The sequence below is a fragment of the Lysinibacillus sp. FSL M8-0337 genome (genome assembly GCF_038593855.1).
GTDB classification, from domain to species: Bacteria; Bacillota; Bacilli; order Bacillales_A; family Planococcaceae; genus Lysinibacillus; species Lysinibacillus sphaericus_D.
The window spans coordinates 519,041-634,383 of the sequence record NZ_CP151996.1; the positions used below are offsets into that span (position 1 = coordinate 519,041).

Here is a 115,343-nt window from a genome sequence, read left to right on the forward strand (position 1 = left end):
GAAATTAAAGAAGCACACGCATGGGGCATTTTATCAGGCGTGACAACAAACCCATCATTAGTGGCAAAAGAGGAGAACGTATCTTTTCATGATCGTCTACGTGAAATTGCCGAGCTTGTTGATGGCTCAGTAAGCGGTGAAGTTATTGCATTAGATGCTGAAGGTATGATTAAAGAAGGTCTAGAATTAGCGGCTATTGCACCGAATATTACAGTGAAATTACCAATGACACCCGCTGGTTTAGAAGCGTGTCGCTTCTTTGCAAACAAAGGCATTAAAACAAACGTAACACTAATTTTCAGTGCCAACCAAGCATTAATGGCTGCGCGTGCAGGTGCTACATATGTATCACCATTTATCGGCCGTTTAGATGATATTGGTCAAAATGGTGTTGAACTTATCGAAACCATTTCAGATATTTTCACAATCCATAATATTGAAACACAAATTATTGCTGCTTCTATTCGTCACCCACAACATGTAACGGCAGCAGCTCTTGCTGGCGCACATATTTCAACAACTCCTTTCAAAGTGTTAAAACAACTTTTCCACCATCCATTAACGGAAAAAGGAATTGAAGGATTTTTAGCGGATTGGAATAAGCGAAAAGGTGAATAATAAGATTATAAAGTGAGTCAAATGCAAAAATTACTTTCCAATCATGAGGGAGAACGCGAAATGGATGTTTATAAAATTACAGGCGAAAATCGTCTAAAGGGTACAATTAAAGTTAGTGGTGCAAAAAATAGTGCAGTCGCCTTAATTCCAGCATCAATTTTGGCGAACTCTCCAGTGACAATTGGAGGGATTCCCGAAATTTCAGATGCTTGGACTTTAAAAGCCTTGTTAGAAGAGATTGGTGGAGAAGTACAATTTGAGGATGGCAAAATGATTATTGATCCATCCGATATGGTTGCACTGCCGTTGCCAAATGGTAATGTTAAAAAACTCCGCGCCTCTTATTATTTAATGGGTGCCATGCTTGGTCGCTTCAAAAAGGCTGTCATTGGTTTGCCTGGTGGCTGTTTCTTAGGGCCGCGTCCAATTGATCAACACATTAAAGGGTTTGAAGCCCTTGGCGCTAAAATTACTAACGAGCATGGTGCGATTTATTTACGTGCTGAAGAATTAATCGGCGCTAAAATTTATTTAGACGTCGCAAGTGTTGGCGCAACGATCAATATTATGCTTGCTGCGGTACGTGCAAAGGGACGTACGGTTATTGAAAATGCCGCAAAAGAACCTGAAATAATTGACGTAGCCACACTCCTTACGAATATGGGTGCCAATATTAAGGGTGCGGGTACAAGTGTTATTCGCATTGAAGGTGTTGAGGAACTGCATGGAACGGAACATACAATTATTCCAGACCGTATTGAAGCCGCTACATTTATGATAATGGCAGCAGCAGTTGGCGACGGTATTACGATAGATAATGTCATTCCATTGCATTTAGAGGCAATTACAGCAAAGCTTCGTGAAATGGGCGTCAAGATTGACATAGACGAGGAAAGTATTTTTGTTCCCAAAACAGACCTATCTACATTGCAAGCGGTTGACGTCAAAACGATAGTTTATCCTGGATTCCCTACGGATATTCAGCAACCACTTTCGGTGTTAATGACGCAAGCACTTGGCTCTTCAAAGATAACAGATACCATTTATACGGCTCGTTTTAAGCATATTGATGAACTGCGTCGTATGAATGCCAACGCACGTGTAGAAGGAAATACAGCGATAATTACTGGTCCAAGTAAATTACATGGCTCAAGTGTCACTGCGACAGACCTTCGCGCGGGTGCAGCATTAGTTTTAGCTGGCTTATTAGCTGAAGGTGAAACTGAAATTCATGATATCTATCATATTGAACGTGGCTATAGCTCACTTATTGAAAAATTACGTGACTTAGGCGCAGATATTCGACGTGAAACAATTATGGTTAGCGTTGCAGAGGCAAAGGAGTAATGTAAGGTAAAAGTTTTGAGCCAATTATGTTACAATAAAGGTAATTTGAATGTTTCGGTAAAATAAAACATGCCGATAACGGGAGGCAAAACAACAATGGAACGCAGTTTATCGATGGAAGTAGTACGAGTAACAGAGGCAGCAGCAATCGCATCCGGGAAATGGATGGGTCGCGGTTTGAAAATTGAGGCAGATGATGCAGCAACGACAGCAATGCGCTCAATGTTCGATACGATTCCAATGCATGCTACAGTAGTAATTGGGGAAGGCGAAATGGACGAAGCACCAATGCTTTATATTGGTGAGGAGCTTGGTCTTCGTAATGGCGGTCCCAAAGTAGATATAGCAGTCGATCCTTTAGAAGGTACAAATATAGTGGCAAAAGGTACAAATGGTGCTATGACAGTATTAGCAATTGCTGATAAGGGTAATCTATTAAATGCACCAGATATGTACATGGAGAAAATCGCTGTAGGACCAGAAGCGGCAGGAAAAGTTGATATTAACGCCTCTGTTACTTATAATTTATTACAAGTAGCAAAAGCAAAAAATAAAGATATTTCAGATGTTGTAGCTACTCTATTAGATCGCCCACGCCATCAAGCGATAGTAGATGAGATTCGTGAAGCGGGAGCTCGTATTAAATTTATTCAAGATGGAGATGTGGGAGCAGCGATTAACACTGCATTCGATGAAACAGGCATCGACATTATGTTTGGTATGGGCGGTGCACCTGAGGGTGTTATATCGGCTGTTGCATTAAAATGCCTTGGTGGAGACTTCCAAGCTAAATTAGTGCCAGAAGATGAAGAACAGTTAGAACGCTGTAAACAAATGGGCGTAGATGTAGATAAAGTTCTTTACTTAGATGATTTAGTAAAAGGTGACGATGCAATTTTTGCAGCAACAGCTGTTACAGATTGTGAGCTATTAAAAGGTGTGCAGTACAAAGGAGCTTATGCATTAACACATTCAGTTGTTATGCGAGCGAAGTCAGGTACTGTCCGTTTTGTAGAAGGTCGTCACGCTCTTGATAAAAAACCTAGCTATTAATAATATTTTCTTCTAAAATATACCTAGTGCAACTATTTGCACTAGGTACCTTCTTCTTCATTAAACCATCCCATAGTTTTACTTTAAAAACTTCTATGTTTACCCCAATACATGCATTATATTTTGAAAAAGACTGGAGTTGTGCATATGTCTACATTGACAATCGCTCAATTAGAAAACATGACGTTAAAAGAGCTTTACGCCCTCGCACGCCAATACAAAATTTCGTATTATAGCAAACTAACGAAAAAGGAATTAATTTTTGCTATTTTGAAAACGCGTTCAGAGCAAGAGGGTTATTTCTTTATGGAGGGGGTACTTGAGATTGTATCGCAAGAAGGCTTTGGCTTCCTTCGACCAATCAATTACTCACCGAGTAAAGAAGATATTTATATTTCTGCTTCTCAAATACGTCGTTTTGATCTTCGTAATGGGGATAAAGTGTCTGGTAAAGTGCGTCCCCCTAAAGAAAATGAACGTTACTATGGATTACTGCAGGTGGATGCTGTAAATGGAGAAGATCCTGAAGTAGCAAAAGAACGTGTTCACTTCCCAGCATTGACGCCGCTATATCCTGATCGCCAAATCAAGCTTGAAACTACACAGCGCAATCTATCGACTCGAATTATGGATTTAGTAGCGCCAGTAGGATTTGGTCAACGTGGATTAATCGTAGCGCCACCAAAGGCTGGTAAAACATCATTATTAAAAGAAATTGCTAACGCTATTACAACAAACCATCCAGAGGCAGAGTTAATCGTATTACTTATTGATGAACGTCCTGAGGAAGTAACGGATATTGAGCGTTCTGTAAATGCGGATGTCGTAAGTTCTACTTTCGATGAAGTTCCGGAAAATCATGTGAAGGTAGCGGAAATCGTGTTAGAACGAGCACGCCGCTTAGTAGAGCATAAACGTGACGTAATTATTTTAATGGACTCCATTACACGTCTTGCTCGTGCATATAACTTAGTTATTCCACCAAGTGGTCGTACGCTGTCAGGTGGTATCGATCCTGCGGCCTTCCATAGACCAAAACGATTCTTCGGTTCTGCGCGTAATATTGAAGAAGGTGGTAGCTTAACAATTTTAGCTACAGCTTTAGTAGATACAGGTTCACGTATGGACGAAGTTATTTATGAAGAGTTTAAAGGGACGGGTAACTTAGAGTTGCACTTAGATCGTCAATTAGCAGAGCGTCGTATTTTCCCTGCGCTTGATATTCGTCGTTCAGGTACACGTAAGGAAGAATTGCTTCTTGAGCCAGAACAACTTGAAAAACTATGGGCAATCCGAAAAACATTTTCAGATGCGCCAGATTTCGCAGAGCGTTTCTTGAAAAAGCTACGCACAACAAAATCAAACGAAGAATTTTTCGAAAAGTTAAATGAAGATATGAAAAAAGCCACTAAAGGTAAAGGCCTACTTTAAGGTGCCAGTCACTCAAACAATTCTCAAACAATTTATCTACACTCGGAAACACCAGTAACGAATTGTCGTTACTGGTGTTTTTTTTACGGCTTCAATAATAGTATAGCTAAATTGATAATCATTATCAATGAGTGTTTGAAAAGAACGTATTGCTTTTGGCTACGAAGTGAATACTACTTGAAGTAAAGCCTTTAAAAGAGCACAGCGCATTAGATTTTATTGCACCCTAGTAAGATAAGATTAATTGCGGGTGCATGTACAGATGGATTTTGGCGTTAAATAGTGCCAAACTATTTCGCGAAGTTCGTGAATAGTTTTCAATATTTTTTGCTTGAAAACAATAAAATAACTATGTTATACTTCAAAAGTATGCAACGTGTACATATGTAGCCGACATATTCGGGCTATGTAAGGTACAGTTCGAATTACTCTGTTCCAGATGGTTCAGGGCGAGAGGAGAAAACGAATATGAAACAAGGAATTCATCCAGACTACAAAGAAGCAACAGTAACTTGCTCTTGTGGTAACACTTTCAAAACTGGTTCAGTAAAAGAAAACATCGTTGTCGAGTTCTGCAACGAATGTCACCCATTCTATACTGGCCGTCAAAAATTCGCGTCTGCTGATGGTCGCGTGGATCGTTTCAACAAAAAATACGGTCTTAAAAACTAATGTTAGTTTAATACCTGCCAAGCATGTGCTTGGCAGGTATTTTTTTCAGTATTTAAATAATGCAAGCAATCATTGCGTCTTGGCATATAGGGTTTCTTTCGCAACGTTGCGCGCGTTTAATATATAACAACAGTAGACCGGATTTTGAAATTTTAAGCCGACCCATAGCTATAATCGTTCGGGCTTAAAGCTAATTGCTAAAATAATTCCTTTCAAAATCCAATGACAACAGGGAGGGAGAAAATACAATGGCACAGCTATACTATAAACATGGCGCGATGAATAGTGGCAAATCAATAGAAATCTTAAAAGTTGCCCATAACTATGAAGAGCAGCAAAAGCCTGTCATGATATTTACGTCAGGTCTTGATACACGTGATGAGGTTGGATTTGTTTCAAGTCGAGTAGGCTTAAGACAAGAGGCTATTCCAATTTATGAGGACACGAATATTTTTGAACTTGTAAAAAATAATGAAGTAAAGCCATACTGCGTGCTTGTAGATGAAGTGCAATTTTTAAAAAAGGCACATGTACTACAATTAGCGAATATTGTGGATGAACTAGACATTCCTGTGATGGGCTTTGGCCTAAAGAATGATTTCCAAAATGAATTATTTGAGGGTAGTCAGTATATGCTTACATATGCAGATAAAATTGAAGAAATGAAAACGATTTGCTGGTTCTGCCATAAAAAAGCAACGATGAATTTACGTGTCGATGATAATGGTAAACCTGTGTATACAGGCGACCAAATAAAAATCGGAGGTAACGATTCTTACTATCCTGTTTGTCGAAAGTGCCACGCACATCCACCGCTTTAAAGTTGTGTTAACATGGAAGTGTACTATTGTTAATTTTATCGAAGGGCTATCATGATTTTAAGCAATCCACCGAATAATTGTAGCATACACGTGAAATTTTCCTTATACTAAGTAAGGGAAATATGCCGTGCATATAATTACGCCTAAAGTAATCTGTAGCCGGAATAATTAACAAATAGAGGGAAATAGTGTTCGTCTCATTCACTGTAAAGAGAGGCGGACTTCTACTTGAATATAGATAAATGAACTAAATAGAGGTGAAGCCCATGTTTGATAGACTACAAGCAGTAGAGGATCGTTATGAAAGGCTAAATGAGCTTTTAAGTGATCCTGATATTGTAAACGACAGTAAAAAATTACGTGAATATTCAAAGGAACAATCGGATATTCAAGAGACAGTGGATGCTTATCGTGAGTATAAAAGTGTCAAAGATCAACTAGTTGATACACGAGAAATGTTAGAGAATGAAAAAGATCCGGATATGCACGAGATGGTAAAAGAAGAATTCAACTCATTAAAAGAGCAGCAAGAAGAGTTGGAAGAACGACTACGTGTTTTATTAATTCCGAAAGACCCGAATGACAATAAAAACGTTATTATGGAGATTCGTGGTGCAGCCGGCGGTGATGAGGCAAATATTTTCGCAGGTGACTTATTCCGTATGTATTCTCGCTATGCTGAAACACAAGGCTGGAAAATCGACATTATGGAAGCAACACCAAACCCAATGGGCGGCTACAAAGAAGTAATCTTTATGATTAACGGGCAAGGCGCATATTCTAAATTTAAATTTGAAAATGGTGCACACCGTGTACAACGTGTACCAGCAACAGAATCACAAGGACGTATTCATACATCAACAGCGACAGTGGCTTGCTTACCGGAAGTTGAAGAGGTAGATGTAGAAATTCACGAAAAAGATATCCGTGTCGATACATTTGCATCTTCAGGCGCAGGTGGGCAATCGGTAAATACAACGATGTCAGCTGTTCGTATGACCCATTTACCAACGGGTGTTGTTGTATCCATGCAGGATGAACGTTCACAAATTAAAAACCGTGAAAAAGCGATGAAAATTCTTCGTGCACGTGTAGCAGATATGTATTTACAAGAAGCACAAAAAGAAATTGATGCAACACGTAAGTCAGCAGTAGGTTCGGGAGACCGTTCAGAGCGTATCCGCACATACAATTATCCACAAAACCGTGTCACAGATCATCGTATTGGCTTAACAATTCAAAAGCTAGATCAAATCGTTGAGGGTAGACTAGACGAAATTATTGATGCGCTGATCTTAGAAGAGCAAGCATCAAAGTTAGAGCGACTTAATGATGACCTATAAAAATGTAATGGAGGCCCTTGATTGGGCTTCTTCTTTTTTAGTGGATAATGGACGCGAAGAAACTGCTGCTCGTATTGTCATGCAGCATGTACTCGGCACAACGTATTCGGGTGTGATGTTACACTTGCAAGACACCTTAACCTTTGAGCAAAGTGAACGGTTTGAAAAATTGATTGAAGAGCATGCAAGCGGCAGACCTGTGCAGTATTGTATTGGTAGCGAAGAATTTTATGGACGTACATTTATAGTAGATGAGTCAGTGCTTATTCCGAGACCAGAAACCGAAGAATTAGTGCTGGCAACAACCAATCGAATTGGTCAATTATTTGATAACAAAACGCTAAAGCTAGCAGATATCGGAACAGGTAGCGGTGCTATTGCCATTTCTATGAAGCTAGAATGTCCAGAATTAACAGTCGTAGCAACCGATTTATCTGTTGCGGCATTAGCTACTGCCAAAAAAAATGCACAATTATTAGCTGCGGATATTGATTTCCGTCTAGGCGATTTAACAGTACCTTTAGTTGGGGAAAAGTTTGATATTGTGTTATCAAATCCTCCATATATCGCCTTTGAAGAAGCAAAGGATATGTCTAGCATTGTGTTGGAGCATGAGCCACATAGCGCTCTTTTTGCAGAAGAGGACGGGCTTGTGTTGTATCGAAAACTAGCACAACAGCTTCCTGTCCTAATGAACAAACCAGCTTTAATTGGACTGGAAATTGGTTATACACAGGGAGAGCAAGTAGCGCAATTTTTTAAAGAAAGTTTTCCACAGGCTAGTATTACAGTGGAAAAAGATATTAATGGAAAACCTCGTATGGTTTTTTGTGAAATTCATGTATAAAGATCATCCTTCTTGACCACAATGTTGAGCAAGGAGGGGTTTTTATGTTAAACGAATACAAGATTGTTAGATTTCCAAAACAAAATATTTTACTAGCCTTTGCGAGACTAGTAATCATGGCAATAGCTTTACAACTATGTATTTTATATATTCCATCGTTAATAGGTTCTGCACAGGAAGCTATGAATCATCAACAAGAAAATGATTTTCGTATAAGAGTTATCGCAAATAGCAATACAACGAATGATCAACTAGAAAAAGAGCAACTTGTAAAAGATTTAAAGCCTTATTTATTACAAGTAGGTGCTACTACAGATGTGGATAATGACAGCATTGCGACATTAAAAAAGAATATTGAAGCACAATTAAAAGAAAATTATCCACAATTGCATACACAAGTTGTACTTGGGGATAACTTATTTCCTCCGAAAAGACAGGAAGCAATGTTTTACCCACAAAATATGTATCATTCGATTGTTGTGAAAATTGGCGATGCACGTGGCGATAACTGGTGGTGTAGCATTTTTCCATCTATTTGTGAACCTGAAAAAGAGGAAAAAAAGGAAGAAAAGAAAGAAGAAAAAGAACAAGTGACATTTTTTATTTGGGAATGGATTAAAGGGATTTTTGAGTAATTGTGCACAAATTCAGATAACTTATACACAATTATGGATAAGTTATAAACAAAATGTGGATAATTCAGAAAAAAACAACGATTGAAAGAAGGTTTTTCATATGGAAACCGTTTGCAAGATTGTGGACAGTAATGTGAATAGTCAAATAACTTATGCACAAGCTGTGGATATCTTAAATGCAGGAGAAGTTGTGGCATTTCCAACAGAAACGGTTTACGGTTTAGGGGCAGTGGCTACAAATGATGAAGCAGTCAAAAAGATTTTTAAGGCAAAAGGTCGACCATCCGATAACCCGCTTATAGTCCATATAGGAACGAAAGAGGAAGTTCACCTTTATATAGAACATATTTCTGAACTTGCAAAAAAATGTATGGATGTATTTTGGCCAGGGCCTCTGACACTTGTGATGCCAGTAAAACCAAATGTGCTAGCAGAAAGTGTGACAGCTGGCTTAAAAACAGTCGGCATTCGTATGCCGGATCATCCCGTTGCGTTAGCATTACTACAGCAAATACAAAAACCGCTAGCTGCACCAAGTGCGAATCGAAGCGGGAAACCAAGCCCAACAGAGGCGATACATGTAAAAGACGATTTAGAAGGGTACATACCGTATATTGTAGATGGTGGTCCAACAGGCATTGGCTTTGAATCAACCGTACTTGATGTTACGCATGAACCACCCGTTATATTACGTCCAGGTGGCATTACAAAGGAAATGTTAGAGTCCGTAATCGGTCCAGTTATTCAACCGTCCAAAATAGAACAGACAATGGAAGAAACACCGAAAGCGCCAGGTATGAAGTATACACATTATGCGCCCAATGCACCTGTCTACTTAATTGACTGTGATGACCAAAAAGTGCAACAAGCAATACAACAACTTCAAGCACAGCAGCATAAAGTAGCACTTCTAGCACCTGCAAGCTTTGAGCATATTCCAACCGATTTTTATTTTTCAATTGGTCAAACAGGTAGCAAAGAAGAAATGGGTGCGTCCTTATACCATGCGTTGCGTGCTTGCGATAAAACAGACGCTACCATTATATTAGTAACGGCAACCTCCACAGAAGGTGTAGGCGCCGCCATTATGAACAGACTAGAAAAAGCCGCGGGTGGTAAATGGTATACACGTTAACATTGGAATGCATTGAGACTTTACTGGCAATTGGTGAGAATTTCGTTGCGATACGTCGAGTTTTTGTGGCGATACAAGAGGTTTACCTGGCGATTCTCCCGAATTTATTGGCGATTAAAGATCTCCTATTAGCGATTCTATAAGACAACCAATAAAAAGGGGCTGTTCCAAAAGTCATTGCAATGACTTTTGGTGGCAGCCCTCTTTTCATATTCAGAAAAGCACAAAAAGTGTATTTAAGAAGTAACAGATTCGTTGTGACCTATATTAAAGACGTAGAGTCCAGTATTGATATTAAATACTCATTAGCTTGTGTCTAGTAGTAATCTTTTGATAAATGCGTTGTCTACTCAACGATTGTCTTTCCGAAATCAGAGAAATTTTTTCATATGTTTGCCACCTCTAGTCATCAACTTCCTCATTTAACCCCGACTTACACATCAATCACTATACCTTTCTAGATACAAAAGAAATGATTCCGATTACAAGTGTAATACAAGGTAATATGAGCCATAATGAACTCCTTTCAAAGAAATCGGAAAATTCATTCACAAAAATCATGTTTTTTGAAATATACATAAACATGAAAAAAGAACTCACCAATAGAATGGCCTCTGAAACATTAATATTTTTTCTTTGTTTCAAAATAAACCCTCCTTATCAAATTTTGACTTATTTAAAGAAAAAATTGATTTTTTTATTATTTTTTGTGCAATAAAATAGTAAAAATAGGAAAAGGGGTTCTGTAATGAAAAAAGTATTTTTTAAAGTATCTCTCTTACTTAGCTTCACTCTAGTCTTATTTATTTTTAGCTCACAAGAAGCATCAGCTAATGGATTTAATCTTGAGCTAGTAAGTTCATCAAAAGTAGATTTTGAAAACTTATACATCAAGAAATCAGATGGATCAATTACTGCTTTTGATAATATTAAAGATATGCAACTGCATTTAAATTATATCAATTCAAACGGCTATGCTCCAGAATTTATTACCTTAGCAAGATTAGGGCATAGACTAATAGGAACTCAATATAAATACAGAGTATTCTCGGGATATTCAAAGTTCACACCGTTTTGGACAAAAGCTTCACTTTATACATTAACAAATAATCAATCAGAAAGCTTTTCTTCAACAACGAATACTGATTGGGGAAGCATTAACTTCTCATTTTCTAAATCGTATGGTGTTTCTACAAACATACCAGCAGATTCAACAAGATATAGTAGATTAGCAGGTTACGCAGATTTAAAAATTGAAAGATACTATGTAAGTTTGCCTAACTTACATAACGGTTATTACAAAACAGAAGTGACTGTTCAAAATATTTATATTGATCCAATATACCAATAATTCAAATATCACTTCTTAGACTGTAGACAAAGTCAATTTATTTATTAGCGACTATTATAAACGCTTATTGATTTAGCCCTTTCTAAAAGAGCGTTTCAATTTTAATTATTGCTCACAAGCGCTTGCGAGTGGAAATATCTGCCAGTTACTTGTTAGTGGAATAGGAAAAAAATATAAAACAGGTGTAGAATGATTCGTTTTTCTACACCTGTTTTATTTTAGGGACTTTTTAGATAGCCTTTTTTGCTATGGACATTATTGATAATACTGTATTTTCGAGCATAAAATGATAAAATATTAGATAGCGAAGGAGTGCATTCTTGCAGGGAATTCTTGCAGGTATTTTAACGTCTGTAGATGTCATCGGGTTATTTGTATTAATTCCAAATGTTAGATATCGCTTATTTTTAGCAGTGTGGACAGCCACGTTACATATGCTTTTTCCACTGCTCGGCTTTGAATTAGGGAGCTACTTAGTGCGTTTTTTGTTAGAATGGGGACAATGGATTTCAAGTATTTTATTATTTAGTATTGGCCTCCATTTACTGTTGTCTTCTCACAAAAATGAGAAAATAACCATTTCACCAGTTTTATTAGCTGTGACTGCTAGCCTAGATACCTTTTCAGTGAGTGTTTCTTTTGGTATGCTTAACTTAGAAAAGACAATTTTCATAATTAGTGCCGGATTGAGTGCTTTTATTTGTTCGTATGGGTCTTTAGTATTGGCACGCAGGAGTCAGGTTTTTTTTGGAAATAAAATTCAAATAATTGCAGGCATTATTTTTATCGTTATGAGTCTACTCGCAATTAAAAAATAAATAAGGAAGGTGATAAGTGTGAATATATTATTTGTATGTACTGGGAATACTTGTCGCAGTCCGATGGCAGAGGCCATTTTAAAACAGAAACAACTCGCCGACGTTAATGTTCGTTCAGCTGGAATTTATGCAATGCCGAACGCAGAAATGTCTGCACATGCACAGCAAGTTTTACATGAGGCGAATATAGCGCATCAACATTTAGCTACACAACTATCTGTAGAAGAAGTGGAGTGGGCCGATCTCGTTTTAACGATGACCACAGCACATAAAGATACCATAATTGCTAACTATCCACATACGGAAGAAAAAGTTTTTACATTGAAAGAATATACGAGTGAAGGAAGCTATGAAAATGTGGTAGATCCTTACGGTGGGAATAAAGCAATTTATGAGGAAACTTTTGCAGAATTACAGGAATTAGTTGAACGATTAGTAAAAATACTTGAGAAGAATTGAGGGGCACTATGAAAAAACAGTTTGGCTTACGACTTAAACTAGTATTATTTGTAAGTATACTTGCACTAATCACATATAGTATAAGCTTTATCTTCATTGAATTTATACAACCTACTGTTTTCCCAGATACCAATCGTAAGCTATTTGAAGTGATTACTTATTTATTAGGGATTACTTGGTCAGGTATTTTAGCTGCAATTTTCAGCGTTATTTTAATCAAGCCATTACAACAGCTTGAATATTCTGCTACACGTGTTGCAGAAGGTAAAATTGGACAGGATGTAGTGATGCCGAAAACAAATGATGAGATTCGTTCAGTGGCTATAGCATTCCAACAAATGGTGTTAAATTTACGACATATGGTAGAAAGCATCGATCAAAACTTCCAACAAACAAATCAATCCATTATTAAGCTATCCGATGAAACAGCTGTTGCGACAAAGAAAGCGGACGGTATTGCGGTGACGGTGAGACATATTTCGGAAGGAGCCGAAGCGTCAGCTACAGCAGTACAAGATACCGCAGAAGCAATTGAAGATGTGCGAGCATTAGCAACTGAAGTGAATACGAGAGCTGAACAGTCTGCAACGCAATCGAAAGAGATTTTACATAATTTAACTAATACAACAAAAGCGATTGAAACGTTAGTCAACAGCATTCAACAAATCGCAGCCGGTAACAACGAAGCATTAGAAAGTATTCGTACATTAGAAGACAATGCGGGACAAGTTGAACGTATTATTAGTTTAGTAGGCGATATTGCTGCGCAAACTAATTTACTAGCATTAAATGCTTCCATCGAAGCTGCTCGTGCAGGAGAACATGGGAAAGGCTTTGCAGTTGTAGCAGAAGAGGTGCGTGGTTTAGCAGATGAAAGCGCAAAAGCAGTACAAGGCATTACGTCGCTAATCCAATCCATGCAACAAAATGTTGAGATTGTCGTGAAGCAAATGAATCAACAGGTAGCATTTGCAACAAAAGAAGCAGCACGCGTATCAGAGACAACGACAGCTGTTGAAGGAATGTCCTCTAGTGTGCATGAAATGGCAAACGCAATTGTCGAGATTTCTTCATTAATAGAAAAACAAATGCACAATATCGAAACAACTGCTCGACAATCACAAGAAGTAGCAGCGATTGCACAAGAAACATCAGCAGGTGCACAGGAAGTTAGCAGTGCAACAGAAGAGCAAGCTTATGCAATCGAGCAGGTTGAACAACTTGCACAAGATTTAAAAAAGCAATCCGAAGCGCTTCATAAAATGATCCAACAATTTGATAGACAAGCATAGAAAGTTAGACTGTGGACAAGCTTAAAAAAGCATGCCCACAGTTTTTTATTTTAGCTGGCATGGACGATAATGGGGGCCTTTGGAAAAAATATCGAAATAGTATGTCCACTGTAATAGAAAAAGCAGAAAAACTTCAGTAGAGGGAATATTATAACAAAAGACCATTATCCGAATTTATTAACAGGATATTCACATTATCCACAAAAAAAAGACTAAAAAATGAACGTTTTTTAATCCGCTTACAAGAAACGTTCGTCTTTTAGGAGAAATCAGCATAAAAATGCAACAAAAATCATGTTATTCTAGGGAGAGAAGTGGTAAACTAATGTTGACTATATTTCGAAATGAGGGAACCCAGTGAGAATAGCAATTTCTTCTGATCACGGAGGCAATAATTTACGTCGTGAGATTATGCAACTGTTAGATGAGCTAAATATTAGCTACGAAGATTTTGGTCCACAATCTGCGGATTCAGTAGACTATCCTGATTATGCAAAGCCAGTTTCTGAAGGTGTTGCTAGCGGGGAATTTGATAAAGGCATTTTAATTTGTGGAACAGGGATTGGCATGTCCATCGCTGCGAACAAAGTAAAAGGTATTCGTTGTGCTTTAGTACACGATGTATTTAGTGCAAAGGCAACTCGTTGCCATAATGATTCAAATATTTTAGCAATGGGTGAGCGCGTAATTGGTCCTGGCCTTGCACGTGAAATCGCCAAAACATGGCTTGAAACAGATTTTGAAGGCGGTCGTCATACACGCCGCGTAGAAAAAATCGCTGAATTAGAACAATAAACAATGCGCTTTTTCAGCCGTTAACACAATTGTGCATAGGCAGTGGCAGCATGTGCTGTCACTTTACCCTATGCAATGGTACGGCTTAGCGTAAGGAAAAGACATCAATAAAAGGGGCTGAGCTTAATGGTTGTGCAACAAATACAAACGCAATTGACTCAGTTACTCAGTGATTTCGAAGAGCAAGTAGTGTTGCGACCAAAGACTATTTTTGTCGTAGGCTGCTCTACGTCTGAAGTGATTGGTCAGAAAATTGGCACAGCGGGTGCGCTGGAAACAGCACAAGCGATTTTTGAGCCGTTGCAAGCATTTGCAAAAAAACATCAGCTATATCTAGCGTTCCAAGGCTGTGAGCATATTAATCGTGCAATCACGATGGAAGCTTCAGTTGCAGAACAGTTTGGCTATGAACCAGTAGCAGTCATACCTGTTCGTACTGCAGGTGGGTCAATGTCAGCTTACGCGTATACAAAATTGGAAAACCCAGTTGTTGTAGAGGCGATACGTGCACATGCAGGTATTGACATAGGACAAACGTTAATTGGTATGCATTTAAAGGAAGTAGCTGTTCCGGTTCGTACATCCGTGCGAACAGTAGGGGAAGCAATTGTCACAGTAGCAACAACACGTCCAAAGCTAATTGGTGGCGAACGTGCTGTATATAAATAACACAACTTCTGTTGTCAGAGGTAAAGGTAAATAACGATAATACTTAGGAGGCTTTTTCAAACATGGCATACGAAAAATTAGCAGTACAAGACAAAGCAGTATTAGATGGGATTTTAGCAGAGAAAAAACGTCAACAAGCGAATATCGAGTTAATCGCATCTGAAAACTTTGTATCTGAAGCAGTAATGGAAGCACAAGGTTCAGTTCTTACTAACAAATATGCTGAAGGTTATCCGGGAAAACGTTACTATGGTGGCTGTGAGCATGTAGACGTAGTTGAAGATATTGCACGTGACCGTGTGAAAGAAATCTTCGGTGCAGAATATGCTAACGTACAACCACACTCTGGTGCACAAGCGAATATGGCTGTATACCATACAATTTTAGAACCAGGCGATACAGTATTAGGGATGAACCTATCTCATGGCGGTCACTTAACACATGGATCTCCTGTAAACTTCTCAGGTATTCTTTACAATTTCGTTGAATACGGTGTAACAGAAGATACACATGTAATTGACTACGAAGATGTTCGTCAAAAAGCATTAGCACATAAACCAAAACTAATTGTAGCAGGTGCATCTGCATATCCACGCGAAATTGATTTCGCTAAATTCCGTGAAATTGCCGATGAAGTAGGAGCTTACTTTATGGTTGATATGGCGCACATCGCAGGTCTTGTAGCTGCTGGAGAGCACCAATCACCAGTTCCTTACGCTGATTTTGTTACATCGACTACACACAAAACATTACGTGGCCCACGTGGTGGTTTAATTCTTGCATCAAAAGAATGGGAGCAAAAATTAAATAAATCTGTATTCCCAGGTATCCAAGGTGGACCATTAATGCACGTAATCGCTGCAAAAGCAGTAGCATTTGGCGAAGCTTTACAACCTGAGTTCAAAGAATACGCAAAACAAATTAAAGCAAATGCACGCGCTTTAGCAGACGTGCTAATCGCTGAAGGTGTAGAAATCGTTTCGGGTGGTACAGATAATCACTTATTACTATTAAACGTAAAATCTCTTGGCTTAACTGGTAAAGTAGCAGAGCACGCACTAGATGAAGTAGGCATTACAACAAACAAAAACACAATCCCTTACGATACTGAATCTCCATTTGTTACTTCTGGTATCCGTATTGGTACACCTGCTGTGACATCTCGCGGCTTTAAAGAAGAAGATATGAAAGAAGTCGGCGCTATCATTGCAGCTGTACTTAAAAACCCTGAAGATGAAGCAGTGAAAGCTGAAGCGAAAGAGCGCGTAAAAGCTTTAACTGACAAACATCCTTTATACGCATAATCATTACTGCTAAAAAGCAAGGCTGTGACTAAAGTGTTAAGTTCACTTTAGCCATGGCCTTTTTGTTTAGATAAGCACTACATTCTTAACTTTTTAGCTACCAAAAAAATAAAATAATCTTATTTTTGGATTTTTTTACATAAATATAGATTGAAAGAGTATATTATATTCATTAAGGACAACCAATGTCCTGAAAAGGATAATATTTTTTATAAAAGTGACAATTTATTGAATTTTTATGTACAATATAAATGAAGTTATAGTGGATGGATAGAGACGGGAGGGGTTGGATGGTTACTAAATCTATGGATATACAAAATAGTATATTATTAACGACAATTCGTAACTTAGGTGAACAATCAAAAGAAAGCTACGTTATTTTAGATGCGAAAACAAATTGTATACTAGAATGCAACGAATCTTTTTGCATGCTAATAAATGCAAGTCATACAGAGATGCTCAAAAAAGATTATTTTGAGATGCTTTCGAATCAGTTACAAACGACAACAGTTGAAATGATAAAAGAGAAAATACATAGTGGAGCAATGGTGACAGCAAAGTTGCATCACCATCGCTTTGAAAAGCCGCCATTTTGGGCCGAGATGCAGACCCTTCCTTTTCAAAGTCATAATAATGAAACTTTATTTGTGTTAGTAATTGTGAAGGATATAACGTATTATCATACAGAAGATTTTATAATGAAATTAGAGAGAGCCGTCTACGAAGCGATAGAAAAAGACGAGCCATTTTATAAAAAAATGGACACTATTTGTAGTGGCATAGATGAATTTTTTATTCCATTTGTATTTAGTACAATACTTATTAAAACAGAATCCAATCAACTTCAAGTGTTTACTTCTAATAGGACGCGTGACCATGTGCCACAATTGTGCGAGATGAACGACTTTTATAGACAGGTGATGCAACAGGGAACAACGATCATTACAAATAACTTAGAAGATATTGCTATTCCAATAGAGTTTAAAAGTTTTGCTAATACAACAAATAAACACATTGGATGGTTTGTCCCTATTCGTAATCAGAAGCAACAAGCGATTGGCTTGTTTATGATATTTTCGCAATATTCAAGCGAAAGTGCATTATTTAATAAGTTGTTTGAAAAAATAGGTGCACTTGTTGCATTAGCGTTTACGTATGCAAAAACACAAAGAAGGCTATGGGATTTAGCATATAAGGATATTACAACGGGTTTGCCTAATCGGCATAGCTTTTTAAATAAAATTGAACAGGAAGAACAACGAGGGCATATTGGCTTTATCAAAATAATACAACCTAGTGAATTCCACCAAGTCGTTGAATTATACGGTCGAGAAGCGGGCGACGAGTTATTAAGGCAAGTTGCTCGACGACTCCAAGAACATAAAACCGAGATTAATGAATATATTGCTCGATTTACAAGTTCAAGTCTTATTATTTCACAAGTAACACATAAAGAAGAATTTAGTGACTATGAACAGCGTATCAAAGAATTAACACGCCAGCCCTTTATAATAAATGGTAAGCACATTTATATTACGTTAAAAACCGGAATTTCTTACTTTGATAAAGAGATAAAAATTGCTGATGCCATCAGATTTGCTGACAATGCACTATCTTATGCAGCTAACAAACCGGGCACACATATGGAAATATTCACAAAGGAACGCAACGATTTATTAGAGCAACAAATGACGGTTCTAAATCATTTATCACAAGCACTTAAAAATAAAGAAATTTCTGTAAATCTACAACCAAAAGTAGATTTACGAACAGGTGAAATTCAAAGTATAGAAGCTTTAGCTCGTTGGCATTCACCTATTCTCGGCTTTGTGTCACCGGCTATGTTTATACCAGTTGCCGAAAATGCAGGTAAGGTTCGTGAAATTGATAGTCAAATATTAGAGATAGTTCTTGCATGGCTAGCAGAGCGGCAACAATTAGGCAAGAAGCTGGTGAAGGTTGCAGTCAATATATCACCAGATCATTTTTACTATCCTCATTTTGTAAGGGATATCCGCCAGCTCGTTGAAAAATATAACATTGATCCAAGCAATATTATTTTAGAGGTAACTGAAAATATAGGTTTAGTCGATTTCCAAACAGCATTCACCATTATCCAAGAATTAAAAAGCTATGGCTTTCAAACATCGGTGGATGATTTCGGGACAGGCTTTTCCTCGCTTAGCTATTTGCAACGATTACCGTTCACAGAGTTAAAAATCGATCGCAGTTTTATTAATGACATAAAAGATGCGGCAACATTAGCCATTGTACGTTCCATTATTCAGCTAGCTTTAAATTTAGGGATGACATCTGTTGCGGAAGGAATAGAAAATGAGGAACAGGTTGAGATTTTACGAGCGCTCGGTTGTACAGTTGGACAAGGCTACTTCTATTATAAACCAATGTCAATTGAACAACTTGATACGATACTTGATGTATAATTAGCTTGTATATGTAGCAAACACTCTAGAAAAGGGCATATCTCGAATTTAATTTTGAGACAGTTGATATTTTCTGTTATACTAGTTGAGATAAAAATCAATCCGAACGGTTAGGAGAGAACCCCTTTGAGCAAAGTATACGTATTTGATCATCCACTAATCCAACACAAGTTAACTTATATTCGTGATAAAAATACAGGAACTAAAGAATTTCGTGAGCTAGTTGATGAAGTAGCAACATTAATGGCATTCGAAATTACGCGAGATATGCCTGTAGAAGAAATTGAAATTGAAACACCTGTAACCATTGCAAAAACAAAAGTTCTTTCTGGGAAAAAACTTGCGATCGTACCGATTTTACGCGCAGGAATCGGCATGGTAGACGGTGTATTAAAACTTATTCCAGCTGCTAAAGTTGGTCATATCGGTCTTTATCGTGACCCAGAAACATTAAAACCTGTTGAGTACTATGCAAAATTACCAGCAGATGTTGAAGAACGTGACTTCATTATTGTAGACCCAATGCTTGCTACAGGCGGTTCAGCAGTGGAAGCTATCAACTCACTGAAAAAACGCGGTGCGAAAAGCATTAAATTTATGTGTTTAATTGCTGCGCCTGAAGGTGTAAAAGTGATTCAAGACGAACATCCTGATGTGGATATCTACATTGCAGCACTTGACGAAAAGTTAAATGACCATGGCTATATTGTTCCTGGTTTAGGTGATGCTGGAGACCGTTTATTCGGTACAAAATAATATATTGCGCGTATTGCTTACGAAGTAATATCGTTTTTTAAACAGCAACTTTATAGCACTTGAAAGCGTCCTTCAATATTGAAGGACGTTTCATAGTATGTTTGGGCAATTTGCCACCCGAACTTGACACGTCAAGGTGAAGAAGGGGCATTGCTTTTAAACGTACAATATAACCAAAGGACGGTGCAAATCGTTTTGACGAAAAAATGGAAAGTGATGACGATTTTCGGTACAAGACCAGAGGCGATTAAAATGGCCCCGCTTGTATTGGAATTACAAAAGCATCCCGAGCAAGTGGAATCAATTGTGACTGTAACAGCACAACATCGCCAAATGCTTGACCAAGTATTAGAAACATTTAAGATTACGCCAGACTACGATTTAAATATTATGAAGGATCGTCAAACACTGATTGATGTGACAACAAATGCTTTACAAGGCTTAGATAAAGTTATGAAAGAAGCGCAACCTGATATTGTCTTAGTGCATGGCGATACGGCTACAACATTTATCGCAAGTTTAGCAGCATTTTATAATCAAATTGCCATTGGTCATGTTGAAGCGGGTTTACGTACATGGAATAAATATTCACCTTATCCAGAGGAAATGAATCGTCAGTTGACAGGTGTCATGGCCGATTTACATTTCGCGCCAACTGAAGTATCGAAGAAAAACCTATTGGACGAAAATAAAAATCCAAATACGATTTATGTAACGGGCAATACAGCTATTGATGCATTAGCTACAACGGTGAGTGAACATTATACACATCCAGTGTTAGAGAAAATAGCAAATGACCGTATGATCTTATTAACAGCACATCGTCGTGAGAATCTAGGCGAACCAATGCGCCATATGTTCCGAGCAATTACTCGACTGCTGGCGGAGCATGAGGATGTTCAGGTTGTTTATCCGGTGCATATGAATCCAGCTGTTCGAGAAATTGCCAACGAAATATTAGGTGATAATAAACGTGTGCATTTAATTGAACCGCTTGAAGTGTTTGATTTCCATAACTTCGCTGCCAATTCGTATATGATTTTAACGGATTCTGGCGGTGTACAAGAGGAAGCACCATCATTAGGCAAGCCAGTTCTAGTGCTACGTGATACAACAGAGCGTCCAGAAGGTATTGCTGCGGGAACTTTGAAACTAGCAGGTACGGAAGAGGAAATGATTTATTCTCTAGCAAAAGAATTACTAGAGGATAAAGAAGCATACGAAGCTATGGCAAAAGCCTCTAATCCTTATGGAGATGGGCATGCTTCGCAGCGAATTGTGAAAGCGCTCTTAGATTTTTTGCAAAAAAGCAAGTAATACACCATTCTAAATTCAAAAAATGAGTAAATAGAACTAATGGTAAATGCGTCGCTAATTTACGAGCATATTTATGTCGTAAATTAGCTTTTTTTTGCATTATTCCGAAAAAACTTTTGGAATCTATGAAAGTTTATACACAAATTTGTCAACAATTTGACAAGAGTATAGTGGCTGTGAAGTTTTTCTCCTTTACTAATTGACTTCAAATATCACCTATTGTATGCTTACAAAGGGTAAGAATGATAAGGGTTTCTATTCGTTGATAGACGTTGAAACACTTGTTATATCAAGTTTCTACTAAATTGACAGTACAAACCAACACTGTCGATTTGCAACGTTTTGTGCGTTTCGGTTTTATACCGAATAAGTATGGGGTGTAAGGCATTATTAGGGATTTACACCTGTAATTTCAAATGACGTCCCCATTACTATTCCGCTGTGAGTAGTGTTTTTCACTGCTCTTTTCTGATTTCACAAAGTGGTCAGCAAACGTTTTCTTTACTCGAAAAAATGATTCAGGAGACTACAAACCAATGCTAGATTTGCATCACATTTTTGCTGTGCAGAAGAGAGCGTTATTTTTTTTGCTCGCACTTTGCGCATTAGGCTGGGGCTTTACGTCCTATCAAACTGTTTTTGCGGGCATCGCAATCGGTGCATTTTTTGGTACGTATAATTTTTGGATTTTAGTTCGCCGTATGGAGAAGTTTGATCGTTCCATTAGTGAAGGGAAGAAAATAGGTTCACTTGGTACAGCACTTCGTTTTGGATCAGGTGTAGCGGCAGTTGCTATAGCCATTTCGTTGCCAAACTATTTTCACTTAATTAGCACGGTCATAGGGCTAATGATTCCGTACGTTTTTCTCTTTGTCGAGAGAATTGTATCTCATGTAAGGAACCACTAATGTGCTTTATTAGAAAGAGAGGTGAAAAATAACAATGAATCATGAAGCTCCGTTAGTAACCATTGGATTTTTAACATTTAACTTATCTACAGTTATGATGTTACTAGTTGCAGCTACAATCGTATTTTTAATCGCAGTTATTTCAACTAGAAACTTAAAGTTAAAACCAACTGGTATGCAAAACTTTATGGAATGGATTATGGATTTCGTAAAGAATATCATTCAAAGCAACATGGACTGGAAAACGGGTGGACGATTCCACATTCTAGGTATCACACTTATTATGTTTATCGCAGTATCTAACTTATTAGGTCTTCCATTCTCTATCATCTATGACCATCAACTTTGGTGGAAATCGCCAACAGCTGACCCAACGGTTACAATGACTCTTGCAGCGATGATTTTAGTATTAACGCAATACTATGGTATCAAAATGAAGGGTACAGGCCATTATGTTGGTACATTCTTCAAACCAATGTCATTTATGTTCCCGTTAAAAATCATTGAAGAGTTTGCAAACACTTTAACATTAGGTCTGCGTCTTTACGGTAACATTTATGCAGGTGAAATTTTACTTGCATTAATCGCAGGTTTAGCCGTTTCAGGACCAATCGGGTTCGTAGGTGCAATTGTTCCTATGATGGCATGGCAAGGTTTCTCTATTTTCATCGGCTTTATCCAAGCCTTTATCTTCACAATGTTAACAATGGTTTACATGGCTCATAAAGTGAGCGATGACCATTAATATAAAGCATAAATTTTATGCTTGAACCAAAAAAACAAACAATTCCAAGGAGGAAATTTTAAAATGACAGGTTCATTAGGTTTATTAGCAGCAGCAATCGCAATCGGTTTAGGTGCACTTGGTGCAGGTATTGGTAACGGTCTTATCGTATCAAAAACAGTTGAAGGTATCGCTCGCCAACCAGAAGCTCGTGGCGTTCTTCAAACTACTATGTTCATCGGGGTTGCATTAGTTGAAGCCTTACCGATCATCGCAGTAGTAGTAGCATTCATCGTAATGAACAAATAATTCAGTTGTATACTGAATTTTACTAGTGGCGAAGCAGGATTCACCAGATGAAACTTCGCCCTTCATTTTGGAACTGATAAAAGCTATGTGCAAATATAGCTTTTTAAAATAGGTAAGTTTTTTAAAGTATTACAAACTATTATGTTGAAGTTAAAGCTCTTGAAGGGAGTGAAACAATCGTGTTTTTAGACAATCTTGTACTTGGTGCAGGTGGAGGATTCAATGGTGGAGATATCGTCTCAACATTAGTCATCTTCTTAGTATTAATGCTTCTTCTTAAAAAGTTCGCTTGGGGTCCATTAATGGGCATCATGCAACAACGTGAAGAATTAGTAGCAAGTGAAATCGAAGCAGCTGAAAAAGCGCGCAAAGATTCGCATAAATTTTTAGAAGAACAAAAAAGTCTTCTTAAAGAAGCTCGTACGGAAGCACAATCGATTGTTGAGGGTGCTAAGAAGCAAGGCGAAATGCAAAAAGAAGAAATTCTTACAGCAGCTCGCAATGAAGCTAACCGCTTAAAAGAATCGGCTTTACGTGAAATCGAGTCTGAAAAAGAAAAAGCGATCGCAGCTGTACGTGATGAAGTCGTTTCATTATCTGTACTTGCAGCATCTAAAGTCCTTAGCAAAGAGATTTCTGAGGCAGACAACCGTGCTCTAATTGAAGAGACGATTGCGAAGGCAGGGGAAGCTCAATGAGTAATTCAACTGTAGCTAAGCGTTACGCTCAAGCTCTTTTTGAACTTGCGCAACAAAAAAATATTCTTGCTGAAGTTGGGGCAGACTTAAACGAGTTAACAAAAGTTGTAAATGAATCTCCTGATTTTTTAACACTTTTAAATGCGCCTAAGTTCTCTATCGAACGCAAGAAACAAATGGTTGCTGAAATCTTTGCAAGTGCAACGCCAGAAGTTTTACACACTGTTCAACTACTTGTTGAGAAAAAGCGTGTAAACGAAGTGAAGCTTATTGCGAATGCGTATGCTGAACTTGCTGCACAAGCACAAGGTTCTGCAGATGCAACTGTATTCTCAACTCGTGCACTTTCTGCTGAAGAAAGCGCTAAAATTTCTGCAGCATTTGCTAAACTTGTTGGGAAACAATCATTAAACATTACAAACGAAATCGATCCATCATTATTAGGTGGTATTCGTGTTCAAATCGGTAACCATATTTATGACAGCTCAGTAGTGAACAAGCTAGAGCGTCTAAAACGTGAATTAATCGGTTAATAATTTAGAAATGTGAGAGGTGACATACATGGGCATCAAGGCTGAAGAAATCAGCAGTCTGATTAAACAACAGATTGAGAATTATGAATCTGAACTTAAAGTAAGCGAAGTTGGTACAGTTATCCGTATTGGTGACGGTATCGCTCTTGCTCATGGCCTCGACAACGCCATGGCTGGAGAGCTTTTAGAGTTCTCTAACGGTGTTATGGGTATGGCTCAAAACCTAGAAGAAGGTAACGTTGGTATCGTAATCTTAGGTCCATACACAGACATCAAAGAAGGCGATGAAGTTCGTCGTACAGGTCGTATTATGGAAGTACCAGTTGGTGAAGAACTAATTGGTCGTGTTGTAAATCCACTAGGTCAACCAGTGGACGGACAAGGTCCAATCAACACAACAAAATCTCGTCCGATCGAAAGCCCAGCTTTCGGTGTAATGGCTCGTAAATCAGTACATGAACCACTACAAACTGGTATTAAAGCGATTGACGCACTTGTACCAATCGGTCGTGGTCAACGTGAGTTAATCATTGGTGACCGCCAAGTTGGTAAAACATCTGTAGCAATCGATACAATCCTTAACCAAGGTGACCAAAACATGATCTGTATCTATGTTGCAATTGGTCAAAAAGAATCTACTGTACGTGGTGTAGTAGAAACGCTTCGTAAACATGGCGCTTTAGATTATACAATCGTTGTGACAGCTTCTGCTTCTCAACCAGCTCCATTATTATTCTTAGCACCATTCGCTGGTGTATCTATGGCTGAAGAATTCATGTTACAAGGTAAACACGTTTTAATCGTGTATGATGATCTTTCTAAACAAGCATCAGCTTACCGTGAACTTTCACTTCTTCTTCGCCGTCCTCCAGGTCGTGAAGCTTACCCTGGTGACGTTTTCTACTTACACAGCCGCTTATTAGAACGTGCTGCGAAGTTAAATGAAACATATCAAAATGGTTCAATTACAGCTCTTCCATTCGTTGAGACACAAGCTGGGGATATCTCTGCATACATCCCAACAAACGTAATCTCAATCACTGATGGACAAATTTTCTTACAATCTGACTTATTCAACTCAGGTGTACGTCCAGCGATTAACGCCGGTCTTTCTGTATCACGTGTAGGTGGATCTGCTCAAATTAAAGCGATGAAAAAAGTTGCGGGTACACTACGTCTTGACTTAGCTGCATTCCGTGAGCTTGAATCTTTCGCTCAATTCGGTTCAGATTTAGATAAAATTACACTTGCTAAACTTGAGCGTGGTAAACGTACGGTTGAAGTTCTAAAACAAGACCTAAACAAACCACTTAAAGTTGAAAAACAAGTTGCAATCCTTTACGCATTAACTAAAGGTCACTTAGATGATATTCCAGTTCAAGATATCGTTCGTTTTGAAAGTGAATTCTTAAGCTGGTTAGATACAAACCACACAAACGTTTTAGATCATGTTCGTACTACTAAAGAACTTGCTCCTGATGCGGAATACGTAGCAGCTTTAACTGACTTCAAAAAAACTTTCGCTAAATCAGAATAAGCAAGAAAAATAGTCGCTTGATTAAAAAACAAAAGGTGGTGAAATACCAGTGGTAAACTTACGCGAAATTAAAGGTCGTATTAATTCTACAAAGAGTACGAAACAAATTACGAAAGCGATGCAGATGGTTTCTTCTTCAAAGTTACGTCGTGCAGAGCAAAATGCTAAAGCTTACGTTCCTTACATGGAAAAAATTCAAGACGTAGTAGGCGCTATCGCATCAGGTACAAAAGACAGTGGACATCCAATGTTAACTGCTCGTCCTGTTAAGAGAACAGCTTACTTAGTCATTGGTTCTGACCGTGGTCTTGCAGGTGCTTACAACTCAAGTATCTTACGTCAAGTACAACGTACAATCAACGAGCGTCATAAATCAAAAGACGAATACGTGATTTTAGCAGTAGGTCGTGTTGTTCGTGATTACTTTGTGAAACGTGATCATAATGTTATTAGCAGTGTTGTTGCTCTTCCTGACCAACCATCATTCGCTGATATTAAAGAAATCGCTCGTAATGCTGTTGGTATGTTCATTGACGGTACGTATGATGAACTTTATATGTACTACAATCACTTTGTTAGTGCTATCGCTAACGAAGTGACAGAGAAAAAACTTCTTCCATTAACTGATATTGCACCTGCAAGCAGCAATGCTTCTTATGAATTCGAGCCATCTGGTGAGGCAATTCTTGAAGTATTACTTCCACAATATGCGGAAAGCCTTGTTTACGGCGCATTATTAGATGGAAAAGCAAGTGAACATGCTTCTCGTATGACTGCTATGAAAAATGCAACTGATAACGCATCTGATCTTATCGGAGATCTTTCATTGCAATATAACCGTGCACGTCAAGCAGCTATTACACAAGAAATTACAGAAATCGTTGGTGGGGCTGCAGCCTTAGAATAGGCTCAGCTCACCAATGTCGTATAAGAATACGATAGGAGGGTACACAGTAATGAATAAAGGACATGTTATTCAAGTAATGGGTCCGGTTGTTGACGTAAAATTCGACAATGGCCAATTACCAGCAATCTATAACTCATTAACAGTTAAGATTGAACGTCCTAATGAAGAACCAACAACTCTTGCATTAGAAGTTGCACTTCATTTAGGTGATGATTCTGTTCGTACAATTGCAATGTCATCTACTGATGGCTTACAACGTGGAGCAGAAGTAACAGATTCAGGAAAAGCTATCTCAGTACCAGTTGGTGAAGTGACTCTTGGTCGTGTATTCAACGTATTAGGAGAAGTAATCGACTTAGGTGAAGAAATTCCAGCTGATGCACGTCGTGATTCAATTCACCGCGAAGCACCATCTTTCGATCAACTTTCAACTTCAGTTGAAATCCTTGAAACAGGTATCAAAGTAGTAGACTTATTAGCACCATACATTAAAGGTGGTAAAATCGGTCTATTCGGTGGTGCCGGTGTAGGTAAAACTGTATTAATCCAAGAATTAATCAATAACATCGCACAAGAGCACTCAGGTATCTCTGTATTCGCTGGTGTAGGTGAGCGTACTCGTGAAGGGAACGACTTATTCTACGAAATGAGCGATTCAGGCGTTATCAAGCAAACAGCGATGGTATTCGGTCAAATGAACGAGCCACCAGGTGCACGTATGCGTGTAGCTTTAACTGGTCTTACAATGGCAGAATACTTCCGTGATGAGCAAGGTGCAGACGTACTTTTATTCATCGACAATATCTTCCGTTTCACACAAGCAGGTTCTGAGGTTTCTGCCCTATTAGGTCGTATGCCTTCTGCGGTAGGTTACCAACCAACACTTGCAACTGAAATGGGTAAATTACAAGAACGTATCACATCTACTAACAAAGGATCTGTAACTTCTATTCAAGCGATCTATGTACCAGCCGATGACTATACTGACCCGGCTCCAGCTACAACTTTCGCCCACTTAGATGCAACTACTAACCTTGAGCGTAAATTATCTGAAATGGGTATCTACCCTGCGGTTGACCCATTAGCTTCGACTTCTCGTGCATTATCACCAGAAATCGTAGGCGCTGAGCACTACGCAGTAGCAACTGGCGTACAACGTACAATCCAACGTTACCGTGAATTACAAGATATCATTGCTATCTTAGGTATGGATGAGTTATCTGATGAAGATAAACAAACAGTTGAACGTGCTCGTCGTATTCAATTCTTCTTATCTCAAAACTTCCACGTTGCGGAACAATTCACTGGTCAAAAAGGTTCTTACGTTCCTGTTAAAGAAACGGTTCGTTCATTCAAGGAAATCCTTGAAGGTAAACACGATCACCTACCAGAAGATGCTTTCCGTTTAGTAGGTTCTATTGAAGAAGTAGTTGAAAAAGCGAAAAGCATGGGCGTAGAGGTTTAATACTAGGGACGAGGAGGAAAAAATATGAAGACAGTTACAGTCAATATTGTCACTCCCGACGGCCCGGTATACGATTCTGAAGTATCAATGGTAATCGCGAAAACAACTTCAGGTGAGATTGGTGTTCTTGCCGGCCATATTCCAATGGTAGCTCCACTTGCAATTGGTGCAGTGAAGCTGAAAAAGGACAATGGTTCAACTGAGATTGTTGCTGTAAGCGGTGGTTTCATTGAAGTTCGTCCAGAAAAGATCTCAATTTTAGCACCTTCTGCTGAAATTGCTGATAATATCGATGTACAACGTGCTAAAGAAGCCGTTAAACGCGCTGAAGGACGAATTCAAAGCAAACAAGATAACATTGATTTCAAACGTGCTGACCTAGCATTAAAACGTGCGTTGAATCGTATCAACGTTCATGAGGGTAATATCTAATTCAATTTTTAACGGGCAGATGCAATATCTGCCCGTTTTTTAAATGGAGGAACACGATGTGGGAATTTATGAAGCAGTAGGGCAAGAAGCTTTAATGGGCATTCTATCGCACCTCTTTTTTATTGCTATCACTTTTTACGCTTTGCAGGCCTTCATGCTAGAAAAATTATTTAAAAAAAATAAAGTATTTCAAATACAATTAATTTATATTTTGCTAAGTATTGCGATAGGGACAGCAGTCTCTAATTTCTTTCTACAAGTGTCAAGTTGGTCTGGAAAACTTCCTTACTTATTTTAAAGTTAGTTAGTGCCAACTAACTAGATAGTAACGGATGCGTAATTTCATATGTGCATATTTCGAAGGGCTCCATAAGTTCACTTATGTGGTCCTTTGAAATATGTACTTAAGAGGTTTAATAAGCTATGGAAACGGAAATATAGTATCCACGTACTTTTGAAAACGTCTTAGGAATTTACATATTTTCCCGTGTTATTGGTCATTCACAAAAAAAAAAATAATGCGTACAATAAATAAATAGCAAAATATCAATAAATGCCTTAAAATAGTGATTTGGACGCTTGAACGAGCGCGTGAAAAGTTGTACTATAGAGTTGTTTGTTTACTTATTATGACATTATACATCTTTTTTTAAAATAAATTTTCGATAGGTTAAGAGATTGAATTCGGAGGGACGTAAGGTGGATAAAATTATAGTGACTGGCGGCCAAAAGCTACAGGGGAAAGTTCGTGTAGAGGGCGCAAAAAATGCAGTGTTACCAATCCTGGCGGCAGCTTTACTTGCTTCAAAAGGAGAAAATGTAATTAAAGAAGTCCCTAACTTAGCAGATGTTTATACCATAAATGAAGTACTAAAAAGTCTAAACGCTGATGTTACATATATACCAGAAGACAATACAGTATATATAGACGCAACAAAAGAACTTTCAAGTGAAGCTCAATTTGAATATGTCAGTAAAATGCGTGCATCGATTTTAGTGATGGGTTCTTTGCTTGCACGAAATGGCTTTGCACGAGTTGCTTTACCAGGTGGCTGTGCAATCGGTTCACGTCCAATTGAATTACATTTAAAAGGTTTTGAGGCAATGGGTGCAAAAATTTCATTTGGGCACGGTTATGTGGAAGCGAAGGTAGAGGGTCGTTTACAAGGTGCGAATGTATATTTGGATTTCCCAAGTGTCGGTGCAACAGAAAATATTATGACGGCTGCATCTTTAGCAAAAGGAACGACAGTAATTGAAAATGCAGCAAAAGAGCCTGAAATTGTAGATCTTGCAAACTTCATTAATAGTATGGGTGGCCGCGTTATCGGTGCAGGTACGAATACGATTCGTATTGAAGGTGTTGACACATTATATGGAGCAGAGCATTATATTATTCCTGACCGTATCGAAGCAGGTACATTTATGGTAGCAGCTGCGATTACAAAGGGTGATGTAACGATTGAAAATGCTGTGCCTGAACATATGACGGCTTTAATCGCAAAAATGCGTGAAATGGGCGTAGAAATTACAGAGCTTGATGAAGGAATACGTGTCCACGTACCGCAAACTTTAAAAGCTGTAGACATTAAAACAATGCCACACCCAGGCTTCCCAACAGATATGCAGTCGCAAATGATGGCGTTGATGTTAACCGCTGAAGGTACGAGTATTATTACAGAAACAGTCTTTGAAAATCGTTTTATGCACGTTGAAGAGTTCCGTCGCATGAATGCCGGAGCTAAAATCGAAGGACGTTCTGTGTTTATCGAAGGACCAGTAAACCTACAGGGAGCTGAGGTTATGGCAACAGATTTACGAGCAGCAGCAGCCCTAATTTTAGCAGGCCTTGTGTCTGAGGGAATAACACGAGTGACAAAACTCCATCACTTAGACCGTGGTTACGTAGACTTCCATGGCAAATTAGCATCACTAGGTGCAAACATTGAACGTGTATCAACAATGGATGTTACACCAAAAGAAAAAACGACAATCGAATTACCAGCAAACTAACAACAAACCTCTTTGCTTACTATAAGCAAAGAGGTTTTTAGTTAATGCAAAGAGAGATACCTGCGAAACGAAGTGAAATACCCGCGGAGCAGAGAGATTTACCCGCGAAACGAAGAGATGCCCACGGAGCAGAGAGATTTACCCGCGAAATGAAGTGAAATACCCGCGGAGCAGAGCGATTTACCCGCGAAATGAAGTGAAATACCCGCGGATTAGAGCGATTTACCCGCGAAATGAAGTGAAATACCCGCGAAACAGAATGATTTACCCCTGAAACAATGCAGAATACCCACAAAACACAGTGCCCCTCACAAACCAAAGCAAAACGAACTCCCTTAATAGTGGAACGCTCATATTTTCCGTTGTACTCGCATATTATTCCTTATGAAAAATTGGATAATGATAATTGCTGTGATTTGTTTAATTGGTGCATTATATATGATGCCAGTAGCATTCAGTGAGAGACGTATCGATGATTATTCTAACAACTCCCCACAAAAGACGGAAAACGCCTGTGAAATATTCATAGAAGTGGAGGGACAAAAGGAAAAAATTCCTTTAGAAACGTATATAGTAGGTGTAGTGGCTGCAGAAATGCCCGTGTCCTTTGACAAAGAAGCTTTAAAAGCGCAAGCCATTGCCGCGAGAACCTATGCGCTGAAAACGACAAATTACGGTAAAAAAGCCATTGCACCTACTGTTGCAAGGCAAGTCTACTACAATAAAGAACAAAGAAAAGCCAATTGGACTAGCAATTTCCCGGGAAATGAAAAGAAAATTGTCGAAGCCATTACGGAAACAGAAGGACAAGTACTTTTATATAATAATGAACTAATTACGGCGATGTTTCACTCAACGAGCAATGGTAAAACAGAGAGTGCTTACGGTTACAGTGGAAATGACTTACCGTATTTACAAAGCGTTGCAAGTATGTCCGATCAAGCTTCTCCTAAGTTTGCAACAATAAAGGAATGGACGTTAGCTGAATGGAGTGCGCTGTGGCCAGTTAAATGGCAGGCGAATGATTTCGGTCGTATGCAATTGTTTCTCAATGATTCAGGACGTGTTGAGAGGCTACAATTGGGTAAAAATATATGGTCGGGGAGAGAGGTTAGAACACTCTTACAATTGCCATCAACAGATTTTAAGATTTCATATAATAAGAATACAGGCAAAGTTCAGGTAGCAACGAAAGGATATGGTCATGGTGTTGGTATGAGCCAGTACGGTGCAGATGCGATGGCACGTGAAGGAAAGAGCGCTTCAGAGATTTTACACTATTATTATCAACAAATTGAGATAAAAAAAATAGATGCATGTTTAAAATAGCTTCTAGTTGTTCACACTGCAACTAGAGGTGATGAAAATGAGAGAGGATAAAAATAGTAAAACTTCTCAAAATGAAAAAGGACAATTGCAGAAAAAACCTTGGTTTTGGCCGGCGGTATACGCAGGTGGTGCATTAATGTTAGCAGGTATGTTATTTGGTTACAATAGTCTCGTGACAAAAGAAGAAGCACCATTACCAGATGTAGCGCAAGTAGACCCAGGTCCAGTAGTTGAAACAAATGCAAAAACAGAAACAATGAAGTATCCATTCAAGGAAGCAGAGCTTAGTAAAGTACAAGTTTCACAGGAATTTTATGATGTAGAAGCAAAAGAAGAGTCACGTGAGAATGCCTTAATGGTATTCAATCAAACATTTACAACTTCATCAGGCATTTCCCTTTCTATGAATGGAGAGGAATTCGAAGTAGTTGCTGCGTTAAGTGGTAAAGTACTAGAAGTAAAACTAGATGCGTTCACAGGCAATAAAATCGTCTTGGAGCATGCGAATGGTATGCAAACGCAATATAGTTCTGTAAAAGACATCGCTGTGAAAGAAGGCGATGAAGTAGCACAAGGTCAGGCACTTGGAAAAGCGACTGACAATGAGTGGAATCAAGCAGCAGGCGTTCATATGCATTTTGAAGTACTAGAAAACGGCAAATACGTTAACCCGAAAAAATTCCTAGGATTTTAAAAAAGTCAGCAATTTAACGAGAAAGTGCAAATCGTGTTCTGAATAGCTTTGTCCTCACATAAGGTGAAGAAATGCGCAGACGTGCATCTGATGCCAAAGCCATTTTGTGAAATTGTGTGGAAAGGACGAGAACGTGCACGAGCACATTCGGAAGCGCTGCATACGCCTCGGTGAATTATTGATTGAGACGCGTGAAACTGTGCGTGTCCTCGCGAAAATGACAGGTTACTCTAAAAGTACGGTGCACAAAGATTTAACTGAGCGATTACCAACAATTCATGAAGGATTAGCTGATCAAGTGAAAGAAATTCTCGCCTACCATAAAGCCGTACGTCATATTCGTGGAGGAGAGGCAACGAAAAACAAGTGGAAAGAAAGAGCGAGTCAAGAATGATTCGTTCTTTTTTTGTACATTTCTATTTGTGTACATATAATTGAAGGAAAACAAGCGTAATAACTAAATTTAGGTGAAATTACCAATGGGGTATGATAAAATATTCTAGATAAATAGACAATAGGAACGTTATGTAGTTGGAACTGGCGGGAAGGAGAATTTAAAAAATGTTTTCGAAGGATATAGGCATTGACTTAGGAACTGCGAACGTATTAATCCACGTTAAAGGTAAAGGAATCGTCCTAAACGAACCATCCGTGGTAGCAATAGATAAAAAGACGAATAAGGTATTAGCAGTAGGTGAAGAAGCTCGTCAAATGGTGGGTCGCACGCCCGGTAATATAACAGCAATTCGGCCATTACGCGATGGAGTAATTGCAGACTTTGATGTTACTGAAGCGATGCTTAGACATTTCATCAATAAATTAAATCTAAAAGGATTTTTAACAAAGCCACGTATATTGATTTGCTGTCCAACAAATATTACAAGTGTAGAGCAAAAAGCGATTCGCGAAGCTGCTGAAAAATCTGGTGGTAAAAAAGTATATTTAGAGGAAGAACCAAAAGTTGCGGCAATCGGAGCTGGGATGGATATTTTCCAACCAAGTGGGAATATGGTAGTGGATATCGGTGGTGGTACTACAGATATCGCAGTTCTTTCTATGGGTGACATTGTAACAAGTGAGTCTATTAAGGTTGCGGGCGACGTTTTTGATAATGATATTTTACAATATATTAAAAAAGAATATAAATTGTTAATTGGTGAGCGTACAGCCGAAGCAATCAAAATCACCATTGGCACAGTCTTCAAAGGTGGACGTAACGACTCAATGGATATTCGCGGTCGTGATATGGTAACAGGCTTACCTCGTACAATTACGATTCATTCAGAGGAAATTGAACGTGCATTACATGAATCAGTAGCCATGATCGTACAATCGGCGAAAAACGTGCTAGAAAAAACACCGCCTGAGCTTTCAGCAGATATTATTGACCGAGGTGTCATTATTACTGGTGGTGGCGCATTATTACACGGAATGGACCAACTGTTAATCGAAGAGTTAAAAGTTCCAGTCTTTATTGCTGAACATCCAATGGATTGTGTTGCAATTGGCACTGGCATTATGTTAGAAAATATTGATCGTGTTCCAGCATCACTATAAAAATACAATGAGGTGATTCCTTTGTTTAAAGGGTTTTATACAGTAGCAACAGGTATGATAGCACAACAAAGACGAACAGAATTACTGACAAACAACTTATCAAATGCAAGTACGCCTGGATTTAAGGCAGATCAATCTACCATCCGTTCGTTTCCAGATATGCTAATGTCCAGCGTAGGAAAAACAAATGCACCTGCCAATCAGCAAGCTGGCTCACAGTATATGAGTCAAGTTGGTGCACTCAATACAGGGATATATATGCAAGAAACATTGCCAAATTACATACAAGGTCAAATCTATAGCACGGATTTAACGACAGATATGGCCCTTATCGATGGAAACTTACCTCAAAATGAAGATGGTGTCACTGGTTCAATTTTCTTCCGTTTAGCACATCCAGACGGCGGAGAAGCCTACACACGTAACGGAAATTTCACATTAGATGGTCAAGGCTATTTAGTAAATGGTCAAGGTCTCTACGTGTTATCTGACAATGGACAACGCATCCAGCTACCAAATGATGATTTCCGTCTTGATCAGGACGGTGGCATTTATGTGAATAACCAGCAAGTAGCGCGCGTAGGTGTATCATTTGCAGCCAATCCGAACATGCTACGTAAACAAGATAATGGCTTAATTCGTACAGAAAATGGTGAAGCCTTACCGACTGCTTACGGTGCAAATGGTGTATCGTTTACATTAGGACAAAATTTTTTAGAACGCTCAAACGTAGACTCTGGACGCACAATGACAGATTTAATGACAGCATACCGAGCTTTTGAAGCAAACCAAAAAGTGTTGCAAGCGTATGATCGAAGTATGGAAAAGGCTGTAAATGAAATCGGTAAAATATAATTAAGCGAACAGGAGGCGTTTTCACATGCTACGAACAATGATTACCGCAACAAATACGATGGGGCAATTGCAAAATAAATTAGATACAATTAGTAATAATATTGCTAATAGTGGAACGCATGGCTATAAAACACGACAAGCGACGTTCAACGAACTTATGTATCAGCAATTTAATAATGATAAACAGGACCCAACTGTGCGTCAATCACCAGTAGGTATCCGTTATGGCTCTGGAGCACAGCTTGGACAAATTCAAACAAATCATAAGCAAGGTTCACTTCAAACAACAGATCGCGATTTGGATCTTGCTTTTACAAAACCAAAGCAATATTTCAACATTTTAATGCCAGATGGTGAAAATGGCACAAAAACAGTGTATACTCGTCAAGGTGACTTTTATTTATCACCTTTAAATAATGGAACGGTGATGCTTGTCAATACAGATGGTTATCCAGTGGCAGATGCAAATGGACAGCCGATTACATTACCTGATAATGCAAAAGGTTTTGTTGTCCGCAATGGAGGTATGTTAGAAGCTACATATCCAAATGGTGATGTTATTCGTACGGATTTAGCAGTAACGGAATTCCAAAAGCCGCAACTAATGGAGCATATTTCTGGTACATATGTAGGCTTACCAGATAACTTAGCAGAGCTAGGATATACACAAGCAGAAGTTGTAACAGAGTTACAAGGAGCAAATCGTCAACAAATCGGCATGCAAAATGAAGCACTCGAATTATCGAATGTGAGCTTGTCGAAGGAAATGACAGATTTAATCGAAACGCAACGTGCTTATCAATTTAATGCAAGAGCCGTAACACTAGCTGACCAAATGCTAGGGCTTATTAATGGTGTTAGATAAGTGCATTATTGAGTAAGAAATAAAGGAGTACAATATCTATGACAAACGATTCACGTCGACGTTCTGTGCCGACACAAGAAACCGAAACGCCACCAGAAGAGAAGGGACGTCGCTCAAATGGAGAGCAACGCGAGGTTCGATGGGTGCAAATACGGCTGATTCCGATTTGGTTACGAGTTGTACTTGTTCTTGTTTTAATCGTTGTTGCCGCTATTTTAGGTACAATGGTCGGCTACAGTGTAATTGGTCAAGGAAAAACAATGGATGTCTTTAAATTAGAAACATGGCAGCATATATTTGACATTATGAATGGTAAAGAATAATAATATTCTTTACCATACTTTGTGTTTCACATAAAAAATCGAGTATTTTAAACTTAAAAGCGATTATACGTTGAAACCTACATCCTCTTTTGGACGTAAGGTATATATACATACTTAGAGGGGGAAAAGAAATGTTAACAGCAGAGCAAATTCAAGAAATTTTACCACACCGTTATCCATTTTTATTTGTAGATCGTATTGTGGAATTAGAAGTAGGCAAGCGTGCAGTAGGTATCAAAAATGTATCGATTAACGAAGATTTCTTTAATGGACATTTTCCAGGATATCCTGTTATGCCAGGTGTTTTAATTGTTGAGGCATTGGCGCAAGTAGGTGGCGTAGCCTTATTAAAATCAGAACAATACCAAGGACGTTTAGTATTTTTAACAGGAATTGATAACGCTCGTTTTAAACGCCAAGTAATACCGGGAGATCAGCTACGATTAGAAGTAGAATTCGTTAAACTGCGCGGTGTAATGGGCAAAGGACATGCTGTAGCTACCGTTGATGGCGAGCTAGTTTGTGAGGCAGATATTTTATTTGCAATAGGACCTGAACAACCAAAACAGCCTTAATTTGCAATTATAGGCTAAAAGTTATAAAATAATCTTGTCGAATAGTGTTCTTATTGTCAATTTTTTTTGACAGAATTTAGTTTAGTTTTTTTAATGCGATGGCATAGATAGTATTGTGAATTGAAATACATGTAATTTAAGGTTTTCTAAAAAGTAGGAGGATTATATAGATGTATAAGGAATTGTCTTCAGGTGTTAAAATTAGCATTACGCGTTCGATTTCAACATCTTTTGAATCATACTTAGCAAGTATTGGTTGGGAAGAAGAGCGCTTTTCTATGGAAGACTTCATTGCTAGCTGGCAGTCTTATTTTCAGGAAAATGCCGCTTGGATCGAAAAAATCCCAGCCGATGTTTTGATGAGTACTGAATTCCATGAAGAGATGGCACAAAAAATCGATGAAGTAATTGCAAAAATTTTAAATGAAGAACCAACCGCTAAACAAGTCGAAACAATCGAAGCTTTACAAAAAGAATTAGGTACAAACTATACCTATAATTGTAAAGCAGAAGCTGCATACATTGAGCAATTACTGAAAGATAAACAAAAATAGTTTTTGCACAAAAAATCGGATAGTTCCCTCCTTTCTCGGGCAATCTATGTAGGATCACAAATGCACATGTTGTATTTGATGACATAGTACTCAAGAAAGGAGGTTTTTTATATGTGGAAAATGTCATTTTTAGCCATTATCCTTGCTACAGTATTCCTTGGAGGTTGTAACTGGGGTAATAATGCAGCTGAAACCCCAATGGAGAACGTGAAAAACGACGTTAAACGAGGTGTTAACGACGTAGAAGATGTCGTAGATCCTGATAGAAACGATAATGTCTACGATCGTAACGTCAACAATGGTACTGTTAACGACGGTACTGTAAATGATGGCACAGTAAGAGAAAATACTGTTATGCCAGAAGCAACAACACCAGGTTCGAATGCGGATGTCAATGGCACAAATGGCTATGACAACGTACCAAATGCCAATGGTGTAAATGGTGTTGAACGAAACAACGGCACTATGAGAGAAGACCGCAACACAATGACTAACCCGTAAAAACAAAGTGGTTCCGTTCAACCGGAATCACTTTTTTCTTTATCATTATGGGGAATGAAGGTATTTGCGGAATGATTTGATTACCCGCGGAAGTAGAACGTTTACCCGCGGAACGAAGGAGAATACCCGCGAAAGCAGAACGTTTACCCGCGAAACAAAGGTAAACCTCCGATAAACATCAAATTCAACTCCCCAATTTCCCCTTAAGTAGCATTAAAAAAATGGTTTCATATATTCTATTAAATTATCAGGAAGATAGTAGATTCGATTTTTATAAGTACCAGTGCTAGGAAATTGAAATTTCCGTAATAAACGATTAGCAGCATCACTAGAAGTAATACCGAAAAACGCACGCAATTGACTATTGGTAATTGTACGACTTACGAGCAATCGATAATCTTGCAAGGCTTCTGCAAAAATTTCGGTGCTTGTATAGTGACATGCTAGACACTTCCAACCGCCTCTGTAAAAGTGCATTTGATTTTTGTATCGGCATTTTGGGCAAAGTACGCCATGTCGGAATCTCGAAGTATCTATACGAGGAAGTATTTCTTGAGGTTGATGCTGCGCTCTAATTAGTTGTACAAAACGGGTTAATTGCTCATTCGTTAAAATAGGTGTTGGATACTTTTCAAAAAGAGTTTGGACATGGCTTTGTAGCCCTGACACATGGAAAATAGGGACGGATTTTGGATGATTTGCAATTATAGCTGATGGATTAGACAAAATAACTGCACCTTCAATGGGGAGAGAATAATTTTTAGATATAATTTTTATGAATTGCATATGACGTAGAATTTGCGTAATAGGATTTGCAAAACCTTCCACTGTGCCATCAGATTTTGTGCGTGTGCATTGATGTGTCGTAGCATCAAAATCCAGACGACCGTGTATATTTTTAATTTCCACAACGAACATAAAATGCTTACAAATAAAAAGTGTATCAACTTGGTGAAAATGCTGTGCTGCATTGACAAGTACAACATTATGCAATACAGCAAAAGTATTTGGACATACTAATTCATGCCATTCTCGGTCTACTCGTTTTTCACCAGCAAAGCCAGCATCAAGCCTTCGAAATTGCTCGCTATAATAGTTAGCATCTCGATCTCCATCACATAAGCGTCGTAGTAAAGCCTCATACCATAACAACTTTAACGGCTTCTCACGCATGACTAAATTCATTGACGTTCACCCCTAAGTTTTTTACACCATATTTTATCCAAAAATCTCAAACTGTCCAGTACAAAAAACGATACGTCCTTAAACGTATCGCTGCTCATTCATCATTTTTAAGTTTTGGCCGCTCTTTCATTCCTTTTGAGAAGCGGTCTAGTAATTCTACTTGTGAAACACCTTCTGTTAAAAGATCAGCGAGTAATTGTTCAGCGTATTTAGAACGCTTAATTTTTAACGTCCCTTTTAAAAGCACAGAAACATGCTCGCCAATTTCTTGGACAGTATCCACAACTACCCGAAATGGAGCTGGTTCATTATCAGGAAATGAAATAACTGCACGAACATCAACTACTGTAGCATTCGCTAATAACTCATCAAAAATCGGACGATATTGCCGATCGATAAACAATTCAAGAATCCAAGATTGATGGCTGTTTTCCTGGTTAATAATAATGCCATCGACTAAAGGAAATGCTTGCATGCCATCTTGAGTGACAAGGTCAAAAGAAAGCATTTTAAATGTTTTCATTATGTATCCTCCTAAGTCGGTCATCCCTTTTAGTATAACATAATCAATTACAGCTAAGACTGTCTTCTTAAAATATGAAAAGATGCTAAATTTATCTTTTTAAAAATGGGGAGTAACACTTACTGCCGTCTGACCTCCATACAATAAAAAAACCTAACAAACAAATAAATAACAGCTTAAAAATTTATTTTCTTATTTAAAAATGAGCTAAAAAACAAAAATCGAGTTTTGCCAAAAGTGAATAGCCTCTTGTAAGATGAGGGCAATTAAACACAAAGGAGGTGAATCAATGAACCAAGTCGGACTGGTTGGAAGATTAACAAAAGATCCTGTGTTGCGACAACTATCTAGAAATCGTGTCCAATCTCATTTTTCTCTTGCCATAAATCGCAATTACAAAAACAGTCGTGGAGAAGTAGAGACTGACTTTATTCTTTGTACAGTATGGGGAAAACTGGCAGAGCATATTGTGAAGTTTTGCGGTAAAGGTTCATTAATTGGCATAAACGGCCGTATTCAATCTAGATCATTTACGAATGAGCACAGCACCAAGATTTATATGACAGAAGTGGTTGTAGAAGATGTTCGCTTCTATAGGCTGAAACAGCCGGATAATGATGGAAGCACATCGCCATCATCGTCATCGGTCGAGCAGGAGATTATGAAAGATTTTGTGTTACCTAAGAAAGAATTGCAATTACCAGTAGTATAACCGACTATCGCAATACATACGGAGCAAAGCTAAAATTTACGCCATTCGCCATTCTCCTATAGAATGCTTTGCACCGTAATCATTTTAGTTAGAAAGGGGCGTTGTGGACTATCATATCATTTATCGTTGCTGAAGACCGCACAGCAATGATTATTTCACACAACTAAATAGAAATATGAAGTAAGTAGGAAAGAAGTAAACATTGTTCACGAATAGTTGCTAAAGAAAAGAGCGCCAAGAACGTAAAAGCTCTTGGCGCATCTTTAAGACAAGTTATAATCGAGTGAAATCAAATCTCGAAGCTCATCATCATCTAGCTCCGTTAACCACTGGCTTGATTGAATAAGTTCTTCTGATAATGCAGATTTCTGCGCCAGCATCTTATCAATTTTTTCTTCAATCGTCCCAATCGTGACAAACTTATGCACTTGCACAAATTGCGTTTGCCCAATTCGATAAGCACGGTCTGTTGCTTGGTTTTCAACAGCAGGATTCCACCAACGATCGGCATGTAGTACGTGATTTGCAGCAGTTAAATTTAACCCTGTTCCTCCAGCTTTTAATGAGAGGATAAAAATAGGAAATTCACCTGCCTGAAAAGCCTCCACCAATCGGTCACGCTGCTGTTTAGGCATGGCACCCGTTAAAAACGGTGCATCGACATTATAAATTTCACTGAAACAATGCTGAAGTAATTGGCCCATTCCAATATATTGCGTAAAAATAAGACACTGTTCACCATTATCGACGATTTCCGCTGCCATTTGTACAATACGCTCTAATTTGACCGAGCGTGTCAGCATCGTTGTAGCATCCTCAAAAGGTTCCTTTAAATAAAGAGCAGGGTGATTACATAATTGCTTCAATTTACTTAGCATCTTTAAGACGCGTCCTTTTTTCTGAAAGCCTGTTAGTTGTTCTAGCTGATCCATCGTTTCTAAAATATAGCCCTCGTACAGTGAAGCTTGCTCTGCCGTTAAGGCGCAGTACGCATGGGACTCTTGCTTATCAGGTAAATTAAGCTGTAAATTTGGATCTCGCTTTGTACGACGAAGTAAAAACGGTTGAATTTTTGCCCGTAGCTTTTGTTTATGTGGTTCGGATTCATCGCGCTCAATAGGCAAAATAAATTGCTCATTAAAGCGGCCAAAGCTCCCTAAATAACCTTTATGAATAAAGTCAAATATCGCCCAAAGTTCCGATAAACGATTTTCAACAGGTGTTCCTGTTAAAGCAATATGATGACTACCATGTAATTTGCGAATCGAACGAGATTGCAAAGTCTGCATATTTTTAATATTTTGTGCCTCATCTAATACAACAGTTGCCCAATCAATTGCTTGTAAAAATTCAGCATCCTGTGACACAGTTCCATAGGTAGATAAAATAACATGCGGTTTTTCTTGTTCAATAAACCGAACAAATGCATCCTCTTTCATTCGATTTGCTTGATAATGCGTATGCACAGTTAAAGATGGAGCAAAACGGTCAAGCTCCTTTTGCCAGTTACCAAGGACCGAAGTTGGGCAAATAATAATAGATGGTTCTTTGGCATCCGTTGTTTCATAGATATGCAGTAAGTAAGAAATAAGCTGAACAGTTTTGCCAAGCCCCATATCATCAGCGAGACAGGCGCCAAAACCTTGCTCACGCATAAAGACTAGCCATTCAAACCCTTCTTGCTGATAAGGGCGTAAGCTAGCATTTAATGAAAGAGGGACAGAAACTGCTGGAAGACCTTTTTTCTCCTGAAGCTGTTCCATATACGATTTTAAAGATTGCTGGAGTTCAAATGCAAAAATTGGATCATCGCGCAACGCATCATCAGCATCTTCCTCTTCTAGCGGAGAAAGATCTTCAGGTAACTCACGGAACAATAGTTCACGAACAGTCCAGCTTTCATCTTCAGCCTGCTGCATTAAAGCACGCATTTCTTGCATCCAGTTGGCATCCACTCGGAACCATTCCGTACCAATACGAATAAATTCTCGTTTTTCATCGACAAGCTTTTTAAACTGCTCAGCAGAAATTGATTCACCGTTCATAGAAAATTGCCATTTAAACGTTAAAATATCATCGAGTCCAGCAACTTTTTTCGTTGATATATTGCCTGTGCTAACACGTACACGCATTTTGGATTGCTTTAAATCTTTTAGCCAAGCTGGTAGCACAACATCAAAACCAAGTGCCTGTAATCGGGCTAGGTCTTCACGTAAAAATGTGCGAACCTCCAAATCGTCAAGGGTAGCATGAATGAAAATATCAGATTGTAAATTTTCAATGGAAAGGAGTTCTACAATCTGCGTTTGTTGTTGTTCAATATCTAGTGCAAATGGCTGCCACTTTGTTGGTAGCGCGTCGACTAGTGGTAATGATTTTTTTCGAACAGCCGGTGTCCAGTAATTTTTCGTTGTCACTGTACTAAGCACCGTTTCCAAAAGCCAAACTTCCGAATCTTCCTCAGGCTCACTTAAACGTAGAGAGACAGTAACGGCGCCAGCTTGACGGTCCTGCTCTAATGGCCAACCACCGCGACTGAAAAATGGAAGGAGCTTCGGAACATCAGACACCAATAACCCAGCGTGTGCAAGTTTTTGCTGCACAGCTACTTCCAGTAATGCCGTATCTACCCCGTCTATATTAAATGACAAGGAGGAAAAATCATCTGCAATAATGGCGTACGACCAAAGGCTAGGCTCTTGCCAATATTGCTGTAACATTTGTGCGTGTTCAATTAATGCACTACTGTCAGCATCAATCCCTTGCCAACTAATAAACGGGTGCTGATAGCGTGGAGAAAAGATATCGAGTAGTTCTGCACTAGAAATAACGATGGAAATGTCTGTACGACTGGTCATTAAGCCATAAGTATTTGCTTCATAGTTAAAAAATAATGAAGAAATCAGTGTGTCAACATCTATTGCTGCACCACTTGTAGTAAAACCCCGCATCGTATAATTGCCGTTTTGAGCTGATTCAATACGTAACTGTTGTTTTTTCGTAAACGGAGAGGGAGCATGTAATGTCATCATACTAAGTTTCCTTTCTCAATTTCTTCCTGAAGTGCACGAAGTCGTTTATATTCTGCACGGATTGTTTGCATGTAATGTTCAAAATAAGCAACTTTCCCTGCTCTTTTTGCGGCACTCCGCATACTTTTCCAAATACGTACAGCTTGCTTATAATTCATCCGAGATTTTTGCGTAATCTCTGCCATTGCATAGACGTGATACAAAGGTAAAACAGCTGCTGGAGCTAGGTGTAGAACATCTTTTAATCCACACATTTCTAAATAAGAAAAAGAGGAAAGATTTAATTGATGCAATGCTGCCCATTCGCGATAGCGCTCTTTTCGTATAAGGAAAAACGAATAGGGCTGTAGTCCATACACACCAAATGCGCTATAAAGTGTTGTTTCTTCTTCTTCCGTTAATTGTATATCTTCATATAACAATTGAAATTGCCGTACGTATTGAGCTCGCTGTACGACGGGCACAGTTTCCTGTAAAAAAGCTTCAGCAAATGGAAGCATGGCACGTAAAATGAATGCTTGTGAATGTGACTCGCCAGCACGCTTAGCAAAAGTAGCTAACTCAAACAAATCTTGCATTTGTGGTAAGGCAATATGCGCAATGCTTTCCTGTAATAACTGTTCTTTTTGTAATAACACGTAAAATAGAAGCTTTAATGACTGTAAAGAAATCTCGGAGGAAACTTCCTCAAGATTGTTAATCAGAGTTAGCTCCTGTTCACGTCGAGGCTTCTCATAAAAAAGCACTGCCCACAGCAGCATATAGATTTGTAATCGACTAGCAAACAGCCCTTCACGTTCTAGTAAAAATTTACGGACAATTTCTTGAAGTGCATTATAAAATGGATCAGTTGCAAAAAGTCGAGAACGATTCGTTAATTCAGTTAATATACTTTCAAATGACTGGACGCTTTGATCGATAAAGTATTTCATATAAGGTGAGTCTAATGAATGACCTTGCGTATTATTTAAATGCCGCCAAATTGCATTAAAAATCGAAAGTTCGATAAATAGCTTATATAGTGGCTGCCATTCACGTTCAAATGGCATATGCTTGCGCAGTCGTTCTAATGCATCAGAACGGATTGCCGAAAGTCCGTAGCCTTCTAAAATGCGACCAGATGGTAACAGACGTTTCATTACTTCGTCGACCATTAGCTGCCAGCTTTCAGGGCTACGTTCGTCCGCTAATGATTTTAGCTGCACAGATTTTTGTGCACGCCATGCACCTGACCAGTTTTGTACAGAATCAAAATACTGATAGAGAGCAAGTAATGCGCCAACTTGATGACGACACCATTTTAGTTGGGGACAGTTACAGCTTAGAGTCCCATGAGCAAAATCAATTTCTACAGTTGCAGGTCTCACATCCTGTACACTTGCATATAATATAGAACTTGCTCCATTAAAACGTTCAAATACGATGGATTTGTTTCGTACAGAAAATACAGCACGACGCACCAGTTCCTCGTCTTCGCTAGAGGACGGATGTAAATCCTGCTCAGCTTCTTTTAATTTAGCAAGTATAAATGGTTGATGTTCCTTAGCTAGTTGCGAAATAGACAAAGCCATAACCTCACTCCTCTCAATTGCATTGGCCAATGACTTTAGCTTTATTTAGATGATTGAATGTCATCTTTCGTGGGAAGAAAAAAAGACTGTCTTTCCATTATACGATTAAAATGCAGACATGATAAGCTGAATGATTAGAAAGAAAAAATTTGAGGATAAGATGGTTAACAAGATGCGTGATTTGTGTTAAAATCTGAATAATCAGATAATGAGGAGGGATGAAGGATGATGCAAGTTCAGTATATGAAGCCGTTTTACACGAAAATCTCTGGAGATAAATTGCGTCTCGTATTTGCTTATCAATATTTCTCAATTTTAAAAGAGAATGAGATTTTTCATTTCATTCCAATTGAAGGGAAAGAGATGATTATTAACTTGCATACACAACAGATCGAAAATTTATCTGAGGTATTTGTTTTCCAAAAGGGCAATCGTTTTATCCGATTACCACTCTACCAACTATTACTCATTACCAATGTGCATGAACATTTAACGCCAATTCTTGAAAGCGCTACACCAAAATTGCCACAATTACCCCTTGTCTCTTCAGCAACTGTAGGTGAGATTGATCAGCTGATTGCTGAAATTGAACAAAAAAACATTGATTATTTAATAGACCAAGCATTAGCAGATTACAATGAAGCGCTCTTTTTTGAGCTACTACATCAAAAGAGCACGCATTTCGGAGGTTTCGGAAATTGAATACTCGGTACATCAAATAAGCACCCACTTTTCAAGAAAGAGAAGCGGGTGCTTTAACACTTTTATAGATAGAACACTTCAATTATTTGGATTATTTACCAATGTAACTTTAAAGAAGTTGTCACAATCCGATATAAATAAAAATACTTTTAGCATGGGGGTGGTGGAATGCTTGGTAAGTGGTCTGCTACAGGGTTATCTATATTAAGTAACATGAATAGGCACTATAATGCTATGAGCAAGTCGATGTTGCGAATTTCTACCGGTTATCGTATTAATAGTGCGGCTGATGATCCGGCTGGTCTTGCGATATCCGAGAAAATGAGGGCACAAATTCGCGGTTTGAATATGGCGTCGAAAAATATACAGGACGGTATTTCACTTGTGCAAACGGCAGAGGGCGCACTAAACGAAACGCATGCCATGATTCAACGAATGCGGGAGCTAGCAGTACAAGCATCCAATGACACATTAACCGATAGTGACCGACAGCAGCTTGATTTGGAATTTCAGGAACTAAAAAAAGAAATCCAACGTCTTTCTAAAGATACCGAATTTAATACGAAGACATTATTAAATGGTGACTATTCAACGAATGGTCTCAAGATTCAAGCGGGTGCAAACGCTGGTCAAACTATTGAGTTGTTTATTAATGATATGGGGGCAGGGGCGCTTGGGTTGGACGCCACAACTTCAATTGCAACACGAGATGATGCCAATAATGCGATTTCCTCGATGGATGAGGCATTAAAACGGGTATCATCGGAGCGTTCTCGTTTAGGGGCTTATCAAAATCGCCTAGAGCATGCCTATAATGCAAACGTCAATACAGCGGAAAATTTAACCGCAGCGGAATCACGAATTCGCGATGCTGACATTGCGAAGGAAATGATGAATATGGTGAGGTCGCAAATATTGCTTCAAGCAAGTCAATATGTTCTAGCATTGCATATGCAACAGGCACAATCTATTTTAAAGTTACTAGAAAGCGGAACAATGAGGAATCCCCGATACTAATGGAGATTCCTTTTTTTGCTGTTATAGTAAATAGAAAAGGAGTGAAGTGATTGATCGTAAAGCCTTTCGCACCGTCGTCTTGGACATTGGGATTGCAAGCGCTTGTTCGGCGATTGCCTTCTTCACATCCGCAGTACATAACGTTCCAACAGGAGCTTAAAAATAAGGAAGCGGGCGATTTTGCAGAACAATCTATTTTGAAAGAGCTACAAAAGTTACCGCAGCTTAGTGAATGTCACCTTTTCCACGATGTTATACTTCCTACGATCCTCCCCATGCAAATGGATAGATTAATTATTACAGCAAGCGGCATCGTCATATTAGAAATAAAAAATATACGGGGAACCGTCCATTTTAAAAATAATCCATGTCGTACTAATGATAAAGGCGAAGTTCAAGCATTTACGCATCCTGAAATTCAATTGGGGCAGTATATCCGGGCAATGCACCATTTTCTTAACGACCATAATATGGCAGTACCAATTTATGGAGCTATTGTTTTTCCTTTTAATAATGTAGCAATCCATCGTAAGGGTGACGGACTACCAATCGTCATGGGCAGAGAACTTCTGATATATCTGTACAAAATCATCGAGAAAAATATGGGGATGGCGATGAACGAAATAACAAACATTATTTTGTCACAATTACAGCACAGAAACCCATTTCCGCTTTGCCGCTATTATCATTACTTTGGCATGGAAAAATTAAAAAGAACGTGGTTTTGTCCAAAATGTCAGCATCAATGTACGTATGCACATATACAAGCATTGAGAGATTATTCCATGCTTGTTGGAGATACGATAATGAACAGTGAATGTCGTGCGTTTTTAATGCTTGAGTGTAAACATGTCACAAAACGATTATTGCAAAAAACATTACGAACACGCTGTAATTCAGGCAAACTTACGAAGTACGATTTGTCTAGTTTATTGGAAACGCCATTAAAATTTTAGATATCGCCACAAAGCGCTCGTGAATCGCCACCAGAAAGCTACTTTAAACCCACCATTATGCAAAATCGCACACAGAAAATACTGTAAAATAACAAATTGATTCACACTTTCCCTTGAAAGATGTATACTATAATGCAGAACAAAAATGCAATTCAGCATTTATAGACCATATAAAAATTTACTACTCGTTTTTGAAACGGAAGGAAGAATAGAGAATGACGAAATCAATTTGTGTCGTTGGACTTGGCTATATCGGATTACCAACGGCTGTAATGTTTGCCAACCACGGCATAAAAGTACATGGGGTGGACGTAAACCCAGCAGCAGTAAAAAGTATTCAAGAGAAAAAGCTTCATATTGAAGAAAACGGTTTACAAGAACGCCTAAACAAAGCAGTAGATGAAGGATTCTTAACAGCATCAACAACACCACAAGAAGCAGATGTTTTCATTGTAGCTGTTCCATCACCAATCAATCCTGACAATACAGCGAATCTAGAATATGTACGTCAAGCAACGGCATCTATTGTGCCTTATGTAAGAAAAGGGAACTTAGTAATTCTTGAATCCACAGTTCCACCGAAAACAGTAGAACACATTATGCTACCAGAGCTAATTAAAGCAAACTTAGAGTTCGGTGTTGATTTATTTGTAGCGCATTCACCAGAGCGCGTAATTCCAGGTCGTATTTTTGAAGAATTAGTGAACAACGACCGTATCGTTGGTGGGATTGATCCAGTATCTGCACAAATGACAAAAGAGCTTTACCAAACATTTGTAAATGGCACAATTCATCTAACAGATGCTACAACGGCTGAATTAGTAAAAGTAATGGAAAACACATACCGTGATGTCAATATCGCGTTTGCCAATGAATTAGCGAAAATGGCTGAAAAATTAGACGTGAATATTTGGGAAGCAATTAAGTTTGCTAACTACCACCCACGTGTAAATGTTCACTTCCCAGGTCCTGGTGTAGGTGGTCACTGTATCGCTGTTGACCCATGGTTCCTTGTAGAGCTAGGTGGCGAACAAGCACAAATTATTCATTTGTCTCGTAATACAAATGACAGCATGCCAAGCTATACGGCACAAAGAACACAAGCCATTTTAAACGAAAACAAAATCGCAGGTGGTAAAGTAGCAGTGCTTGGACTAGCCTTCAAAGGAAACGTTGATGATATGCGTGAAAGCCCATCAACAATCGTCATTGATGAGCTACAAAACCTAGGCTTAGAAGTGATTTCTTACGATCCGCACATTAAAGAAAACAAACATGCTACACAAACACAAAGCTTAGAAGAAGCTACAAAAGACGCAGACATCATCGTTGTACTAACAGACCACAATGAGTTCAAAGCAATGGATGCAGCAGCTATCACAGTGAAAACAAAAATCGTCTTCGATACGAAAAACTGCTTAAACCGTGATAAATGGCAAGAAGCTGGCTTCCAGTTCCACTTACTAGGGGATGCGAAAAACCGATGAAAGAAACAGTACTTGGCATTAACGTCAATACAGAAGGTTACGATGAATTAATGGATATGGCATTCGAGCGCATTGAAAAGAAACAAAAAGCGCTCGTCGTTGCCATCAACCCAGAAAAAATTATTAAAGCAAAAGAAGACCCTGCACTAAAGAAGCTATTAAATGAAGCAGAATTTCAAATTCCAGATGGGATTGGTGTTATTCTTGCTTCTAAAATTCAAAAAGGGCAAATTCGTGAACGTGTTACAGGCGTTGATATGATGATGAAGCTTTGTGAAGAAGCAGCAAAACGAGGCAAGCCTATTTTCCTTTATGGAGGCAAACCTGGTGTAGCTGATGCAGCACAAGCAAAGCTAAAATCACTATTTCCTTCTATTAAAATAGTCGGCACACAGGACGGCTATGAAAAAGACGAACAGAAGGTCATTGATCGTATTAATGAAGCACAACCGGATTTACTATTTGTAGCAATGGGTAGTCCAAAACAGGAAAATTGGATTAATGCTAATCGCGACCGATTGCATCCAACGATTTATCAAGGTGTCGGTGGATCATTCGATGTGTTGGCAGGTACAGTAAAACGCGCACCAGAAATTTTCCAAAAATTTGGTCTTGAATGGTTTTACCGATTAATGAAAGAACCTAAGCGTATCAAGCGTCAAATCGCTTTACCACTTTTTTTATTGGAAGTGGCTAGGCAAAAACGTCAATAATTTTTAAAAAATGGTATTGTCGTTTTAATTTGAAAGTGTTAGACTGTAGGTGTATAGGAATTTCCTCTATGAAATAAATAGAATTCCCTGCAAGGAAACAACGGTTGGTAGCCCAAGCGAAAAAAGCTCAAGCATTTATATGCTTGAGCTTTTTTCGTTCCCTGATTTAACTTAATTATCCATTATTTTATAAGATTCTAGAAAATATGAACAAGGAATGATAGAAAATTAGATTTTGTTGGTAAAGTTGCATATTTTCACTTGAAAAAAACTGTTGGATAAACGACAATGGTAAAAGAGAGTTCGATGTCCACTATTTTCCGGAAACCAATTAGTAATTTTCCCAAAATATGATTGACAACTTTTAGGGATACAACTATACTTTTATGTGTAGTTGTTTATTTACTACATAACTATGTAGTAGAGACATAATTTTTGAACTTAGAGGAGGAAATTTTTCTATGGCTAACCAACCAAAGAAATACAAAAAATTCGTAGCTACGGCTGCAACGGCTACTTTAGTAGCTTCTGCTATCGTACCAGTGGCTTCTGCAGCAGGATTCTCAGATGTAGCAGGTAACGACCACGAAGTAGCAATCAACGCACTTGCTGATGCAGGTATCATCAATGGATACGCTGACGGCTCATTCAAACCAAACCAAACAATTAACCGCGGTCAAGTGGTTAAATTATTAGGTCGTTATTTAGAAGCTCAAGGCCAAGAAATTCCAGCTGACTGGAATTCAAAACAACGCTTCAACGATCTACCAGTAACAGCTGAAGCAGAACTAGTAAAATATGCTGCTCTTGCAAAAGATGCAGGCGTATTCAACGGTTCAAACGGCAACTTAAACGCTTCACAAACAATGCAACGTCAACAAATGGCAGTAGTTTTAGTACGTGCTATTAAAGAAATCGCTGGCGTAGATTTAGTGGAAGAGTACAAAAAAGCGAACTTCGTAACAGAAATTGGTGACTTAGACAAAGCTTACTCTGCAGAACAACGCACAGCGATCGTTGCTTTAGAATATGCGGGTATTACAAATGTTGCTCACTTCAACCCAGGTAACAGCGTAACACGCGGACAATTCGCTTCATTCTTATACCGCACAATCGAAAACGTTGTAAACAACCCAGAAGCTGGTGTTGCAGCAGTAAAAGCAATCAACAACACAACTGTTGAAGTAACATTCGACGAAGAAGTAGACAACGTACAAGCTCTTAACTTCTTAATCTCTGATTTAGAAGTGAAAAACGCAGCTGTTAAATTAACAAACAAAAAAGTGGTTGTATTAACAACTGCTGCTCAAACAGCTGACAAAGAGTACACTGTATCTCTTGGCGAAGAAAAAATCGGTACATTCAAAGGTATCGCAGCTGTAGTTCCTACTAAAGTAGATTTAGTAGAAAAATCAGTTCAAGGTAAACTTGGCCAACAAGTAACACTTAAAGCACAAGTAACAGTTGCTGAAGGTCAAACAAAAGCTGGTATTCCAGTAACTTTCTTCATCCCAGGTTCTGCTAATGGCGTGAAAACTCCAGTAACAGTTGAAGCTGTAACAAACGAAGAAGGTATCGCAACTTACTCTTACACTCGTTATGCTGCAACAAACGACACTGTAACTGTATACGCAAACGGTGACCGTTCTAAATTCTCAACTGGTTATGTATTCTGGGCAGTTGACCAAACTTTAGAAATCACTGAAGTAACTACTGGTGCTACTATCAACAACGGCGCTAACAAAACTTACAAAGTTACTTACAAACACCCAGAAACTGGTAAACCAGTATCAGGTAAAGTACTTAACGTTTCAGTAAAAGAAAACATTGACGTAACTGTTGATAAATTACAAAACGTTACAGTTAATGGTCTTGCTGTAGTACAAACAAGCGATAACAACACACGTGCTGCACAAATCACAACTGATTCTAAAGGTGAAGCTACATTCACAGTTTCAGGTTCTAACGCTGAAGTAACTCCAGTTGTATTTGAAGCAACTCCAGTAACAGTTACTAACACAAATGGTACAGTAACAACAACTGGCTACACTCAAAAATACACTGCTGATACGTTACAAGCTTCTGCTGCGAAAGTAACATTCGGTGCTGTTCAAGCTGCTTACACACTTGAAGTAACGCGTGATGGTGGCGAAGTGGCAGCAACTGGTGTTGAAAACGGCCGTAAATATAACTTAGTAGTGAAAGATAAAGATGGTAAATTAGCTGCTAACGAAACAGTAAACGTTGCATTTAACGAAGATATTGATGGCGTAATCTCTACAGTGACTTCTGCACAATTCGTAAAAGTAGAAAACGATAAACAAGTTGGTTACGAAGGTAAAAAAATCACTGTTAAAACAAATTCTAAAGGTGAAGCAAGCTTCGTAATTTCAAGCAATGATATAAACACTTACGCTACACCAATCGCTTGGATTGATATCAATAACCAAAGCGCTAAAGATGCAAACTTAGACAAAGGTGAACCATCTGCAGTTGCACCAATTTCATACTTCCAAGCTGAATATTTAGATGGTTCTAAATTAGTATCTTACAAAGGTACAACTACAACTGAAACTGATAAATTCGCTGGTGGCGAAATTGCAACATTCAAAGTACAACTTACAAACCAAAGTGGTAAAGTAGTTAAAAACTCTGGTTACACAACACCAAATGTTTCTTACACTGTTTACAACACTGGTGCTAATAATGTAAAAGTTGGTACTGTAGAAATCGCTCCAAACCGTGTGCATACAGTAGTTGCGCCAAGTGGTGAAATTACTGTTACTACTGTAGATGGTAAGTCTTCTTCTGTAAAAGTTCTTGCTACTGGTGTAGCTAAACAAACGAACGGTAACAAAGAATTTGCATTCACTTCTAAAGAAGCAACTGCAACATTCACAGCTACTAATGAAGTATCTAATCCATACACTGGTGTAGTTAAAGCATACGATACTGACAAGAAAACAATTACATTTGCAGGTAAAGATGCTGTTAAATATGCAGGTGAGACAGGTAAAACTTATCAATACCGTGGTGTTGGTAACACTCCTATCGCAAATGCAACTGCATTTATTAATGAATTAAAGAAATATGGTTCAACTACTGCTGTTACTGTAACTTATGAAGTGAAAGATGATGTAGTTTCATTCTATATTGTTAGCACAGCTACTGGTACTGGTCCAGTTGATGAAACTGTTACTACTCCAGCTGCAACTCATACAGGTGCAATCACTTTAACTTCTACAGGAGTTGGTAATAGTATTACTACTGTAGATGTATCTACTAATACAGAATCATTATTAGTTTCATTAAATGATGCTGATTTAAATGTAAGCAAAACAGCTATTGATACTGCTACTGTAGCTCTTACAGATGGTACAAATGCTCCTCTTACACTTACTTTAGTAGAAACTGGTCTTGATACTGGTATCTTTACTACTACTGTACAAACTGGTACGTTAAAATCTTTAGCTGCTGGAACTTTAACAGTTACTTATAATGATGCTAAAAATGCAAGTGGTAATGCACAAACTATTACTAAAACTATTGCATTGAAAAAAGCAGTTGGTACAATCACTTCAGGTACATTTACACAAGCTATTCCAGTATCAGCTGCAACTTCTGCTGAATACTCTTCTAAAGCAATTGCTGCAGACTATACATTTGCTTCAGGTGAAACATTCAGCTTAGATATTGATGCTGCTGGTGTACAAGTAATTAACTTAGCTGGTAAAACTGGTGCTCAAGGTGTAGCTGCTGCTATTAATGCAGCATTCCCTGGAACTGCAACAGTATCTAATGACAAAGTAGTAATCAAATCTACTACAACAGGTCCAACTTCTCAAGTAGCAATTACTTTAAGTACTGTTTCACAAGTGTTAAATGCTTCTGAAGCTGGTAAAGCTGCTGTTACATCTGGCACTGCTGCTACACAAACATTCACAATTTCTCAACTTGCTGTTGGCGAAAAAGTGGTTATTGATGGTGTAGAATACACTGCTGTAGCATTCGGTACTACAACAACTCCAACAACATTTGTTGCTGAATCTATTGCTGGAACTTTAGATTCTGTTACAAACCAAGCAACTGCTCTTGCAGCTGCAATTACAGCTAATACTGCAGATAAATTCAGTGCAACTGCTGCTGGTGCTTTAATTACTTTAACTTCTACTGAAGCACCAACTGGTACTTTAATTACAGCTCCAGTAATTACTTTAAAATAATTAGAGTATCCTATGTACTCAAATAATTTGGATGTTAATTAATCTGAATATGAAATGGCTCTATGAAGTGAAATCTTCATAGGGCTTTTTTGTATATTTGAAACCCCTATGCAGGTATTCCGGAAAGATTTTAGCTATAGACAACAAAAAAACTCCAATCGTACAATAAAATCAGGTCTAGTCAACCGACTTTGTACGAAAGGAGCTCCAAATGGATAGTAAAAGTTTAGCACATACAACATGGAATTGTAAGTACCATATCGTTTTTGTACCTAAATATAGAAGACAAGTAATTTATCGTCAAATCAAAGCAGAAATAGGAAAAATACTACGTCAGTTATGTGAAAGAAAAGGTGTAGAAATTGTAGAAGCAACGGCGTGTTCGAATCATATATATATGTTGGTGAAGATTCCTCCCAAACTAAGTGTATCTGCTTTTATGGGCTATTTAAAAGGGAAAAGTAGCGTCATGATTTTCAATCGGCATGATAGTTTAAAGTACCAATTGGGCAATCGCCAATTTTGGTGTCGTGGATACCTAGTAGATACAGTTAGTCGAAATCAAAAAGTGATTCACAAATATATCAAAAAACAATTACAAGAAGATTTACGCTATGATCAAATGTCAATAAATGAGATTATTGACCCTTTAAATTGTGAATAAATTAACTGGAAGAAGAAAAAAGTCAGCCGCTTTAGCGGTTTGTAGAAAGAAGAAATTATGGTTGGCGGACCTTTCAGAGTGTCGTTAGACATAAGATATATAAATAGCGTTTACGCGTAAAGAAACCCACCAGTTTTACTGGTGGGTTCAGACTGTAGACAAAGTCGATTTTTTCGACTTTGTCTATTATTTTTAAATTAGGCAGTTATAAGTACAGTTCTTTTTAGATTTTCCAAACCCTTAATTTTCAAGGATTCAGAAAAATATTTAAACATAGAAAAACTAAAATCAAATGCCCACATATGATAACTTTTTGTTACGAATTTAGTTTGTCGACACTCTGAACCCACCAGTTTTACTGGTGGGTTTTTAACAGAAAGCTTTTACATTGGTATAATTTATTATTTTTTTGAATAAATATTCGCTAGGTATTCTATTCTCATTTCAATTTCTTCATAGCCGACCTTAAATCATCTACTTTCAAATGTTGATAGCGTGCAGTGGAACGGGAATCAGTATGACCTAATAGAGTTGCGATATAATGTTGGTCTACACCGAGTAGTGTTAAGTGTGTTGCGGTACAGTGACGAATCACATGGGGGGTTAATCGTTTTGTAATATTGCATTGGGCGCCAATTTTTTTTAATTTGATTCGGATTTCTACGCCGCTAATGGGCATATTACGGCTTACGGGAGAGGGAAATAAATAATCTGATCCGTTGTCTTTTGTTTTCTGTAAATATTCCGCTAATATTTTTTGTAGTTTTGGATGTAGGGGTAAGTGAAGATCTCTGCCACCTTTAATCCGTGGAAAGTATATTTTATTATTTTTTATATCAACATTTTCCTTTAACAACGTTCGAGCAGCCGTAATTCTAGAACCCGTATAATAGAGTAAGCTGATTAATACATAGTAAAACTCGGAGTACTTTTTCGCTGTAGCCAACACTAATGCCATTTCTTCCATATCTAGAATTTCGGGTAACGGCACATACACATTTCGAGTGGATATACCAATCGTTGGATCAACTTTAAAGTTCAACTCTATCACAAGAAATTTGAAAAATGCCTTCACACCGTAAAAATATCTACTAATCGAATTTGGTTTATAATCCTGATTGCCTAAAAAATCTAGATATTCTAGAATATCATCCTTCGATATTTCCTCTGTTAAAATATGACCATCGTATAATTGATAAATAAAGGACGAGAACTTTTTTATATCATTTTCATAGCCAATAATGGTTTCTTGTGAATAGTACTTTCTTTTTAAATGTTGAAGAAATTTTTTAGAGTACTTAGGCAAATCAAAGTCAGAATGGATAATCAAAGAGATATCAGCTCCTTCTCGTTAGCTAATGTGTTCTTGAATATCTTGCATTGTATTGTGCTGCTCGTAATTATGAACAAACCAACTTAATTTCGTATCACAATAGTTTAAATCTAATGAAAGTAACTCTTTTTGTACGAGGTAGTCATGTTGTTGGCGATAGGACATATTAGGACTTAACCATAAAATATTAACGATTTTCTGTGGTTCACGAATATGCTGTAAATATTCCTCCGTTTGATAATAAAGGGAACAATCCCCTAACCAACTTTCAAAAAGTGTGCGTTGTCTTCTATCAGCATGGAGTAGTTGAAGCTGCAATATATGATGCTCTACTTGTAATTGAAAATAGATTGGCTCACTAGATAAGTTGATATAGCCCTTGAAGCTTTTATCTTGTTCAACTTCTTCACTGTCAGAAAACCAAGCATTCTTTATTTTCGTAATACTTCGTTTTATATCTGAAAGCTCGTAGGGAGTCAACAAATGATAAAGCGTTTGTTGAATTTGCTCCTTAAAGTCTTCAATCATTGAACAACGTATATCTTCATTTAATTTCAGTAATAAATTGTTTAACTCCATTATTTCATTTGTTAAAGGGGGAGGCGTTTCACTAGAAGAACTATGAATGGCAGGAATAGTTTGCAACTGTAAGTCAACTAATTCTGCAAAAGACACATCAAAAAAATCTGCATACTTTTGCAATACTTTTTCAGATGCTTTCCTCGTCCCTTTTTCTATAAAGCCTACATAACTGTGCGAAATACCTAATAAATCTGCCAATGCAGCAAGCGTTAGATGATGTTTGTGGCGTAGCATTTTTAGTCGATTTCCTAAAGCAATGGCTTGTCCATCTTTGTTCTTCATTTTCTCACGCCCCTTTCTAAACTATCTTCCATTAGTGCATTCTTTATAAAAGGACTAGTAAAATTAATGTTGGAACTATGCAATATATTGCGAGGGAACAGAAGATAAGTTGGTGACTAATTCAAATTGCACTATATTGGATAATTTCAATAAAAGGATTTATATCCTCAATCTGGTAGTGCTAGTTAGAAAGAAAACCCAATGTATTGCGTTAAACAAGACATGGGTTTTCTTTTTCTTTTATTTCTGTGAATACCTTAGTTTATAAAGTTGATGTTTCGTTTAGTTTTTAAGTGTTACTGTCCATTTATTCGTTGCAGTTGGATTAAAAGCAACTTCATATGTGAACTCTTTTTCAAAAGTTGTTTCAGTTGCAGCAACTTTCACTTTTAGTGTACCTACAGCTGCATTTGTTGGAGCAGTAGTAAATAGCAATCCGACTGTGTTTTCGCCTAGGTCAGCAACAGTTGTTTTTTGACTATCAATACTGAATTCTTGTTTGTCATCTATAATTACATTAGATGCAAATGTGATTGTAATGATTTCATTATTAGTATCCCAGTCTATTTTGCCAACTGTTGGCGCAACGGGAGCTTTTACTAATTTTGCAAGACCAGCTTCTAAAGCAGTTTTTGCATTTTCATACTCTGCTTTTGTAGCATTCGCTTTAGTTAATACATCAGTAGCCGTTTTCACAAGTGCTTGAACTGCAGCTTTATCTTGATAATTATCTTCTTTAACAGCTTTAATCGCTGCATCTAAATCTGATTTTGCTTTAGCTAAAGCATCTATTCCAGCTTGTTTATCTGCTTCTACTGTATTAATTGGAGCTGGTGCATTAACAGATTTTAGATAGAAAGTAATATCGTTGTCTTTTGCTTCATACGTAATTTCTAAACCAGTATTACCGCCAGCTTTTGCAGCATCAACTAGTGCTTTTTCGAAGTTTGTTAATGATACTGGACGATTTGCTTCATCTCGGTAAGTGTAGTTCTTACCTGTTTCACCAGCATATCGAATTGCAGTTTTTCCGATGATTGTTAAAGTTCTTCTCGATGTATCGAAAGAAGCAATTCGACCTGATTCTAAGTTCGATACCTCATTAGTAGCAGTGAATTTAGCTGTAGCTTCTTTTGATGTAAAGTTGAAATCTCTACCATCATGGCGTACTTTACCTGTTGCTACCACTTTTACAGAGCCTGATTTACCATCATAAGAGCTCACTTTTAGCACTTCATTACCTGTTAATTTCACAGTTTGACTACGGTTTGGTGAGATTTTAGCTGTGTCTGAAACGGTTGTTGTTAAGCCTGCATCCCCAAGATAAATGACACTAGAACCAGTATTGTAGATTGTATACGTTACTTCTTCAAGTGTACCGATTGTTGTAGAGCTACCGCTTTGGTTTACTAAATCTACTTTAAATTCAGCCGATACATCGCCTTTTAAATCGGCTGTATCTCTAAATCTACCGTTGGCATCTTTCACTTTTAATGAAGCACCGTCTAATTTCTCTGCTTCGAAGTAAGAAATAGGGGCAATAGCTTTCGGTTCACCTTCATCAAGTGTTCCTTGTTTGTTAACAAACGCACTGTTAATATCAATCCAAGCGACAGGCGTAGCATATGTGCTTACTTTGTCATTCGCAATAATGAAGCTTGCTTCCCCTTTAGCGTCAGTAGTAACCGTAATTTGTTTCAACGTTGGTTTATACACTCTGCTGCCATTTGCATCTAATTCTACAAAATAAGCATCTGTGTTTGTGCTAATTACACGATCTAGATGTTCATTAAATGCCACATTGACTACTTCATTTTTCGCCACTTCACCATTTTTGTTTTTCACAACGACTTTGTATTTACGACCATTTTGATAACCGATAGCTGCTGTTTCACCACCATCGCGTGTAACGTCAATCGTGTAGTCTGCTTGTAAAGCTGAGAACTTCACTTTCGCAGCAGAAGCTTGTAACGTATCAGCAGTGTATTTTTGAGTGTAGCCAGTTGTTGTTACTGTACCATTTGTGTTAGTAACTGTTACTGGAGTTGCTTCAAATACAACTGGAGTTACTTCAGCGTTAGAACCTGAAACTGTGAATGTAGCTTCACCTTTAGAATCAGTTGTGATTTGTGCAGCACGTGTGTTGTTATCGCTTGTTTGTACTACAGCAAGACCATTAACTGTAACGTTTTGTAATTTATCAACAGTTACGTCAATGTTTTCTTTTACTGAAACGTTAAGTACTTTACCTGATACTGGTTTACCAGTTTCTGGGTGTTTGTAAGTAACTTTGTAAGTTTTGTTAGCGCCGTTGTTGATAGTAGCACCAGTAGTTACTTCAGTGATTTCTAAAGTTTGGTCAACTGCCCAGAATACATAACCAGTTGAGAATTTAGAACGGTCACCGTTTGCGTATACAGTTACAGTGTCGTTTGTTGCAGCATAACGAGTGTAAGAGTAAGTTGCGATACCTTCTTCGTTTGTTACAGCTTCAACTGTTACTGGAGTTTTCACGCCATTAGCAGAACCTGGGATGAAGAAAGTTACTGGAATACCAGCTTTTGTTTGACCTTCAGCAACTGTTACTTGTGCTTTAAGTGTTACTTGTTGGCCAAGTTTACCTTGAACTGATTTTTCTACTAAATCTACTTTAGTAGGAACTACAGCTGCGATACCTTTGAATGTACCGATTTTTTCTTCGCCAAGAGATACAGTGTACTCTTTGTCAGCTGTTTGAGCAGCAGTTGTTAATACAACCACTTTTTTGTTTGTTAATTTAACAGCTGCGTTTTTCACTTCTAAATCAGAGATTAAGAAGTTAAGAGCTTGTACGTTGTCTACTTCTTCGTCGAATGTTACTTCAACAGTTGTGTTGTTGATAGCTTTTACTGCTGCAACACCAGCTTCTGGGTTGTTTACAACGTTTTCGATTGTGCGGTATAAGAATGAAGCGAATTGTCCGCGTGTTACGCTGTTACCTGGGTTGAAGTGAGCAACATTTGTAATACCCGCATATTCTAAAGCAACGATCGCTGTGCGTTGTTCTGCAGAGTAAGCTTTGTCTAAGTCACCAATTTCTGTTACGAAGTTCGCTTTTTTGTACTCAGCTACTAAGTCTACGCCAGCGATTTCTTTAATAGCACGTACTAAAACTACTGCCATTTGTTGACGTTGCATTGTTTGTGAAGCGAGTTAATGGATGGCATAACCGCGCGTTAGAGAGGGTTGCGGCTTACTGTGATGAGCAGAAAGCACCGCCGTAGCGGACTCAACGATATAGTGAAAAGAGTTCAATTGATGGCATTTTTCCACTATGCAAAACAAACGAAACCTTAGCTGTTTATTCTATTGCAGTAAACAATTAATAGAAGCGTGTACTAGTTGTTGGTAGCGGAGGCGGTGACTCCTGCGGGAATGCACACAGCGTAAGACGCAACGAAACGCGCGTTAGGGGGGTTGCGGCTTACGTGTGTGCCCGCGGAAAGCACCGCCGTAGCGAACAACAGCTTAGCAAAAAGTGTTAGATTGATTGAGGTCAATTTAACACTTTTTCTCTTTTGTCCCAGCCTCTATAGCTAACCGCTGTATGGAGCAATCATGAAAAAGTACAGATTGTTTAGAAAAAGTGAAGTTTCGGTTAACAATTGCACTATTTTGTTGTGTGCTTAGATTTTAGAAAAATGCTATAATTTAACAGTTACTATATAGTAATTCAATAGTGCATTAACAGTTATATGGTTTCATATATATATACTGGGGAAATAAGTTTTACTACTATTGATGGCACGCTTGATGCGTCTGGTGTAGGTACAAACCGACAGCCGAGATAGAGAGATGGTAGACCTTCTTCGGCTAAGAAGAAGTTTTTTATGAAGCAAATACTTAAAGAGGAGCTAACTGATGATGTCTAAAAAGAAATGGAACAAGTCATTTAATGCTTTACTCGCAACGACATTAGTTGCGAGTGTATCGATGCCAGTAATGCCTAGTCAAGCTGTTGCGGCTGAATTAGCTACTGATTTAATTATCTCTGAGTATATTGAAGGGTCCAGTAATAATAAAGCGATTGAACTTTACAATGGAACGGGTTCAACAATTGATTTAAGCCAATACAAACTTGAACTTTATACAAATGGTAGTACAACACCAACGAACAAACAGACGTTAAGTGGCACTTTAGCACATAATGAGACAATCATTCTCTATAATTCTAGTGCAGTGGCAGCGATTAAAGAGAAAGGTGGACTTGCTTCAGCTGTTACCGCGTTTAATGGTAATGATGCGATTGTTTTAAAGAAAGGTGAAGAGGTAGTAGATTCTTTTGGTCAAATGGGGTTTGATCCAGGCAAGTCATGGAATGACAATGGGGTGTTTACTGTTGATACAACATTGGTTAGAAAGAGTTCCATTACGTCTGGCGATAAAAATCCAAGTGACACCTTTGACCCTTCATTAGAATGGCAGCCTTATCCAATCGATACATTCGAACATTTAGGCAGTCATGCAATGGATGGAGGTGACGTTGGACCTATTATAAAGGCGGAAGTCGTAACAGCTTCCACACCTTCTGGAACGGTTGCGTCAGGCACTGCCATTACATTATCTTCTGCCACTGCTGGTGCAAAGATTTATTATACAACGGATGGAACAGAGCCGACATTGCAAAGTGCTAGTTATACGCAGCCAATTATTATTGATAAAACAATGACGATAAAAGCGATAGCAGTTGCACAGGGGCTGGAAAATAGTGATGTGCAAACTTTTAATTATACCGTTATTGGACAAGCAGATGTTCAGTCAATCGCTGATGCAAGAACACAAGCGAACGGTACAACAGTAACAATTAAAGGTATTGTGGCAGGGAAGTTGAAAAATACCATCTCTGTACAAGATGGAACAGGTGGTATCGCTGTACGTCCGACGAGCCTAAATGTAGAAATTGGCGACGAAGTAACGCTTAAAGGGAAGCTTGCGGACTATAGAGGGTTACTGCAATTAGACGGAGCTCAAATTATCGACAAAGTGGCAGGTGTTGGTGCACCAACTGCAAAAGTAGTAACAGGTGCCGAGGTAGCAGAAGCAAATGAATCACAACTTGTTACGATAAAAAATGTTGCGCTGACAAATGTGCAAACAGGAAGTGGCTGGGCAAACTATACAGCTAGTGATGGTAGCAATTTTTTAGTACGCGATGAAACGAATACGCTAGGTCTAACGGTCGGCACAACATATGAATCGATTACGGGCATTGTCCAACAATTCGATCAGGATTACCAAGTGATACCACGTTCTGTAAACGATATTGTCGTGGATAGCACAGCATTAAAACCAGCGATCGCATCGCCAAGTAGTGGTACATTTATTAATCAAACAACGGTCACTTTATCAACATCGACAGCTAATGGGGAAATCTATTACACAGTAGATGGTACAAATCCTACTGTATCAGGTATTAAATACGAAAAACCAATCGATATTAAGCAAAACACAACATTAAAAACGGTTGTCAAAGCAAATGATGGCACGTTTAGTGAAGTAATGACCTATGACTATGTTATTACAGATGCGCTGCAAATTCATGATATTCAAGGGGAAGGCCATCGTTCTCCATTTGCCGGCAAAACCGTTGATGGCATTCAAGGGATTGTAACATATTCATTTTCTTTAAATGGTAGTTATTATTATACGATTCAAACACCTGATGAATTGGCGGATGATAATCCGAATACATCGGAAGGTATCTTACTTTATAGTGGAAAGAATGCTTGGCCGATTCAAGTAGGGAATTTAGTATCGGTAACAGGTAAAGTAGATGAATATGCGTATGATGGCTACAGTGATGCGAATCAAACAGATTTAAAAACGACGCAAATCAATGTACGAAATGATCAAGGTGGCAAAGTACAAGTACTTAATGCCAGTGTAGCATTACCAAAAGCCGTTCAAATTGATAAATTAAAAATGTCATTTAGTCAAATAGATAGTGACAATCTGCAAGTTTTCAACCCGACAATTGATGCTATTGATTTTTGGGAAAGTATTGAAGCGATGCGAGTGGAGGTAGGCAATGTCAAAGCTGTTGCTCCACAGGAACATGGCGATTTAGTAACGGTTCTTGAAAATGAACCAACAAACACGCTGCATGGTGGGGTCTTGTATGAGGAAGGAAAAACAAACCCAAATCGTATCCAATTTAGATTGGAACCGAACGGAACAGCTCGTGATTTCGAAGTTGCTACAGGCGATAAGTTTAATGGACCGATTACGGGTATCGTGGGCTACTCTTATCAAAACTTCAAAATTTACGTGCCACTAGATAACATGAAGCAAGCCCATGTAAAAGGGTCGGCAACACCTGAGACAACTAAAATAGTCAAAGCAGAGGATAAGCTAACAATTGCCTCGTATAATTTAGAAAACTTCTCTAATAACAAAACATCCACATCGGATGATAAGGCGCGAAAATTAGCACGTGCCATTGGTACTGATATGCAAACACCAGACATTGTAGGGGTCACGGAAGTACAAGATAATAACGGTGAATCGGCTGGTGATGCCAAAGCAGATCAAAGTTATCAACGCTTAATTGATGCTATTAAAGCTGAAAGTGGCATTGATTATAAGTATGTCAATATTGACCCTGTGAATAATGCAGATGGTGGTGCACCGAACGCGAATATTCGTGTTGGTTTCTTATACAATCCAGCAAGGGTGAACTTGAAAGAAGGAATCCAAGCAGGGGATGCGACTACTGCGGTTAGTTATCAAAATGGTCAATTAACGCTGAACCCAGGTCGAATTGACCCAATGAATGAGGCATTTAATAATAGCCGAAAACCGTTAGCTGCACAATTTGAGTTCCAAGGTGAAGATGTCATTGTGATTGCTAATCACTGGAATTCTAAATCGGGTGACACACCATTATTCGGAGCAACACAACCACCGCAATATAAAAGTGAAGTGCAGCGCCAAAAAATCGCAAATATTGTGTATAACTTTGTTGCGGATGTTAAAACGAAAAATCCAGATGCAAATATTGTATCTTTAGGTGATTTTAACGATTACCAATTTGCCAAAGCGCTTAAAATTCATGAAGGTGAATGGATGACCAATATGATAAATAAAGCCGATTCTTCTGACCGTTATACGTATTTGTATCAAGGAAATTCGCAAGTATTAGATCATATTTTAGTTTCCAATAATCTTCAAGAAAAAACGATAATTGATATTCTTCATATTAATGCAGACTTTACAGATATGGCAGGCCGCGCAAGTGACCATGACCCTGTCATGGTGCAACTGGATTTAAAACAAGGTCCTACAGTAGAACCGATTCAACCTGAAATCACATATAACTATGAGAACTTTAAGAAAAATATTTTAGTTATTACAAAACCGAGTGTAGCATTACATTTAGATGCAGCGTCGTATATTACGAAGGGCGTGCACTTAAAAGGGAAGTATGTCGAGCTTCACGGTGAAGGCTTTAACAAGACAGATGTGATTATTACGCCAAATCATCCAGAGTCCATTGTAGACTTAAAGGGCAATACGTTTAAAAAGATTACAATTGAAGGCAAAAATGTAAGTGAAATTAGAGGCGCAGAAAATATTGACTTACAGTTGATTGAATTGAAGAAGGGTGCATCGTTAGAAAACATTAAATTTACAAATTCTAAGGGTCAACCGATTGTGTACCCTCCTGTCCCTGCTGAAAACAAGCAACCAATCATCAAAAAGCCTTTTACAAATCAGACAGTAGCTGTAGGCACAGACATTACCATTGATTTAACAGAGCATTTCGCTGATCCTGATAATGACGAATTGACATTTACCGCTACAAAAGGTTCGATAAAGGGCAAACGCTTAACGTTAACTTTAGAAGCGGGTAGTCATATTGTTGGTGTCACGGCATCTGATGGTACAAAAAGTGTCACGGCCAATTTTAGTGTTACTGTAACGGCTAACGACTACTATACTGCTGCCTATAACAAAGAGGGGCAAGCACTCAAAAAGGCGCTGCACGATATAATTTCAAACCAAAAAGTATTATCCTATGATGCTGCATGGGATGCCTTGAGATACACAGACGAAGATCCGAATAATACAAATAATGTCCTGTTATTTTATTCTGGTAAATCTAGTCCAAAAACAAACAACGGCGGCAATGTAGGCAACTGGAACCGAGAGCATACGTGGGCAAAATCACATGGTAATTTCGGCACAAGTCAAGGACCAGGAACTGATATCCATCATTTACGCCCTACCGATGTTCAAGTAAATAGCGCAAGAGGAAATTTAGACTTTGACAATGGCGGTAGTTCAGTCGCTGGCTGTAACGGTTGCTTGAAAGACGCCGATTCCTTCGAACCACCGAATCGTGTCAAAGGGGACGTTGCACGCATTCTGTTTTATATGGCAACGCGTTATGAGCTAGGCGATAAAGTAGACCTTGAATTAAATGACAAAGTCAACAATGGAACAGCTCCATATCACGGTAAACTTTCGGTTCTTTTACAATGGCATCTACAAGACCCTGTAGATGACTATGAAAAACGACGAAACGAAAGAATCTACGAAATCCAAGGTAACCGCAATCCATTTATAGACCATCCAGAATGGGTAGAAACGATTTATGGCAACAAAACAGCGGTACAGATGGTAAATTAGCAAAATACAAAAACCAGCCAGTTTTCAGCGGTAAATCGGTGAAAACTGGCTGGTTTTATTATGGATTGGCGACAAGCAATTGATTTCAAACGAGCTTGAAAGTGAATACATAATACAAAATACAGTGGTGAAAGTCATGGGTATGCATTCCATTTATGATAAAATTTATAACAACACTCTATAGGAGTTAATAGAGGGGTAAAAAATGGATACACAAAAAAATGCTTTCATTATAGTAGCGTTTGCAAATAGTGCAATTGCATGTATAAGTCAATTTCTTGGTTCAATGTTAGAGGAAAGGTTTGATTCGTTAGTTCAATTTTTAGCTTTTCCTTTCGTTATAATTCTTCTGAATGTGGTTTTAGGATTTAAATTTAGAATGAAGTTTTATCAATATTCACTGTTCGCATATTTAGGATTATACGTATCTATCTTTGTCTGGGGCACTATTGTTTTGGTGGAAAGCACGAAAAAAGAGTTGCCTCCGGGCGAGGTTGTATTAGGTGCAGATCTCTTATTTATTATAGTTGTGACAATAGTCCAGTCGATTATTTTCCTTCTATTTAATTTAATTGCTTTTGTAATTTATAAAATGGTTTTTTCAAAGAAGTTGTTCTATAGGAGTTGGATTTGATTGTATTGAACCAAGTATTCAAAGGATTGTAGACAAGCAAAAAAATGGAGGTGTCAGTTAACATCGCTTTTGATACAACGAAAGAATGGCAACAAACCAGCGGTACAGATGGTAGTTGAATACAATATTTTGTAAGCCCACTTCAATTAGTTATGAAGTGGGCTTTTAAGATATTGCTCAAATACAAATCGCTCCATTTTTAAAGTATATATGAACTGTCTTTGTTCAAAAAATATGGAAACGGTATATCTATTTATCTATTTAATTTATAATATTTGAAACAAATTTCCTAATACTTAATTTATAATATAATTAACACATTTTTCTAAATGGAATGTTACAAAATAATATTTTGGAAAACTGAAGATTTTATTTAATTGGGGGAAGAGAACTAAGTGAGTCAAAATGAAGATTTACAAAAAGAAATTAGCGATTTAATAAAAATGCTTGAGATTTATCAAGTTGAGGAGGATACATCTAATCAAGAGGATGAAATTATTGGAAGATACAAATTAATAATGAATCGTTTAGATGTAACAGGGATTGTGAATTTTAAACATAATTACATCGCTTTAACAGAAAAATTTATAGAAACATTAAGTAAAAAGAAAAAGCTATTAAATCATTATAAACATTACATGGATGGTTTTATTGAGAAAATAACAAAAAATAAAAGTGAAAATATTAACTATTTTCTAAGCTTTAAAATCTATCAGTTAACACCTTTCTATTGGATGATTGATGAAAATAAGTTTGCAGGCAATGACATGTTAAATCATCAGCTAGATATTTTTAAAAGATGCTTTTCTTCTGAATCTAAAAAACTATTATTTAAAATATTCCAAAATTTTTATAAATATCAAGAATTTAAAAACTTCAGTGACTATTCGGATTGTATTAAAGACACTGTCATTATAGGTTATATAACAGAACAACAATATAGTGAATCGGAAATAAATAAGTTAACATTGTCAATTGGATATGCTGGGGAACCTGGGAGTATAGGCTATGATTTTATGGGTATTAGAACAATTAAAAATGTGTTTGGATTAGTGGATAAGTCAGAAGTTGTTGAAGCAATTGTAACCCGTCTATCAGAAAATATTGTTTATCGTAAAGAATTAACTGCTAAACAAATCAATGCAGTAATTCATACTTCAAATATTAATTCTATGTTAAAGAAGCGCTTAAAATTTACTTTTACGACAGTTCGTATAATAGATAACGTTTTAAAAAGGGCAGTCTTTAAATCTTTACCCAACGAATTAAAAATCGATGGGGACGATATTGAAATGATGAACGCTGTCAGCCTTCCAACATTGCTTACTCTAAATGATAGCGAGTATGCTTTTACAATAAAAGATATGGATTCAGATGCAGAAACGAAAAGTGTATATCTAATTCGCAAAGGCTTTCCAAAAGATAAATTATTGTTTTCAATCAAGGATATTGATGACAAGCAATTTGAGATTAGCTCTGAACAAGGAGAGAATACCTTTAGCTATGATAAGGCACATGAATTAAGCAATTTTTTTGTAGAAATATTAAAAAAAGAATTTGGTCATGTTGGGACAGGGGAAGTAGGTGACATTAAGCTTATTTATTTCTGGATTAAAGAGCACAAAATATTAAAAGATAAGTCTATGACATTTAGCGATAAATACAAAGTTGAATACAAAAACAAAGAATGGGTTGTAGAGGATAACACGAATGAACTAGACTCGGTTCTTTATAACGATCATGATAAGGTGAAAATGATTAATGCGATAGTTGGGAAAAATGGCGCTGGGAAAACAACATTGCTCGATATGTTCAAATACTACTTTAACAATCAAAATGATGAAAATGCTTTTAAAAAATTTTTAATCATATATGAGGATGGAGACAATTTAATTCTTAGACATAATTTTGAACAAGGCGATGGATATAAAATTGATGTTAGGTCTGCTATAAGGTATCAGAAAATGCGATACGATATGAATTCAGGAATTTTATCTAACACAAGTTTATTAAGTTATACAAGTTTTACAGAGCTATCAAATTATGCTGGAAGTGAGCACGATAGAGAAGTAGAAGGCAATCATAAAGATTTGTCAATAAACAACGAATTAAGAATGCTAGAAAGAATCAAAGATGCTAGAGAGAGGGAAGGGGTCAAAAGGCAACTAGTTAATCAAGATAACTATAAAAAGTTGATCCTTCTTAGTGAAAGTGAAACGTTAAACGAGGAATTTGCTGAAGGTATTCCGTTACCTCATGGAGTTTTGTTAAAGGTGAAAGTTTATCAGAATAAGACCAAAGATATTGAAGGAGTTTTGACAAAACTTTTTGGGGAAAAAATCGAAAGCTCAAAAGTTTTAGAAGAATACTATGATATAAGCTTTACATTAAAGAACGTGGATTATAAAGATTTATTGTCTTTGTATCAATTTGTGGCAAGTAACTCACAATGGATTTGTACACTGGACTTTCTAGGATTATCTTCAGGGCAATATGCAAAGCTTACGTTGTTTGCGAAGCTATTCTTTGAGAGCAATCATAAAAAAGTAACGAGAATATTAGGGGCCCTAGCAAGAGCTAATTCATATGTCAAAAACTATAATACAAAAGATATTTCTTCTGATTATTTAAAGAACAACCAAAATGAGAACCTGATGATTCTACTAGATGAGGGAGATATGTTCTTCCATCCAGCATGGCAAAAGAGCTTTATTAGTGATATCAAAAGTTTACTGAATTATGCCTTTAAGGATCATGAAATAGTCAATACCGTTCACTTACTATTAACTTCAAACTCACCATTTATCATGTCAGATATTCCTTTAGAGCATACAATCGTGTTAGGTGGAAAATATGAGATGGAGCAGACCTATGCTCAAAATATCCATGATATTTTAAAATCATCGTTCTTTATGGACAATGGGACGTTAGGAGAAGTCGCTCATAAGCATATAAAGAAACTAATTCAACTATTCCAAAAGGAAGATGTTACTGAAGTAGAAAGACAATATATTAAGAAATCTATTGATATGATTGGGGAGCCTTTAATTCGTTATAAGCTGGAGTCAATGTATAAAAAGAAGTTTTCCGAAAGTATAAAAGCTGATCAAAGAATAAAGGAGCTTGAGGAAGAACTGGAATTACTCAAAAAAGGAAGAGGATTACAATAGTGATAGAAATAAAAAATCATCACATTATAGATGCTATGGCAATTCATATTGATGAATTGCAAATAGAAATAACGGATAAACTTAAAAAATACAAAGCCATATTTACTTTTCTAAAAGATTATCAAGCTAATAATGCACTTACATTTGATGCGGACAAGAAGAACTTAGTCAATCCAGTAATAAGTATTAGTGAATCATCAACGAAAGTCAGGGGAGATATTGATAAGCAGCTTCACTGTGTTAAAGCAGACTATCGGAATAACGCTAGTAAATACTTAGATATTATAAAGATGCTTGAACGAGATGTTGTAAGGATTTTAGAAGCTGATCGAGATACCTTTCTTACTCTTATCAAAGAATATGATTATTCAACATTGGGCGTTGGAGAAAATGATTTAAAAAAACTATTTGAAAAAATATTCAATTACCATTCCTTTTCTGATAAAGAAAGAAAAAAGTACAATGCTTATGCACTTACTGAAAATTTAGGAATTAATTCATGCCCGTATTGTAACAGGCTGTATACGTTAACTATTATTTGCAAAAAAGTTAGGGGGGTAACTAATTTTGTGACAAGGCCTGAACTTGATCACTATTTACCAAAGTCGAAATATCCTCTTTTTGGACTTTCCTTTAATAATCTTATACCTAGCTGCAGTATTTGCAATAAAATAAAAAATGATGATACGGATCATACAAGAATGCATCATCATCCATATTTTGATGACACAAAGCTCGATTTTAATCTTGATGGCATCCTATATGATAGTGGTAATAATAGTTTTAATAGTAAAGGCGAGTGGGATATTGTAGTAGAAGAAAACGGTTGTAACTATACAAAGGAGTCCATTAAGATCTTTAGACTTAGTGAAATTTACAGAGAGCACAATTTCATCATAGAAGATATGATAACTAAAGCACAGGAATACAATCAAACCTTTATTAATGATATAGAAGATCTTTTTTCTGGCGAACAGTTAGAAACAGATACGCTTCTGGAAAGGATTTTTGGAGTGCTACCTGCTGAACAAGATTACTGCAATCCACTGAATAAGTTTAAAAGAGCAATTTATCAATCCATAAGAAAGGCACAGAATATAAACGTTACTCTTTAAATGTTAATATCCTACATCACAGATGCTTGCTTTTTACTAAAAAAATAGCTACCAACTAGTGCCATTGCATTATCTGATAAACTATGACATGCTTAATAGAGAGAGTATAGTACTAGGAGAATGTTGTAGTGATTAAAGAGTGGGATTTCCTACGTGTAGTGGCATGCCTATCCATTTTACTATTACATACATCATCGTGGGTAATTTTGGAGGTTGGTGTAGAACCCGAGCAACAGGTTTATCTGTTTTTGCGCATTGCGCTTTGCTATGCAACGCCGACGTTTATTGTGTTATCGATTATCATATTGTCGAATCGTTATCGTGAACGGCTACCAATGAATTTTTGGTCGAGTCGTCTTCAATATATTTTAGTGCCTTTTTTAGTGTGGGCTTTTGTTGATGCATTATTGGTGGAGTCAATTTATCGTAAAGGTTTGTTATGGGACAAGTATTTCTATAATGTAGTTTATGGAGAGTTTGTTGGCTGGTTTGTTGTGGTTATTTTCCAGCTATATGTAGTATTTGCGTTGATGAAGCGTTTTAAATGGTCGATTACTTGGTTTTTACCGCTTAGTGTGTTGATTACGCTTGTACATCATGCGGTCATTGCATTGCCTTATCCAATTTTTGAGGAGCATGCGAACGTGTTACGCTTGCTGTTTACAGGATGGCTTGGTTATTTTGCAGTTGCCTATGCGATGGGAGTCTCATATGAGAGACTAGCTGCATTGGCGAAGAAGTACCGAGGTGCAACGGTTGTTTTCGTTGTACTTGCTGTACTGTTTTTAACGATTCGTATGTTACTTGGCTATACAGAGGTGCATTCGAGGCGTCTTGATATAGTCCCGCTTGTCTTTAGTGTTGTGCTTTGTGTTATTGCTTGGGGGCAGTCATTGCCAGCTACGAAATTGGTTCGTATTATTAGTCAATATGCGTTTATGATTTACCTTATCCATTGGGAAGTGCTACGTCTATCGACAAGCTGGTTTGTGGCACATTTTGATAGCACATTGACGCGTGTTTCCATGCTTATGTTGTGGACACTTGTTGTTTGCATCGCGTTGACGAAACTATTGTCATTTTTACCGTTTAGTCAATGGATTGTTGGAAAGTTGAAAAAACGTTAAAAAGCAGTGATCTCTAACTAGATAGAAATCACTGCTTTTGTAGTTGTTTTGGAAATCGCGGGTAAACCGAAGTAAATCGCGGGTAAACCGGAGCGAATCGCGGGTAAATCAGAGTAAACCGCGGGTAAATCAGAGTAAACCGCGGGTAACCCAAAGCAATCCGCGGATACCTCGTTATTACGTGATTGACCGATAGTTATTCGGGCATAAGTTTTAAATTGCGATCATTATAGGCAAGAATAACATAGTCCGGTTGCATATTTTGTAAGTAAGGAATAATATCCTTCTCTAAATAACGTAAGTCTAAAATGGTAACAGTTTTAAAGTGACTTGCTACGTGAAATTGAATGGTGTTAAAGTATGAATCTTTAATAACGACGAGATGTTTGTCGCTGTCATAGTTTTGGTTGACGATTGTAAGTTCAGCAAAGTCGCGGCTGTAGGCATCCGCATAGTTCACTATTGCGTCAGGACTCATCTGTTTCGCCCGACCGTATACTGCTTCGTACGGTGCAGTGATGCCACCTTCAATTGTACCGTCGTAAATTGTAAATTGTGTTGCAAACGATGCGGGTTCGTTATAGCAAATTTGTTCATTATTCTCGACGGTCATATAGAGTATTTTATTCCATGAGCCGGCGAACTTATTTGGTAAACAAAATGTATTGGCTTCATCAAAAGGAATGGTTGCTATTGTTTCGCCCAGTCGTTTGTTTAGTGTATGGATAAGCGCTTCGTAGCCTGAATAGGCACCGCGAATTGTCCAGTGATGATCTGTTTTAAAGAAGTTGCGCTCGGCAGAAAAGTTTTCTTGCATTTCATCATAAAGACGAATATTGTCAACGCCAGCAGCGGTAACAAGTTCGTGCAGTTTTACATTGTTGGTAATACCAGCATCTTCTGGCATATAGTGTGGGCTTGGCTCACGTGAATAAGTCGCCTTTGCTGGTAGGGAGTAAAATGTAAACGGTATATGCTTTTCCGCTAGACCTTCGCTTAAGCGTTGTAAATCAGAGGCAAAAGCAGCTAGCTCTTCTTCGGGTTTTACGGCGGCCGGCTTAGAAATAATCCAGCCAGTTTTATCGTCAACAGCGTACTTATCATTTAAATACGTTTTGCCCATAACACGTTGAAAGTTTACATAATTGCGCATCCATGTATCACGTGCAGGAAACTGGTCAGAAATATACGACTCTACTTGCTTGGACCATGTCCCTGTTAAAATGTCCTTAGCGCTTGGCGTAATGTTGGCAGATTCTAATGGCCGGTTTTCCATTTCTGATTGCGGCCGATCTACCGTTAATATATGCACGACGAAGCCACCGAAAATAATGCAAAAAAATGTAATTGGTAATAGATACGTTTGAATTTTTCGCATGATGTCCCACCTAAAATCTAAAGTAAATGAATGGATTATGTGTTGCGTTTACTAAAAACATCGTAATAAATAACAAAAGTGCACCATAGTAAATGGTTTGTGTAATGCGCAGACCCCAGTCAAATGATAGGGAAGCGGCTGCCTTTTGTTCACTCCATGTTTGATAAAGCTTATAAATCGGCATGGCAAAAATAATAGCGATGACAAAGTAAAGCGCATAATCTTTTGTCAGTAAAATCGTTTCATAATTGTACAGTGCGGCATCGGAAAGCCCAAACAGCGTTTTGATAAATGAAAATGCATATGTAAAATCATTTGCTCTAAAGAACACCCAGCCAATCATTACAATAATTAATATATACATATGTCGGACTATGCGTGGAATGCGTGCCAACCATTTCAGCAGCACCCATTTTTCCAAGCAAATTAAGATACCGTAGTAAAAGCCCCATGCCATAAACGTCCAACTAGCCCCGTGCCAAAAACCAGTAAGTGTCCACACAATAAGTAAGTTACGATATAGTTTCCATTCATGGCTAACACGACTACCACCAAGTGGGAAGTAGACATAATCTCTAAACCAACTGCTAAGTGAGATATGCCAGCGTCGCCAAAAGTCTGTAACAGATTGTGCTATATATGGATAGTTAAAGTTTTCTTCAAATTTAAAGCCGAAAATTCGTGCTAACCCAATTGCCATATCACTATAGCCTGAGAAGTCAAAATAAATTTGCAGGGAGTACGCTAAAATCCCAATCCAGGCAGTCCCAGTTGTTAAATCCCCACCTGATAAGCTAAAGACGTGATCGGCAACTTCGCCCATCGGATTGGCTATCAGTACTTTTTTCGCCAACCCTTGTACAAAGCGACGCGTCCCAATCATCCAATCTTCTGCTGTCGCAATTCGTTTCTTTATTTGTTCAGCTACCGTTTGATAACGAACGATAGGGCCTGCAACGAGTTGCGGAAATAATGTAATGAAAAGTGATAAATCTAAAAAATTGCGCTGTGCCTTTACGTCCTTACGATAGACATCAATTACATAACTAAGAGCTTGGAACGTGTAAAATGATATACCGATTGGCAGCGGTACAGCCTGCCATTCAATAGGTTGCGTCAAATAATTATTGACAATCTCCACGAAAAAGCCAGCATATTTGTAATAGCCTAAGATGGCTAGGTTACTAACAATGACTAACCAAAGTAATGTTTTGCGCTTGGACTGGGAAGCGGTGTTTTCAATAACGATACCGAGCACATAATTGAGTATGATGGACAGCATCATGAGAAGCACATATTTCGGCTCACCCCAAGCGTAAAAGAACAAACTTGCCAACAGTAAAATCGTATTGCGTAGCATCTTCGGAGAGATGAAGTACACAACAATCACTAATGGCAAAAAGACATATAAAAAAATAAGACTACTAAATACCATTTCTGTCAAATCCCCATCTCTGTAAAAAATAAAACTTCGTGAATCGCAAGCTACTAATGTGAAACGCCACAAAACCCGAGCAAAACGCCACAAAACCGAGTTTTACCACTATTAGAAGTCTAGTAATGCCCATTTATTTTAATAGCTATCGCTAGATTCTGGTTTCCATAAAATATTAATCCATTTTTCCAAGGGAATTAATGAATAAATTACCTATATTATTGTAACTTAAATTCACGATTTGTTCACTATTCCTTTAAGTGAGATATTTGGCTTACTTAAAAATTATTGGAAGGGAAAAAGTCTCAATAACTATGGGTAAAATGGTATATTTTTCGAACAAAAGAAACGTTAGTATGCCAAAATTCGGATGGAAAACAAATTATAAATAAACTAATAAATGTATTTGTAACCAATGAAGATAAACTATTACCACATCCTTCATTCCAAATATTGCACATAGAAATGTATGTTCTACTTCTTTTATAATAGAAACGTAGTCACAAAAGTGGCTAATTTATCTAGGAGGTTTTTGCACATGAAACAAAAATATAGTAAATGGGTTGTCGGCGCAGCATCAGCAGCTCTAGTAGCATCAGCAATCGTACCAGTAGCTAGCGCAGCAAGCTTTTCTGATATTGAAAATAGTGATCACAAGGACGCAATCTTAGCATTAGCGGACGCTAAAATCGTAGGAGGTTACACTGACGGTACATTCAAACCAAATGCAGTAGTAACACGCGGTAACGTAACAAAATTCTTAGGTAAATGGTTAGTATCTGAAGGTTATGAAGTGCCAGCTGACTATGCAACAAAAGCTCGTTTCACTGACCTACCAACTACAGCTCCAGACCAAGAATTACTACAATATGCAGCACTTGTTAAAGATGCTGGCGTATTCAAAGGTTCTAACGACCAATTAATGTACACTAAAAACATGTCTCGTGAACAAATGGCAGTAGTATTAGTACGTGCTATCAACACTGTTTACGGTGTAGACTTAGTTGCAGATTACAAAGAATCTGACTTCAAATCTACAATCACTGACTTAGATAACGCTACAGCTAACGAAAACCGTGAAGCAATTATCGCGTTAGAATATGCTGGTCTTACAAACGTTAAAGCGTTCAACCCTAAAAACACTTTAACTCGTGGTCAATTCGCATCATTCTTAAACCGTACAATCACGAACATTGCAGAAGCTCCTTTAACTGTAAAAGAAACTAAAGTTGTTGACGCAACTACATTAGAAGTAACTCTTTCTGATGATACAAAACATACTGTAAAATTAGAAACTCCACTTCCAGAAAACAAAGAAACTAAAGTAGACTTCGAAATCGAAGGTAAAACTTATTCAGCTGTAGTTACATATGAAGTAACTGAAGTTAAATTAGAAGCTGTAAAAGCTGTAAGCTCTAAATCTATCGAAGTAGCATTCAACAAAGCTGTTGATTTTACTGCAGCAGATTTCACAGTTAACAAAGGTACAGTGAAAGCTAACGTTGCTTCAGTTGCACTTTCTGAAGACAAAAAAACAGCTACAATTGAATTAACTTCTAAATTAACTGAAGGTGAGTACACAGTAACTGTAGCTCAAAAAGATAAAGATGCTTTAAAAGGTTCAGTTAAAGTAGAAAACGAAAAAGTAGCGAAACTTGATGTATTATCTGATGTTGCAGCTTTCACTAGCACAGCTAAAACTGCTGCTACAGTTGGTGTAAAAGTTTCTAACCAATACGGTGAAGACATCACTAAATTAAACCACTCTGACGTAACTGTAACAGTTGCTGGTGCAGCTACTGCAGGTACATTAAATGCTGACGGTACATTAAACCTTACATTAGCAGCAGGTGCTAAAGAAGGCGATAACGTTATCATTACTTTAGTACACGCTAAAACAGGAGTAACTGCTCAAGCAACAGTTAAATTATCTGCTGTAGCAGCAATTTCTGAAATCACTTTCGGTGAACTTTATAACAAAGATGGTAAAACACTATCTCAAGATACTGATCTATCTAAAGATAAATTCTACTTACCAGTAACTACAAAAGACCAATATGGTAACGCAGTAACAAACTTAACTACTATCAACAACGAAGTTTTATTAACAAACTCTAACCCAGGTGTTGTTACACTAAGCGCTGTTAAAACTGTAACAATCAATGGTAAAGAAGTAAATGTTGTAGAAGTAACAGGTACTAACCTTGCTGGCACTTCTAACCTTATCGCTGTTTCTAAAACAACTGGTAAGAGCGCAACTACTACTGTAGCTGTTGCTGAAGGCGTTAAACTTTCATCTGTTTCAGTTTCTGCACCAACAGAAGTATTATCTGCTAATAAAGATGCTTTCTTCCCATTAACAGTTGTTGATACTCAAGGTAAAGAAATTAAAACATTAAAAGAATTAGCTGCAGTTAAACAAGATTCATTAACTGAGTCTGCTGGTTACCAAATCGTTGAAGTAACTGGTAAAACTGGTCTATTTGTAAAAGTTCCAGCTAACAAAGTAGAAGCTAACAAAGCTGTGACAGTTGTAGTAACAACTTTATCAGGTAAAGTATCTACTCAAACAATTGTAGCTAAAGCTGAAGCTAAACCAACTGTAATTACTGGTTTAAATTCTAAAGTAGCAACTGCTTTACGTGCAAAAGACGTTGCAGGTGTAACAGTTAAAAACACTGATTTAGTAGTTGAAGACCAATACGGTCAAGTAATTACTGATGCAGCAGTACTAGGAGCTATCCAATTTGAAGCTTCTGTAGAAGTAGGTTCTGCAAGTGAAAAAGCATTCACTGTAACAAACACTGGTAACACTTCAGCAAACATCGTTGCTAAAGCGGGTACTACTGAAACTTCTGGTAAAGTAAGCTTCAAATTATTAGATGGCGCTACTCCAGTTGAATCAAGTGCATTAACAAAAACATTCTCTATCGTTTCTGATGCTCAATTTGCTTCTTACACTGTAGAAGATGTACCAACTATCTATGCTAACGCTGCTGACGGCAACAAAGTTGTAGCTGCTTACAATAAAGATATCGTAGTTAAAGCTAAAACAGCTTCAGGCGAAGTAGTACAATTAACAGAAGGTACTGATTTCACTGTAACTGGTAAACCAGCTGCTGGCTCTGCAATTACATTTGCTGACAAAGAAACTACTGCTAAAAAGTCTGTAACAATCACAATCAACGCAACAGGTGAAGAGTTAACTAAAGAATTAACATACTCTAACGTAGCTCCAAAAGTTGCTAAAGTACAAGTTGTTAAAGAAGGTACTGCAGCTGCTGCAGTAGCAGATTCAACTAAACTTGAAGAAGCAAAAGCTGTAGAATTTACTGCAACTTCTGCATTTAACTTAACTGAGTTAGCTAAATTAGTTGATTTCGTAGTAACTGACACTTATGGTGTTGCAGTAGCTGCTGATGAAACTGCTGGCGTAAAAGTAACTCTTGCTGATACAACTGTAGTACCAGTTGAAACATTAACTTTAACTAAAGTATCTGGTGAAGTTGAATTTGCAGGTAACGGTACATTAACTGCTGCAGTTAACAAATTCACTGCAGGTGCTGAATTCAACTCATTAGTTAAATTCAGTGGCGTTGCTGGTAACATTGTAAAAGTAACTGCTACATCTGCATCAAACTAATAGTAACTTAATTGCTAATGTCTTAGTAATTTAACTACTATACCAAAACTCTAGTCGAGAAATCGGCTAGAGTTTTTTTGTGTTTTTTCATATTGCAAAGAACCTATAGAACAATATGAAACTTTTAGTATTATTTCCACGTATTATCATAGTATGATAGTGAAAAGACGTAGGGGGTCGAGTGAATGAAACAAAATAAATTATTTCAAGGAGCAATCGTTGCGGCTTTAGCTACAAGTGCCATTGTAGTAGTGCCGACAGCGCACGCAGCTGAAGGATTTAGCGATGTGGATATGACGAAAGAGTATGGAGCTGCGGTGAAAGATTTAGCTAAGCGTGGAATTATTAATGGTTATGCAGATGGTACATTTAAACCGTTTGCAGATGTCACACGTGGACAAGTAGCCAAAATGTTAGCAAATTTATTGGCTTTAGATACGCAAAATGTAATGGACCCTCAATTTACCGATGTTAAGCAAAGTGACGAATACTACGGCGCCATTGCAGCATTAGCAAATGAGGGAATTGCGACAGGCTTTGCCAATGGTAGCTTTGGTGTCAATCAAGCCATCACACGTGAGCAGTTAGCGAGCATGTTAACATCTGCCTTCCAATTAAGCAATAATACTGAAGATTGGACACTGCCGTTTACAGATATTGTAAAATACTCTGATGCGTATTATGCAGTAGGTCCATTGTTTGAACACAATATTACAAAGGGTATTACACCTACAACATTCGGTTTAAAAGAAACAGTCAAACGTTCACAGCTTGCATTATTTATTCATCGCATAGAGGCGATGCAAGCAAATCGCGTTGTCCAAAATTTCGCTGCGCGTGATTTTGGAGCTACTCAACTAGAAGCCTATTCATATGATAATATAGCGGCTGATGGGGAGCATGAATTTTTCAAAGTTCATCAAACAACGAATGGGTTGACGGTAGAAGCATTGCGTGAAGGATCGGGCTACTTTATGTTAGTTAGCTACAATATTGATAATGAAGAAAACTATGAGATTATCGACACGCAAAAATATAAAGTAGTCGTTACAGAAGTGGATGGCAAGCTTCAGCTTGATTGCCAACAAACAGATGAAATCACACCGGGTTCAGCATTACTTTTCGAAGAGGATTTAGGCTTTAATCCGTCTCATATTCAGCTAACAACTGCAAATGGTCATGAAGTAAGTGACAAAGTCTACGTCTATCAACCATTCAATTTTGAGGGTTGGGAGCCAGAAAGCATTCCAAAAGGCGGCAATTACGAATTGAAGTTATTGCAGGCAGGTGACTACATTGCAACATTGTCGGATGATAAAGGACAATCTGTACGTGTAGGTATTCATGCTGAAACAGATGGTTATGAAATGTATACTTCAGCAGCAGTTGAAGTTAGCAGTGTTTTCATTCCGAAGAGTGAAATAGGCTTTACCGTGAAAGATGTTCACATAGAGCAATTTACAGGAGCATTGTATGATCACAAAATTGTTGATGTGGAAAATGCTGCTGATGGGGTAACAGTTAAAAAAGTTGGTAAAGGTCAATCAATTTTTGCCATCCGCCTAAACGGTACGAATGGTGAAAAGTTATTCGTCCAAGGAATGATGTATGAAGTAAGTGGAATAACGACGATGTATTACGAATTAGCAACACAACAGGATATCGAAAATTCTTGGTAATTCACCAATAAAACATCATGATATGAAAAAGTGAAATTGACAATTGTCAATTTCACTTTTTTCTTAACTTTTAACGTTATTTCAATCACAAAATGAAGGTGTAAAAATCATTAAAAATAGTCAACAAAATAAGCTTTAATGAAGGATGAACATACACATTATTGGACAGATTCGCTAATTGAAAAAGTAGGGGAAAGGAAAGATACGATTATTGAACATGCAATTCAATTACAATAAGAAGGTTTGCATTTACTAGAAGAACTAACGAATAAAGAAGCGGATAGTGTGATGATGGATTATCATATAGCCTTAAAAGAAATAGAGTAGTAAAACGTTCTTGCGATTTTAAATGGGTTGGTGCAGTTCATAAATATTTAACTGTCAAAGGTAATGTTATCCAGCGTAATATTGCCGTTACTCATTGCAAAGTAACTGTTATGAAATGCTGAATGATGCTGATAGACAGTTGCAATTTTTATTAAAAACATTAGCCTATAGCACGCCTCGTCCAGAATGTTGTTGTCGTTTAGGTGCGAGATTTTTGGCAGATTCCCATTATGAACAAGCTATTTATTGGTATGAACAAGCAATCAGTATGAAGAACAAACCAAACCAGGGGAATTTAATTGAACATATCGCTTGGACATGGTTACCGTATATTCAATTAGCTGTTTGTTACGATTGTCTGGGACAATATGATATAGCGAATAATTACAATGAACAAGCATTACAATACGATCCAACAAATAAACTTATATTAGATAATCAGCAATATTTTAAAAACAGATTAAAGGAATAAAACGATGGAGTAGAACATGTAGGCACTCCTATAGCGGACATAACGATATAGCAAAAAAAGAGGCTGGGAAATAACTAAAAAAATTTAAGAAACAGAGGAAAGGTGTTCATAAATTTTTGCTATATGGAGAACTTGGAAAACTTATCTATTCTTGCTTGTGCAATAAATAAAAAATTAGAAGGGTTACTAGTTGTTGGTAGCGGAGGTGGTGACTCCGGCGGGAACAGCACATAATGTTAGACGCAATAGACCGCGCGTAGCGAGGGTTGCGGCTTACTGTGCTGAGCGGAAAGCACCGCCGTAGCGGACAACAACGGCGCAGCAAAAAAAGTGTTAGATTGATTGAGTTCAATCTAACACTTTTCCATTTAGTTTAGAAAATTATATATTTGACGTAGTCTTTCCAGCCAATTTCTTTAAAGTGTTGCCACTCAATTTTTTTAACGGGCATTGAGCAGAACGTGCGTGCTAAAATATTACGTTTTTCATTCGCTAAAATAGGCGTACCAACATCTATATAGCTTGTGAATATCGTTGAATCTTTCGTTGAAAAAGCAACTTCAATATCTTCAAGACGGATTTTTCCGTCCTCGTCAATAATATAGACGCTCTTTGCGCCTTTTACTGATTTGACCCAAGAAGAATTCACTTTATAAGCATCAAAAGCTTCATTAACGACGATGGAAGCCTGACCGACTGTTGAAAATGGAATATTTTCTAATATATCGTCTTGTTGTAGCATTACTTCATAATTACTAGGCTTCGGTAGTTTCGCCGTTTTTGCTAATTCTTTTGCCCATATAGCGTCATGATTTGTAGCAATCATTGATTTTTCAAGTACGATACCTGATAGCTTATCTTTGAAATGCTGTAGTTCAAAATCGACCCTTTGCCCAGCCGCAACCTGTTGCCATTCATCTTCAGATAAGTAGACAAGCATTGCTTTTTCTGTTGAATAAATTTCAAATGTGACTGTACCAGCTTCCTCTGTGACGTTGGCAATAACACCATCAACAGGGCTTACAACTCCTTGGCGTGCTTGTATTTGCGCAATTTGCGCATCCATTACGGCAATTTGACGTGTAGCTTCTGCAATATGGCGATTTAAAATAGCTACCGCTGTAGATGGAGTATTTTGTTGACCTAATTCCAATTTTACTGTGACATTTAATTTATCACTAATTTGATCTGTATTGATGGAACTTTTGGGATTATCTGTGCCTCCGAAATCCGATTCTATTTGTGACAAGGCGGATTGCAAATCACTTAATTCAGTTTCATAGGCATCCCGTTCAGCCTCAAGCTTCGTTAACTCATCGTCAACTTGCTCTGTTTTATAGGTAGCGAGTAAATCGCTTGCTTGAATCTGCTGACCACGCTTTACATTTACTGCTGATAAACTTTTTGCATCCGCAGAAACTGTATACGTTTCGGCTGGTGCAACAATGGCATCTTTTTTCACCGTTTCTACACGGTCACCGACAGTAGCTCGTTGAAATTCATCAACAAAATAGGAACGGGCTACTTTGCTATTATCCTTGAATACGTAGAAGGCATTTACGCCAACTAAAATCGCCATCACGATAATACTAAGGCTTGTCCAAGGTCTGGATTTTATAAAACGCATCATCCTAGCCCCCTTGTAATCCATTCTTGAAGTGGTAGTACGCTAATCATCCCAACGAAAACAGCCATTATTACTTGCAGTATAATAATTTTTGCTAACAGCGCTTTACGATCTGCTGCTTCCTCCCATTTAGAAAGGAAAGTAAAGTGCACAATAATCGTCAGCACAGTAGTAACTGTTAGCTGATTAATAATGAATAATACAACATCTTTATCTATCACTTGCTGTACCACAGGGGCAAGTGATAAGAAGGAGAAGGTTGTAGAGTAGCCTACTGCGTAAAACACTGCAAATAAAATGGTCTTTTCAATAAGTATAAATGCCATTACAAACAGTTGTACTTTTTGAATCCATTTGTAAGGAATGTCCGTTAATAGATGTAATATATATGTAACGCCATAATAGTGGAAGCAAAAATAAATGATTCCCCAAACAATGGCTCCGACCATTGATAGCAAACGGGCTGTATAATATTCATCTTGCTGGTTCGTTGCAAATAATGTTGTTAAACTTTCAGTGCCTAATCCCCAAAACTCACGTATTGCAAAAAGGAGCATGAAGAGAAAGAAAATCGTAAAGGAACGCTTTTTATAGCCTCTTATTTCTCCTGTTTCCAAAGCCTGTGTAAAGTTCAGGGGATGCGTTAAGCTATGCCAAAACTTGTAGTGATAAAACATATCTAGCTCCCTTTCTAATAAATTAAATATTAAAGATGTAGTATACACCTAGTTACTGGTAAATGACATAGTATAAATGCTAGTTTTTTTAAGGAATTCTCTCAATAAGGTGGGACTTTAATTAGGCTTAATTTTAAACGTCCGATGCGGGATAAATGCGTCTATCACAATTATATAGTATTCTAACAATAACTTCCTTTAAAAAGTCTATTCTATCTAAAAATAGCAATTATCTGTAAGTTAGTAAAGGTTGTATGTGAGTTTACAACAATAGCTTGAAATCAAGTTATTATCACCGATACTAAAGATAGTAGATTCGCAATATATGATACATATCTATTTTCCTATATAACGTAAAAAGAAAGGATGAGCAAGTTGAAGAAACCTTTAAAAGTGGGTGTCTTAACGAGCCTTTTATTAACACCAGCAGCGCTTGCTAATGTACAAGAAGCACAAGCACAAACACAAACTGTCGCACAAGCTGAACAAGTAGCTTATGTGAACGCCGTAGCAACAACGGAAACTAGAAATAAAACAATCGAGCAATTTGGCAAGCTTTCTGAAACATCAACAGCGAATGAGATGGTCATTGCAGATGGCGATGTTAAAGTATTAAGCACGACCGATTTTAATGATAATGAACGAGCTTTTATTCAAGCGAAATATGAGTATGTAGTGGCACAACGAGGGTTCGTCAAAAAATTAAATGAACTAGGTAAAAGCATTAATGCAATTACCTATACAAGTAGAACATTTGTTGACGATGTTGCCGCTGTGCAAGCAGAGTATACGACATTTTTAGGTTCAACTTCAGCAGCCAATTCCTATCTGGCTGTCCAAAATGATTTTAATGTAGCTGTCGATACAGCATTAGCCAATAATGCCAAAGACATTGTTTCATCTGTTCGCGGCACATCACTTCAATACGGCTATGACGACACGGAACGTAATAATTATTTTAAAAAGAACGGTGCCGATATCGCCAAGCTTGTAAAAATGAATGATGATGCAAATGCAGTAGACATCACGATTATTAACTTAGAAGATTTAATTTCTAAAATAGATTCATCTTCGAGCTCTAGTGATATTGCTACAGCAGCCGCTGAAGTAACAACAAGCTATAATGCTCTAACTGCTGACCAAAAGAAAATTGTTACAGCATATAATCCGAATAACACAACAGTTACGCCATTTAAAAAATATACAGATGTGCTAGTCAATTTATCTTCTGCAGATAAGATTGTTGCAAGTATTACGCAACTCACTACGAAAAAACCAGAAGACTTTACTACAGCTACAAGTTTTATCAGTACTGTAGCAGCAATTGAAGCATCTTATAACAATTTAAAGGACGCAGAGACAAAACGTTTAGTTTCAAATTATGGCGATTTAAAACCTTTTCTAGATGCGGCCAACGTGTCCAAGCAAATTACAGCATTACGTATTTCCAATACGGACGCGTACCGTATAGCAGTCAAGGCGGCAAGAGCGGAATATGATGGGCTCACTAATAAAGACTTTGTGAGAAATGTGGCAGATTTACAATTAGCTGAATCTAATATTGCGGCTGCAGAAGTCATTGAGTCATTGATTTCTGAAATTGCTAATGTGCCAGATAAAATCTCGAAAATTGAAGAAGCGCGTATAGCCTATAATACGCCTGTAGCACCTGCTGGACAAAAAATTGACGCGGCAAGTGTGAAAAAAATCGTGAAAAACTTGTCAGAGTTAACAACGTGGGAGAGCTCTCATAAAGCAGTTTTAAATGTTATTACGTTAGTTGAAAAACTAAATCCAACGGCGAAAGATTATACAAAAAAAGCAAAGGCTGCTAACACGGCTTACTTAAAGTTAGATTCGACCAAACGCGAGTATGTTAAAAGCTATAAAAACTTAAAAAATCAAGTGGACGCTATGAATCTTATCGATCCTATTATGGGGTTAAATACGTCACGCAAAGATTATAAAGACACGGTTGTTAATTTACTTGCAGAATATAATAAACTGTCCCCAGAAGCGCAAGCGTTAGTGACGAACTACACAGCGTTGTTAACAGCCAACAACTATATCACTACTGCTCAACAGTTTGATGATAGAGTCAATGCATTAGCCAATGAACCAGATGCGACATTTGTTGCAAAAGTTGTGGCATTATCGGCTGAATATAAAGCGATGGACAAAAATGCAAAAAGATTAGTAACGCAATATAAAACATTAACAACGTATGAGAAAAATAATGCGAACGTTGTGAAGGTTATTAATTTAATTTCTGCCTTAAACCCAGCCAATAAAGACTATACGAAAAAGGTAATAGCTGCACGTAAAGCTTACAATGCATTAGATGCAGCATCTCAAAAGCGCGTGACCAATTATGAACAGTTAACAGCTGTCGAAGATGTAGCATCATTAATCGGGTTAATTGAAACGTTAAAGCCTACAAGTAAGACGTTTTTAAACGATTTAAAAACTGCACGTGCCAATTATGATGCACTACCACCAGACAAACAACAGAAAATCATCAACTATGAAAAGCTGGTGACAGCGGAAACGGAGCTTACTTCCGCAAGTACAGTGATTGCATTAATAGATGCGGCAGTTCCAGAAGCAGAGGATTATTTAACTAAGCTAATGAATGCGCGTGTTGCTTACGATAAACTACCAACTGGACAGAAAAAGCTCGTTTCAAATATCAAGACATTAACGGATCGTGAAAGACAAGTGAAGCCAATTTTAAGTGTCATGGTGCAAATCGATACGTTAGACCCAAATGCCAATAATTTTGTTAGCAAGGTCAATGCAGCACGTAAAGCGTATGATAAATTGACAAAAGAACAAAAGGCGTTTGTCAACAATATGGCAACATTACAAAGCTATGAACCATTAGCTAACGTAATCGAATTAATTAGTAAGTTAAAAGCATCGAGCAAGACATTCCAAGAAGATACTGTACATGCGCGTGCATTGTATGAAGCACTCAGCAAAGAAATGCAGCAGTATGTGACGAATTACAAGTTGTTGCAAGCTGCGGAAACAAGCATATTAGGTGCTGGCAATGTCCAACGCATGATTGACGAGTTGCCAAATATTGAACCACAACAATATGTCAAACGTATTGAGGAAATTCGTGCAGCTTATAATGCATTGCCGAAAGATCAGCAATTGGCAGTAGCGAATTATAGAACGCTACAAGACCAAGAAAAATTGATTAAGCCAGTTATTAGTGTTATCAATGAGATTGATAAATTGATGACATCCAAAAATATGGATAGTCAATATCAAAAGATTTTGAAAGCCTATGATAATTTAACGGCTACACAACGTAAATACGTCTATAATGAGCAAGTGCTTCTTTCTTTAGATAATGTAATTAACGTCTACAAGAGTATTGCAGCTTTAAAACCGAGCGATAAAATGTATTTTGGGATGATTGAGTCCGTTCGTAAAGACTACGATAGCCTTAATACAGCCGATAAACAAAGAGTATCGAATTATTCGATTTTACTAGAAGCAGAGAAAAATATGAGTGAAGTAAAAAAAGTGGTGGAGATTATCGCTAGTCTTTCTCCAACATCCAGTACGTATATCCAAGATGTTGAAAATGCAGTAGCTGCGTATAAGGCGCTAGACTCCAAAGTAAGAGGACAAGTTATCAACTACGATAAGCTAAAAGGTGCAGAAAAAGATATAGCGGCAGTGTTAAAAGTAGTCAATGCGATTGGGGAACTAGATCCCGATTCAAAAACATTTGAAAAGAAAGTGATTGCAGCACAAAAACTATATAGCTCACTAACGTTGGAGCAACAAGATTTAGTTTACAACTATCGCATTTTACAAGAGCATGCAAAGACATTAGGATTGGACTAATGGACGAAGAGAGGGCTGGTCCCTCTTTTCTTTATTTTAAATGGTTAAAATACTTTTAATTACAAAGGGGCAAAGGTCTATGAAAAAAAAGCATACTAAATATGCATGGGCATTTGCTACGGCTTTAGCTGTAGCACCTTGTGTTGCCGTAATTCCCACGGAAGCGGCTTCTATGCCATTTGTAGATATTACAAGCAATAATAGTGAGACTGAGCTCTATCATGCAGTAAGCGAGCTATACAATAAAGGCATTGTATTTGGTACAACACCTTCAACATTTAGCCCTTATCAACATTTAACGCGTGGAGAAGCAGCTTATTTTTTAGCACAAGCGCTTCAGTTGCAAACGAACAACGTGGACAATCCAGGTTTTAGCGATGTGCCAACTTCGCATCAGTATTATGGCTATATTGCAGCACTAGCAGCTAATGGTATTATCCAAAAAGGAAATCAATTTAATCCGGATGCTACTATTAAGCGTAGTCAAATGGCAAAAATGCTGACACTAGGCTTTCATCTACAGCAAGCGACATCGTTAACTGCACCGTTTACAGATTTTACAAAGGATGTTGAAACCAATCGATATATTCAAACGTTATTAGATTATGGGATTACGCAAGGTACTAGCGCTACGACATTTTCTCCGTATACAGATGTACGACGTGGTCAAATGGCTTTATTCCTTTATCGCATACTACAAAAAAATAATAATGACCTATACATTATTGGGGTTGAATAACAAGACAAACATCACTCATTGGGAATGAACATGCCTGTAGAGTGATGTTTTTAAAAATCTTTGTAGGAAAAAACAGGTAATAATGGTATGTTTATTATGTGGTAAATAGGGTAAAGACGATACACTAGTGGATATTCGTTGCTTATGATGAAGCGATGAAATATCGGCATGAATGCAAAAATTTTCATACATATTTAAGGAGGAAGCTATGTTAAAAAAAGTACCTAGTATTGTCGGTTTGTCGCTTATTTTGCTGGCTACACCACATGCTGTGCCTCTTCCAAACCTACTAGATGTTGCCTTAGCGGCAGAATCAGTAAAGGATGTTCCATCTACCCATTGGGCGAATCGTTCCATTCAGCACATGTTGGATAAGCAATATATGACAACCTATCAGGATGGGACATTTAAGCCAGAGCAGGCTATTACGCGAGCGGAGGCAGCGGCAGCAATTGCCCGTTCAATGCAACTAAATATGACTGCTCCCTCTGCAGCTAATTTTCGAGATTTATCTCCAACTCATCCTTATTACAAGGAAGTTTGTGCATTGGTGGAATTAGGAATATTACAAGATGGCGATTGTTTTAATCCTGATGTGCCATTGAAGCGCATGCAAATTGCTAAAATGATAACGCTTGCTTACAATATTGAGGTTGATTCACAAAATCATAGTAAGTTTAGTGATATTACTGAAGGGCATTGGGCAAAGGATTATATTGAATCACTTGCAGATGTGGGCATTATTAAAGGAGTCAATGCAAAACAATTTGCCCCGAATCAATTGGTAACACGTGCACAATTTGCCTCCATAGTTGAACGGAGTCTTGATTTTTCAATGACACTAACCAATTTCGAAGCAGCCTATGATTACTTATCGAAGTCTTATATTTCGACTAAAAATTACTCATCTGCCATGTCTAATGATGTGATTAGGTTAGTCAATAATGAAAGACAAAAAAGAAAGTTACAAAGTCTTAACTATGATGAAGCTTTAACACAAGTGGCTGTTATCAAGGCACAGGACATGATTAATCGTCATTATTTTGAGCACGAATCACCTTACTATGGAATGCCATGGGATTTAGCAACATTATTTGATTATCCATATACGAGCTTAGGTGAAAATATAGGAAGAAATATTCCGACTCCAGAGGCGGCTGTTAAAGCGTGGATGGCATCACCAGCACATCGCGATAATATTTTACGAGAAAATTATACAAACACCGGTGTTGCCATTGCAGTGGATGGTAAAGGGAATTTCTATTGGGTACAATTGTTTTCTAGTCAATAACTTGATGACAGTGGAAAAATAGGAAAAAGGGGACACTTACTAGGAGAAGATGTCCTCTTTTATTTTTATTGTATATATTCCCTTTACTTTGTCATAAAACTCTAGGCATTGTGCAGCTTTAAGTTTTAGCTCCAACAAAGAGAAAACTTCAATAATTTGCAGTATTGATTTGTTTTTCGTTGTATCACCATCAATAAGAGCGATGATGGCAGAGAAAAATTTAATCATTGTTTGCATGTACATATTATCTACTACACTTACTTTTATATTTTCTAACTCCGTAAGATAAGTTTTAGCACCATCAATATCCTTGCACGTAATTTTTTTCTCTAAAATATTGAAAATCATTAAGGCAATTTCGTTACGGTACCGTGTAAGATTTTGATAGCGTTGCAATGTTTTTTTTGCACGCTCAAAAACAAGGTCGATTAATTCTATAGAATAGAAGCTTAAACTATTAGCGAATAAGGTAATTTCGTAATAACCCCAACTTTCGCAGTTCATTAAATATTCTTGAAGCAGCGTTATTTCGTTAAGATGTTCATCGGTCCCACGAACATCATCAATTAATAACAAAATTAAAGATCGATAATGCAAAAATTTAAGATTGTTCGTAAATGTATATTCATTTTCAACTTGTTCGGCGACCATGTATAACGCATTGACATCTCGGTTATAGAAAGCTTCTACATACTTTCTCATGTAATCCAAGTCCTTATTCCCGTCATTATAAATGATACTAAATTCTTCTAACGTAATATTTAAGTGATCTAACATCTTTAAAAATTTTTCAGCTGTTGTATCGCTTTCACCACGTTCAAATTTAACAATAGCAGGTCGACTTAGTAGATTTTTGTAGAGCACGTTAGAACGTAAATTTTTTTGTAGACGTAACGTTCGAATTAATTCTCCAATTTTCATATACTTCGTCCCTTCGTAAAATGTTAACTTTTGTTTACATTTTAACAAATAAAATTGATAACATAAGATAATATAGAAAATGGAATGGCAGGAGGGAAACAATGATGTGGGCAGGCATACAAATCTTTACGGCTAACTCTTCAGCGATTGTCGGTTTTATTTGGGACTTAATCGGTAGTTAATAAAACTTTATACTAGTTGGATAATGGTAGTAAATATTTTCGAACTTTAAATAGCTAGCAAGCTAAATACGTATAGTAGTATTTTCTAACTTCGGAATTATAAATACATGCAAAATCGTTAATTGGGAAGTCAGTTAAGGTCTGAAATCGGTAGTGTATCGACTCAGGCCTTTTAACTATGCCTAATTGTATTGCCTATCAAGCATTAAAAGTAATTATAGCCCTGTCTATCATAATAATTATCTGCATTATCCTCCCCTTTTTAATTTATCTGTAAATAACAATTGTATAAGATTTATGAACAAAACTTCAAATAAAGAGATATGTAACTATTATTTAATTTTTTAGGATGTTTTTTCATAACAAATGGATTAAAAGGAGAAAAAATATGAGAAAAAGGATAATGGTTATTGATTGTAGTGTGAATACATTAAAGACAATTAAGAAATTAGGCATAAAAGTGATATGTATCGAGAAAGAACAAAAAAAACAGCTGAAAGATTTATTGAAATCAGATGATATTTACTATGAAATAGATTATAAGGATATAACTTTATTAAAAAAAGAAGTAGGAAAGATATTAATAAAATACCCCGTAGATGCTATTTTATCCTTTACAGGAGACGGTCAAAATGCTGTCGTGGCATTACAAGAGGAATATCCATTAAACAAATATAAACAATCAGAGCAAATAAAATTATTTAAGAACCAGTGTAACTTACGTAATTTTCTAAACCGTAATAATTTTAGTTATGTCAATGTTAAACTCATCAATTCTAAAGAAGCATTAATAGAATTCGCTAATGAAAATGGTTTTCCATTTATTCTTAAACCATGCATTGAAACAGGGAGTAAGGTTGCTAAAAAAATCTCCACATTTAAAGAAGTATACGAATTTTTGGATAAAGAAAATCCGACAACTCTGATAGCGGAAGATTACCAAGAAGGGGTAGAGATTAGTGTTGAAACCTTTTCTTTTAATCGAAAACACTATGTCGTGGGCATTACAGATAAATATACAGAATCTGATTTTGTAACGTATGGTCACAGTGTGCCAACAACTTTAAAAGATGAATTAATAACCGAGATTACACTATTTGTTTTAAATTTTTTAACGTTAACAGGTGTAGTTTTCGGCCCATGCCATATAGAGATAAAAATTACCGCATATGGTCCTAAAATAATTGCTGCTCATTGTAGAACAGGTGGCGACCAGATTGTAGCGTTGCATCATTTCGTTTCAGGTATTGATCTAATACAATGGACTTTAGATGCCATCTATACAGAGAATTGGCAAAAATATGATGTAAGTCAACAATATCCTGCTGCCGCAGTTATTTTCTTTAGATTCCAACCGAACAAAAAAATAAAGAAATTGAATATCCAAAATGCGGATGAAACCATTGTAGCCTATAAATGCAATATTGAAGAAGGCGATGTCACAAAAGGAATGAACAGTCCAAAAGACAAACATGGCTTTATTATTGCTAAAGGGAGAAATGTTGAAGAAGCAGTTGAGAACTGTCGATTAGCAATTCAAACGATAGAAATTGAATATGCTGAAGAGATTTATCGTGATTCATTACGATGATATAAGCGATTTATACAGTTTAGTTACACTAGCAAGTCAAAGCGCTAATATTGACAATGTAGCCTAAACTAAAATAATGAGGTGTGAGATGAAAGTATTTGTAAATTTATTGATTGGATTGCTTTTTGCTTTTATGCTAACAGGCTGTATTGGTGAAGACTATGATGTTGGAGTGCCAACTGCTCATTTGAATTTGGATCATTCCTCTGTTCAATTAACAGAAGCAAATATCAGTTGGAAGACAGCAAGTGAAGATGTACAGAAGTCCATCGAAGATATTAAAAAATACGCATCGTCATTGGATGAAATAAAGGTCTTACCAGGTCAAAAGACATCATTGGATTTTGAGGAGAACGAAAAAAACGGTGGAGATATTTGGACTGATGCACAAGTGTCAGCTTTTCTGTTAAAAGATGACGAGCCAATTGAACTGGAATTTGATGATTTCAGAGAATTTCAATTCCCAACCGACAAAGGAAGCTATGTTTTGGAAGTTAAATTTAGCAGTACAGCAGGCAGTGCACAATATGTAGGGAATGTTAGTATTGAATAAGTCAGTTAGAATGCTTAAAGAAAAAAGTGTTAGATTGAACGCTCAATCTAACACTTTTTTGATATGAATGTATTGACCACTTTCGGAGGGTTTACGGGCGATTCATGGGCCTTTATCGGCGATATCGCTTGTTTTACGAGCAATTCGTGAGTTTTTATCGGCAATTTTCGTCATTGTCTATTGTAACAAAGCGTGGCTTATATTACAGGAATGTTACAAAAATCCGGAATACCCATTAATTAATACCCATATTTTAGCGTTGATAAACCACGAAACGTTGGTATATCAACGTTTTTTTTACTTTCAAAACCGTTACACAATTGAAAAATTAAAGTACCATCATTTGTGATAGTCTATGTATAGGCAAAAAAGTTCTTTGAGAGGGGCATAACAAACTTATGAAGAAAAAATGGTTATTACCGATTTTTGCATCTTTTATGTTATTTTCAACAATTCAAATAGATAACGCTGAAGCGGCGACTACAGATGAGGTCACTGAAACAGCTTCGAAATATTTAGGTATTCCTTACGCTTATGGCGGTACAACTACTAGCGGATTAGATTGCTCAGGCTTTACTTCTAAAGTCTTCAGTGATTTAGGCATCAAATTAAATCGTACTTCAAGCTCACAATATCAACAAGGCACTGCAGTAGCGAAGAGTGATCTTCAAGTTGGCGATTTACTGTTCTTTAACACGAGTGGTAGTGGTATCTCACATGTAGCGATATACATAGGTGACGGTAAAATGATTCACTCTCAAACAGGTAAAGGTGTAAGCTATTCTGATGTAAACGATCCATATTACTGGAGCTCACGTTATGTTGGCGCAAAACGCGTAGCACAATTTGATACTGAACAACAAGCTGAAGTAACGAAAGTAGCAGCAGCGGAAGTAAAAGAAGCTGCAATTGATTTTACAGTATATGCTTCACGTGCTGAAGTTGCTGTTCAAATTGCAAAAGCTCTTAACTTAGATACATCTGATAAAAATACGTCATTTGCAGACGTAAAACCTACTTATGCACATGCTGGGGCAATTGCTGCTGTAGCGAAATTAGGTATTTTTTCTGGTGATGATAACGGCAAATTTAATCCATCTTCTCCGATGACTCGTGCACAAATTGCAAAAGTTTTAGTAGTTGCTTTTGGTCTTGAGCATCAAGGTGATGTTGTGACATTTGCAGATGTTCCTGAAAACTATTGGGCAACAGAATATATTTCAATTATCGCATCTAACGGTATTACAGCAGGTAAAGATAATGGTAACTTCGGTTATGATGAAATGTTAAAAATTTCTCAATTAGAAGCATTTATTGAGCGTGCTAAGCAAGTGAATAAATAATCAATTTCTACTTTGCTTCGGACAAGGGCTACGTTTGGAGTAAGGCATTGCATGGAAGTTCTTTTAAATAACGTATAAATGGAGGAGAGTTTGCACATGCAGGCTCTCTTCTTTTTATGAATCTTTGTGAAATGAGGTGATAACAAAAAAATGTCGAATAGTTACATTCTATGATAGTTTTGCATGTGGATTTTTGTTAAAATGAACACGAGAACACGAAACATGAAGGGAGGAAATAAGACATTGTACTTTAAAAAAATCAGTCTTATATTATGCGTCTTATTCATTTCAGCTTCTATGTTTACGATACATAGTGCAAATGCAAGTGGTGGTTTTGAAGATGTTACACCAAAGCATGAAGCTTATGAAGAGATCAATTATTTAGTTAGTTTAGGTGTTATTAAAGGGTATACAGAAAAAGGTAAAACGTATTATAAACCAAATAATACGGTAACACGTGGACAAGTTGCCAAGATGGCAGTTGTGGCTTCAGGTAATAAACCACTAACGGTTAGCAAGTCCACTTTTTCAGATGTAACAGTTGGTACAGAGCTTTCAGGTTATGTTGAACGTGCTATCCAATTAGGATACTTTAAAACAAACACAACTGGTCAATTTTTACCGAACAAGCCTTTAACTCGTGATGAAATGAGTTATGTATTAACAAAAGCATTTAAATTGGATGCAAGTGAATACGAAAATATGGATTCTCCTTTTGTGGATGTAGCGATTACAAATCCTTACGTTCAATACGTTAATGCGATTTACTATAATGGTATTACAAAAGGAAGCGGCCAAAACTATAATCCAAATAGCTCGGTAACACGTGCACAATTTGCATTATTTGTTGCGCGTGCTAAAAGTGAAAAATATCGTTTAGAGCTTCCTGTAAAAGGTGTAGCTGTTCCTGATACATCACAAGTTATTGGTTTAGTTCAAGTGACAACAGATGGCTTGAATATTCGTAAATCAAAAGATTCAACTTCTAGTACAAACATTGTAGGCACAGTCAATAAAGGCGGAAAACTATCAGTCTATGCAATTGAAGGAGACTGGTTGAAAGTAACATATAAAGGCGCTTTTGCTTATATTTATAAAACATACGCTCAGTTCTTAGATGCGGATGGTAATGTATTAGGAAAAATTCAAAAAGAAGTAAAGACAACACAAGGTATTAATCTTTATGTGAAGCCAACTTCCTCTTCTAAAATCATTTCAACAGTTAATAGCAATGTTAAACTGCCTGTCTACAAAACGGTTAATGGCTACCATTTAACAGTCGTTAATGGCTTGCCAGGTTATGTTGTTGCAAATAGCACAGAGGAGGTAGAAGTAGAACAGCCTTCAAAACCAGATCCAACGCCTCCACCTGTAACAGGAGGAGATTTACTAGGTCGTACAACTGTTGATAGTTTAAATGTTCGTAAAGAAGCGAACTCTACTTCAACGGTATTAGGTAAATTAAGCAAGGGCGATTATGTGCATGTCAACAGTATTAATGGCTATTGGGCTGAAATCACTTTTGATGGTCAAAAAGGCTACGTGCATAAATCGTATTTAAAACTATTAAACCAAAATGGCAATCCACTTAAAAATCGTATTATCATTCTTGACCCTGGTCACGGTGGTAAAGATCCGGGCGCTGTTGTAGGCTCCAATTCGGAAAAGGCGATTACGTTAAAAGTTGGGACACTTGTACGACAAAAGCTGGAAGCAGCTGGAGCAAAAGTGTCAATGACACGTACAGGTGATACGTACCCATCACTGCAAGATCGCGTTGACTTTACAGATGCAAACTATGGCGAAATCTTTGTTAGTATTCATGTAAACTCAGCATCTAGCACCTCTGCACAAGGTACTGAAACATATTATGCTGTGACAACAGGAGATATGTTTCAAGAAGATATTGATTTAGCTACTTTTGTAAATAACCAAATTGTGAATAACTTAAACATGAAAAATCGTGGCGTGAAAGAACAACAATACTATGTTATTCGTAACATGTTAATTCCATCGATTCTAGTTGAACTAGGCTTCCTAACGAATAGTGAAGATCGAGGCAAAATGACAGATGATCAATATGTTGAGTTATTTGCTGAAGCGATTTATAAAGGTATTTATCAATATTACGCAAAACAATAATAAAAAGAGCTACATTGTTCAACATATGAACTGTGTAGCTCTTTTTTATTTGGATTTAGCTGGCGATAGTAGATTGATCATCGTCACAATCTATTTCGCATTTGCGTGTAATGTACGATTAACAAATTGAGCAAAGTTTTGACGGGATACTGTATTGTTTGGCCTAAATGTTTGATCTGCATAGCCTGTTGTTATATTTAACGCATAGAGCGCTTGAATATCTTTAAAATAGATATGAGATGCAGGAACGTCAGAAAAAGATTTACTAGAATAGCCTTGTAACTTAAAGCCTTTAACAAGTGCATGTGCCATAGCAGCACGTGTCATTGGCTGGTGCGCGTTGATTTTACCATCTTCTAAAGTAATAATCCCGTAACGAACGCCTGTAGCTAGTACTGCATAGCCATAATCACCTACTTTGATATCACTGGCGTTCAATGTTGCTGAACTTAAAGGTGAAATTCCTAGTGCACGTAACACCATTTCGGTAGCTTGCAAGCGTGTTAATGTGCCTTGGGGATTAAATTTGCCATTACTGCCTTTTACCACACCAAGTGCATGTAAGTTTTTAATATCATTGTAAGCACCACTTGATGCTGGTACATCTTGGAAGAAGGGAGCGATGCCAATAGAGGCCTTATTGGAACCTTTTGTGCGTGTGAGCGTTTTAATTTCTGCAATAGTTGCAAATTTTTCGTCTGCATTTTTACGATCATCACGACCTTCAATGAAGGAAGTGCGTATCGTATACGTTCCAGCGGCTAAATTTCCAGGCATCAAGATTTGATATTTTTCCGAGTGGGTACTAATATCTTTCCGGTCAGCGTTCGATGTTGTCGCATCTGCGGCTAGACCTGGTATGTAACGATCGTGCCCCTTCCCGACAATATGGTCGTTCGCATCAACAATTTCTACTTTTAACGTACCACGAGCAGGCACATTACCGTTGTTTTTAACTGTTACTGTAGAGTAAAAAACAAATTGACCAGATGGCGCTACATAACTTTGCACACCGTCAGAAAATAGAGAAAGATTATAGCGACGTGGCACATATCCATCGTGATCTTCGGCAACCCAATGTAAAGCGTGCTTCATAAATACTTGAGCATCTGTGTCGCCCCGTGTGGTCGAGTAAGCAGCACCGTTTTCATTGTCTTGCCAGTCTGCTTTCACATTAATCGTCATATAATCGAAAATTTTGAAGCCGATTTGTACAACTCTTCCTTTGCCATATTCAATAGCATGAGCTGCACCAAATTCATTTTTCTTCATCGTTTGTGGCTTATCGGTATAGTTGTAATTCGAGAAATATAAAATCGGTGAAGCGGAGCTACCTTGCCAAGGTTTTATAATTTCAACCCACTCTTTATCCGATTTTGTCAGACTAAGCGTGCTTTTACCGAGCTCTTTTGTGGCGTTTTGGATAATTGGGTGAACTGAATTTGCATTGCTAATGGTCGCGTTACCTAGCACAATATCGTCGATAAAGCGTGCATTGAAAACTTCTGATAAGTTATCCCATTCCATGACCCATGAGTCGACATCATAGATTAATGGAGAAAGATCCATTTGACCAGCCTTCGGAAATTTTGCTGATTCATTACGTGCTGTTTGGAATGCAAAAATAGCACCGCCACCATTTCGAACGTATATTTTGATATTTTCGCGTTGTTGATGATTCATCATGACCGTATACGGAAAGACGATTGCATCATATTGACTTAAGTTTTCTAGGTTATTTAAGTCCTTTTCGAAAATTTTCTCTACATGGAAGCCTTGTTGCTGATATAAAAGGTATGCTTTAAGTTCTTTGTTATACGTTGAGCTATAGTCGACCTTTGGAGATACTGTTCGTCCCTCATATGTACCACCAGGGTGTGTAGTGTTGGCATATTTCTCACTACTTTCAGAGAAAACAATGCCGATTTTTTGTGTTGTAGCTTGGGCTTTTGTCGGTGATAGCATTGCAACAAGCAAACAAGCACAGACAGCGATGAAGCAAATAACACATTTCTTCAATAAATCCACATCCTTGCTTTTATTTTTCTCAAAATGGTATTACTAAATTTCATCATACACCTAAATATTAACTGATTCGTAGAGAATTAGTTAAAAATGAAATTTTTGAGCTTTTTTATGTAAAATCAATTCAATCCTTTCTATAAGTCTAACCGTATTTATGATATAATAACCTTTGTTTTTGTAGGGAAAACTAAAGAATATAATAGTGATAACAACTATTGATTCATGATAGAGGAGGGCAATAACATCTTTTTAGATGTATTACATGTATGAATAAACTGAAGCAAGTTTTCACAAAGGTCAATAAGATTGATACGTTTTCACCGTATTTCTTTTTACCTTTTATATTAGTGCTATATTTCTTTACCAGTCTATTTGATTTTCATCGATTTGAATTATTTAATGTTCGTGTATCCATTTTACCAGCAGTATTAGTTGCGCTTGTTTGCTATTACCTTGGTGTATATATTATCGATAGATTACAGTGGACAATCCCAACATTTGGGCTATCGTTCTTAGGAAAATATGTGATTCACTTTGTTGTGTTATTAACATTAATCGGATTAGCTTCTTATTTAATGATGATTTTTGGTGGTGGTTTAGGAATTTCTGATGAATCCAATCGTCGTAATCTTGATCCAAAACTAAATTTCTTTAGTCAGTTATTATGGTACGGAATTTTACTGTTATTATCTTACAAAATGATTTTAGAAAAGAATATGACGTGGAAGAAGGCAATAGTTTACGGTTCAATCTTTGCTGTTGTGATGTTCCTATTCCTATTAATGGGCTATCGTACGCCTTTAATTATTATGCTATTTACTGGAATTATTATTTTCCACTATGTTGTGAAACGTGTAAAATTAACATGGTTCCTAACAGCATTATTTGTTATTGGTGTAGCATTCTCAATGTTCGGTTTCTTACGCGTAGTGACAGAAGATACTACGAAAGAGTTTAATAATCGCGATCAACCAGATGTAGAACTGACAGAGACAGAAAAAGAAAAACTGTTAACAGTTGAGCAAAAAGTAAACTTAACGCCAAAATGGATGCGTTCATTAAATGGTGAAAGTGTAACAGGTCATATCGTTTTAAGTAAAATTATTGAGTACACACAAGAAGAAGGCTATTTAAACGGTCAAATTCATAAAGGTATCTTTAATACAATTCTTCCTGGTGAGCAAATTTCACCACGTATGAAGGTGACAGAGGTTGTTAACTCTTTAAGTGTGGAAGAAGGTAAATTTATTACACGACCTACAAGAACGACAACACCAACCTTTATTGGACAGCTATTCCTAGATGGTGGATATGCGCTTGTGGCAATTGGTTTCTTATTGTACGGTGTGCTAATTTCTTTAATCTATAATAAAGTGAAACAAGGTGGCATTCGTAGTTTCCACTCAGTAGCTTACGCATTTGTTATTACATTGTTTACCGTGTCTATGCACACTGGATTACTTGATTTAATCTTTATTTTAATGTTAGGTTTCGTCGTCATTGCATCGGCAATTATTAAAACTGAGCAAAGAAAACTTAAATATTAATAATGAAGGGCTGTCCTATTTTAGGCAGCCCTTTTGTTTTTGTAATCGCGGGTAAACGTGTGTGATTCGCGGGTAAACAGCTATATTTCGCGGGTAAGTCACAAAAAATCGCGGGTAAACATGTGCATTCCGCGGGTAACACACAAAAAATCGCGGGTGAATCACACCCACACCGATAAAATTATAAAAAAGCGCCATCCAATTTAGTTATTGGATTGGCGCTATTTCTTATTTCACTGTATCTATAAGTTTAATATAATCTTTACTAATGTAAGCTGTGCCTGAATGAAGCTTATCAGGTAGCACTTCATGCCAGCCATTGATGTCCGTGTTAACGATGATAACTGGCATACCACTGCGCGCATATGTGAAGAGTGGACTATTGCTAGTTGAAGTCTCTAAACGAACATTTAAGCCTGCAGTAGTTGTTAAGCCAATTTTATATGGATTATTTGCATCTTTGAAGCCTAATGCTTTTTCAGCACGGTAGTAGTGGCCAGCAATTTTTGCACCCCAAAATGGATCTGAGGCATATTTTACGTTAAAGCCAAGTGCCTTTGAACCAACTACTGCACCATTTGCGTAGTTTCTACCTGGAGAACCACCTGGCGTTATATAGTTTGGTTGTAAAAACTTCTCAACAAGTTCGTTAATGTTAGCAGCGACGCTATCGAATTTTTTGTTAAGTGGGTTTGTGTCATAAACATATAAACCAAATAGGTTGTTTAAGTTTTGTGCATGGTCACTCATACCATAAGCACTTTCATGTTGCGCAAGTGCTAATATTAGCATGGCATTAATTTTTGAGTTTGCTTCAACTTCTTTTAACGTCTTTCCTAAACCGAGTAGCTTACTTTTTGTTGTAGCATCTTTATAAAGCGTAATACCTGTACTTTCAATCTCAGCAAGCTTATTCAAAATGTAAGCATCAATTTCTTCTGCTGTATATTGCGTTGTTGCGCGTGCAGGTAAAAATTGATAATAGTTATAAGCTTCACCTTTCGAAGAACCGTTTCCATTGGTGAAATAAATGCCATTCCAGCTATAGTATTTTTCACCTTGTTTCATGAAGGCAGGTGCTTTTCCGTAAACATAGCTTGAAGAATATTTATTTGTTTTGTAATCGTATAGTGTATGTTTAATTTCACCATTTTCGACGGAGTAGTAAGCGCGTCCTTTACTTAGGGAAAAAGGAATTAACGTGACATCTGCTTGTTTTAAATAGCCAACCTGACCTGCTAATCTCACTTTTACTTGCGTGGCATCACTGCTGATATATTCCATCTCTGTATTACCTGCAACAGCGATTTGATCTTTAATCGTTTCAGAATAAAGTGCAACATAATTATTCGTAACAACATAGCCGGAGGACATTTTCACAATTTTATCTTTTTGGACAATCACTTGTGTATTTTTTGTAATTGCTTTTTCAGCAGCATCATAACTTGAAAAGCCTTGATTGCCGACTAGTGTACCATTTGAAATTTCCTTAATCGCATACGTTGAGACGTCTGCAGCCCCATCACCAGCTAGTAACATCAAACGTTGAATGAACGTTGCGGCTTGTCCAATTGTTGCATTTTTTTCGGGCATAAAGTAACCATCAGAACCAATGATGATGCCTAACTGTGCACCTGTTGCTACAGCAGAACGGTAGTCTTTAATAATAGAAGCATTATCCTTAAATGTAATGGATGAAGTACCTTTAGGAATTTTTAAATAATTAATAGCTCTCTCCAACATAATGGCCATATGTTGTCTTGAAATGGCAGCATCAGGCTTAAATGACCCATCTATGTAGCCAGTTATAATGCCAGCTGTAGCAGCAAGCTGAATATCGGTTGCATACACATATGTATCAGGTACATCGGTAAATACCATGCCGTTATTCGCTTCAAGCTTCATGACCTTTGCTAAATACGAAGCAAATTCTCCGCGTGTAACATTGTCATTAGGGCGGTAACTGCCATTAGCATCCGTTACTATAGCATTTTTTGAAATTAAATAACGAAGACCCTTTTCGTGTGCATGCCCTGAAAGTTCATCAGCAGATGCTAATTGGGGTTGCCAAAAGAGCAAGCTAACTATTGTCATAAGCAATGCAATAATTGATAGTTTTTTCATATTTTTAACCTCCTAAACATTAACATCATTTTACCAAAGTTAGAGAGTTGAGATAAGGTTAAATATGCGTATTATCATAAAATGCGTCAATATAAACAGTTTTTTTACCAATTATATGAAACTGGAAAATAGCTTAAATGTTCCATAGCTATTTTGGCATATTTTTGATAATCTTATAGAAGAAAAACATAGAAGGGAAGGTGAGGGCTCTACATTTCATGAGGAGCGCGAAAAATGAAAAGAATAGCAAAAATTTTACTGATTTTAGTTGTAATGATGTCGATTGTTGTTAGTCCGCTAAATGCCTATGCATTTCAAACAGTAAAGAAGGATTACCCACTTTCAAAAGGTGTGCAGTATAAACAATATACATACAGCAATACCTATACAAACTCTATTAATCACTTAACGATTAATGTTGGTGATGCAACGACAGAAGTACAATTAGGAATGCCCGCAGCAGTCAATGGAAAAGAATCGACAGTAGCAAATGCGAATCGTCATTCTCGTGAGGGAAATCGAGTAGTTGGTGCTATTAATGCAAGTTTTTATAATATGTCTGAAGGCTATCCATTATTTTTACTAGCTAAAAATAATGTTATTTTAAATGGTGGTGCAGTTTCAAACGGTTCTGACCAATATATGAACGTTCCAACGGCTTTTGGTATGAATTCGGATGGTCGTGGGGTCATTGATTATTTTGATTTTGACGTCACACTAGCCCATAATGGCACGAAATATGAAATGTCAGGGTTAAATCGTATTCGTAATATAAATGAAGCGATTATTTACACACCACAGTTTTATAGTAAAACAACAGATACAAATGAATTCGGTTTTGAAATGGTAGTAGACACAGGTTCGCCGATTACAGAAAATACATTTGGTCAAACGTTAACTGGTAAAGTCACACAAATTAAGCCTTATGGATCAAAAGATAAATTAACGATTCCATCTACTGGCTTCGTTGTATCTTTACAGGGTGGCGATTGGCACAAAAAGTTAAGCCATGTAGCGGTTGGCGATGAAATGAGCGTTAATTTTTCAATTGACCAACTTTGGCAAAATGCACAATTTATCTTGGCTAGCGGTCCTTATCTAGTAAAGGATGGCAAACCTTATATTATGATGAGCACAACAAGTTCACGTGCAAAAGAAGTTGCTCCACGTACAGTAGTTGCTACAAGTAATAATGGACAAACTGTACATTTCATTACAGTAGACGGACGTCAAAGCCATAGTAAGGGCATGAATATGGTGCAACTTGCTAATTATTTAGTGGCGCTTGGGGTTGATAGAGCCCTTAATTTAGATGGCGGTGGTTCAACAACGATGGGAATTCGAAACTACGGCAGTAATAATGTTGTTTTAGCGAATTTACCTTCTAATTCAGGGAATACACAACGTCTCGTATCTGCCACACTACAAGCGGTAAGTACGGCGCCAAATGGCAAGGCGACACACATTAAATTTACGAATAGTACAAACTATGCAACATTGTTAGTAGGTGCTTCATCGAGTGTCGCAGTACAATACGTTTTAGATGATAACTTTACGACACTACCACTAGATGGTCATGTAACGTTAGCTTCGCAAAACCAAACATTACAGATTAATGGTTTAAACTATACAGCAACACAAGCTGGTGAAGAACGTATTTACATCGGCTATGATGGCGCTGCGGTGCAATCATTCCAAGTCAAAGTAGTAGATGCTCCTACAACAATGAATGTTACGCCAAGCTCTAAAACAGTTGGAGCAGGAGAATCTGTGAATTTTACAATCGATGCAAAAGATGATGCAGGTAAGCCGATTGTTTATAATCCATCTCAAGTAAAATGGTCCGTGGAAGGCAATATTGGTACCATTACAAGCGATGGTAAGTTTACCGCACAAAATCCTGGTACAACAGGTAAGGTCATTGCAACTTTAGGTACGAAGAGTCAAGTTGCTACGGTTACTGTAGCGAAGCCAGCGCTGTTTAAAGATATTCCAAATAATTACGTATACTTTAAAGAGATTGAATATTTAACGTCTCAAAATATTATTACGGGACAGGCTGATGGAACATTTAGACCGAATGACAAACTGACACGTGCACATGCAGCTGTCATTATTAGCCGTGCATTAGGGTTAAATACAAAAAATGTGAAAAATCCAAACTTCAAAGATATACCGGCAAATCACATTTACTTTAAAGAAATTGCAGCTGTTGTGGAAGCGGGCATTATGAGTGGTCGCGAAAACAATACTTTTGACCCGAATGCAACATTAACACGAGCACAAATGGCGAAAATTGTTGCAATTGCATATCAATTAAATGGAACAAGTGGTATTGCCTTTAAGGATGTTCCAAAAGATCATTGGGCGTATACATTTGTACAACAACTAGCAGCTAACAATATTACGACAGGCTATGATGGTAACATTTTTAAACCAAATGAAGCGATTAGCCGAGCGCATTTCGGTTTGTTCCTTTATAGAGCAATTCATAAGTAAAAGTTAGCAATAGATGACTAGCAGAAGTAAACATAAAGTAGTACTTTTTTGCTGTTTTATAGGATTTAGTATTGTCATAAGGTGCTAGAAAAGGGGGGAATCTCGTTGAAATTCGGGGCTCCCCTTTTTTTTTACTATTTTTAAAAAGAACGAATAAGTGCAATTGTGGTATAATCTCTGTATTAAAAAGTAAAAGGATGTTTTTTAATGAAAATAGGCATTGTGGGGAATTACGGCAATGATAATAATGGTGATGAATCAATATTATACGGCATTCTTCAACAAGTAAAACAAACATTTTCGGTAACGAGTGACGACATTACCGTTTTTAGTAATAACACACAACAAACATCCGCGCGTTATGGGGTACATAGCTATCCATTGTATTATAAAAAGGGCAACTTATATAAAACGTTTATCCATACGTATAAAAATAACAAACAATATGTAGCAAACTTTGACCTCCTCATTATTGGTGGTGGTGGTATTTTAATGGATTTTTATAAGCGTGAGGCCCATCTTTATGGAACATATGCAATGATGGCAAAACAAAATAATATTCCCTACATTATTTACGGATGTGGTGCAGGACCACTAGATACATTTTCAGGAAAAATTAGTATCCGTGTTATGTGTCGTTATGCAGCAAATATCTCTGTGCGTGATCCTCAGTCTAAAAAACTTTTACAAAGTATTGGGGTCAAAAAACCGATAGAAGTCATTGGTGACCCTGCATTTACGTTAAAAGGGGATCGCAAAGATTACGCTGAAAAGCCAATAAAAATTGGTGTTTCAGCCGTTCCGTACTATAATGCAAACTATTGGCCAGAAGGAAATGTAGCAAAATACGATGCATATGTAACAGGTATGGCGAAAAATTTAGATCAAGTCATTTCTGAGCAAAACGTTCACATTACATTTTTTGCAACAAAGTTTCCGCAAGATGTTACCGTGACAAAAGATATTCAGAAAAAAATGCAACATCGTGCTCATACAGAAATAATTGAGGAAAATCTTGTGCCTGAACGTTTACTTGAAGTAACAGGCGAGCAAGATATTATAATTGGTACGCGTTTACACTCGCTAATATTGGCGACCAATTCAGAGACTCCCATTATTGCTGTATCCTATCATACAAAGGTGCAAGATTTTATGTCCTTTGTCGGCGCATCAGATCGATGCTTACAGATGCAGGATATAGAAGATGATGAGAAAGCTCTTTCTAAATTAGTTGGCAAACTAAGTAGCAATTGGGAACAGTCAATTGCAGAGACGAAACAAATTGCTACACATATTCATAAAGAGGCCATGTATGGTCAGGAATTAATGAAAAAGGCAGTGACACGTCTATGAAAAAAATACTCGTCATTAGTAATATGTATCCTTCATCTGATCATTTATCATTCGGTATTTTTGTGAAAAACCAAGTGACAGCGCTTGAAAAAGCTGGACTAGACGTTGAAATAGCAGTGAATACAAACCCAGCTACAGGCAAGAAAAACACGATTGTCAAATATGCTAAATGGGGATTTTCTACATTAATGAAGGGTTTGAAATATCGAAAATCAATCGATGTAACACATGCACACTACGTGTTTCCTTCAGGGATGTTATCGTTACTTTTAAAGAAAATGTTTGGTATACCTTACATTGTTACTGCTCATGGTGGAGACATCGAACGTATGGCAAAGAAAAATGCGAGAATTCGCAATTGGACAGCGAGCATTTTACGTGAAAGTGACCATGTTATTGCAGTAGGTCCCGTGTTAGCAAAACAAATCGAGCAAGACTTTGATATAGCACCTGACAAAATCTCTGTTGTTAGTATGGGTGTCAATCGACATGTATTTTCAAAGGGGAGCCAAGCTGAAGTACGTCAACAATTGCAATTAGCGAAAGACCCATTTATTTTTCTTTTTGTAGGCAACGTCATTAAGCAAAAAGGCGTTGAGGAACTTTTGCAGGCATTCCAAATGTTAAAAACAAAAGTGGAGCGACCTATCGAGCTGAAAATTATAGGATCTAGAAGAGATGAAAGTTTTTTCCAATCCTTGCAACCATTCTTCAGTGAAGACGTCAAATTTATAGACCCACTAAAACAACAAGAACTCGTAAAGTGGTTCCAGGCAAGTGATGTCTTTGTGTTACCATCACATTTAGAAGGTTTTGGTCTTGTAGCATTAGAGGCACTAGCAACAGATACGCCTGTCATCGCTTCTAAAGTAGGTGGGCTTGTATCGCTACTTGGTGAAGGAGCAGGGCATTTAGTGGAGCCTGGGAACGCTATGGCTTTATCTGAGGAGATGCTGCGTGCAGTGAACACGCCGAAGGATCAATATATGAATCGTGAAGCGGTTAATGAAATATTAGCTATTCACGATGAAAAAAATATTACAGCTAGATGTATAGACATTTATAAGTCGGCCATTAAAGGTAGGGATGACTTATGAATAAATTTATTAAAATTGTAGGGGCAGTAGCGATTATTAATATCGTTGCCCGTGTTTTCGGCTTTTTACGTGAAATGATTATCGGATTTCAATATGGGAGTTCCCATATCGCTGATAGTATTTTCACAGCTTACACCATTCCAAATTTTTTATATTTAGTAGTTGGTGGCGCTTTTACGACAGCCGTTATCTCAATTTATAATCGGGAAACAACAGACCGAGCATTATTTGTAAAACAGTCCTTTACGATTGTACTGTTGACTGTGTCTATTATGACGATTATTTTATTAGCATTTACCAATCCAATTATGGATATGTTCAACCAAGGTAAAAATAAGGATGATTATAGTCAAAGTGATTTAGACTTATTGAAAAACTTGTACTTTTGGATGATGCCATCATCTATCTTACTTGTTTTATCATCTTGGTATAGTGGTTTACTGAATGTAAACGAAAAATTTCACTTATCAAGCTTTGCCATTTTAATTTACAACGCGATTTTCCTAGTCATTGCTGTTGGATTATCTTATATTCCAGGAATCGGGCCACTTGGATATGGTATTAGTGCTTTAGCTAGTGCGGCGATAATGGTGTATTTCTTAATAATCGGTTATCGCAAATTAGATTCCCATAAAGTTGGTTTTTCTTTGGAGCGAAATGTTTCTTCGAAGCAATTATGGATTATGGTGTTACCAATAATGCTCGGAGGAGCGACGATTCAACTGTACGCCTTATTACAGCGTGTTTTTGCTGGTATGCTTTCAGAGGGGGCAGTTGCGGCAGTTAACTATTCTTCCAAGCTGATGCAATTCCCGCAGGCTATATTAATTACAGCTGTGACAACAGTAATTTATCCAATTTTGAGTCAAAAAGAAGCCAACAATGACCTTGTGTCAATCAAGAGCCTTTATTCTAAAGGGCTACACTATCTACTTTTGCTACTTGTACCAGTAACAATATATTCTTACTTTTACGCTGAAAACCTGATTCAGGTGATATTCCAGTATGGTAAATTCGATGCTTACTCGACCGCCATTACAGCACCTGTTTTAGCAATATTCGTGTTGTCCATGTATTTCTTAGCGGCGAATACGTATATTACACGTTTTTACTACGCAAAGGGTGACTCCATGGCGCCCGTTATATTTAGTTTAATTAATGTATTTGGTGTCAATATTGCTGTTATTATGTTGATGGTTGAAAATTACGGCGCTGAGGCAATTGCATGGGGCACATTAATAAGTTCCATTACAAACTTTATGATGCTAATTTTTTATGCAATACCTAAATATGACTTGAAGATGGGCATCTTTAGCAAAGAGTTACAATTTTTCAGAGCTGTGCCACCAATGATAGTCATTGCTGTAGTTATGTATTACTCAAGCCATTATTTAGTATTTGAATATAAGTGGTTAACGTTTATTGTAGGTCTAGCTATCTTTATTGCTGTCTTTGTAGGTTCTTACTTAGTATTTGGCATCAAAGAAGTAAAAGAATTTACGGATAAACTGAAAAAGAAGTTATTAAAACAATAAGCATTATGGTTAAAATAAAATGCGCGAAATGCATGTTGGAAGTAGTACTTCCAGCATGCTTTTTGTATTTTTTAAAGCAAAAGTTTATTTTTGTTAAGATAATGCTTTTAGCTTATTACAATGCTTTTCAATAGATTAGAAAAGTACCAAACATCATATTTTGTTGAATATGCATAGTGTAATTTTTGGAATTATATTATAATTAACATTATTCAGATAGTGAAAAGTAAAATGATGGGTTTCGTGATGGTTTACTATTTAAAATTACATTTTTAAACAGGGTAATAATTTTTAACAGAGTAAGGTGACAATGATGGCAAGAGGTAGGAAAATCAACTCAAATGGTGAAAAAAGTAAACAATTATTACTGGAAAAAGCTGTGGAGCTTTTCGCTGAAAGGGGATACCATGCTACGAAAATAAGCGATATAGTGAAAGCAGCAGATGTAACACAGCCCACATTTTATTTATATTTTAAAAGTAAAGAATCGCTTTATGAGGACTTAAACATACAATTTCAGCTTGGGTTTTATGAGATTATGGACAATCATTCCGAACAGGCTGAAAAAGGGCTGGAAGGCTTTATTCATATGCTAGAACATAAATTATACTTGATGTTTCTCTATATTATCGAAAATCCAAAGTTAACGAAAATTGGCTTTTTTGAATCGAAACAATCATCAAGCGTTAAATCGCAGCTTACACAGCAATTTATTGAGCTAGTTTATCGACATGATTGTGATGGATTGTTTAAATTACAAAATATCGATATAAAAATAGTTGCGGATAGTTTTGTTGGCTCTTTTGAACGTTTAATATTAACGAATTTACTAGAACAAAAAAGCAAGCCATGTGAACTTGCGCGAAATTTAGTTCATGTCTTTTTTATATTAAAAGAACCTCCATGTGTGTGATAGAAAATGGAATCCTTCTCAATATAGGGAGGGATTTTTTATTTCGGTTCCAGACGCGCTCTTGGTTGGGGCATATAAAAGGGCATGTCATATAAAAAAGCGTTTGATTCGCTTTGGAGCGACAATCAAACGCTTTTATTCAATAAGATGGCTCGTTGTTAGTTAGTTACTGCAATATGCAGATAAATCCCTTTTTGCAGTTTGTCACCTGTAGGTTTTTGAATAGTTGGATGAACGAGCAACATATATTCTTGGCCTTTTCCTAAAGGATTTTTAGGTGTAACGAGTAAGGAATTGTCTTTTCCTACTTTTGTAGTAATTGGAATTTCGTCTCCGCCTAAAGCAACAAGCTGTACACTGCCTTCAGGAATTGGTGAAGAGAAGGCTTGCGAAAATTTAACTACAAATGTTTTTGTAGTTGGTACATTTTTTAGGCTTACTAGTTCCTGATACTCTTTGTATTGTGCTTTAATGGCATCATAATGAGCTTGGAAAAGTGGTGCAGTTTTCGTTTGAATAGTTGGTTTCACGCCTACTTCGTTAATCGTTTGACCAGCAGGACCTGTAAATTTACCTACAGTAAGCTTTAAATAACTGCCGTCATGTAATTCAAAGAAACCTTGCATTGCCCCTTTACCATAAGTAGTTTCACCATATAGAATCGCCGATTGTTGATCTTGTAACGAAGCTGCCAGCATTTCTGAAGCACTTGCACTATAGCGGTTTACCAAAATACGTGTATCTGTTGGGAATTTCATGTTTTGTTGTGCAGCACGCACTTCATAGGAGGCATGGGCTTCCTGTAATAAATAGGCGATTTTTGCTTTTGGGAATAATCCAGTAAGCTGTTCTGCCGTTGCAACATAGCCACCGCCATTATTTTGTAAATCTAAAATAAATGAAGTAGCACCACGTTGCTTAAGCTGAGTCAGTGCGTCTTTCACTAGTTGTGCGCCATCTTCAGAGAAAGAAGACATTGCTATGTAACCAACATCACCAAACAATAAAGCAGATTCTACGTTTGGTAGGGTGAATTTTTTACGTGTAATAGTTTTAGTAGAAGTAGTGCCATTCTCATGTAATAGCTTAATTTGCACTTCGCTGCCTTCATTACCGATTAGCAGGGAAGAGGCTTCTTGAGTTGAGCTACCTACAATGGATTGACCATTAATGCCGATAATAATATCTCCTGCCACGACACCAGCTTCAGATGCTCCACTTTCTTCAATTACTTGTAAAATATGAATGCCGTCATCATGCTCTTCAATGACAACACCAATACCGATTGTCGACATATTAATGCTATTCATAAATTCTTCAAATTCTTGCTTAGTAAAATATGTTGAGTAAGGGTCTAACATATTAATGATTTCCGAAATAGTTTTGGCATTTTGTAAGTTACCGTTTACTTTACCAACATAATTTTCTGTAATGATTTCCTTGATTTCCTCAACGAGTTGCTGTTCGTTATTTGCAGCCGAAGCGTTTGATAAAGGAAATAGGATAACACTCAGTATAAAAATGAAGGACCATAATACTTTTTTCATAAGACACCTCTTTTCTAATAACTTATTTTTATTATACATGAATTTCCAAATTACAGCGAATGAAAACAGACACGTCTATAAAAGGAAGACGTGTCTGTTTGTTTGAAGTTTAGTTTTTCTTAAAAAGCTTATGAATAATAAAACCGACAATTGTACCGATTATTGCAGGAACAAGCCAACCAAGGCTTTGCTCATACAGTGGCAAAATATTTAAAATATTCTCATAAGAAGTAAACGTGATTTTCATCTGTTTTAAGCCATCGTAAAGACTGACAAAGAATGTCGGAATTAACGCCAACACATAAACAATTCGTCCACCTTTAAAGAAATGATCGACAAGCGATAATACCATCAATACGATCGCGAGCGGATAGATAATTAATAATACTGGAAGTGAAGTATTGATAATCGTCGATAATCCAACATTTGTAATCGCTACACTAAATAACGTAAAGACGATTAAAAATGTTTTATATGAGATTTGTGGAAATAGCTTGTTGAAAAACTGTGCATTGGCTGTTAATAAGCCAACAGCAGTAGAAATACAAGCTAATAAAATCGTAACCGATAAAATAATACTGCCAAAGTCGCCAAACAGATATTCTGCTGATTTTGCGATGATGACGCCACCATTATCAGATGTACCAATTGCTCCAATGCTTGTATTGCCAATATAGCCAAGTGAAATATAAACAAAGGCCAAGCCAATTGCAGCGACAATCCCTGCAAAAATGGTAGTTTTGACTTGCTTTCTAGTATCGTTCATCCCCATACCACGTAATGCCTGCAAAATAACAATACCAAATACGAGAGCACCAAGAACATCCATCGTTAAATAGCCTTGTACAAAACCTTCGTAAAATGGCGAAACTGTGTAATTCCCAACCGCTGTGCCTGATTCACCCATTGGGGTAATAAAGCTCTTAACAGCTAGTAATAATATAACAATTAAGAGCGCAGGGGTTAAAATTTTCCCTACACGATCTACAAGTTTCGATGGATTGAATGCTAAATAAAGTATTAAAGCAAAAAATACTATAGATGTAATGAATAGTGGAGCCCAATGTTCTTGAGCCGCCTCTGAAAGAAATGGCACAATGCCGATTTCATATGACACAGAGCCTGTACGTGGAACAGCGAAGAACGGCCCAATTGCTAAATAGACAATTGAAGTGAATATGATACCGAAAATTGGATGAACACGACTGGCAAGTAGTTGTAAATCGCCGCCTGCTTTTGCAACTGCAACGATTGCCAGTAAAGGTAAGCCTACGCCTGTTATTAAAAAGCCAACCATGGCTGTTGTAATATGTTCACCAGCTTGTTGCCCGAGCAACGGTGGAAAGATAATATTACCTGCCCCTAAGAACAAGGCAAAAAGTAATAAGCCTACAGCTAAATTCTCTTTGATGAAAACTAAGATGTTTCTCATAAATAATAAAAACTCCTTTATAATTGAAAAGCTAAAACTTTCTAAAAATTTTAAATACAGAAATGTATGTTATCATAGGACTATTAAACTTGCAATTATTACAGTTAAGCTAAACAGTCGGATTCTGTAGTATTATATAGGATTGATAAATTGTTTGAAAAATAGTCAGTATTTCCGATTTTTGTTTAGACAATTCTTTAGTATGATAGACACACAAGGAAATATTCTAACATGAACGGAGGCTATTGGATATGCTTAAATCAAAAAAATTGAGAATTCTCGCTTTAAGCACTATTGCTACTTCATTTTTTGCGATACAAAATGCTGAAGCTGCAACATATACAGTACAAAAAGGCGATACGTTATCCAAAATCGCTCAAAGTCATCAAGTGACGATACAAGATATAAAAAAATGGAATAATCTATCGAAGGATACGATTTATGTAGCACAAAAGTTAGAAATTACAAAGCAGGCAACAGCTGAAACAGGAAAACCTTCAAAGCCAACAACAACTACACCTTCAAAACCTACAACTGCTGTTCATACTGTTGCGAAAGGTGATACATTATCAAAAATCGCTAAGCAATATAATGTGACAATAAAGGAAATTAAAGAGTGGAATGGCATAGAGAACGACACGATTTATATTGGACAAGTATTAAAAATTTCTCCAGTAGCTGTCGTACCCGAGGATGATACAATACATAGTAATGTAACTCCAGAAACGGGGACCCCATCAAAAGTAACAACAAAAGATCCTACAGCAAATGGACAAGCTATTTACAAAAAAACCGTGGAAGTGGCGAATACATTAATCGGAACACCTTATCTTTATGGCGGTAATACGCCAGAAGGTCTTGATTGCAGTGGGTTTATTTATTATGCATTCAATCAAAGTGGTGTGAAAATAGCGAGAGATAGCAGCGAAGGCTACTTTAATGGCAATACAACACATGTGAAAAATCCGGTGCCAGGGGACTTAGTATTCTTTGAAAATACTTATAAAGAAGGCATTTCTCATATGGGTATTTACCTTGGCAACAATAAATTTATCCACGCGGGTACAGATGGTGTGGAACTATCGGATGTGACGTACTCTTACTGGTCAACTAGATTAGTAGGATATAAACGATTCGATACAGTAAAATAATGAACAGGCGATTTTTGCATTAGGGCAAAAATCGCTTTTTATTTGATTGAATGATTCAATCGCCACAAACAACGTGAGAATCGCCAGTAAACTAGGGCAAATCGCTCCGTACATGTAGGAAATAAAAAATCCTTCTTTCCGTAGAAAGAAGGATTTTTTTATATTATTGTGTTACACGTGCTGTCCAGCGAGATAAGTCTGCTTGTTGTGCATCAACTAGTTCAGCTGGGAAGATAAATGTCCAAGGTTTTGTTGAATTTGGTTGGACAGTTAGGATTGGATCCATTTTAAATGATCCTTTGGCAATTTGTTTACCTGTTGCGTCGATAATTTCTAGCGGTAATTGTTCTAGATTAATTGCTTTATTGTGACCGTTACGGATAAAAATCGAAACATTCAGGTTACCATTATCAGCAAGTTTTGCTTGAAGACCAGTAAAGTTAACTTCTGTTTCACCTAATTTCGGTAAAGTATTAACGATTTTAGCAAGCTCTTCTTTTTGTGCTGCTGGTAATTGTTGTTCCCATGACGGATCTAATTCTAATTGGTGACCGCGTAAAGATACAAGGTTAAATGCGATTTTCCAACCATCTTCTGGCACTTCGTCTACTTTAATAGTTGATTTTTCAAATTCAAAAACCCATGGACGAGCACTTTCAGCTGGAATTGTGCCTAGCGCTTTAAAATCGAATTTTTTAGATGCGACAAGCTCATCGTTTTTATCCATAATGAATAATTCAATTTCACCTAACTCAATTGCTTCAGCTAATGATGAGCGGAAAAATGCACGAACAAGCCATTTCCCTGTGCGTGGCTCATCTTCAATACTAATAGAAGATAGCGATAATTGATTTGGTTTCAAAGGCTCTAGCTCATTTGCAAGGAAGTTAAAAATATACTTTTGTTCTTGTGGTACATTCCATTCAGGATGGAATGACAGCTTCGTTACGATATCACGATTGTCCCCTTTATTTGTAGCCGCATTTCCTAGTAAATCTTTTGAGTCAATTGTGTTTTCTTGTACGATTTTATCTGATTTTTTAAAAAATGAAAATAAACCCATTATTAAACCTCCTGTTGTCCTTCAACCATTTTCATGAAGCCTGTAATTTCGATAATAATAGAACGACGCAATTCTTGGAAATTCTTTCCGAACAATTCGAGTCCTTCTCGTTGGTAAATGCGCATCGGATCTTCTTGTTGATAGTGACGTAAACCGATACCTTCTTTTAAATGAGCCATTGCTTCTAAATGCTTCACCCAGCCACTATCTATATAGCTCAACATCACTTGAGGAATAACCGTCATGACTTCATCATTTTCTGCGAATTTCTGCATATGATCGAGCAGTTCTTGTTCAGAAGGCTGTATATCCGCTAGAATTTGTTTTACTTTGCCAACTTCACGATCAATTGTAACGGGAGTAATGAATAATGAATTCAGTGCACTTTCCATTTGGTCATAATCCCATTCTACAGAAGGGAGCTCCTCAGGTGCAGCATCGCGCACTGCAAAATCGACCGTTTCACGCAGCATTTTTTGCAGCTCTCCCATTACATCTTCACCAGCTAAAATTTTGTCACGTAAGCCATAAATAACGGTACGTTGATCATTAATGACATCGTCTAATTTTAAATTGTATTCGCGCATGCCATATTGTGAGCCCTCTACAATACGTTGTGTACGGTTGATAAGCTCCTGAACATCTTTGTTTTGGATGACTTCATTTTCATCTACAATCATTTTTGCTGTGAATTTTTCAACTTCTTCTTTTGCATAACGGCGGAACATATCATCTTCAATAGAGAGAATGAAGCGACTTTCACCTACGTCTCCTTGACGACCAGAACGGCCTCGTAGCTGATTATCAACGCGGCGGCTTTCATGTTTTTCTGTACCAATTACGTAAAGACCACCAAGTGCATGGACATCGTCACCTAACACGATATCTGTACCACGACCAGCCATATTGGTTGCAACCGTAATACGACCTTTTTGACCAGCTTGCGAAATAAGCTCTACTTCTTGCTCAACTGTTTTGGCATTCAGTAATTGGAATTTTAAGCCTTCCTTTTTTAAATGGTCTGCAACGGATTCAGATTGCAAAATGGACGTAGTACCGATTAAAACAGGTTGCCCTTTTTCATGGCGTCGTTTTGCTTCGGCAGCTACAAATTTATATTTTGCTGCTTGTGTTTTGAAAATAATATCCGGTTGGTCTACACGTTGACGTGGGCGGTTTGTAGGGATTTGAATAACTTCCATACCGTACACTTCACGGATTTCCTTTTCCTGTGTTTTCGCAGTTCCTGTCATGCCTGATAGCTTCGGATACATACGGAAATAGTTTTGAATTGTAATTTGTGCCTGTGCTTTATTTTCTTCAGTAATCGTTACGCCTTCTTTTGCCTCGATTGCTTGATGTAAGCCATCGGAAAGAGAACGACCTTCTAAAATACGACCTGTGAACATATCAACAAGCTCGATTTTGTCATCTTTCACGATATAATCAACATCACGCTTGAACATGACATGTGCACGAACCGCTTGGATCACATAGTGATAAAGTGTTTGATGCTCTAAATCGTATAAATTGTCAACATTGAAGGCAGCCTCAACCTTTTCAATGCCTTTATCCGTTAAAGAAGTGGCCTTTGTTTCATCATCAAAGT

At 37.3% G+C, this 115,343-nt stretch carries 89 protein-coding genes (2 of these 89 running past the window's edge); 71 read left to right on the plus strand and 18 right to left on the minus strand.

What is annotated here, in order from left to right:
• From fsa to MKY08_RS02580, 41 genes are all read left to right on the plus strand, one after another.
• Positions 1-618, plus strand: partial view of a fructose-6-phosphate aldolase gene (gene fsa / locus MKY08_RS02380; protein WP_024362882.1) — the 3' portion only. The gene continues 33 nt to the left of window position 1, outside the view; only the last 618 of its 651 coding nucleotides appear in the window; the start codon falls outside the window, past its left edge; it ends in the stop codon at positions 616-618.
• A 60-nt stretch (positions 619-678) separates the two neighbouring features.
• On the plus strand, positions 679-1,965 hold the full coding sequence (locus MKY08_RS02385) for a UDP-N-acetylglucosamine 1-carboxyvinyltransferase (protein ID WP_024362883.1): 1,287 nt from the start codon (positions 679-681) through the stop codon (positions 1,963-1,965).
• A 96-nt stretch (positions 1,966-2,061) separates the two neighbouring features.
• Complete coding sequence (glpX, locus tag MKY08_RS02390) at positions 2,062-3,018, plus strand: class II fructose-bisphosphatase (protein WP_024362884.1); 957 nt, start codon at positions 2,062-2,064, stop codon at positions 3,016-3,018.
• A gap of 147 nt (positions 3,019-3,165) precedes the next feature.
• On the plus strand, positions 3,166-4,449 hold the full coding sequence (gene rho / locus MKY08_RS02395) for a transcription termination factor Rho (RefSeq protein ID WP_024362885.1): 1,284 nt from the start codon (positions 3,166-3,168) through the stop codon (positions 4,447-4,449).
• Between the two features lie 468 nt (positions 4,450-4,917).
• The gene (rpmE, locus tag MKY08_RS02400; protein WP_004269457.1) at positions 4,918-5,121 is read left to right on the plus strand and encodes a 50S ribosomal protein L31; all 204 of its coding nucleotides are present in this window, start codon (positions 4,918-4,920) and stop codon (positions 5,119-5,121) included.
• Between the two features lie 248 nt (positions 5,122-5,369).
• Positions 5,370-5,942, plus strand: coding sequence for a thymidine kinase (locus tag MKY08_RS02405; RefSeq protein ID WP_024362886.1), 573 nt, complete (start codon positions 5,370-5,372; stop codon positions 5,940-5,942).
• A 266-nt stretch (positions 5,943-6,208) separates the two neighbouring features.
• A complete protein-coding gene (prfA, locus tag MKY08_RS02410) occupies positions 6,209-7,285 on the plus strand; it encodes a peptide chain release factor 1 (RefSeq protein ID WP_024362887.1) in 1,077 nt (358 codons plus the stop codon).
• Positions 7,272-8,132, plus strand: a complete 861-nt coding sequence (gene prmC, locus MKY08_RS02415; RefSeq protein ID WP_069512832.1) for a peptide chain release factor N(5)-glutamine methyltransferase — start codon at positions 7,272-7,274, stop codon at positions 8,130-8,132. The genes prfA and prmC overlap by 14 nt, the downstream gene beginning before the upstream one ends.
• Before the next feature lie 44 nt (positions 8,133-8,176).
• On the plus strand, positions 8,177-8,767 hold the full coding sequence (locus MKY08_RS02420; protein WP_069512831.1) for a stage II sporulation protein R: 591 nt from the start codon (positions 8,177-8,179) through the stop codon (positions 8,765-8,767).
• A 100-nt stretch (positions 8,768-8,867) separates the two neighbouring features.
• The gene (locus MKY08_RS02425; protein ID WP_069512830.1) at positions 8,868-9,902 is read left to right on the plus strand and encodes an L-threonylcarbamoyladenylate synthase; all 1,035 of its coding nucleotides are present in this window, start codon (positions 8,868-8,870) and stop codon (positions 9,900-9,902) included.
• Between the two features lie 748 nt (positions 9,903-10,650).
• The gene (locus MKY08_RS02430; protein ID WP_069512828.1) at positions 10,651-11,253 is read left to right on the plus strand and encodes a hypothetical protein; all 603 of its coding nucleotides are present in this window, start codon (positions 10,651-10,653) and stop codon (positions 11,251-11,253) included.
• 320 nt (positions 11,254-11,573) lie between these two features.
• On the plus strand, positions 11,574-12,071 hold the full coding sequence (locus MKY08_RS02435) for a manganese efflux pump (protein WP_069512827.1): 498 nt from the start codon (positions 11,574-11,576) through the stop codon (positions 12,069-12,071).
• Positions 12,072-12,089: 18 nt separating this feature from the next.
• Positions 12,090-12,530 (plus strand): low molecular weight protein arginine phosphatase, encoded by a 441-nt coding sequence (locus MKY08_RS02440; protein WP_069512826.1) that lies wholly within the window; start codon positions 12,090-12,092, stop codon positions 12,528-12,530.
• An 8-nt stretch (positions 12,531-12,538) separates the two neighbouring features.
• On the plus strand, positions 12,539-13,822 hold the full coding sequence (locus tag MKY08_RS02445; protein ID WP_069512825.1) for a HAMP domain-containing methyl-accepting chemotaxis protein: 1,284 nt from the start codon (positions 12,539-12,541) through the stop codon (positions 13,820-13,822).
• Positions 13,823-14,179: 357 nt separating this feature from the next.
• Entirely contained in the window at positions 14,180-14,617 is a 438-nt protein-coding gene (gene rpiB, locus MKY08_RS02450) for a ribose 5-phosphate isomerase B (protein WP_024362894.1), read from the plus strand.
• A 126-nt stretch (positions 14,618-14,743) separates the two neighbouring features.
• Positions 14,744-15,286, plus strand: a complete 543-nt coding sequence (locus tag MKY08_RS02455; RefSeq protein ID WP_024362895.1) for a TIGR01440 family protein — start codon at positions 14,744-14,746, stop codon at positions 15,284-15,286.
• A 62-nt stretch (positions 15,287-15,348) separates the two neighbouring features.
• Positions 15,349-16,590 (plus strand): serine hydroxymethyltransferase, encoded by a 1,242-nt coding sequence (glyA, locus tag MKY08_RS02460; protein ID WP_069512824.1) that lies wholly within the window; start codon positions 15,349-15,351, stop codon positions 16,588-16,590.
• A gap of 290 nt (positions 16,591-16,880) precedes the next feature.
• A complete protein-coding gene (locus MKY08_RS02465) occupies positions 16,881-19,034 on the plus strand; it encodes an EAL domain-containing protein (RefSeq protein ID WP_069512823.1) in 2,154 nt (717 codons plus the stop codon).
• A 126-nt stretch (positions 19,035-19,160) separates the two neighbouring features.
• The gene (gene upp, locus MKY08_RS02470; RefSeq protein WP_024362898.1) at positions 19,161-19,790 is read left to right on the plus strand and encodes a uracil phosphoribosyltransferase; all 630 of its coding nucleotides are present in this window, start codon (positions 19,161-19,163) and stop codon (positions 19,788-19,790) included.
• 195 nt (positions 19,791-19,985) lie between these two features.
• On the plus strand, positions 19,986-21,107 hold the full coding sequence (wecB, locus tag MKY08_RS02475) for a UDP-N-acetylglucosamine 2-epimerase (non-hydrolyzing) (RefSeq protein ID WP_069513047.1): 1,122 nt from the start codon (positions 19,986-19,988) through the stop codon (positions 21,105-21,107).
• 536 nt (positions 21,108-21,643) lie between these two features.
• The gene (locus MKY08_RS02480) at positions 21,644-22,015 is read left to right on the plus strand and encodes an ATP synthase subunit I (RefSeq protein ID WP_024362900.1); all 372 of its coding nucleotides are present in this window, start codon (positions 21,644-21,646) and stop codon (positions 22,013-22,015) included.
• Positions 22,016-22,049: 34 nt separating this feature from the next.
• Entirely contained in the window at positions 22,050-22,760 is a 711-nt protein-coding gene (gene atpB / locus MKY08_RS02485; RefSeq protein WP_024362901.1) for a F0F1 ATP synthase subunit A, read from the plus strand.
• Positions 22,761-22,823: 63 nt separating this feature from the next.
• Complete coding sequence (gene atpE, locus MKY08_RS02490; protein WP_004269474.1) at positions 22,824-23,048, plus strand: F0F1 ATP synthase subunit C; 225 nt, start codon at positions 22,824-22,826, stop codon at positions 23,046-23,048.
• A 179-nt stretch (positions 23,049-23,227) separates the two neighbouring features.
• Positions 23,228-23,746 carry a F0F1 ATP synthase subunit B gene (gene atpF / locus MKY08_RS02495; RefSeq protein WP_024362902.1) on the plus strand — a complete coding sequence of 173 codons (519 nt, stop codon included), beginning with the start codon at positions 23,228-23,230 and terminating at the stop codon, positions 23,744-23,746.
• Positions 23,743-24,279, plus strand: coding sequence for a F0F1 ATP synthase subunit delta (locus tag MKY08_RS02500; protein ID WP_024362903.1), 537 nt, complete (start codon positions 23,743-23,745; stop codon positions 24,277-24,279). Before atpF ends, MKY08_RS02500 begins: the two co-directional genes overlap by 4 nt.
• Positions 24,280-24,307: 28 nt before the next feature.
• Positions 24,308-25,816 (plus strand): F0F1 ATP synthase subunit alpha, encoded by a 1,509-nt coding sequence (gene atpA, locus MKY08_RS02505; RefSeq protein ID WP_024362904.1) that lies wholly within the window; start codon positions 24,308-24,310, stop codon positions 25,814-25,816.
• Between the two features lie 49 nt (positions 25,817-25,865).
• The gene (gene atpG, locus MKY08_RS02510; RefSeq protein ID WP_024362905.1) at positions 25,866-26,723 is read left to right on the plus strand and encodes an ATP synthase F1 subunit gamma; all 858 of its coding nucleotides are present in this window, start codon (positions 25,866-25,868) and stop codon (positions 26,721-26,723) included.
• A gap of 49 nt (positions 26,724-26,772) precedes the next feature.
• On the plus strand, positions 26,773-28,188 hold the full coding sequence (gene atpD, locus MKY08_RS02515; RefSeq protein ID WP_024362906.1) for a F0F1 ATP synthase subunit beta: 1,416 nt from the start codon (positions 26,773-26,775) through the stop codon (positions 28,186-28,188).
• A gap of 24 nt (positions 28,189-28,212) precedes the next feature.
• Entirely contained in the window at positions 28,213-28,620 is a 408-nt protein-coding gene (locus MKY08_RS02520) for a F0F1 ATP synthase subunit epsilon (protein WP_024362907.1), read from the plus strand.
• 58 nt (positions 28,621-28,678) lie between these two features.
• Positions 28,679-28,918: a DUF1146 family protein gene (locus MKY08_RS02525; protein ID WP_024362908.1), complete on the plus strand. Its 240-nt coding sequence runs from the start codon at positions 28,679-28,681 to the stop codon at positions 28,916-28,918.
• A gap of 401 nt (positions 28,919-29,319) precedes the next feature.
• A complete protein-coding gene (gene murA, locus MKY08_RS02530; protein ID WP_069512822.1) occupies positions 29,320-30,633 on the plus strand; it encodes a UDP-N-acetylglucosamine 1-carboxyvinyltransferase in 1,314 nt (437 codons plus the stop codon).
• Between the two features lie 438 nt (positions 30,634-31,071).
• Positions 31,072-31,962 carry a stage II sporulation protein D gene (spoIID, locus tag MKY08_RS02535; protein ID WP_256093210.1) on the plus strand — a complete coding sequence of 297 codons (891 nt, stop codon included), beginning with the start codon at positions 31,072-31,074 and terminating at the stop codon, positions 31,960-31,962.
• A 37-nt stretch (positions 31,963-31,999) separates the two neighbouring features.
• Complete coding sequence (locus MKY08_RS02540) at positions 32,000-32,656, plus strand: M23 family metallopeptidase (RefSeq protein ID WP_069512820.1); 657 nt, start codon at positions 32,000-32,002, stop codon at positions 32,654-32,656.
• A gap of 133 nt (positions 32,657-32,789) precedes the next feature.
• Entirely contained in the window at positions 32,790-33,050 is a 261-nt protein-coding gene (locus MKY08_RS02545) for a sporulation transcriptional regulator SpoIIID (RefSeq protein WP_004269485.1), read from the plus strand.
• A 167-nt stretch (positions 33,051-33,217) separates the two neighbouring features.
• Positions 33,218-34,213, plus strand: a complete 996-nt coding sequence (locus tag MKY08_RS02550) for a rod shape-determining protein (protein WP_024362913.1) — start codon at positions 33,218-33,220, stop codon at positions 34,211-34,213.
• A gap of 21 nt (positions 34,214-34,234) precedes the next feature.
• Positions 34,235-35,068 carry a flagellar hook-basal body protein gene (locus MKY08_RS02555; RefSeq protein WP_069512819.1) on the plus strand — a complete coding sequence of 278 codons (834 nt, stop codon included), beginning with the start codon at positions 34,235-34,237 and terminating at the stop codon, positions 35,066-35,068.
• A 25-nt stretch (positions 35,069-35,093) separates the two neighbouring features.
• Positions 35,094-35,933 (plus strand): flagellar hook-basal body protein, encoded by an 840-nt coding sequence (locus tag MKY08_RS02560; RefSeq protein WP_069512818.1) that lies wholly within the window; start codon positions 35,094-35,096, stop codon positions 35,931-35,933.
• Between the two features lie 38 nt (positions 35,934-35,971).
• Positions 35,972-36,256, plus strand: coding sequence for a DNA-directed RNA polymerase subunit beta (locus tag MKY08_RS02565; protein ID WP_069512817.1), 285 nt, complete (start codon positions 35,972-35,974; stop codon positions 36,254-36,256).
• Positions 36,257-36,387: 131 nt separating this feature from the next.
• Positions 36,388-36,831, plus strand: coding sequence for a 3-hydroxyacyl-ACP dehydratase FabZ (fabZ, locus tag MKY08_RS02570; RefSeq protein WP_069512816.1), 444 nt, complete (start codon positions 36,388-36,390; stop codon positions 36,829-36,831).
• A 170-nt stretch (positions 36,832-37,001) separates the two neighbouring features.
• A complete protein-coding gene (locus MKY08_RS02575; protein ID WP_024362918.1) occupies positions 37,002-37,385 on the plus strand; it encodes a hypothetical protein in 384 nt (127 codons plus the stop codon).
• 111 nt (positions 37,386-37,496) lie between these two features.
• A complete protein-coding gene (locus tag MKY08_RS02580; RefSeq protein ID WP_069512815.1) occupies positions 37,497-37,886 on the plus strand; it encodes a hypothetical protein in 390 nt (129 codons plus the stop codon).
• Positions 37,887-38,099: 213 nt separating this feature from the next.
• Here MKY08_RS02580 and MKY08_RS02585 read toward each other — a convergent pair whose 3' ends face one another.
• On the minus strand, positions 38,100-39,071 hold the full coding sequence (locus MKY08_RS02585; RefSeq protein WP_069512814.1) for a nuclease-related domain-containing protein: 972 nt from the start codon (positions 39,069-39,071) through the stop codon (positions 38,100-38,102).
• A 94-nt stretch (positions 39,072-39,165) separates the two neighbouring features.
• Positions 39,166-39,594 carry a YwpF family protein gene (locus tag MKY08_RS02590; RefSeq protein ID WP_069512813.1) on the minus strand — a complete coding sequence of 143 codons (429 nt, stop codon included), beginning with the start codon at positions 39,592-39,594 and terminating at the stop codon, positions 39,166-39,168.
• Between the two features lie 289 nt (positions 39,595-39,883).
• Between MKY08_RS02590 and ssb the strand changes: the two genes are divergently transcribed.
• A complete protein-coding gene (ssb, locus tag MKY08_RS02595) occupies positions 39,884-40,306 on the plus strand; it encodes a single-stranded DNA-binding protein (RefSeq protein ID WP_069512812.1) in 423 nt (140 codons plus the stop codon).
• A gap of 263 nt (positions 40,307-40,569) precedes the next feature.
• On the opposite strand, the gene MKY08_RS02600 is transcribed toward ssb, so the two are convergent.
• Together MKY08_RS02600 and MKY08_RS02605 are read right to left on the minus strand one after the other, a co-directional pair.
• Positions 40,570-43,338 carry a DEAD/DEAH box helicase gene (locus MKY08_RS02600; protein WP_081328012.1) on the minus strand — a complete coding sequence of 923 codons (2,769 nt, stop codon included), beginning with the start codon at positions 43,336-43,338 and terminating at the stop codon, positions 40,570-40,572.
• A complete protein-coding gene (locus tag MKY08_RS02605; RefSeq protein WP_069512811.1) occupies positions 43,335-44,909 on the minus strand; it encodes a hypothetical protein in 1,575 nt (524 codons plus the stop codon). Before MKY08_RS02605 ends, MKY08_RS02600 begins: the two co-directional genes overlap by 4 nt.
• Positions 44,910-45,134: 225 nt before the next feature.
• On the opposite strand from MKY08_RS02605, the gene MKY08_RS02610 reads away from it, so the two are divergent.
• From MKY08_RS02610 to tnpA, 7 genes are all read left to right on the plus strand, one after another.
• Positions 45,135-45,611, plus strand: a complete 477-nt coding sequence (locus MKY08_RS02610) for a hypothetical protein (protein ID WP_024362926.1) — start codon at positions 45,135-45,137, stop codon at positions 45,609-45,611.
• Between the two features lie 168 nt (positions 45,612-45,779).
• Positions 45,780-46,628, plus strand: a complete 849-nt coding sequence (locus tag MKY08_RS02615; protein WP_069512810.1) for a flagellin — start codon at positions 45,780-45,782, stop codon at positions 46,626-46,628.
• 50 nt (positions 46,629-46,678) lie between these two features.
• Positions 46,679-47,584, plus strand: a complete 906-nt coding sequence (locus tag MKY08_RS02620; RefSeq protein ID WP_069512809.1) for a nuclease-related domain-containing protein — start codon at positions 46,679-46,681, stop codon at positions 47,582-47,584.
• 215 nt (positions 47,585-47,799) lie between these two features.
• Complete coding sequence (locus tag MKY08_RS02625; RefSeq protein ID WP_024362930.1) at positions 47,800-49,071, plus strand: nucleotide sugar dehydrogenase; 1,272 nt, start codon at positions 47,800-47,802, stop codon at positions 49,069-49,071.
• A complete protein-coding gene (locus MKY08_RS02630; protein ID WP_024362931.1) occupies positions 49,068-49,784 on the plus strand; it encodes a WecB/TagA/CpsF family glycosyltransferase in 717 nt (238 codons plus the stop codon). The genes MKY08_RS02625 and MKY08_RS02630 overlap by 4 nt, the downstream gene beginning before the upstream one ends.
• Positions 49,785-50,245: 461 nt before the next feature.
• The gene (locus MKY08_RS02635) at positions 50,246-54,007 is read left to right on the plus strand and encodes an S-layer homology domain-containing protein (protein WP_342534603.1); all 3,762 of its coding nucleotides are present in this window, start codon (positions 50,246-50,248) and stop codon (positions 54,005-54,007) included.
• 211 nt (positions 54,008-54,218) lie between these two features.
• Positions 54,219-54,671: an IS200/IS605-like element ISBsph1 family transposase gene (gene tnpA, locus MKY08_RS02640; protein WP_069511264.1), complete on the plus strand. Its 453-nt coding sequence runs from the start codon at positions 54,219-54,221 to the stop codon at positions 54,669-54,671.
• A gap of 439 nt (positions 54,672-55,110) precedes the next feature.
• Here tnpA and MKY08_RS02645 read toward each other — a convergent pair whose 3' ends face one another.
• The 3 genes from MKY08_RS02645 to MKY08_RS02655 all read right to left on the minus strand — a co-directional run bounded on the left by MKY08_RS02645 (position 55,111) and on the right by MKY08_RS02655 (position 60,030).
• On the minus strand, positions 55,111-56,001 hold the full coding sequence (locus MKY08_RS02645) for a tyrosine-type recombinase/integrase (RefSeq protein ID WP_069511263.1): 891 nt from the start codon (positions 55,999-56,001) through the stop codon (positions 55,111-55,113).
• Between the two features lie 21 nt (positions 56,002-56,022).
• Positions 56,023-56,868 (minus strand): helix-turn-helix transcriptional regulator, encoded by an 846-nt coding sequence (locus MKY08_RS02650; protein WP_069511261.1) that lies wholly within the window; start codon positions 56,866-56,868, stop codon positions 56,023-56,025.
• Positions 56,869-57,150: 282 nt separating this feature from the next.
• Positions 57,151-60,030 carry a hypothetical protein gene (locus tag MKY08_RS02655; RefSeq protein WP_342534605.1) on the minus strand — a complete coding sequence of 960 codons (2,880 nt, stop codon included), beginning with the start codon at positions 60,028-60,030 and terminating at the stop codon, positions 57,151-57,153.
• 741 nt (positions 60,031-60,771) lie between these two features.
• Between MKY08_RS02655 and MKY08_RS02660 the strand changes: the two genes are divergently transcribed.
• The 5 genes from MKY08_RS02660 to MKY08_RS02680 all read left to right on the plus strand — a co-directional run bounded on the left by MKY08_RS02660 (position 60,772) and on the right by MKY08_RS02680 (position 71,584).
• Complete coding sequence (locus MKY08_RS02660; RefSeq protein WP_176723155.1) at positions 60,772-65,538, plus strand: endonuclease; 4,767 nt, start codon at positions 60,772-60,774, stop codon at positions 65,536-65,538.
• 205 nt (positions 65,539-65,743) lie between these two features.
• A complete protein-coding gene (locus MKY08_RS02665) occupies positions 65,744-66,172 on the plus strand; it encodes a hypothetical protein (protein WP_069510747.1) in 429 nt (142 codons plus the stop codon).
• 395 nt (positions 66,173-66,567) lie between these two features.
• Positions 66,568-69,342, plus strand: a complete 2,775-nt coding sequence (locus MKY08_RS02670; protein WP_069510745.1) for an AAA family ATPase — start codon at positions 66,568-66,570, stop codon at positions 69,340-69,342.
• Positions 69,342-70,457 (plus strand): hypothetical protein, encoded by a 1,116-nt coding sequence (locus tag MKY08_RS02675; protein WP_069510743.1) that lies wholly within the window; start codon positions 69,342-69,344, stop codon positions 70,455-70,457. The genes MKY08_RS02670 and MKY08_RS02675 overlap by 1 nt, the downstream gene beginning before the upstream one ends.
• Before the next feature lie 128 nt (positions 70,458-70,585).
• Entirely contained in the window at positions 70,586-71,584 is a 999-nt protein-coding gene (locus MKY08_RS02680) for an acyltransferase family protein (protein ID WP_069510741.1), read from the plus strand.
• A gap of 196 nt (positions 71,585-71,780) precedes the next feature.
• Here the strand turns inward: MKY08_RS02680 and MKY08_RS02685 are convergent, their stop codons facing one another.
• Complete coding sequence (locus MKY08_RS02685) at positions 71,781-72,962, minus strand: DHHW family protein (RefSeq protein WP_069510739.1); 1,182 nt, start codon at positions 72,960-72,962, stop codon at positions 71,781-71,783.
• Positions 72,963-72,972: 10 nt separating this feature from the next.
• The gene (locus MKY08_RS02690) at positions 72,973-74,397 is read right to left on the minus strand and encodes an MBOAT family O-acyltransferase (RefSeq protein ID WP_069510737.1); all 1,425 of its coding nucleotides are present in this window, start codon (positions 74,395-74,397) and stop codon (positions 72,973-72,975) included.
• 538 nt (positions 74,398-74,935) lie between these two features.
• Here MKY08_RS02690 and MKY08_RS02695 point away from each other — a divergent pair.
• The 3 genes from MKY08_RS02695 (at position 74,936) to MKY08_RS02705 (ending at position 80,518) form a co-directional block, all read left to right on the plus strand.
• Positions 74,936-78,040 (plus strand): S-layer homology domain-containing protein, encoded by a 3,105-nt coding sequence (locus MKY08_RS02695; protein ID WP_069510735.1) that lies wholly within the window; start codon positions 74,936-74,938, stop codon positions 78,038-78,040.
• A 185-nt stretch (positions 78,041-78,225) separates the two neighbouring features.
• Entirely contained in the window at positions 78,226-79,719 is a 1,494-nt protein-coding gene (locus MKY08_RS02700) for an S-layer homology domain-containing protein (RefSeq protein WP_069510734.1), read from the plus strand.
• Positions 79,720-80,260: 541 nt separating this feature from the next.
• Entirely contained in the window at positions 80,261-80,518 is a 258-nt protein-coding gene (locus tag MKY08_RS02705) for a hypothetical protein (protein WP_069510732.1), read from the plus strand.
• A 373-nt stretch (positions 80,519-80,891) separates the two neighbouring features.
• Here the strand turns inward: MKY08_RS02705 and MKY08_RS02710 are convergent, their stop codons facing one another.
• Together MKY08_RS02710 and MKY08_RS02715 are read right to left on the minus strand one after the other, a co-directional pair.
• Positions 80,892-82,148: an HlyD family secretion protein gene (locus tag MKY08_RS02710; protein WP_176723154.1), complete on the minus strand. Its 1,257-nt coding sequence runs from the start codon at positions 82,146-82,148 to the stop codon at positions 80,892-80,894.
• Complete coding sequence (locus MKY08_RS02715) at positions 82,145-82,822, minus strand: hypothetical protein (protein WP_025218614.1); 678 nt, start codon at positions 82,820-82,822, stop codon at positions 82,145-82,147. Before MKY08_RS02715 ends, MKY08_RS02710 begins: the two co-directional genes overlap by 4 nt.
• A gap of 375 nt (positions 82,823-83,197) precedes the next feature.
• Between MKY08_RS02715 and MKY08_RS02720 the strand changes: the two genes are divergently transcribed.
• From MKY08_RS02720 to MKY08_RS02730, 3 genes are all read left to right on the plus strand, one after another.
• Positions 83,198-86,686 carry a hypothetical protein gene (locus MKY08_RS02720; protein WP_069510728.1) on the plus strand — a complete coding sequence of 1,163 codons (3,489 nt, stop codon included), beginning with the start codon at positions 83,198-83,200 and terminating at the stop codon, positions 86,684-86,686.
• Between the two features lie 79 nt (positions 86,687-86,765).
• Positions 86,766-87,425 carry an S-layer homology domain-containing protein gene (locus MKY08_RS02725; protein ID WP_069510726.1) on the plus strand — a complete coding sequence of 220 codons (660 nt, stop codon included), beginning with the start codon at positions 86,766-86,768 and terminating at the stop codon, positions 87,423-87,425.
• Positions 87,426-87,633: 208 nt separating this feature from the next.
• Entirely contained in the window at positions 87,634-88,716 is a 1,083-nt protein-coding gene (locus tag MKY08_RS02730) for an S-layer homology domain-containing protein (RefSeq protein ID WP_069510724.1), read from the plus strand.
• A 39-nt stretch (positions 88,717-88,755) separates the two neighbouring features.
• Here the strand turns inward: MKY08_RS02730 and MKY08_RS02735 are convergent, their stop codons facing one another.
• Entirely contained in the window at positions 88,756-89,637 is an 882-nt protein-coding gene (locus MKY08_RS02735) for an Rgg/GadR/MutR family transcriptional regulator (protein ID WP_069510722.1), read from the minus strand.
• Positions 89,638-90,207: 570 nt separating this feature from the next.
• On the opposite strand from MKY08_RS02735, the gene MKY08_RS02740 reads away from it, so the two are divergent.
• The 4 genes from MKY08_RS02740 to MKY08_RS02755 all read left to right on the plus strand — a co-directional run bounded on the left by MKY08_RS02740 (position 90,208) and on the right by MKY08_RS02755 (position 95,448).
• Positions 90,208-91,410: an ATP-grasp domain-containing protein gene (locus MKY08_RS02740; protein WP_069510720.1), complete on the plus strand. Its 1,203-nt coding sequence runs from the start codon at positions 90,208-90,210 to the stop codon at positions 91,408-91,410.
• 88 nt (positions 91,411-91,498) lie between these two features.
• Positions 91,499-91,963, plus strand: a complete 465-nt coding sequence (locus MKY08_RS02745; RefSeq protein WP_069510717.1) for a hypothetical protein — start codon at positions 91,499-91,501, stop codon at positions 91,961-91,963.
• 398 nt (positions 91,964-92,361) lie between these two features.
• Positions 92,362-93,306 (plus strand): C40 family peptidase, encoded by a 945-nt coding sequence (locus MKY08_RS02750; protein WP_069510715.1) that lies wholly within the window; start codon positions 92,362-92,364, stop codon positions 93,304-93,306.
• Between the two features lie 243 nt (positions 93,307-93,549).
• Entirely contained in the window at positions 93,550-95,448 is a 1,899-nt protein-coding gene (locus tag MKY08_RS02755) for an N-acetylmuramoyl-L-alanine amidase (protein ID WP_256093145.1), read from the plus strand.
• Between the two features lie 90 nt (positions 95,449-95,538).
• Here MKY08_RS02755 and MKY08_RS02760 read toward each other — a convergent pair whose 3' ends face one another.
• On the minus strand, positions 95,539-97,467 hold the full coding sequence (locus tag MKY08_RS02760; RefSeq protein WP_069510711.1) for an S-layer homology domain-containing protein: 1,929 nt from the start codon (positions 97,465-97,467) through the stop codon (positions 95,539-95,541).
• A gap of 272 nt (positions 97,468-97,739) precedes the next feature.
• On the opposite strand from MKY08_RS02760, the gene MKY08_RS02765 reads away from it, so the two are divergent.
• Positions 97,740-99,020, plus strand: a complete 1,281-nt coding sequence (locus MKY08_RS02765) for a hypothetical protein (protein WP_069510709.1) — start codon at positions 97,740-97,742, stop codon at positions 99,018-99,020.
• A 228-nt stretch (positions 99,021-99,248) separates the two neighbouring features.
• Here the strand turns inward: MKY08_RS02765 and MKY08_RS02770 are convergent, their stop codons facing one another.
• Positions 99,249-101,144 (minus strand): S-layer homology domain-containing protein, encoded by a 1,896-nt coding sequence (locus MKY08_RS02770; RefSeq protein WP_069510708.1) that lies wholly within the window; start codon positions 101,142-101,144, stop codon positions 99,249-99,251.
• A gap of 234 nt (positions 101,145-101,378) precedes the next feature.
• On the opposite strand from MKY08_RS02770, the gene MKY08_RS02775 reads away from it, so the two are divergent.
• From MKY08_RS02775 to MKY08_RS02795, 5 genes are all read left to right on the plus strand, one after another.
• Complete coding sequence (locus tag MKY08_RS02775) at positions 101,379-103,643, plus strand: S-layer homology domain-containing protein (RefSeq protein WP_069510706.1); 2,265 nt, start codon at positions 101,379-101,381, stop codon at positions 103,641-103,643.
• A gap of 207 nt (positions 103,644-103,850) precedes the next feature.
• Positions 103,851-104,996, plus strand: a complete 1,146-nt coding sequence (locus tag MKY08_RS02780; RefSeq protein WP_069510704.1) for a polysaccharide pyruvyl transferase family protein — start codon at positions 103,851-103,853, stop codon at positions 104,994-104,996.
• A complete protein-coding gene (locus MKY08_RS02785) occupies positions 104,993-106,093 on the plus strand; it encodes a glycosyltransferase (RefSeq protein ID WP_069510702.1) in 1,101 nt (366 codons plus the stop codon). Before MKY08_RS02780 ends, MKY08_RS02785 begins: the two co-directional genes overlap by 4 nt.
• Positions 106,090-107,628, plus strand: a complete 1,539-nt coding sequence (locus tag MKY08_RS02790; protein WP_069510699.1) for a lipid II flippase MurJ — start codon at positions 106,090-106,092, stop codon at positions 107,626-107,628. Before MKY08_RS02785 ends, MKY08_RS02790 begins: the two co-directional genes overlap by 4 nt.
• Before the next feature lie 313 nt (positions 107,629-107,941).
• Entirely contained in the window at positions 107,942-108,541 is a 600-nt protein-coding gene (locus MKY08_RS02795; RefSeq protein ID WP_069510698.1) for a TetR/AcrR family transcriptional regulator, read from the plus strand.
• A gap of 158 nt (positions 108,542-108,699) precedes the next feature.
• On the opposite strand, the gene MKY08_RS02800 is transcribed toward MKY08_RS02795, so the two are convergent.
• Entirely contained in the window at positions 108,700-110,088 is a 1,389-nt protein-coding gene (locus MKY08_RS02800) for a S41 family peptidase (protein ID WP_069510696.1), read from the minus strand.
• Between the two features lie 109 nt (positions 110,089-110,197).
• A complete protein-coding gene (brnQ, locus tag MKY08_RS02805) occupies positions 110,198-111,520 on the minus strand; it encodes a branched-chain amino acid transport system II carrier protein (RefSeq protein ID WP_069510694.1) in 1,323 nt (440 codons plus the stop codon).
• 251 nt (positions 111,521-111,771) lie between these two features.
• Here brnQ and MKY08_RS02810 point away from each other — a divergent pair, with 251 nt between their 5' ends.
• Entirely contained in the window at positions 111,772-112,671 is a 900-nt protein-coding gene (locus tag MKY08_RS02810; RefSeq protein WP_069510692.1) for a C40 family peptidase, read from the plus strand.
• Between the two features lie 163 nt (positions 112,672-112,834).
• Here MKY08_RS02810 and MKY08_RS02815 read toward each other — a convergent pair whose 3' ends face one another.
• The gene (locus tag MKY08_RS02815; protein ID WP_069510690.1) at positions 112,835-113,734 is read right to left on the minus strand and encodes an accessory Sec system S-layer assembly protein; all 900 of its coding nucleotides are present in this window, start codon (positions 113,732-113,734) and stop codon (positions 112,835-112,837) included.
• Positions 113,735-113,736: 2 nt separating this feature from the next.
• Positions 113,737-115,343: the 3' portion of an accessory Sec system translocase SecA2 gene (gene secA2 / locus MKY08_RS02820; protein WP_069510688.1), read on the minus strand. Its footprint extends 754 nt past the window's final position; 1,607 of the gene's 2,361 nt are visible here — the last part of the coding sequence; its start codon lies off the right edge, out of view; the stop codon is at positions 113,737-113,739.

What these genes read in the sequence shown, in the direction of transcription:
- MKY08_RS02575 (WP_024362918.1), top strand. Translation starts at nt 37,002, where the DNA reads ATGTATAAGGAATTGTCTTCAGGTGTTAAAATTAGCATTACGCGTTCG.
- MKY08_RS02750 (WP_069510715.1), top strand. Translation starts at nt 92,362, where the DNA reads ATGAAGAAAAAATGGTTATTACCGATTTTTGCATCTTTTATGTTATTT.
- MKY08_RS02730 (WP_069510724.1), top strand. Translation starts at nt 87,634, where the DNA reads ATGTTAAAAAAAGTACCTAGTATTGTCGGTTTGTCGCTTATTTTGCTG.
- spoIID (WP_256093210.1), top strand. Translation starts at nt 31,072, where the DNA reads ATGATGCCAGTAGCATTCAGTGAGAGACGTATCGATGATTATTCTAAC.
- MKY08_RS02420 (WP_069512831.1), top strand. Translation starts at nt 8,177, where the DNA reads ATGTTAAACGAATACAAGATTGTTAGATTTCCAAAACAAAATATTTTA.
- MKY08_RS02385 (WP_024362883.1), top strand. Translation starts at nt 679, where the DNA reads ATGGATGTTTATAAAATTACAGGCGAAAATCGTCTAAAGGGTACAATT.
- MKY08_RS02800 (WP_069510696.1), bottom strand. Translation starts at nt 110,088, where the DNA reads ATGAAAAAAGTATTATGGTCCTTCATTTTTATACTGAGTGTTATCCTA.
- MKY08_RS02715 (WP_025218614.1), bottom strand. Translation starts at nt 82,822, where the DNA reads ATGTTTTATCACTACAAGTTTTGGCATAGCTTAACGCATCCCCTGAAC.
- MKY08_RS02635 (WP_342534603.1), top strand. Translation starts at nt 50,246, where the DNA reads ATGGCTAACCAACCAAAGAAATACAAAAAATTCGTAGCTACGGCTGCA.
- brnQ (WP_069510694.1), bottom strand. Translation starts at nt 111,520, where the DNA reads ATGAGAAACATCTTAGTTTTCATCAAAGAGAATTTAGCTGTAGGCTTA.
- MKY08_RS02770 (WP_069510708.1), bottom strand. Translation starts at nt 101,144, where the DNA reads ATGAAAAAACTATCAATTATTGCATTGCTTATGACAATAGTTAGCTTG.
- ssb (WP_069512812.1), top strand. Translation starts at nt 39,884, where the DNA reads ATGAACCAAGTCGGACTGGTTGGAAGATTAACAAAAGATCCTGTGTTG.
- MKY08_RS02710 (WP_176723154.1), bottom strand. Translation starts at nt 82,148, where the DNA reads ATGATGCGTTTTATAAAATCCAGACCTTGGACAAGCCTTAGTATTATC.
- MKY08_RS02735 (WP_069510722.1), bottom strand. Translation starts at nt 89,637, where the DNA reads ATGAAAATTGGAGAATTAATTCGAACGTTACGTCTACAAAAAAATTTA.
- MKY08_RS02685 (WP_069510739.1), bottom strand. Translation starts at nt 72,962, where the DNA reads ATGCGAAAAATTCAAACGTATCTATTACCAATTACATTTTTTTGCATT.
- MKY08_RS02615 (WP_069512810.1), top strand. Translation starts at nt 45,780, where the DNA reads ATGCTTGGTAAGTGGTCTGCTACAGGGTTATCTATATTAAGTAACATG.
- MKY08_RS02405 (WP_024362886.1), top strand. Translation starts at nt 5,370, where the DNA reads ATGGCACAGCTATACTATAAACATGGCGCGATGAATAGTGGCAAATCA.
- MKY08_RS02815 (WP_069510690.1), bottom strand. Translation starts at nt 113,734, where the DNA reads ATGGGTTTATTTTCATTTTTTAAAAAATCAGATAAAATCGTACAAGAA.
- fabZ (WP_069512816.1), top strand. Translation starts at nt 36,388, where the DNA reads ATGTTAACAGCAGAGCAAATTCAAGAAATTTTACCACACCGTTATCCA.
- MKY08_RS02810 (WP_069510692.1), top strand. Translation starts at nt 111,772, where the DNA reads ATGCTTAAATCAAAAAAATTGAGAATTCTCGCTTTAAGCACTATTGCT.
- rpmE (WP_004269457.1), top strand. Translation starts at nt 4,918, where the DNA reads ATGAAACAAGGAATTCATCCAGACTACAAAGAAGCAACAGTAACTTGC.
- MKY08_RS02745 (WP_069510717.1), top strand. Translation starts at nt 91,499, where the DNA reads ATGAAAGTATTTGTAAATTTATTGATTGGATTGCTTTTTGCTTTTATG.
- MKY08_RS02700 (WP_069510734.1), top strand. Translation starts at nt 78,226, where the DNA reads ATGAAACAAAATAAATTATTTCAAGGAGCAATCGTTGCGGCTTTAGCT.
- MKY08_RS02790 (WP_069510699.1), top strand. Translation starts at nt 106,090, where the DNA reads ATGAATAAATTTATTAAAATTGTAGGGGCAGTAGCGATTATTAATATC.
- MKY08_RS02425 (WP_069512830.1), top strand. Translation starts at nt 8,868, where the DNA reads ATGGAAACCGTTTGCAAGATTGTGGACAGTAATGTGAATAGTCAAATA.
- MKY08_RS02585 (WP_069512814.1), bottom strand. Translation starts at nt 39,071, where the DNA reads ATGAATTTAGTCATGCGTGAGAAGCCGTTAAAGTTGTTATGGTATGAG.
- prmC (WP_069512832.1), top strand. Translation starts at nt 7,272, where the DNA reads ATGATGACCTATAAAAATGTAATGGAGGCCCTTGATTGGGCTTCTTCT.
- MKY08_RS02430 (WP_069512828.1), top strand. Translation starts at nt 10,651, where the DNA reads ATGAAAAAAGTATTTTTTAAAGTATCTCTCTTACTTAGCTTCACTCTA.
- MKY08_RS02775 (WP_069510706.1), top strand. Translation starts at nt 101,379, where the DNA reads ATGAAAAGAATAGCAAAAATTTTACTGATTTTAGTTGTAATGATGTCG.
- MKY08_RS02605 (WP_069512811.1), bottom strand. Translation starts at nt 44,909, where the DNA reads ATGGCTTTGTCTATTTCGCAACTAGCTAAGGAACATCAACCATTTATA.
- MKY08_RS02455 (WP_024362895.1), top strand. Translation starts at nt 14,744, where the DNA reads ATGGTTGTGCAACAAATACAAACGCAATTGACTCAGTTACTCAGTGAT.
- MKY08_RS02690 (WP_069510737.1), bottom strand. Translation starts at nt 74,397, where the DNA reads ATGGTATTTAGTAGTCTTATTTTTTTATATGTCTTTTTGCCATTAGTG.
- MKY08_RS02560 (WP_069512818.1), top strand. Translation starts at nt 35,094, where the DNA reads ATGCTACGAACAATGATTACCGCAACAAATACGATGGGGCAATTGCAA.
- glpX (WP_024362884.1), top strand. Translation starts at nt 2,062, where the DNA reads ATGGAACGCAGTTTATCGATGGAAGTAGTACGAGTAACAGAGGCAGCA.
- MKY08_RS02695 (WP_069510735.1), top strand. Translation starts at nt 74,936, where the DNA reads ATGAAACAAAAATATAGTAAATGGGTTGTCGGCGCAGCATCAGCAGCT.
- MKY08_RS02785 (WP_069510702.1), top strand. Translation starts at nt 104,993, where the DNA reads ATGAAAAAAATACTCGTCATTAGTAATATGTATCCTTCATCTGATCAT.
- glyA (WP_069512824.1), top strand. Translation starts at nt 15,349, where the DNA reads ATGGCATACGAAAAATTAGCAGTACAAGACAAAGCAGTATTAGATGGG.
- MKY08_RS02565 (WP_069512817.1), top strand. Translation starts at nt 35,972, where the DNA reads ATGACAAACGATTCACGTCGACGTTCTGTGCCGACACAAGAAACCGAA.
- MKY08_RS02520 (WP_024362907.1), top strand. Translation starts at nt 28,213, where the DNA reads ATGAAGACAGTTACAGTCAATATTGTCACTCCCGACGGCCCGGTATAC.
- MKY08_RS02610 (WP_024362926.1), top strand. Translation starts at nt 45,135, where the DNA reads ATGATGCAAGTTCAGTATATGAAGCCGTTTTACACGAAAATCTCTGGA.
- MKY08_RS02600 (WP_081328012.1), bottom strand. Translation starts at nt 43,338, where the DNA reads ATGATGACATTACATGCTCCCTCTCCGTTTACGAAAAAACAACAGTTA.
- MKY08_RS02625 (WP_024362930.1), top strand. Translation starts at nt 47,800, where the DNA reads ATGACGAAATCAATTTGTGTCGTTGGACTTGGCTATATCGGATTACCA.
- atpD (WP_024362906.1), top strand. Translation starts at nt 26,773, where the DNA reads ATGAATAAAGGACATGTTATTCAAGTAATGGGTCCGGTTGTTGACGTA.
- prfA (WP_024362887.1), top strand. Translation starts at nt 6,209, where the DNA reads ATGTTTGATAGACTACAAGCAGTAGAGGATCGTTATGAAAGGCTAAAT.
- MKY08_RS02480 (WP_024362900.1), top strand. Translation starts at nt 21,644, where the DNA reads ATGCTAGATTTGCATCACATTTTTGCTGTGCAGAAGAGAGCGTTATTT.
- MKY08_RS02665 (WP_069510747.1), top strand. Translation starts at nt 65,744, where the DNA reads ATGGATACACAAAAAAATGCTTTCATTATAGTAGCGTTTGCAAATAGT.
- MKY08_RS02590 (WP_069512813.1), bottom strand. Translation starts at nt 39,594, where the DNA reads ATGAAAACATTTAAAATGCTTTCTTTTGACCTTGTCACTCAAGATGGC.
- MKY08_RS02650 (WP_069511261.1), bottom strand. Translation starts at nt 56,868, where the DNA reads ATGAAGAACAAAGATGGACAAGCCATTGCTTTAGGAAATCGACTAAAA.
- MKY08_RS02795 (WP_069510698.1), top strand. Translation starts at nt 107,942, where the DNA reads ATGGCAAGAGGTAGGAAAATCAACTCAAATGGTGAAAAAAGTAAACAA.
- MKY08_RS02445 (WP_069512825.1), top strand. Translation starts at nt 12,539, where the DNA reads ATGAAAAAACAGTTTGGCTTACGACTTAAACTAGTATTATTTGTAAGT.
- atpA (WP_024362904.1), top strand. Translation starts at nt 24,308, where the DNA reads ATGGGCATCAAGGCTGAAGAAATCAGCAGTCTGATTAAACAACAGATT.
- rho (WP_024362885.1), top strand. Translation starts at nt 3,166, where the DNA reads ATGTCTACATTGACAATCGCTCAATTAGAAAACATGACGTTAAAAGAG.
- MKY08_RS02500 (WP_024362903.1), top strand. Translation starts at nt 23,743, where the DNA reads ATGAGTAATTCAACTGTAGCTAAGCGTTACGCTCAAGCTCTTTTTGAA.
- atpE (WP_004269474.1), top strand. Translation starts at nt 22,824, where the DNA reads ATGACAGGTTCATTAGGTTTATTAGCAGCAGCAATCGCAATCGGTTTA.
- MKY08_RS02655 (WP_342534605.1), bottom strand. Translation starts at nt 60,030, where the DNA reads ATGGCAGTAGTTTTAGTACGTGCTATTAAAGAAATCGCTGGCGTAGAC.
- MKY08_RS02725 (WP_069510726.1), top strand. Translation starts at nt 86,766, where the DNA reads ATGAAAAAAAAGCATACTAAATATGCATGGGCATTTGCTACGGCTTTA.
- MKY08_RS02765 (WP_069510709.1), top strand. Translation starts at nt 97,740, where the DNA reads ATGAATAAACTGAAGCAAGTTTTCACAAAGGTCAATAAGATTGATACG.
- MKY08_RS02465 (WP_069512823.1), top strand. Translation starts at nt 16,881, where the DNA reads ATGGTTACTAAATCTATGGATATACAAAATAGTATATTATTAACGACA.
- MKY08_RS02660 (WP_176723155.1), top strand. Translation starts at nt 60,772, where the DNA reads ATGTCTAAAAAGAAATGGAACAAGTCATTTAATGCTTTACTCGCAACG.
- MKY08_RS02740 (WP_069510720.1), top strand. Translation starts at nt 90,208, where the DNA reads ATGAGAAAAAGGATAATGGTTATTGATTGTAGTGTGAATACATTAAAG.
- tnpA (WP_069511264.1), top strand. Translation starts at nt 54,219, where the DNA reads ATGGATAGTAAAAGTTTAGCACATACAACATGGAATTGTAAGTACCAT.
- MKY08_RS02580 (WP_069512815.1), top strand. Translation starts at nt 37,497, where the DNA reads ATGTGGAAAATGTCATTTTTAGCCATTATCCTTGCTACAGTATTCCTT.
- MKY08_RS02540 (WP_069512820.1), top strand. Translation starts at nt 32,000, where the DNA reads ATGAGAGAGGATAAAAATAGTAAAACTTCTCAAAATGAAAAAGGACAA.
- MKY08_RS02630 (WP_024362931.1), top strand. Translation starts at nt 49,068, where the DNA reads ATGAAAGAAACAGTACTTGGCATTAACGTCAATACAGAAGGTTACGAT.
- MKY08_RS02550 (WP_024362913.1), top strand. Translation starts at nt 33,218, where the DNA reads ATGTTTTCGAAGGATATAGGCATTGACTTAGGAACTGCGAACGTATTA.
- MKY08_RS02780 (WP_069510704.1), top strand. Translation starts at nt 103,851, where the DNA reads ATGAAAATAGGCATTGTGGGGAATTACGGCAATGATAATAATGGTGAT.
- atpB (WP_024362901.1), top strand. Translation starts at nt 22,050, where the DNA reads ATGAATCATGAAGCTCCGTTAGTAACCATTGGATTTTTAACATTTAAC.